Source organism: Pseudarthrobacter sp. H2, assembly GCF_050157045.1.
In the GTDB taxonomy this organism is placed as follows: Bacteria; Actinomycetota; Actinomycetes; order Actinomycetales; family Micrococcaceae; genus Arthrobacter.
In genome coordinates this window covers 3,065,442-3,179,631 of the sequence record NZ_CP189594.1, presented here as the reverse complement: position 1 = coordinate 3,179,631, position 114,190 = coordinate 3,065,442, and the positions used below count along the sequence as shown (strand labels likewise).

Here is a 114,190-nt window from a genome sequence, read left to right as displayed (position 1 = left end):
AACCCTAGTTCAGCGGGCAACCCGGGAGGTCACCTGTCCGGTAAAGGATCCCTATCCGGACGGATCGTCTGCGGCGAAGAACAGGATCCGGCAGGAACCTCACGATCGCCTCGGAACACAGCGCCACGAGATCCTTGGGTGGCCCGAAGCCCGCGCTGATTCGACGTCGGGCACTCAGCGCCTGGTCTCGTACCTGGTAAGGACCACACCGTCGGGAAACGTCCGGGTCTCCATCAGGCTCAGGTTCACCCAGTTGTCCAGGGCTGTGAAGAACGGCGTGCCGCCGCCCACCAGGACCGGATGGGTGACGATCGCGTACTCGTCGATCAGCCCGGCCCGCATGGCCGCCGCGGCGAGTGTGGCACCGCCGATGTCCATGGGGCCGCCGTCGTCGGCCTTGAGCCGGGTGATCTCGGTGACCGCGTCGCCGGTGACCAGGCGGGTATTCCAGTCGACCGTGCTGGTCGTCGAGGAGAACACCACCTTCGGCATGTCCCGCCAGCGGCGGGCGAACTCGATCTGCGCCGGTGTGGCGCCAGGCTGCTGGTCGGCGGTCGGCCAGTGGGAGCTCATCGTCTCCCACAGTTTGCGCCCGTACAGCGCCAGGCCCGTCGCCCCCACCCGGTCGGACCACCATTGGAACAGCTCGTCGCTCGGTACGCTCCAGCCGAGGTTGTCGCCGGGCGCGGCGATGTAGCCGTCCAGGCTCAGGTTCATGCCGAAGGTCAGTTTGCGCATGGCGTCAGTCTCCCGTGAGTCGGTATTCGTTGTACAGACCAGCACGGCGCGGAAAAGTCATCGGTCAGGCCACACCGAGGGCCAGTTGACCACCACGCCAAGCAGATGCTCCGTACGGAAAGGATCCGCTGACGGGCGCAATGAAGTCAGCGCTTCCGAGGGACGTTGATGCGAACGTCAGCGGCCTGGGCTTCATCCAGCACCCATCGCTGGTACTTCGGGTGGTCCGGGTATTTTTTACGGAGATAATCCCTGACGACTTTCCCCGGGCGGTGTTCATTGGTATAGCCGAGCTCCCGAGCGAGTTCGGCAGGTTCATACGTAGCCACGGCTCTGAGTGTAGGCCGTGGCCGGGGCACTTCAGAGGTGACGGTTGGCCTTGAGCGCCCAGTAAGTCGATCGGCATCCGGGACATTGGGATGGCTTCCCTGGCGTGATAGTCCAGCGGTAGCTTCGCGCACTTTCTCGACAAACTCGCTGCGCTTATTGCCAAGTGGGAATGGGATCGCTTCGTCATGAAGTAGCGGAAGATGAGCGGCTCTAAATGGACCAGCTAGGAGCTCAAAAGTAGGGGTATGGCATATGACAATCCCGTCAGGATTGAGAACGCGGACGCGCCGAACGCAGTCTTCAACGCTTGCTTTGAGGGCCGCCCGGCGAATTGCCGGCGAAAGCGCGTTCACCGGTCGCGATGCGAGATCGATCAGGTACACGCCCTCATTGCGAAGCCGTGTAAGCCAAGGCTCCTTCAGATCACCCTTGGTCAGTGTGCCGCTATCGCAGAGAGCGGCGACGACGGATCTAAAGAGGTTGTCCGCTTGGTTCAATGGCTCTGAGCAGAAGAACCGCCGGTTGTCCGGGTCGCCACCGTCATCTGGTGCTGATTCACCGACGAGTAAGAGCCGGATATGCGACGGTTTCCACTGTTCGCGGAGGGATTGATACCACTCTTCCTCGGCCATTTCCCTCCTTAGATGAATTCGCTCGGCCAGTCTGTGGGGACAATCCGAATGCTGCAGGCAACCGCTAACAAATCCCTGAGGGCGCCGGCGACCGTGCAACATGCCGTGAAATCAGAATACGGCTTTCATGGACTACTGGCATCCACGCAGAATTATGAGGCCACGCACCCGATGGACGGCGACTCTGACGCTGTCCCGGTGAAGGATCCCTCACCGAGACACTGCCGAAAGTCCTCGGCTAGGCACAATACTGTTTACTTAGGCTTTTTTGGTATTCGCTTGAGTGGCCAGTTCGACATTTTCCTTTTGATGACGCGGGGGTTGGTTCTTGGCCGGCGCGGGGGCAGCAGTTCATGCAGGATTTCGCGGCAGAAGACCGTGAAGGCCTCCGCCAGACGCTCAGGGGGAAAAAGCCGGGCGCGCGGCGAGGGAACGCCGTACTGCCCGGAGGGTGCGGGTGAAAGAGAACCTCAGGGGGTCTTCCTCGAAGTGGTGGGCGACGTCGCCGATGAGGGACCGGATGGCGTAGTGCACGCAGAGGTATCCGTAGATTTCCTGCAGGACCCCGTCGGGGGTTTTGGAGCGCAGCACGGTCCCGGGGCCGCGCTGGTGGGTTTTGAGTTCATCGAAGCAGGACTCGATTTCCCAGCGTTTGGCGTAGGCTTCGGCAAGGTCCTCCGCGGAGGCGGCGTGCGGGTCAAGGATCGTGGTGATCAGCCGGAATTCGCTGCTCGTGTCGCCGGTGCTGACGGTGTATTCGATCACGCGCACCCGGATGGGGTCCGTGTTGTTCCGCCGTGCCTTCGGGTTCGCGTAGACGGCGGAGAGGTAGGAGCCGTCGGCCAGGTCCTCGAGCACGGGCAGCACGGCGTTGGCCTTGACCCGCCACAGCAGTTGCGCACCGGTTCCGGAGCTGTCCTTCCAGGCCGTGTAGGAGAAGAACCCGCGGTCGGCCATGGCCAGCATGTCCGCCTCCAGCCGGTGGAGCAGGCCCGGATAGAGGTCGTGCTCGGACGTGGAAAAGCCGGAGACCACGGCCCCGATCACCGCGTGCGTGGCGCATTCGACCAGGCCGAGCACCCGCGCCTGCGGGTAGGCGCTTTTCAGATCCGTGGCCGTGCCCGGCCTGCCATACGCGCGCTCGTTGGCCTCCGTGTCCGCCAGATCCAGGCAGGTCCCGTCCACGGACACCAGCCGCCAGGAGCCGTGGAATCCCGGACCGCCCGGGAGTGCCAGAGGCTTCGCGGTCTCGGCGAACAGTTCGGCCATCACGGCGGAACCGAGGCGGGTCCGGGCCTTGAAGATCGCGGCCTTCGTCGGCATCTGCCAGTCCCGGAACCGGCCCGTGATCCATTCCATGCCGGCCAGCAGGGACCGCATCACTTCCTCATACGAACCGGCCGAAAACAAGGCCAGCGCCATCACGTAATAGACCATCAACCGCGACGGCAGCAACCGGTTCCGCTGCTCACGGGCCCCGGTCCGCCCAATCACCGCATCAACGACATCCGGCGGGAAAACCCGCGTCAAAACACCGAGCGAGACGTGGTCACTCAACCGCTCAGGACCCTCGGGAGTCACCCATCCGCTACGCGCCATGCCGAAAGATTAACACAACTACTCTAAGTGAACGGCATTGCGGCTAGGCACGGGATCACCTCGGGCCTTCTCCTCTTCCGATGCTTGTCAACCCTCGGGAGCCCTGGAGCATTTCTGCCCTCACAAATTGGCGGTGCTTGGTGGGATACTGCAGCATGGCTCGCAAACGTCGTCGATCCGGCAGCGCGGCCGCAGCGGGCGCCGGTGCGCTCGGGTGTGGCCCCTTCGGCATCTTCCTCGCCCTCGGCGCGATCTGGCTTCTCATCCAGTATTGGTGGGTTCTCCTGATCGCCCTCGGCGTGGTCGCGCTGACCGTGGCACTGGTCCATATCGCCAAGACCCCGGCCCCTCCGACCACAGCGCGGCCGACCAAGCCGATCCGGACGCCCGAGCCCAGGGCCCTCGTCAGTGAGGACCTCGCGGCCCAGATGCGCGCCAACAAGCGCGTCCGCCACGTGCGGGCGATGCAGGAGTGGGACTACGAGTGGATCCGGCTGACCTATCCCGAGAAGAGCAGCCGGGAGCTCAGTGAAATCGCCAACGCCCGCTTCGCGAGGGGATGGTCGGTCGGCGTCTCAACTACCGGGCCCCCTCCGTCCCCCGACAATGACCCCAAGACCGACTAGTTTCTCCCGTGAGAACGGTCGCTGACGTAACCTGCACTGGGACGACCCTGTGACCGCGTTCGACCTCACGATCGGTCTACTCAGCTGCTCCACGGTTGAGGTATGCGGGGGGCGCCACGGTCTTGCGCCGGCGCTGACCGGGCCCGGGTCGTCAGCCCACGCGGATGCCGTTGTCAGCGAGGAACTCGCGGGAACGGCCCATCTGGCGGTCGGTGGAGAAGGCGTACCACTGTTCGCTAAGGTTCTCGCCGTGGACGATGTCGCGGAACCGGAAGAAGGCACCTTTGCCCTCGATCGCCCGCTCCAGCCGCTCCCGGAGGGCTTTATCGTGCTGCCGCTCGGCGAAGGCCGCCATGTCCCGCCAGCCGTTCCGCGGACCGGTGCGGTGGAGCCGAAGCCAACGCTCTGGCTCCTCCTCCACGTCGATGGCGGCGTCCTCCCCGACTATCATCGGGTCAGTGGCGCTGTCGTCGTACACTTGCCCGGTGTGCAGGTCGAGGTAGCCACCGGTCGACAGGTCGGGATCCCCTTCCAGCACGGTGCTGAGCATGTCGAGGTCTACCGGCACCACCCTGCCTGTCAGCGGCACACGGCGCAGACCGGCCAGCAGGTCCTCGGCCAGCAGCGGGTCCCCAGCGCCGCCGCGCCACGTCAGCCGGTTGATGACCGACAGTGCCACCGGCTCGGCCTCCTGGCGTCTTTGCTCCAGCGCCATCGGTATGCCGGCCCCCACCTGTTGCAGGGCGTCATCGATGTCGCGTCCCGTCACCGCAGCGAGGAAGCGAGCCGCGTCTGCCGCCGCGATGGCTTCACGCAGCTCGGACAGGTCGAGCCCCGGCACCTGCACCTGTGCGGGCCACGCGTGCAGCAGCATCGGGTGCGGCCGGCTCGGTTTCCCCGGCGCCCGGCTCTCCCCGTCGTCGGTAGCCCACCGGCGCCCGTACTGGTCCGGGATGCTGCCCCAGCCCCAGTACGGCAGGGGGGCATCAGGACGGATACCCAATACCTCCAGCGGGTCGACCTTCTCCTCCCCGACCACGCACCTGTGCGTCCAGGCGTCACCGAGGTCGAACGTGAACTGAAACTCAGCCCCCGGCTCCAGCGTCCGGGCGACCTTGGCAGCAGCGATGTCGATTGGCGCGATGATCGGCCCGCCGATCGATCCGGCCATCTCGGCTCCCGTCTCTTCGTCGGTGATTACCCGGCCGTCGGCCAGGGTGAACATTGACAGGTGCGAGCGGTCCCATCGGGCGAAGGCATCGTTGATGGCGTTGGCGAGATCCATGAAGGTGTGCGACGGTCCGACCGCGAAGATGCGCCCGGGCCACGGCCACAGCTCCTCGCCACGACCGCCGAGCAGTTCCACCGTCAGCGACAACCAGGTTCGTGCCATACCCCAAGGATGGCACGCGCCGCGGCGGTGCCGTAGTCGCGTTACTGCAGGGCGCCGGGCGCCAGCATCCCGCAGGAGGCCCTGTTCCGCGACAAGGATGAGCGAAAACTTATGCACGCGCTTGAATGCGATGATATGCCGGCGATCCGGCTCTATCGTGGCTCTCTGCTGTCCCGTTTGATCATCCCTAACCGGGCGTGCGCCGAGATGCGAGCTAGGCGCGGCCCAGCGTTACTTTGACGTGCGGACGCCTTCGAACGTCAGCACCTGACCTCACGCAAATTTGAACCGCGAGGCTACCAACTCACGCATAGCGGCGACATCAACATCGCCGGGTACTTCCTCAGCCAGCACTTTGCCTAATCGTTTCGGCCAGAGTACGTGAATGCCACGAGTCGCGAACGCGCCCCCGATCAGGGGCCAGTCGGCTTCGACGAAGCACAGCGCGCCAGTGACGGGCACATCCCCGACGAGATCCCGTACGAGCCCGACCTGTTTGAGTACCCCATCGAGCAGCTTCGTGCAGTCACGCCCTCCGACGATAAGCTTCTCGACGCGTGGCCGAAGGATGCCTCCCTCGATCTTCAGCTCGGGTCGCCCCTTGTACCGCTTGGCGTCGATCACCCAGATCCCCCTGCCAGTTATGGCGATATGGTCGATGTTGGCCTTCGAACCGGGGATGCGGCGGTCGTGAAGGACCGCGATGCCATCGGTGGCCAAGGAGTCGAGCCGAGCACCGAGGCGCTCCTCGCCGACCGCACCCCGCTCCCAAGCTTTGGTGCTTTGCCGCTCGTCAGAGAGCGCGACGGCGAGACCACCCAATCGACCCCATTTCTCGCGGAGTCTCTCCTCATCATTGGTCTTGCGGCGCTCATATTCACGTCGCGCCGACCACCCGGCTACTCCGGACCTGGTGGGCGACGAATCCTCACAAGGTGGTTCGAGATCCGGGGACATGGCCTCGGGGACGCACTCCAAGCAGCGGACGGTCTTCGTTTCGGTTTCGTAGATGGCTTCTTTGCCGGGGGGAAGATGGGCACTGCACACCCGACATGCCCCGGCATACCGGAGCCTTATCTGCTTCATGAAGATGCGGACTGGACCGGGACGGGCGCATCGGAGTTCGCATTCAGCTCTGTGAGGAGACCGAACCCTTCGGTCTTGACCGAAGGGAGGAGGCTCGGGTCGGAAATTACGGCGTTCAGGCCGGGGATACGCGTTGGCATGGTCCAATTCTCACCCGCAGCAGGGACGATTCTGGGACGTGCCGCGCGTCCGTCATACCAACTACCTCGCGGAACTGTTTCGGTGAGGGATCGGTATGCGAGCCGTGTGTACGGTACTGATATGGCTTCTCCGCAGACGCTAAGCGGGGCCGAGCGCCGCGTCGTCGCGACTTGGGCCGCAGACTGCGCTGAGCGAGTCCTGGCCTTATTTGAGGCAGAGGCTCCGGCAGATGGTCGCCCCCGCGACGCCATCGCTCGAGCCCGAGCCTTCGCTCGCGGTGAGCACAGTGCCGCCGAAGAGATCCGCCGGCGGTTTGTTGCTGGCCGTGCCGCACGCGAGGTGAATAGCCCTGCTGCGGTGGCTGCCGCCCGGTCTGCCACACAAGCCGCAGCCGTCGCTCACATGGGCGCGCACGCCTTGGGGGCAGCCGCGTATGCCGCGAAAGCGGCCGGACTGGCGGCACCCGATCGGCCCCAGACGGTCGACGACGAGATCCACTGGCAACTCGAGCACATGAGTGCCGAAGCCCGGTCCGCGCTTCGGCGCTTGCCACCGCTGGGTGGGAATTCCGCCGGTCCGCTGGGGCCAGGACTTCTCGCGTCCGGAATCCTCGCCTCGATTATCCGCGCGATCCAGGCCGACGTGGCTCGCCCTGACCAGCCTTCCTCCAGCTGAATCTGCCGCCCGTAAGCCGGTCCCCCAACGGCGCAAACGCCACTCAAAATTTTCGGATCACGATCGCCGTGTTTCCGCGACCGGCCGATTCCCGTAAGACTCGCCCGAGAAAATGCCCGGTGACGGGGGGACAAACGCTACATTCAACATTCAACACCATGACCGGACTCCTCATCGGATAACGCCCGCGTATCCACCAACGACCAAGTCCTCATCGCCCAGAAAAACGCACTGGCCACCCTCGGGGTGGCACCAGAGAAGACCTTCACGGACCATGGCCTCACCGGCGCTAACCGGGCCCGGCCGGGACTCAGAGAAGCGTTGCCGGGCCGGGGACACCCTGGTCGTGACCAAACTCGACCGTCTGGCCCGGTTGCTGCGCGACGCGAAGGACATTGTCGACGAACTCACCCGCCGCGAAGTCAAACTCAGCATCGGCGGCTCCGTCCACGACCCCATCGATCTCGTGGGCCGGTTTCTCTTCAACGTCCTGGCCATGGTCGCCGAATTCGAAGCCGACCCGATCCGGGCACGGACCCGGGAAGGCATGGCGGTCGCCAGGCAAAGGGCCGCCTATGAAGGAAACAGCCCAAGCTCTCCAAAACACAGGAAGCCCACCTGGTCTCCGTTCACCGAGCAGGGACGCACACGAAAGTGGAATTTGCCGAATTCTTCGCGGTAGCGCGTTCAACCGTCTACAGCGCCATCAAACGCGCAGGCGACGCCGCATGACCGCATAGCGTGAATTTCCGTACCGATCCTCCTCGGACCCCGTTTCCTCCGGGCGTTGACTCTCACCTCCCGGGGCCTACGATGGGGCCCGTCAGGACGTTTCGAGGAGGAGATGTGTGATGTCGATCGCGGATGTTGAGCAGGTTGATGACCGGGGCATGGCGGCCTGGGACCAGCATGATGCGGCTGGGTTCGCCAGCCTGCTGGCCGACGAGTTCACCGTTACGGATGTCTCGGTTCCGGAGCCGATGCGCTCGCGGGAGCAGGTGAAGGAGTACATGGAGAGCTGGTTCACGGCCTTCCCGGACATGCGGATCAGGACCACCACCAGGGTGGTCAGTGAGGAGCAGGTCGCCGCGGAAGTGGAGTTCACAGGGACGAATACCGGCCCCCTGCTGATGGGAGGTCAACAGATCCCGCCGACCGGGCGGACCATCACCGGCACGGGAACCTATTTTGCCTCCGTCCGGGACGGGAAGATCGTCTCGTTCAGAGCCCACCCGGATGTCGCTTCCCTGATGGGGCAGTTGGGTCTGCTCCCAGGTACCTGACAGTACCCGGCAGCCGGGGGCTCAGGCCGAAGCCAGCCCTCCGGCGTCGTCCGTTTGTGCGTCGTCCGTTGCGGCGCCGTCCGTCTGGGCGGCGGCGACGCGCGCGTCGAAGTGCGCGGCCAGCAGTTCGCCGGAGTGGACGATGTGCTGCTGCATGGCGGCCCGGGTTGCCTCCGGGTCTTTCGCCTTGATGCCCTGGAGCAGCTCGGCGTGGTCGTCCATGGTGGCCCGGGGCCAGCCCGGGATGGAGGAGTAGAACTGCCGCGGGACGTACCGGGTGACCAGGCCCAGGAGCCAGATGATCTTCCGGGAATCGGCCAGCAGGTTGATCTCGCGGTGGAAGGCGTGGTTCTTCTCTTCGAGCCGGTCGTGGTCGTTCCGGGCGGCGGCCGCGATCAGCTCGTGGTGCAGGGCCTCGAGCTCGGCCACGTCCTGCTCGGTCGCCTTGGCGGCCGCCCGGGCGGCGAGTTCCCCGCCGATGAGCGCCTGGACCTGGAAGAGGTCCCGGATGTCCTGGCCGGTCAGCGGGCCCACAACGAATCCGCGCCGCGGCACCAGTTCCAGGAAGCCCTCCACCCGCAGGGCCTGGAGCGCCTCGCGGGCCGGCGTGGTGGAGATGCCCAGGTCCTCGCCGATGGTCTCGGGGCGGACCAATGTCCCGGGCCGCAGTTCACCGGACATGATGAGGCCCCGGATATGGGCGGTCGCCTTCTCGCTCAGTTGCGGGCGTGCGCTGCTGCGCGGGCTGCGGCTGGTCATGGTCTGCGGACTCTTTCTGATCATTCTTCGCCACCTAAGATACGGCATCAGCCACGGCGGGCCTGCGGTGCAGGCCTGCCGTGGCTGTGCGCAAACCGGGAAGCCCGGCTGGTGGCTCCCAGTCCGGTCCCGCGGGGCCTGGCCAATTGGGGCCAGGCCCCGTCAGTCCAGCCCCAGTTCCGCCAGGATTTTGTCGGTATGCTCGCCGATCGCAGGCACTGGATCCATCCGGACGTCCGTTTCCCGGGACGTGACCGGCGGGAGCAGGCTGCGCAGCGGCCCGACCGGGGATTCCACGTCCCGCCAGCGGTTGCGCTCGGCCAGCTGCGGATGGGCGGAGAACTCGTGCATGTCCCGCAGCTGGGCGTTGGCGATGCCCGCGGCGTCGAGCCGGGCCAGGACCTCCGCCGCCGGCAGTCCGCCCAGGACCGCGTTGATCGCCTCGTGCAGCGCCGGACGGTTGTCCACCCGCAGCGCATTGCCGGTGAAGCGCGGGTCCTGCGCCAGCCCGGGCTGGCGCAGGACCTCCGCACAGAACTTGGCCCATTCGCGCTCGTTCTGGATGCCGAAGAACACCGTGCCGTCCGCGGCGCCGAACGGCCCGTAGGGTGCGATGCTGGCATGCTGGGCACCGCTGCGGGCCGGCGGGGCGCCGCCGTATTCAGCATAGAAGTACGGCTGGGCCATCCATTCCCCGAGGGCTTCGAGCATGGAGATTTCCAGCACGTCGCCGCGGCCGGTGGTGGCCCGCTGCAGCAGCGAGGTCAGGATGCCGGAGTAGGCGTACATGCCGGCGGAGACGTCGGCGATCGAGACGCCCACCTTGGCGGGGGAGTCCGGGGTGCCGGTGACGCTGAGCAGGCCTGCCTCGCACTGGACCAGCAGATCGTAGGCCTTCTTCTGCTCGTAGGACCCGCCGCGGCCGTAGCCGGAGATCGAGGCATGGATCAGCCGCGGGTTCAGGGCCAGCGCCTCGTCCGGCCCCAGCCCCAGGCGCTCGACGGCGCCCGGGGCGAGGTTCTGGACCAGCACGTCCGCCCGGGACACGAGCTTGCGCAGCACGCCGATGCCCTCCGCGGATTTCAGGTCCAGGACAATGCTTTCCTTGGACCGGTTCAGCCAGACGAAGTAGCTGGCCATGCCGCGGACCTTGGTGTCGTAGCCGCGCGCGAAATCGCCGGTGTCCCGTTCGACCTTGATCACCCGGGCGCCCAGATCGGCGAGCTGCCGGGTGGCGAACGGGGCCGCGACGGCCTGTTCCAGGGAGACGACGGTGATGCCCTCCAATGGCAGCCTGCCCATTTACTGCTCCTTCCCTGCGCGCTGCAGGATCCGTTTGGCCCGCTCGGTGACGGGGCGGTCGATCATCTGTCCGTCCAGCTGCACGGCGCCGCCTTCGGCGCCGATCACGGAGCGTGCCCACTCGACGTCGGCCTCCGACGGTGCAAACGCCGCGTGCACGGCGGCCAGCTGGGCCGGATGGATGCACAGCTTCCCGCCGAAGCCGAAGTTCCGGCCGAGCAGGGCGGAATCGGCAACCCTGCCGGCGTCCCTGATCTCGGTGGACGGTGAATCCAGCGGCGCGGCGATGCCGGCCGCGCGGGAGGCGAGGACCAGCTGCGCCCGGGCATGGTCCAGGAACCGGTCCCCGCCGTCGGCGTTGATGTCCAGCGCGAAGTCGATGGCGCCGAACGCCAGCCGGGTCACGCCGGGCACGCGGGCGAGCTCCAGCGCGTTCACCACGCCGAGGGCCGATTCGACCAGCGGAACCAGGGCCAGGCGCTCCGGCATCCTCGCGCGCAGCTGCCGCAGGGCCCCGGGGTCTTCGGCCTTGGGCACCACGATGCCGAGCAGGCCGGACCCCGGCGCCTCGGCGGCGGCGAGCAGCGCGGTGATCTCGGCGTCGTACTGCCCGGAACCCTGCGGGTTCACCCGCACCAGGGCACGCACGACGCCGTCGGGGGCCAGAGCTTCCAGCACCGCGGCCAGCGCGCCGGCCTTGGCGTCAGGGGCGACGGCGTCCTCGAGGTCGATGATCACGACGCCGGCACCCGCGGCGGCGGCCTTGGCGAACCGCTCGGGGCGGTCGCCGGGGACGAACAGGGCGGTGACCGCCGCCGCCACGGCGTCCGCGCCGGCCGTGATGCCGGCTGCCGGCGCCGTCACCGGAAGTCCCCGAGCTGCGGCAGGGTGGACTCGTCGGGGCGGGCGGATTCGACGCCGGGGAGGTGGCCCTGCCGGTACACCATGAAGGTGCGGCGGTAGCTGATCACGATTTTGCTGTCCTGGTTGAAGCCCTCGGTGGCCACGGTCACCAGGCCCAGGTTGGGGCGGGACTTCGATTCCCGGACGGCGAGGACCTTGGAGCGCGAATAGATGGTGTCGCCCTCGTAGACGGGGTGGGGCATGCGGACCTCGTCCCAGCCCATGTTCGCGAAGACGTTCATGGACAGGTCGATGGTGGACTGGCCCGTGACGAGGGCGAGCGTGAAGGTGGAGTTGACCAGCGGCAGGCCGAACTCGGTGCCCTTGGCGAAGTTGCGGTCCACGTGGGTCTTGGCCACGTTCTGCGTCATCAGCGTGAAGGACTGGTTGTCCGCCTCGGTGACCGTCTTGCCGAACGGGTGGTAGTAGATGTCCCCGGGCGAGAAGTCCTCGAACAGACGGCCCGTCCAGCCCGGTACCACGCGGCTGTCCCCGGCCGTTCCCTGCGTTGCTGCTTCGGTCATCGGTGGATCTCCTTGGCTTGTGTTCCCCGCACCGGCCTCGCCGGCTGGAGAGTCAATATATTTCGCGTCCATGCCAGTTTCGCCGGAAAAGGCGCCTAATGTCAAGGTTTTCGGGCCGGGCTGGGCCGGGAGCGTACCCCTTGCCAACTCCCAATATATTCCGTATCGTCGGTTCCAAGGGGTGACGAAGCGTCGCCCGGACCGTTCTCGAAGGAGCACCGATGCCCACCCTGACTGCCGGACTCGAACAGCTGCGCGAGCAGACCCGCCTCCTCTGCGCCGGATTTCCCGACGAGTACTGGCGGGAGACGGACCGCAACCGCCGCTACCCGCAGGAATTCGTGGACACCCTCACGGAGGCGCGCCTGCTCTCCGCGCTGATCCCCGCCGAGTACGGCGGCCTGGGCCTGGGCCTGACCGAGGCCAGCGTCATCATGGAGGAAATCAACAAGTCCGGCGGCCATTCGGCGGCCTGCCACGCGCAGATGTACACGATGGGTGCCGTGCTGCGTCACGGCAGCGACGCCCAGAAGCAGGAGTACCTGCCGCAGATCGCCGCCGGGACGCTGCGGCTGCAGGCCTTCTCCATCACCGAGGACAAGGCCGGCTCGGACACCACCAGCATCGAGACCGCGGCGGTGCGCGACGGCGGCGATTTCATCATCACCGGCCACAAGAGCTGGACCAGCCGGATCGAGGAATCCGACCTCGCCCTCGTCCTCGCCCGCACCGCCCCGAAGAACGGGAACAAGACCGAGGGCATCACACTGTTCCTGGTGGACCTGCGCCAGGTCCGGGCGGAACAGCCCGATACGCTCAAGGTGGTCAAGGTCCGCACCATGTTCAACTACGCGACCAACCAGGTCCACTACCAGGGCATGCGCGTGCCCGCCTCCGCCGTGATCGGCCAGGTGGGCAAGGGCTTCCGCTACGTCCTGGACGGCTGGAACGCCGAGCGCATCCTGCTGGCCTCCGAAGCGATCGGCGACGGCTACTGGTTCACGGACCGGGCGGTGGCGTACGCGAACAGCCGCGAGGTCTTCGGCCGGCAGATCGGCGCCAACCAGGGCGTGGCGTTCCCCATCACCGACGCCTACATGAAGGTCCGCGCCGCGGACATGATGCGCTACGATGCCGCCCGCCTCTTCGACGCCGGCGAACCTTGCGGCGCCGAGGCCAACATGGCCAAGCACCTCGCCTCGGAGGCCAGCTGGGCCGCCGCCAACGCCTGCCTGGACACCCATGGCGGGTACGGCTTCGTCGATGAGTACGACGTCGAACGCAAGTTCCGCGAGACCCGCATGTTCCAGGTCGCCCCGGTCAACAACAACATGATCAAGAACTTCGTCGCCACCAAGGTCCTCGGGTTGCCGCGGTCGTACTGAGGGGCGGGGGGCGGGGAGCCGGCGGCGGCGTTCTCCTGCGAGCGGGGAGGGGTGCGTGCAGCGGCAGTTGGCCAGCGGCCGCCGTCGGGAACCACGACGGCGGCGCGCCCGCTTGGGTGCCCGCGGTCGCCTCAGCTGTACAGCAGGGAGCCCGGAGTGGTCAGCTTTTCGCCGGTTTCCAGCCAGGTCTTCAGGCCGGAGAGAATCATGGGCCAGCCGCCGTACAGCTGGTCGTTGGCGCCTTCGCGGAGGTCGCTGTGGGTGACGGTGAGGTGGCAGGAATCGCCCACCGGTTCGATCTCCCAGGTGACGCGGGAGGTGCCCTCGGCTTTGACGTCGTCGTCCCAGAGGGCGCGCATGGTCTGGACCAGTTTGCGCGGGGGATCGACCTCGATGTTTTCGCCTTCGCCCAGGACCATGCCGTTGGCCTTGGGGTTGTGCATCTCGTAGTGGCCGCCCGGTGTCCAGTCCGCTGTGTGGGTGTTCCCGAACTGGTATTTGCTGCGGATCCCGCTGTCCGTGATGGCTTCCCAGAGGCGTTCCGGGGTGGTCTTGATGTAGATTTCGAAGATTTTTTCCATGGGACTTTCCAATCTGGTTTTGAGGTCGCTGAGGGCAGCGGCCCATGGTTGTGCATATTTGCTGACCCAGCGGTCGTGGACCAGGCGGATGGGCACCGGATTGAGGAAATGGAGTTTCTCCCGGCCCCGACGGCGGGTGACCACCAGGCCGGCTTCCTCCAGGATCTTGAGGTGCTTCATGACGCCGTAGCGCGTCATGTCGAAGCGGGCCTCAAGGGCGTGCAGGGTCTGCCCGTCTTCCCGGAAGAGCTCATCGAGCAGGTCCCGGCGGGTGGGGTCGGCCAGGGCCTTGAATACGGCGTCCACGGTTCAAGAATAGGTGACTGATTGGTCACATGTCAACGGTTTTCTGCCCTGCTTGGGGTGCGGCTGGGTCGGTGGGAGGATGAATCCGTGCAACCCTTCTTTGACTTCCTTGGCCACTACTGGTGGCTCATCTTCCCTATCGGCGGAATGGCCGGCGGATGGATGCGCCAGTGGTCGATAGCCAGCGAACGCCGGCACCGGCGCAAGGTGGAGCTGTACAAACTCAAGAACCAGGCCGTGCGGGCGGAGCAAGCCAGCCACGCCGAGGTTGCCGCGCTGATGGCGGCACACGACGCCGTGAACCGGCGGTGGCTGGACTACGAGCTCGATCTGGGGAAACTTATCGATTTTCCGGTCATGAGTGATGTGCGGGAACCGCTCACTGTTGCTTTCCTCCGGGCGAAGAAGGAGGCGGACGGTTTGCGGCCAGCCGACCCAGGCGACATTACGAATGCGGCCCGGCTGGGGGAGTACCGGTCGGCCGTGAACGCCTTTGAACTGGCGTTCGACGTCGCAGAGCGCGAAGCCAAGCGGATCAAGGACCATAACTTCACTGAGCCGGAACGCCAGCGCCTGGCGACGGCTAGGAAGTTGCTCAACATCGCCTCCGACCAAGCCGCCACACCGGCGGAACGGCAAACCGCGTACAAGCGCGCCCGGCGGGAACTGGATGGACTCATCGTCCTGCCCGAGGCCACGGTGGCGGCGCTGGAAGAGAAGATCGCCGGAGAATTGACCGCACCGCGCGACTCGGAATGATCCGGGCGGAGCCCCGGTTCTCCAAACACCCTTCTGCGTATTTGCTCACCCAGCGGTCGTGGACGAGCGTGATGGGCCCGAAACGGGTGGGGTCCGAGAGTGCCTTGAAGACGGCGTTCATGGAGTCAAAAACATGTGACTATTTAGTCACATGTCGAGGGTGATGCTGCGGAAAAACAGGACAGGACTAGTCGCATTCGGGCTGAAGCGTGGCCATGATCTTCCGGCTCACCGAAGCCAGGGCATCCTGTTCGTCGCGGGTGAGCTGGTCGAAGAAGTGGGTACGGACGAACTCCAGATGACCCGGTGCCGCCAGCTCTATGGCATTCCGGCCGGCCGGGGTGATCTCCACGTCCAGACCGCGGGCATCGGAGGAGCAGTTCTTTCGCTCCAGCAGGCCCCTGGCTTCCATCCGCTTGAGCAGGTGGGACAGGCGGCTGCGGTCCCAGCCCAGGGACTTGCCCAGATCGCGGGCGCGAACTACGCCGTCGGCGTGCTCCGAGAGTGGAGCGAGCACTGCATATTCGGCCCCGGAAAGCTGCGACTCCCGCACCAGGTGACGGTCCATGGAGGCCACCAGTAGCTGCGATGCCTCAAGGAATCCGCGCCAGACTCCGGTCTCGCGCTCATCCAGCCATTGCGTGTTCTCCATCACAATTTCTCCCCTTTAGTTGATAGTTCAAGTTTGACGTCATATTGTTGATGTGTCAACATGTTTAGTGACACGTCAACAACCTTCATTCCTAAAGGGGATAAACCATGACCAAGATTGCGATCGTCACCGGCGCCAGCCGTCCGGGTAGCGTCAACAAGTCCGTCGCCGAGTGGGTTCTCGCCCAGGTCGCCGACCGCACGGACGCTGAGTTTGAACTGGTAAACATCGCCGACTTCAACCTCCCCCTGCTGGATGAGGGCTACCCGGCCGCCTACCAGAACTACCAGAACGACCACACCAAGGCCTGGTCCGCCAAGATCAGCGAGTTCGACGGTTACATTATCGTCGCTCACGAGTACAACCACACTGCCGGACCGGTTCTGGTCAACGCACTGTCGTACCTGAACGCCGAGTTCAACAACAAGGCCGCCGGCTTCGTGTCCTACGGTTCCATGGGCGGCGTCCGCGCCGTTGAGCACCTCCGCGGTGTCCTCTCCGAGCTGCAGGTGGCTCACGTCCGCAACCAGGTCGTGTTCTCCCTGTTCACCGACTTTGAGAACTTCTCCGAGTTCAAGCCGACCGAGCAGAACGCCGGCACCCTGGCCCCGATGGTCGACCAGCTCACCGTCTGGTCCCGCGCCATGGAGTCTGTGCGCGACGAGCAGTTGGCTGTCGCCAGCGTCTAAGCGTTTCCAGCAGTCAAGAAGGGCTCCCCGGCTATACCGAGGAGCCCTTCCTTGAATCCGGCAGCTTCCTGAACTTCAAGGCAATTTTTGTTGACACGTCATCAAAGTGCCGCATATAATCATTGAAATATCAACTATCCTGAACGGTGAGGCTTTATGTCCTGGTTCAAAATTTTTTCCCGCAAGTCCAAAGCCAGTCACTCTGCAGCGTCGGTAGCACCGAGCGTGAGTGACGCTACCGCGAAGGCTGCCGTTGAAGCTGCCCTGGAGGTTGCCCCGGCTGCCGATCCCCTGGTGGAGAATGGCCTGCCCAAGATTGCCATCATCACAGGCGCCAGCCGTCCGGGCAGCGTGAACAAGTCCGTCGCCGAGTGGGTCGCGGCCCAGGTTGCCGGCCGTTCGGACGCAGACTTCGAACTCGTGGACATCGCCGACTTCAAACTCCCCCTGCTGGACGAGGCCTATCCCGCCGCCTACCAGAACTACCAGAACCCGGTCACCAAGGCCTGGTCCGCCAAGATCAGCGAGTTCGACGGCTTCCTGTTCGTGGTGCACGAGTACAACCACACCGCAGGCCCGGTTCTGGTTAACGCGCTGTCTTACCTGAACGTCGAGTTCAACAACAAGGCCGCGGGCTTCGTGTCCTACGGTTCCATGGGCGGCGCCCGCGCCGTCGAGCACCTGCGAGAGTCCCTCTCCGAACTGCAGGTGGCTCACGTCCGCAACCAGGTGATGTTCTCCCTGTTCGACGACTTCGAGAACTTCTCCGAGTTCAAGCCGACCGAGCAGAACGCCGGCACCCTTACCCCAATGGTGGACCAGCTGGTCTCGTGGACCAAGGGCTTCGCCACCGTCCGCTAGGACATCCCCGCACTGCCAAGCTCAACTTACGGCCGCGACGACACCCTTCGAAGGGGTGGCTTCGCGGCCGTGAGTTTTATATTGTCTCGGCGCGTCGTCGATCCCGGCCGCCGGAGGTGAGAGAGCGTTGGTCGTTTGGCCGCCAAAGGTGAGAGAGCGTTTGACGTTTCCTACTCCCCGCCGCGTCCAGTCATGCGTCCGTGCCGTCGTGGACGGTTACCCGTGACAGTTCCACCACGCCGTCCGCACACCTCCAGTAGTGCAGCCGCCGGGCGGCCGCGACGTTCTGTTCGATGGACAGCCGCCAGCAGACATCCTGGCCGTTGCCGCTGTTGCGAACCACGGGCGCGGGCGCCTCCCGCAGCGTTGGTCCGGAGCAGGTGTGCGTCCCGCGCGCTGAGTCTGGGGGACAATGAACCGCGTGCCATCGCCTGCGCCGGTGAGAATTTCCGGAACCTCGGTGCCGCGGACCGTGCTGAGGCCGTCCTGACCGACATGTTCCCGCCCGGGCGGGCACCCCTCATCGTGTGCAATCCGCCCTGGATTCCGGCCACGCCGCATTCCACCCTGGACAACGCCGTCTACGACCCCGGGAGCAGGATGCTCTTCCGCTTCCTGAACGGACTCACCGACCATCTGGAGCCGGGCGGTGAGGGCTGGCTTGTCCTCTCCGACCTGGCCGAGCACCTTGGCCTGCGGACGCGTGACGATCTGCTGACCGCCATCACGGCGGCTGGGCTGAAGGTGGTGGAACGGCTGGACACCAAGCCAACGCATCCGAAGGCATCGGACCGCGACGATCCCCTGTTCGAGGCGCGCACGGCCGAGGTCACGTCGCTGTGGCGGCTTGTTCGCCGATAGTCCGGTGCGATAGGGCGTAGCCGTCAGGTCACCTGGCCAGCGGCCGCGGTCGGGGAGTACGACGGCGGCGCGTGGGCTGGGTGCCGCCCAGCCCAACGGCTCCGCAAGCTACCCCGCCACCGCCGCCTTCGCGGCCTGCGAGGCTGCCATCCACTCGCTCAGCCATGGGGCCCGGACGCTCGACGTGATGCGGCAGTCGGCCACGAAGGTTCCCTTGGCGCCGGCGTCGATCCAGTCTGTGAGCGCGGAAAGGTCCGCCAGTGAGCCGATGATCGCCGACTCGGCACCGAGCGCGCGGGCGATGCCGCTGAAGTCCACCTCGGGGATCAGCATGGGCTTTTCGGTCAGGCCCTGGGAGCCGTACTGGTGGATTTCGGCTCCGTAGGCGGCATCGTTGTAGATCACGACGACGGCGCTGCTTGCCGCCCCAATGAGCGATTCGAGGTCGGACAGGCCCATCAGGAAACCGCCGTCGCCGGAGGCCAGCACCAGGGTGCGGCCGTCCTCCACGGCGCGGGCTGCCCCGACGGCGCTGGCAAGGCCCAGCCCGATGGCCTGGTAGGCGGTCCCCACCATGACCAGGTCCTGCGGCCTCGGGATGTGCCAGTACATGGGTGCCCAGCCGACGAAGTGCCCTCCGTCCTGGACCACCGTGCGGCGCTCCGGCAGCACAGCATCCAGTGCCGTGGCAAGGGATCGCGGGTCCAGCCGTCCGTCCACGGTTTCCGAGGAACCTGACTGGTGGCCCGGTCCCTCGGCCAGGCGTTTGCGGGCTTCCGCGCGCCAGCCTTCTGCGCGGCTGGCGTCCAGCGAGGCCGGGCCATCCAGCATCCCCAGGATGCGTCGCGCGGCAGACTTCACGTCCGCGCTGACGAACGTATCCACCCGGGGGTGCGTCGGCAGCAGGGCGGCGTCGATCTGGATGACGGTGCTGTCCGGGCCGAGCAGGTGCCCGAACCGCATGGTGAAGGGGCTCAGGCTTGCCCCGGCCACGAGGACCACATCGGCCTCACCCATGAGCCCGGCCGCGGTGTCCGTGCCGAAGCCGCCCGCGACGCCGAGGTACCCCTCGCCCTGGAGGAGATTGAGCGCCAGGGCGGTTCCGGCGGTCAGCGCGCCCAGGCGGTCGGCGAGCTCCCGGAGCTCCGGGCCGGCGCCGGCGAGATGCGCACCGCGGCCGGCGAGGATCAGCGGCCGCTTCGCCCCGGCAAGCAGCCGGGCCACCTGCCCAAGGCCGCCGTCGACGTCGTCACTCACCGCCGCTGCCAGCGGCTCGGGAAGCTCTTCGTCCGCAGCCTCGAGTGCCACGAGGTCGTAGGGGATGGCAATGACGACGGCGGTCCGCTTGGTGAGCGCGTATTCCACCGCCTGCTGCGTGATGGAGCCCGCGGCGTCGCGGGTGACGGTGAAGGTGGCCGCGCCGAGGCCCGCGGCGATTGCCGCCTGGTCCACGTCCTGGGGCCGGGCACCGCTGCTCGGGGCGTCCCCGGTGACCAGCACCACGGGGATTTGCGCCTGGACCGCCTCGGCCAGGGCGGTGAGCGCGTTGGTGTAGCCGGGGCCGTAAGTGGTGGTGCCCGCGGCGAGGCGTCCCGACGTCCGGTAGTACGCGTCGGCCGCGGCGATGGCGGCGCCTTCATGGCGGACGGGGGAGAAGCGGAGGCCCAGCTGTTCCGCGGCGTCCAGGAAGTAGACGTTGCCGTTGCCCATCACGCCGAAGACGTCGCTGAGATAGCTGCTGAGAACCTGCGCCACGCGGCCGGAGACGGTGAGAGTAGTCATGCAGGAATCTTGTGGGCTGGTTCACGGATAGGCAAGAGAGGCGAATTTGATTGGGATATTTGGCAGGAATGAGTATTAATACTGCAAATATGCGCCCTTGTGGCGTGCGCCACCCCGTCGTCAGTTGGAAGGGCGGGATTCCTGCTCCGAGAGCCGGTTCAGGAGGCCGTCGTAGCGGGGTGGCATGAGTTCCAGTACGGAAATGGCCGTGCTGGTCCGCTGGATCCCCTCGATTTCCAGGATCTCGTTGGTGATGCGGTAGAGATCGGCCGTACTGCGTGCCACCACCTTGGCCATGAGGTCCGCGTCGCCGGTGGTGGCGTGCACCTCGATGACCTCCGGGATGGCGGCGAGCCCGTCTTCCACCGCACCTGTCCGCGTCTGGCTGATGGACAGTGAGAGGAACGCCATCAGGTCATAGCCAAGCGCGGCGGGATCCAGCCGCCGGCTGAAGGAGCGGAGGGCGCCGCTGCGCTCGAGCCGTGCCAGCCGGGCGTGGACAGTGTTCCGTGCGACGCCGAGCGTCCGCGAGAGTGCCAGGGCGCTGGCTTCCGGATCCTTGTCGAGGGCCAGGATGATCCTGCCGTCGAGGGAATCCACGGTGCGGGGGTTCGGGATGGTCATATTTTCACCACAGACAGTAGAAGTTGAGCAGAAGTCCCAATGGTTTGAGGGTATCTTGCAATGTGGGCCCGGTCACAATCATGATCGTTCCTCATGACCAGTGATCAGCTCCTGACCGCACCGGACACCGCGCTTCCCACCCTTCGTGGCGCGGTGGCCGGACTTCCGCCCTACGTCCCGGGCCGGCGCAGCGCCGGCACAGACATTGCAGCCCTCGCCAGCAACGAAAGCCACTACGAGCCCCTGCCCGCTGCCGCCGCTGCGGTGGCCGCAGCGGCGGGTACCATGAACCGCTACCCGGACAGTGCCGCCGTCGAACTCCGTGAACGGATTGCCCGCCACCTTGGCGTCACGGCCAGGGAGATCGCGGTGGGGCCCGGCAGTGTGGGCGTCCTGCAGCAGATCATCACCGGACTGTGCGACGCCGGGGATGAAGTGATCTTCGCGTGGCGCTCCTTCGAGGCGTACCCCATCCTGGTGGAGCTGGCAGGCGCCCGGCCGGTCCGCATCCCGCTGGACGAGGCTGAAGGCCACGACCTCGACGCCATGGCCGCGGCCGTCACCGACCGCACGAAGGTCATCCTGCTCTGCACCCCCAACAACCCCACCGGCGCGCCGATCAGCCACGAACGCATCGAGGCCTTCCTCCAGTCCGTCCGCCCGGACATCCTCGTGGTGATCGACGAGGCCTACGTGGAATACGCCGACGGGGGCAGCGGCCCCGACTCCCTGGCGCTCTACCGCCGGTACCCGAACGTCTGCATCCTGCGCACCTTCTCGAAGGCCTACGGACTCGCCGGCCTGCGGGTGGGATGCGCCGTGGCCACGCCGCCCATCGCCGAGGGGCTGCGCCGGACCGCCCTTCCCTTCGCGGTGAGCGCGCTGGCCCAGAAGGCGGCCATCGCTTCGCTGGACGCAGTGGAGGAGATGGAAGCCCGGGTCGCGGCCGTCAAACAGGAACGCGCCCGGATGGCCGCGCAGCTGGAAGCCCAGGGCTGGAAACTGCAGGCAAGCCAGGGCAACTTCCTGTGGATCCGCGCGGACGACGATCTGCGGGCGATGCTGGTGGACGCGTTCGACCGCGCCGGCATCCTGGTCCGGGCATACCAGGGCGACGGCGTGCGGATCACCGTTGCAGACGCCGCCTCCAACGACCGCGTGCTCCGGCTTTTGGAAGCCCATGCAGCTTAAAGCCGACTGACCTGAAATCCCAACCCGTTCCACCTACAACCAGAGGACTCCCCATGGAACAACAGACAAAGACGTCTGGCCGCGCCCTCGGCGCCGCACTCAAACCCCGCCAGCTCACCATGATGGGGCTCGGAAGCGCCATCGGCGCGGGCCTGTTCATCGGCTCCGGCGCCGGCATCCAGGCCGCGGGGCCGGCCGTGCTGATCTCCTACCTCGTGGCGGGCACGCTCATCATCCTGGTGATGTGGGCCCTCGGCGAGATGGCCGCCGCCAATCCGGACAGCGGCGCCTTCTCCGTCTATACCGCCAAGGCCTACGGGCCGGTGGCCGGGGCCACCGTGGGCTGGCTCTGGTGGCTGCAGCTCGTGGTGGTCATCGCGGCCGAAGCGCTCGGCGCGGCAGGCCTGCTGGCCACCATCTTCCCGGCCCTGCCGGTGTGGCTGATGGCCTTCGTGTTCATCGTGGTGCTCACCGCCGTGAACCTCACCAGCGTCAAGAACTTCGGTGAGTTCGAGTTCTGGTTCGCCCTGCTCAAGGTGGCAGCAATCGTCGGGTTCCTCCTGGTGGGCGCCGCCCTGCTCTTCGGCTGGCTGCCGGGCGTCCAGTCGCCGGGCCTGTCCAACTTCACCGGTGCCGGATTCGCACCCGACGGTTTCGCCGGGATTGCCACGGCACTCTTTGTGGTGGCGTTCGCGTTCGGCGGCACCGAGATCGTCTCGGTTGCGGCAGCTGAAACCGCGGAGCCGGCCCGCAGTGTGAAGAAGGCAGTCCGGACGGTGCTGTGGCGCATCCTCATCTTTTACATCGGTGCCATCTTCGTGATCGCGGCGGTTGTTCCCGTGGGCTCGGCAGGACTGAAGAGCCCGTTCGCCGCGGTGCTGGACGCCGCGGGCATGCCCGGCGCGGCCACCGCCATCACCCTGGTGGCCGTGGCAGCATTGCTCTCCGCCCTCAACGCCAACCTCTACGGTGCCTCGCGGATGGCGTTCTCCCTGGCCGAGCGGGGCGAAGCGCCACGCCTCCTCGCTTCCGTGTCCAAGGCCCGCGTCCCGGTTGTCGCGGTCCTGGCCAGCGTCGCCTTCGGCGTTGTCACGGTTGTGCTGGAGCTGGCCTTCCCCGAGAAGGTCCTTCCCGTCCTGCTCAATATTGTTGGCTCGACGTGCCTGCTGGTGTGGACCTCCGCGCTCCTGGCCCAGCTCGCGCTGCGTCTCCGTGCCGACCGCGACGGAACGGAGCTTCCGCTGCGTATGCCCGGATTCCCGTGGCTCACGGGCTTCGGCCTCCTCATCCTCGCGGCGATCTTCACGGTGGGCTTCATCGGCGAGGATTCCCGCCCCCAGCTCCTGAGCACTTTCGGACTCGTAGCGCTGCTGGCGGTGGCGAACTGGCTGCACCACCGTTCGGGCAAGGTTGCGCCCGTTGTCGAAGCTTCGGATGATGCCAAGGAGCCGGTGCTCATCGACTGACACAGGTGTCGTGAACCACGGACGGTTCAGGGCACACGCAGGGCGCGTCTGGCTATCGCCGGGCGCGCCTTTGCCATGTCTGCCGGAGCGGCGTCTCGAGGGAGCAAGGCCCCTTGAGAAATGGTGCCAAAACTGGCACCATGGTTCATGTGGCGAGCATCGATAAGATCGAAAAGCAAGCTAGAAACTCACCTGAGAACGTCTCCTACAGTGACATGCTCAAACTCTGTACGCACTACTTTGGCGAACCTAGGTCAGGTTCCGGAAGCCACAACGCAATATTCAAAATGCCCTGGGCGGGGGATCCAAGGATCAATCTGCAGAACAAGAATGGCAAGGCCAAGCCGTACCAGGTGAAGCAAGCCATCGCCGCCATCGATCGGAGCAAGGAGAAGTAGATGTCTATCCGAAAAGCAGCTGCCGTGCCGTCCCCTGTGGCGCAGTATCGTTACTCGGTCCAGTGGTCGCCCGAGGATCAAGAGTTCGTAGCCACTGTTCTTGAGTTCCCGTCCCTCTCCTGGCTGGATGAGGATCAGTTCGAGGCGCTCCGTGGCATAGAACGCTTGGTGTCCGATGTCATCGATGAACTCATCAAGTCAGGCGAACCGGTGCCTCAGCCAATTGCAACCCAAAGGTTTAGTGGCAGACTCAACCTTCGCGTACCCCCAGAACTTCACCGGAAGCTAGCTATTGAGGCTGCCAATCACGGCGTGCCCCTCAACAAGTACGCAACGGAGCGGTTGACAGCCTAGAACGGCTGGTGGTGTGTGCCGTAGTCGGTCAGGGCTCCACGTGCCAATACGCCGTAAACCGAGGCGCAGGCCTTCTTCCACTGGCAGCGCTGAAGCCCGAGTCGGTTGCGTGGATAAACTCCGGGTGGTCCCAACTTTTGATGATTTCCGGTGCTTGGCCCTGCAACCAGGTGTGCAGACTCTCCAGGACTGGCCGTGTCGCCGGCGCCACTCGAACGGCACCGCCGTGTAGCCGTAGGCCGCGCCCAGCAGACCGCCCGCTATGGCGGCGACGGTGTCCGTGTCGTTGCCGCCTCGGACGGCCTCCTCCAACGCAGCCCGTAGGTGCGCCGGGCCGGATGCTGACAAGCCCGCATAGTGGATGGCGCTCCAGGCGCCTTGGAACGCCTCGACCACCCAGCCGTTGCGCGTGAAGTCCCGGGGCCGGGACCGCTCGGTGACTTCGATGCGCTCCAGCCACAACGCAGCCCGCCCGGGGGACAGCAGGGACAGCCCGGCCCGGACGTCCAGCCGCCCGGTCAGGACCGCCTCCCGGATCGCCACACACCAGAGCCCGCAGGCTTCCTGGGCGTCAGGATCGGCGTGGGTCAGCGCGCTGAGCACCCCCGCCGCGGCCATCAAGGATGCCGGGTCCCGGTCCAGGTAGGCAAGCGCCAGCGGGGCGGTGCGCATCAGCGAGCCGTTGCCGGCGCTGCGTCCGGTGCGGGCGTGGAAGTCCGCGGCCGCGGCACTGAAGTCGCCGGCACGGACCTTGCTCCGGCCGGCCGCGGAGGCCAGCCGCCGGGCCGCCGCGATGACGGAACTGGTCTGGGCGCCCACATCCTTGGCCTCGGCGGCCCACGCCGTCCAGGCCCGGACGATCATGGTGAGCGCCGCGGGGGAGGATGACCCGGCGTCGGACGCCGCCTCCAGCAACGCCTGGGCGATCGGGACGGCCATGGAAGTATCGTCGGTCCACTCGGCCGGCGCGAACCCGAACGGGCCGCCGCCTTTCATGGTGACTTCGGCGTTGTCCGGCAGCGGTGCGCCGAACTCGTAGCCGGCTCCGAGGGCGTCGCCGGCGGCCAGGGCGACGAGGACGCCGGCCGCGCGGTCATTCTGCAGTGGGGTCAGTTTCATGCCATCTCCATCAGGGGGTGTTTGGTGTTCCAGCCGGTCAGGTGGGCCAGTTGGGGGCGGCGCGTGGGAAGCTCGACGGCGATGCCGGCGGCGGTAACCGTGCCGGCGGCACGGGAGACATTGCGGCTCCGCAGTGCGCCGTGGTTGCGGACCTCGACAGCCGCCGGGCCGCCGTCGAACGTTCCGAAGTCCATCGCCTGGACCTGGGCGGCGAAGTCGCGGGCCCGCTGGCCCGGCATCGGCCCCGACGCCAGCGCCTGAGGCGGGAGGAGTTCCAGGTCCAGCAGCGCGGAGTCGATCAGCTGGCGGTAGTGGCGGCGGAAGAGCGTGTTCGTGCCGAAGACCTCCAGGAGCAGCGGCTGCCGGCCCAGGCCGATCACGACGCCGCGCTGGCCTTCCAGCGGAGCCGGAGCCTCGGCGGCGTCGAAGCGGTTGTGCGCGCCGTCCTTGAACCGGTCCAGGTGCTCGAGCAGGGAGCTGGTCGCCGAGGCGCCGCGGGCGGCGTCGAACCGGCGGACCCGTTCCCAGATGCGGCCCTGCCGGTTGCCCCCGCGCTCGCCGTTCAGACCGTTGGCGAGCTCGGACCGGACGTTCAGCGGGGCGCGCCGTGCCTGCCGGCGGTGGCTCGTTTCCCCGGCTTCCCAGCGGCCGGCTTCGACGCAGAAGGTGTCGATGTCGCGGGTTTCGCCGGGGCCCAGGACGACGTCGCGGGCGCAGGTCCGGTGTTGCTGTCCGCCTTCGAGCAGCTCGCCTTCCAGCAGCAGGGCCGGGTGCGGGCCGTTGTTGGTGACGGTGAGGCGGCCGACCTGGGCGCCGCTGGCGAGCTCGGTGACGGCGACGTCGGCGTGGGTGCCGGTGCTGATGCCGAGGCTGCCGGACCCTGAGGTCCAGACGGGGAAGATGCTCAGGGGGCCGAGCCTGCTGCCGGCGCCGACGTGGAGCTGTGGAACCTTCATGATGAACCTCCGGTTGATTTAAAGCATTTCTGCGCTAATTGATTCCAGTATGCACGGGTTGCATCTTTAGCGCAAGACTGCGATAAATAGTGGTGTGAAGGTTTCCAAGAACAGCCCCGGCACGTCCCTGCTCGACTACCCGCGGCCCTCGGTGGCGGCGGACACGGCGGTGCTGACCGTGGCGGAGGGGAGTGTTTGTGTCCTGCTCGTGCAGCGGCAGGAAGCGGATCAGCACGGGAAGTGGGCCCTGCCGGGCACGTTCCTGCGCGAACGCGAGACCCTGGCCGACGCGGTCCTGCGCTGCCTGCGGGAGAAGGCCGGGATTTCGGGTCGGGTGCCGCGCCAGCTGCAGGTCTTTGATGAGCCGGGACGCGACGACCGCGGCTGGGTGCTGTCGGTGGCGCACGTCGTCGTGGTGCCGCTGGCGGCGTTGGAAGAGGCCTTAAAGTCCGACGGCGTCCGGCTGGCTTCGGTGGCCGGGGAGCCGGAGCTGATCGCCGGGCTGCCCTATGGCCACGCGGACATTGTGGCGAAAGCCGTGGAGTGGCTGCAGGCCGCCTATAAGGAGGTGCCCGATCCGGGGAAGCTGCTGGATGAGCCGTTCACCCTGAGGGATCTGCGGGAGCTGCACGAGGCGGTGGCGGGCGCGACCTTGATGCGCGACACCTTCCGGCGTTTCATGGAGCCGAAGCTGAAGGGGACCGGGCAGATGTCCGACGGAACGCGGGGGAGACCGTCGCGGTTGTGGGTGCGGGGCAAGGCATGACTGGCACGAGGCGGATCCCTTGAAATTTCCCTGTTTCGTGGTGCCATAAGCCCACGCCAGGCCCTAAGAGTTGGCGCCTTGAGGGGCCCATGCAAATCAGTAAATTGAATGGGCCCCTCGCCAGCTCTAATCCAGCGAGATGCCGAAATCTGTGGCGATGCCGCGGAGGCCCGTTGCATACCCCTGGCCGACGGCCCGGAACTTCCAATCGCCGTTGTGACGGTAGATCTCCGAGAAAATCATGCACGTCTCCGCTGCTGCGTCTTCCGTCAAGTCGTAGCGGACGATTTCATTGTCCGTATCCTCGTTGACAACCCGGCAAAACGCGTCGCGGATCTGCCCAAAGTTCTGGCGCCGAGCTTCCGCGTCGTCGATCGATACCACGATGACGATCTTTTCAATGTCCGGCGAGACTGCGGCGAGATCAATAAGAATCTGCTCGTCGTCGCCTTCCCCCTCGCCCGTGCGGTTGTCTCCTTGGTGCAGAACGGCCCCATCGGCGGACGACAGCTGGTTGTAGAAGATGAAGTCGTCGTTCGACCGGACCTTACCTGCAGCGGTCAGAAGCAGTGCGGATGCATCAAGGTCGAATTGTTCGCCGGCTGTTGTGCGCGGATCCCATCCGAGGCCGATCATCGCCCTGCGAAGTTGCGGGTCGGCTTTGCTCAGGGACAGGTTGCTTCCCTTGCTAAGAGTCAGGCTTGCCAAGTTTTTCTCCTCAGTTATGTGGTGGGTTGGACGCTAGAGAACAGCAGCTGCGGGGCCGACCACGTCGTAGGCGGTCTTGCCATTTGCCGGTGCACCGATTGCATGGAAGCTCCACGTGCCGTTAATACGGGACAGCTTGGCCATCACCATCGCCGTGTACCGACCCGATTCTCCAAGCCGATAATTCGCAACCTCGGGGCTGTCCGGGACGGAGTCGTCAATTACGCGACAGAACGCATTCTGAACCATGTCGAACGTCTGTCCGCTGTAGCTCGTGATGACAAACACAATGTGCTTCACGGCAGGGGAAACAGACGCCAGGTTCACCATGATCGTTTCGTCGTCCCCGTCGCCGTCGCCGGTGAGATTGTCCCCTGTGTGTTGGATGGAACCATCTTTGCTGCGCAGCTGGTTGAAGAACACCGTTTCCAGGAGCTCGTTATTGGCATCGAAAAGAATTGCCGACGCATCCAGATCAATTTCAGCCGTCTTTGCCCGGCCAAAAAATCCACGTTTGGCAGGAACAGCAGAGTCCCAGCCCAACCCGAGACGGATGTAAGTCAGCGACTCACCGTTTTGTTTCGTCAACGACAGTGACTGGCCTTTTTTCAGACTCAACCCCATTGTTTTGCTCCTGTCTGTTATTGCTTACTTAGTGATTGTCAAAACCGGTTCTGGCGATTCGGCTTCCGGGCTGAGGGACGTTTTGTTCCTGTTGCGAACCACCGAACCTGCGAAAGCTGCGCCGATGAAGACAACGCCGATGAGGCCGGTCACGACCTCGTTGACCGGTACAGAAATGGTCACCAGCAGGATGACCGCCAGTGCGCCGATGGCCCAGTGCGCGCCATGGTCAAGATATTCGAATTCGTCCAGCGTTCCTTGGCGGACGAGGTAGACCGTCAGTGAGCGGACAAACATGGCGCCAATGAAGCCCAGTCCGAGGGCGATGATGATCGGGTCCGACGTGATGGCGAAGGCGCCAATGACGCCGTCAAAGGAGAAGGAGGCGTCGATGACCTCGAGGTACAAAAAGAGCATGAAAGCAGCCTTGCCGGCGAGCTTGGCGGCACTGCTTGGGCCTGACCTTGTAGCAGCCGAGGCGTCATCGAAATCGACGTCGCCGTCCCCGTCCACATCGAAGAGGTTGCCGAGACCGTTGACTAGGACATAGGTGATCACTCCCAGGAGGCCGGACAACAGGACGATGCCCTGCTTTTCTCCTGCGAGGAACCCTGCGACTGCCAGCGCAATCAAGCCTGCCGCCATCGACGCACCGTCCAGCTTGCCGATTCGCGCGAGCGGGACTTCCAGGGCTTTGATCCACTTGATGTCTCCGTCTTCGAGAATAAAGTCCAGGAAAAGCATGAGAAGGAACAGTCCACCGAAGGCTGCGATTTGTGGGTGGGCCTCGTGCAGCAAATATCCATACGTTCCCGGTGTGTGCGGATCCCCCTTCTGAAGCGCCAGATTAACGGCTTCGACCGGGTTCAACTTGGCCGTCACGCCGACGATAAGAAGCGGGAAGAGTACGCGCATTCCGAATACGGCGATCACGATGCCGACGGAAAGGAACATTTTCTGCCAGAACGGATTCATCCGCTCGAGAATGCGTGCGTTCACTACCGCATTGTCGAAGCTGAGACTGACCTCAAGAATCCCAAGGATGAGGCACAAAATCAGTGCCTGGGGGCCGCCGTAGACGAGTGCAATGGCCAAGGCGACCGCGGTGACCGCGAATGACCACCCGAAAGTTTTAAGGAACACTATGGATCTAACTCCTGATGAATCGGGTCCCACCGATAAGTATCGGCAGGACCGCGAGCTTCTACCGGGAGAAAGTCCCCCCGCACAGACTTGTTCGATCATCTTAGTCATACACAGTCCCCGCAGAGAGAATGATCCCGAGTGTCAGTTTGGCGGAGTTCAGCTTCTCTCTGCAGCCCAGTCCAAGCCGGAGGGAGGGCAATGACGGTCCCTGCGCCTTGGACGAGCCACAGGAGTAAAAAGCTCATCGCAACACGAAAGACACACTTTGCGACCGTTATGACGGACACACGTTAGCCCTTAGTATTACCGCTAGCGGGCGAAATCGTTCCCCTGCTGCATCGACGTTGTCCGCAAAGCCGCGGCAGGTTGAGCTGTTTTGGTCGTTCTCGTCGATGGATTATTGGGGTGTGGAAAAATTTGTCTAACGGCAGTAATCCATTTGATTTCAGCAAGTACAACTCGTCCACACCCGGCCCGTCCTCTTCGCATTCTCTGACGGACGGGCAGCCGCAGGCTCCCGCTTCAGGCACCATGCCCGATGTTTCCTTCGCGTTTGGCAGCCAGCAGGCTGCGGTGGACTTGGCCCCTCATCACGGTGCGGCTGCCAAAGCCCCCGTACTCTGGCTCGCCGGCGCCATCGCCTGTGCAATCGTCGCGCTCGTCGTGGCGGCCGGCTTCGGTGCATCACCGACGCTGGCAATCTCGGCATGGTTGTTGGGCGGCCCCGTCGCCATTGCGCTCGTAGCCTGCTTCTCGCTCCGGGACACCCGGGCCCGGACTCACACCCTGTATTCAGCGGCCGGGTCGGTTCCCTGGATCTACCGGCTGGCACTGGTCTCGAGCCTTGCCGCCGTCGTAGTGAGTGCCCTGCACATTGCCAACTGGGTGGGACGGCTCTGATGCGGCGGTTATTGGCCGTGCTCGTCGGCCTGGCCCTGGGTCTTCCCTTCGCAGCCGTTGGCGCCGGAGCAACCACCGCAGTCGAAAGGCCCCTGACCCGGGTGGACAGTTTCCGCGCCTGCATCGCCGGCGGCGGCGCGACGGATATGTTGTTGCTGGTGGATGAGTCCTCCAGCCTAAACACGACCGACCCGGACTATGCACGGGTCACCTCCGCCTCCTACTTGGTGAGGCAACTGGCCGGCTTCGCCTCCGGAACCAGCGCTGACGTGAACGTTTCCATCAGTGTCTTTGCCAATAGCTATACGCAGATCCAGCCCTGGACGCCGCTCAACGCCGGAACGCTGCCGCAGCTGCAGGCCACGGTCGATTCGCTGAAGAACCGAGTGGACGGCATGGAGACGGATTACTGGACCGCCCTCGACGGCGCCCGCAAGGATCTGGCGGCCCGGGCCGCGGCCCGGACGGACAAGGAGAGCTGTCAAGCCGTCGTCTGGTTCACTGATGGTGCTATCAACTACACCATCCGGAAAAACGACGCTGAAAAGGCGGCCTATGGTGCCACCAAGCCCTTCGCCCCCGGCGTCGAGTTGACAAGCGCCGACGCGGCGGAGAGCGTCCGGCAAGCGGCCATGACAGACATCTGCCGCCCCGGCGGCGTGGCCGATCAGCTCCGCTCCTCGAAGGTGGCGATGTTTGGCATCGGGTTGCAGAGCAGCACAGCGGATTCGAGCGACTTCTCCTTCATCGAATCCGTGGCCACCGGAAGGTCCGGGAGCGTTGCTGCGGCGTGCGGCAAGCTGACCGATCCGGTGCCCGGCGAATTCCATCTCGCCACGGACACCGACAGCCTGCTGCTGGCCTTCGACGGCATCAGCTCTCCGGGCAGCCGTCCCTTCACGCAGGAAGCCGGCATCTGCCAGGTTTCTGTCTGCATCGACAAGGCTCACCGCTTTGTCCTGGATCAGTCGACGCCGGGCGTCCGGGTGCTGGCCACGGCGGACGGCACCAATCTCGCGGCGGCCGTGCTGAACCCCGCCGGGAAAGTCATCAATCTGCCGAAGGGAAGCATCGGCACCCCCGCAGCGCTGACGTCGGATGACAACACCTTGATGTACACCTGGCTGTCCGACAAGACGCTGACCGTTTCGATGGCCGAGGGTCCAGGCGAAGCGGGCTGGAGCGGACTGTGGCAGCTCGCCTTCACGGACCCGACGGGCCAGTCCGCCGGCAAGACCTCAAAGTCCAGTATCCACATCGAGGGAAGCCTCAAGCCGGCATGGCTGAATCCCACGGGCACAGCCCTGCACGTGGGGGACACGATTCCGGGCGTGCGCCTGGGCCTGGTCGACGCCGCCGGCAAGAGCATTGACCCTGCCTCCCTGCTCGGAGAGGTGCGGCTGACGGCCAAGCTTGTCAGCAGCCAGGGAAAGTCTTCCGTGGTGGCCACCGCTTTGGGCAAGGAGGCGATTGCCAATCCGGTGGCATTGGATCTTTCCGGCTATCCGGTGGGAGCTGCCGAATTGTCCTTGGAGCTTTCCATCACCACAGCAGCGACGACGACGGCGGACGGCACGGCCGTGCCAGGGACAACTTTGGAGCCGGCCCTGGTTTCCGTGCCGATGGCGCTGCTCCCGCCAGCTGAATTCCCGGTATTGGGAAGCAAGATCGACTTCGGTCAGAGCGAGGGAAATGCGGAGCTTACCGCGGCCCTGCCGGTCTCCGGCGTCGGCTGCGTGTGGCTGGCCCCGGACCAGCAGCCCGAGATCATTGCCGCCCCTGCGGAGGTGGGCACCATCGCGATCAGTCTGGGCAAGGCCAACTCTGCCGAAAGCTGCCTGCCCGTGAAAGACGTCGCGTCGCTTCCCCTGACGTTCAAGGCCGACCATGCGGGGAACGGTTCGGTCAACGGGCACGTCGCCCTGATGATCGCGCCCGACGGCGAGCCGGCCAAAGCAATGCCTGTCAACCTGGACTTCACGGCCAGCCTGGCCAAGCCGCTCAACGCCACCAATTTTCTGCTGGCACTCATGGTCGCACTGATCCTTGGCCCGGGAATCCCGCTCCTGTTTCTCTACGCGGCCAAATGGTTTGTTTCCAAAATCCCCGGCAGCTCACTGTCCGCCGAACTTATCCCGGTCACAGTGACGAACCAGCAAGTGCAGCGGGACGCCCGGCCATTCGTCCTGCGTCCCACGGACTTCACCGAGCTGGTACCGATGAGTCCGTCGGGCTCCCGGTCCCTGATGATCAACGGGCTGGAGCTGAAGGCCCGCTCCGGCTGGTCGCCGTTGGGTAGCGGCTTCGTCAGCGTCCTTGCGCCGGGCCGCGTCGGCGCTGGATCGGCACAGCCCGGAACCGACAGCAGCGGTGTCAACGCACGGCTCCCGCTAGCCGTCCATAACCATTGGGCAGTGCTCCGCGACGTGGGTGCCAGCCCCGGCACCTGCTACGTGCTGGTGCTGATTAACGGAACTGCGACTGCAGCGCAGAAACGGGACATTGAGGATGACATCAACCGCCGCCTGCCGGATCTGCTGGCAAGTCTGAACGATCGAGCCGCGAAGCTGGAGGATGGCCGGCCCGGACGCCCGTCCGCGGGCCAGCAGGAGCAGCCCCCCATGTCACCCTTCCACCCACCGTTGCAGCCTGCCGACGCCCGGCTGCAACCGGGGCCGACCTGGCAGCCCCCTGTTGCGGGCGGAGAATCCAGCGGGTTCAGCCCCTGGGGGACTCCGCAGTCGTGATATTGCCGAACACAAAGCCCACCACAGCCACCACGATCAGAACAGGCAGGCAGCAACAATGCGGAAATTCCTAATAGTGGGCTGCGGTGGTTCCGGTGGTTCCACGCTGGCCTTCATGATGGATCAACTCAGCTCCGAACTGGCGGCCCACGGGGTCACCGGCATTCCGGCGGGATGGCAGTTTGTCCACATTGACGTGCCGGTGGCACCCGACACCCGGATTCCTGGCGTCGGCAACGTTTTCCAGCAAGGTGGTGGCTACATTGCCACTGGCCCGTCAGGCGGAAGCTATACGGTCATGGACAACGCCCTGACCCAAACACTGGGCCACGCCAAGGCGCTGGGCCAGATCGGCACCTGGGCTCCGCGGGATCCGGCTCAGATCACCGTCCCCATTCACAGCGGGGCGGGCCAAATGCGGGCGGTGGGCCGCATGATCACCCTCAGCAGGGCTTCCGAGGTCCGCAACGGACTTGAACGTGCCTTCCAGCGGCTCAACATGGTGGAAACCAACAGCGAGATGGCCCAGCTGACGGTACCCGGTCTGGGAAAATTCAATGCCGCCGAACCTCCGATCGTCCTGGTGGTCTCGTCCATGGCCGGCGGGGCCGGAGCATCTATGGCGCTTGACGTGTGCCGACTGCTGTCTCTGGTGCCAGGTGTTTCCCCTTCGCTGGTAGGTGTCTTCATGCTGGCCGCAGACGTCTTTGATGGGCTGCCCTCTGACGCCCGCGGGGGCGTCCGGGCCAACGCGCTGGCCATGTTGGGTGAAATTGTGGCGGCGCAGACCAAGGCGGCACAGGACCATGACGTGGCCACGCTCGCGGCACTGGGCCACGGGAACGGTGTGACGGGTGAAAAGCCCTTCGCCCGCGTCTTCCCGGTGGGACGGTTCGCGGGCGTCAACCGGACCATGTTCGGTGACGGGACGCAGGATGCCGTCTATCGGGGGCTGGGGCGCGGACTTGCCGCCTTGATGCTCAGCGGCAAGGCGGCTTCGGAATTCGTCTCTTTCGATCTGGGCAACAATTCTGGAGACAAAGCCGCGGTTCGGGACTACTTTGGCTGGGGCGTGGAACCGAACGAACTCCCTTGGGGTGCCTTCGGCTTCGCCAGCCTGAGCATGGGCCGGGACCGGTACCGCGAATACGCGGCGCAGCGCCTGGCGCGGACCGCTGTCGACCGGTTGAGAGCCGGTCATATCCAGCCTGGCAACAACGCCTCATCGGTAGCGCAGGTCAATGCATTGGTGTCCAGCCAGTGGAGCAACATCTGTACGTCGCTGGGCCTGCCGGTGGCAGCCGAAGGGCCGCTCACCCACCCGGAAGTGATGGAGTGGTTCACGGCGACGGCTTTCAGCCGTGCGGAAGTCGGCCAGCTGGCGTCCGCCATCACCGACGAGCACATCGTCCCGTTCATCCCTCCGCCCGCCGGAATCCAGGCGGTCCAGTGGCTTCCTGCCCTGCGCCAGAAGTTGCTGGAACGAAAGGCTGCGGTCACCAACGGGACCGTGGAATCGGCTTATCGGTGGGGATACACCTACAAGAACGTCCTGCTGCAGCGCTTCACGGCACTGATAGAGGAAACCGTGGCGCAGTTCGGGTTGCCGTACGCCCGGGCAATCGTGGAGCGGCTGGAGGGCCTGCTGCGGGAACAGCTCATCGTGACGTTGAAGGGCATGGCCGCATTCGCTCAGCCGAACGTGACCGCCATTCCCCAGAAAGTCGAGGGCGACGTTGCCCGAATGAAGGTGATTGAGAACGGGCAGTCGGTGGTGGACCTGCTGGTCGGTGAACTTCGTGGCCAGACCACGGACCTGCTCTACTCCCAGGCAGCGGGATCTGCCGCCACGGTCCTGTCCGCTTTCATTGCGGACGTTTTGGGGCCAATGCGGGACGCGCTCTCGGAAGGGCTGAAAATCCTCGACCAGGCGGCCGCTGCCCGGCCGACGGCGGTAGGCCTAGCCAATGTTGCAACGGACCAGTATGCGGCCTGGCCCTCGGATGAGAACCTTTCCGTGCCGCCACGATTTGATGTAGCGGACAATGAAATCCTGATTACCGAATCAAAGACCTTCGCCGTCCAGTACGAGTCGGATGTGGCTCAGACGGGCGGGGGAGCTGCGGGACAACGTGGTTTCCAGGACGCGCGGGAGCTTCTGGGCCGCCAGATCATCCGCGGTCTGTGGCCAGTGGCGGGCGGCCACCAGGCACCGGGTGGTCTCCTGGAACAGACTGCCAGCTGGCAGCCGGGCGAGTTCAACCGGGACCCCTTCAGCCACGCACCCCTCACCCCGTCGCGGGCCGGCTTCCGGCTGCACACATCGCCCAAAGAGCTGCTCAAGCGGGCGCGAGGCTTTGTGGGACGTCCCGGCGAGGCATTTGACAAGTTCTGTTCGCTGTCGCTGCGCGACTATGTGCGCGGGGTAGATGCCAGCCAGTCCGACATACCGCAGCGCCAGGCCGACGTCATCGCCAAATTCACTGAGGCGGTCAACCGCGCCATTCCGCTGATCAGCGTCAATCCAGACGTGGTCCAGCAGCTGCATGGGACCTCGGTTGCCTACCGTTTCAAATTCTCTTCCATCCCGTTCGGGGAACTCGACGAGGTGAGCGAGGCGCTCTTGTCATCGATGGCGGCGAATCCCAATATCGCCTCTGAAACGGCCGCAATTCTGCAGCGCTCCCTGACTGCGGACACCCGCGTGCAGCGAATAGACATCTTCGGGTCCTACCGTAACTACTCGCCTCTGGTGTTCGATTCTGTCCTTTCACCTGTGGCGCAGCAGTGGGATGGGACTTCGCTGCCGGAGCGCAAAGGCTTTTGGAGCCAACGGCGTTCGCGTCCCTTGGCAGCCTCGTTGCCGATGGGTGACAGCGAGCGCCGTGCCATGGTGGGCGGCTGGTTCGTTGGCCAGATCACGGGCCAGCTGCGCCTACCGGAAGAGCCCTTCGATACAGCGGTAGAGGTCTGGGACAACACCGACGGACGGTGGATCCAGTTTCCCAACCCGTTGCTGACGCCGCCGAAGCAGTTCCTGGCCAAATCCTTCGATTGGCTGCCGGCGGTGCTGGAGTCCGTGCTCCTGGCGGTGGCCCGGACACACCAGGCCCCGGTGCTTTCCTCGCTGCGGCCGTACCGCCTCCTCCGCGAGCTCTACGATGCGAGCCCGGAAGAACCGGCGGCAGGCCTCTTCGAAGTGACCGCGCTCCCTACTTTGACGAGGTGGCTCGGCACCGGCCAGACCCTATCGGGCGTCCCCAGCCGCGTCCCAAACGTGGTTGCCGACAGCACTGTTGCCGAACGCTATGAGCTGACCAAAGATTGGTTGACGACGATCCGATCGCTCGCCGGGGATCATTTCATGCCACCGGGACGTCTCAACGCGACGGGTGGCGGGTCCTTTTCGCAGATCGGCACTCGTCGGGCAGCCAGCGCGACGCCGCTCTTCAGGGATGTGGCCGAGGATATTTACCTGGTGCTGGGCGACTTGCTGGCCCATCTGGACACCGCCCACCAGCGCGCGCTCCATCCCGGCAAGCATTCCGCCCTTGCACTTGTCCCCGATGACCCCGAAGATCCCCTGAGCCTGCCCGTGATGGGAGCCTTCTGAGATGGAAGCGTTGACAGTCTTCCTAGCCCCCCGTGGAATCACCGCAGGCGTCCGTGAGGCTCTCACCGACTGGTCCGGGCTGGGTCTCATTGGCAGCTTTGTCTGGATTGAACCGGGCATGGTTACTCCTACCCGTATCAACGGCCTGCTGGTGACGGCGGGAAACCAGCAGGGCATCAGCTTGCAAAGCCTGGCTGGGACCGGCAGTTACGACCGCCTCCGGCTCTGCGTACTCGTGCCCGGCGTCGCCGGGCACGAACAGGTGGACTCTGCGGTCAGCCAGCGGATTGCCGAAATGCTGGAATCGTCCTTCGGCGGCCGCCCGGTGCTCCGGGTCCGCGCCGTGGTGGCACGCAATGGTGAAGCGGATGTGCTGGACGGGCTGGCACAGGGAGGCTGGCACAACCTCGTGCTGGGACCGGAGGAAGCCGCCGGGCCGGGACTTGGCCACCACCAGCTTTATGCCACGACGGACCCCGGTGACTGGGGTGTGCATGCGGCAGCCACCTGCGCAGGAGTTCTCGGCCTGTGGGCCGGCGGCGCGGAATCGCTGCTGGATGGGGAGGCCCCGCTGCCGGGGGAGAGTGCCAGGCTGGTCCGCGCCTTTTATCGGACCTTGGATACGACTGCCGTCGAGGCAGAGCTTCGTAGCCAGGTCCTCTCGATGGACGACGGCGTGCCGCTGCCCACGCACTTTGGCACCTCAGCCATCTACATCGAGGACTCCGGATTGGCCGCAAGGACCATGGCGGACCAGCTCTGGGCCAAGCACGAACGTTCCTTGCGGGGAGATCGGGAACAGGCCGCACCGCAGCCGGTCATCGCCATCGGTCCTTGGGCTGCCCTCAAGATGATGTTCGGTTTCCTGTGGGCGGCGTTGAAGAACGCCCCCCGGAGCTGGGCGCAGCGCGTGGCTACCCGGGTGAAGTCGGAAGCAGCCGCCGCCGTGCATGGCCTTGTTTTCGGCTCCGCGCCGTCGCAGTACTCCGTGATTGTGGATGGCGTCGGCCCGGATGGCTTGCCGGTCTCGTGGCTGGAGATCCGGGACGCGGCCGCAAGGCTGGACAAAGTGCTGGATGAAGCCGGCATGCCTCGGGAGCACCAGGCCCCTGCCGACCTCGCCATGTTCTGGCAGGATTATGCGGCCGGTGCGCTGACACTCGTCGATGCCGGTGAACGCGTCAGCGCACTGCCGCCGGTGCAGATCGGCGCACAGCGGGCCGTGCTCCGCGACACCAGTAGTGCCGTCCCTGGCGCCGCGTCCGGATTCTCCGATATTCCGTCGCCTCTGGCTGCCGCAATCCATTTGGATGCGCTGGCGCCCTACGACGTCCTGGGCACCCTCAACATGGAGGAGCGACTGCAGCGCGCAGCGGGGGATCCTAATCTGGGCATACCGGCCAGCACGGCACTGGACGCGCTGCGACGCTGGAAGCTCCGCTCCGAGGAAAGCTATGCGGTACGGGTGGGGACCAAGATTGGCCATAGCCTGATCTCCGTCAGGAGCGAGGTCCAGCAACTGCTGCACCAGATCCGCAGGGCGGCCAGTGCCGATGACATGCTCGGCGCCGTGCTGGCACGCCAGAAAAAACTGGCCTTGTGGATGAAGATCCTGCTGGGCGCCCTGCTGGTGGGGTGGGTGGTCACCATAGTGCTCGTGGCCCGGAATGACATTGAACTTTCCACCGGCGCCGCCGTCTGCGCCGGTCTCGTCCTGGCTTGGTTGGTCGCCGCGCTTCTGATTTTCATGAACGGGCAGCGGGACCTCTTCCGGCTGGTCAACGCACGAAGTCAGATGCTCAGCGGCGATGAGATTGCGCGAAGGAATTTGAGACACGCACTCCGCGATCTGCACAGGCTGGGTGCTGCCTACAGCCAGTTCCTGGCCTGGTCCCGCATCATCGGCATCGTCCTGGGCGAGCCGTTCGGCCGCGCCGGTCATGACGTCCGGGCCAAGGCGAAGTTTGTCCAAGGCCTGCCGCTGAACGTCAAAGTGGGTGCGGCGTTGGTGCAGCCGCCAGCCGTCGCGGCCGCCGCCGCCCAACTGCGGCACGATATCTTCGCCGTCGGCTGGCTGACGAGGCCGTGGGAGCGGGCCATGGCCACCGCCGGAGACCTCATCGGGCCGCGGGGGTATGAGCTGGCAGCCCGTCCCGAGGCCATTTTCCGCCAGTCGGGGGACGGCGAGCTGTCTTTGCTGCGCGATTGGATCAGCGCACTGGATGCGGAGGGCACCGATCCTTCCTCAGGCCAGGAAATCTGGGCAGGGGTGCTCGACGACATGGCGGGCCCGAGGGCCGCCATGTCCGCAAACCTGGTGGCGACCGTGAGTGAGGTGCGCGGTTCGGCGGTCGTGCAAACACCGTTGGACGTCTTCATGACCGGTGTAGATAGCACCCCGGACAAAGGGCGGCTAGATCACTTTGATGGTGCAGTGCTCACCGACGTGGCGCGGAATGCGGGGCGTGCCGCCGTGGAGCGGAGCGTGCCCTTTAGCTCCCATTCCGGGTTGACCCGGCGTGCCGGTCTGATCCAGCTCAGCGGCGGAATCCCGCAGCACGAATTCCTGATCGTCAGCTCCGGCGATGGGAATTCCTGGTCGGGTCACCCTCCGCAGGACGCAGTGCAGGACGACGGCAGCGACAGCTTCGCAATGCCGGCGGGTCCCACCTTCTGACACCTGAGCGCGGGTCCGGACGCTTTCCCGTAGGCGGGCCCAGGGCGGCTCGTAATTTTAGAGATCGTGAATGAAGAGGCATGATGAGAGATCAGAAGTACCAGGCCCGGCTCACGGCTCTGACGCTCTGGGCGGACCTGGTGACCGCGAGGGGGTATATTCCGCCCGCGGCGGCGGATCTGGCCGCCATTGCTGAACACAAGAAAACGGACGCCCCCGGGGTCGACCAGACGTCGGTCGGACCCTGGCGGGAGGCCCTCAAGGAACTCCTGAAGCTGCTCGCCTTCAACATGGCCGATCCGCACCTGCAACTGGGCCCGGAGTTCGATGAACCGGGGCCCGGTGCCACCAGGCTTGCCCAGGCGCCGTCCCTGCCGCCGCGACCCGCGTCGGGCCGTGAGCCGGGCCCGGCGGGGTCCTCCGCGATGGATCCAGCCTTCCTGGCTCTGAAGACATGGCGGAACAAGGCCATTGCGGAGAAGCGCTTGTCTCCAAGCAACCTCAAGGAAGCTCAGCTTCGTTTGTTGGTTAATTCAGGGCAAACGACAGAGGCGGAGATCCGTTCTGCGTTCCCTCCCGCAGTCGCGGAATATGCCGGGGAGATGGCGGAGGTCCTGACGGGGCTTCACCCCGCCGGCGGGGCAGGAGAAACTGCAACTCGTGCGGAGCCGGCTCCCGCGGAGGCCGCCCCGGTGGCCCGTAGCGCACGGCCGCAGCCCGCATCACCGCATGCCGCGCCAGTGCGGGCCGCATCGCTGGTGCCGCCCGCCCCGGCCAAGGCACCGGCTCGTGCCCAGGCAGCTGTTCCCGTGCCACATGCCGCCGTGGAGATTGATCCGTCCGGTTTCGCGGCTTTCGACTACGGCGCCCAAACACCTGCCCAGGCAAAAGTGGATGCGCGCAAGGATTCGCAAGGTCGTCGTCGGTACTCGTGGCCGCCGGCACAGACCGCCAGTCCGGTGAAAATTTACCGGCTGGTCTCCAGCGACGAGCATGAGCCCTATGCACCGGATCAGGCGGATCTGGTGGCGGCAACGACCGCTGCGGAATCTGTTGACGAACGCCCCTTTACCACGGCAGCGCGCTACCTCCAGGTGTGGCTGAACGAGGGACCGGGTGTGGCCGAGGCCATGGCCTCGCAGCCTACGTTGTATGCCCGTGGCGAGTACGTGGCCGAGGTCGGTAACGTCGAAATCCGGGAGGATGAGGGACGCGTGGTCGGTCGGTGGACCGTGCTGCCCGGAACGCAGAAAGTCCAGATCTTCCGGATCCCCATCGAACGCGCTGCCACTGGCAGCGGTGATCAGCGATACCGGATCCAGCCGGAGTCGGGCAACCTCGGCGGATTTGTCGACGGCGACGCGGAGCGGGGCAAAGGCTATCTCTACCAGGTCTGCGCAGAAGCTGCCGTCGGCGACGACATCCGGCTTTCCAACCCCACGGCCTGTACTGTCCGGGTTTCGGCCGTGTTGGAACCCGTCACTGACATGCGCATTGAAATGAATCGTGACAGCGAATCCTCGTTGTTCGACCTGCGCTGGAGTATTCCACCGGGAGGCAGCGTGGTGGTCTACCGGACAGAGCAGCCTCCCCAGGCCGGTCTCGAGCTGAAACCCCTGTCGGAGGATTCGCTGCAGATTAGCGGGCTAATGCCTGAATCCCGGCTTTCCAACCCAGTGGAGCAATTCGACGGCGGCGCCACCATGCTCAGTATCCCGTGGCCTGCCGGCTGGATGCGTGCGTATTTCACCCCTGTGACGCTGCTGGAGGGAATGGCGCATGTGGGTACAACCATTTTCAAGTCGCGCAATGACAAGGTCCGGAACCCGAGGGTCCTGGAACGCATCAATAGCCAGATCCTGACTTTTGAGTGGCCGGATGGTGCGGACTCCGTGATGGTTTACAGCGGTCCCACCGGCCAGGATCCGGAACTGTCGCTTAATAGCCCGGCAGTGGAAATTTCCCAGCCCGATTACCGGCGTCGCGGTGGACTGCATTTCACCCGCTCCCTGCCGTCGACAGGGTGTGATCTGCAACTGGTTCCGGTAAGTTTCGAGGCCGGCACACGCGTGGCCGGGCCTATCACTACCGTAAATTATCCGCCGATTCTGCGGCTGAGGTACCAGGTGGTTGCGGCGAAGAGCCTGCGCGGGAAGCTGACGGGTGTCTCCGTCACGGTGCAGACCTCCGAAGCAGGCGTGTCCATGCCGCCCTTCGTCTTGGTTCACAACCCCGACCGGCTGCCGCTGACTACCCGGGACGGGACAGCCCTGAACATGGTGCCGAACATTGACGGGGCCCCGGCTCCGGTACGCCGGTTCACGCCCGACGCCGGATCCGGGCTTGACGGGCCGGTGCCCTGGAAAACGGATCCCGGCTCGTGGACCACGGATGTCAAAGCTGCGGGAGGCTTCGTGCGCCTTTTCGCCGATCTTCCAGTGAATGTCTTGCGGCACGTAGCGCTCCTGGATCCGCCCATCACGTCCCTGCGCCTCAGCGGTGCGCCGAGCAGGGTGAAGGGGTTCTTTGGTGGCCGCTAACTGGACGCCTGAAGCTGCTTCGGATCCTCCCGCGGTAACGCCACCACGGTGGGGCCAACTGACCTACGCATCCTTTGACCCGGAAAACGGGGCCGGTGGCGGCTGGCAGGTGATGAGCACCGCGGGGGACCTCAGCGATGGCGAGATCGAGGCGCTGCGGCAGCGGATTGTCACGAGGTTCGATTCTGACACTCTATTGGGCGCCTTTCCCAATGCTGCGGAGCTTGAGGCCCTGCCACGACGGTTGACCTACATTTGCGATGACCGGGGCCAGGGCGCCTACTGGCACAGCACCATGGCGGGACGGGATTCCACCGGAAGGCCCGGGAATGTCTTCAGCCACGTGCTGCTGGACCGCGCCACGTCGCAGCCGTCGCCTGCCTTCCGGCCGATCGAGATCTGGCGTTCTCCTGGACTATTGTGTCCCTTTGGCCCGGAGCAGGTGCGCGATGCCATGTTGCCGGAAGACCCCCATCCGGTGTTCGGCGCGACCCTGGGCCGGCAGGACGTGCTCGATTTCCTCTTTGATCCAGCCGAGTGGCGCGTCGGGTTACTCAGTGCCCTGCTGGACGCAGTGTCTGCCGCGCTGAACGACGGCCCTCCGGTGGTGCTAATTACCGGCTCTGCGGATACTGCCGCGTTGTGGATTGCGGCGGTGAGTACGCTGGCGCCCGCCGATTGGGTCCGCCGGATGAATTTTTCGGTGTATGAACGGGCCACAGCGCTCGGTGCCGTTTTCGACCGCGGCCTGCACCTGGTCTGTGTGCCGCGGGCCGACGCCGAAGCTCTTTCGGAGCATTCCGGGTTCACCATTCTTGATGAGCGGGAAATGCCGGACCTTGGGGAGGTGGAAGGCCGGGCCCATCAGACCCAGGCCGGCTCCCGTATTTCACCGACCCATTGGTCCGCCTTGGCGCAGGCGGCGCTGGTGGATCAGTCTACCTTTTCCACCGCCACTTCCATGATGGATGACGTCGCGGACCGGGTAGGCGATACCGGGAGGGAACCCAGCTGGGCCTTGGCTATGGCGGCCCTGCGCCTGCCCGACCTCTTCGCGGACTATCAGGCTGAGGCGGCCGCCGTCATCGCGCGGCACTCTCCGGATTCCCTGGACGAGGATGACGAGCTGATGCAGCTGGCCCGGGAAACCATGCAGCAGAACACCGGCGGCACGGCCGGCGAGGCATGGGCTGAACTTGAGCAGGACGAGGCGTCCACGCTGATGCGGCAAGTGCTGATACATAACTATCTGCAGCGTGCGCTCGAGGACGATGAGTGGTTGGCACGTCCCGGCGCCATCCCGATGCCTTCCGATTACCGCGCTGAGAGCTGTACGCCGGAACTGCGGCAGGCCGCGCGGTCGGCTATCCTGTCGCTGCAGCGCAGATTCTCCGAGGAGTGGTCACCGGGGCTCCCCGCCGCGGCCCTCAGGATTTTGGATTTCACCCACAGCAACGGATTGGTCAATGCGGCGGACGGCTCCAGTGAGTCCCTCGAAGATGCCATCTCGGAGATCCTCGAGCGAACCGTCTTCCAGGTTGTGGATGACGACGAACGGGCCGAAGCGCTGGTGCACGAGGCGGGAGCACTTGTTTCCGATCCGCTGCGCCGAAGGGTGCTGGCGGCCATCGAAAACAGCGTCAGATTCGTTTCCCGGCCGGTCGGCAGCCGGATTCCTCCGGCGTTCTTTGACTGGTTGCTTGGTGCCTTCCCGCCCCTCGCGCCCTCCAGTATGCTCCTGGAGCCGCACGCTGCCGTGCCTCCCCTTGCCGTAGAGCACGCCATCTGGCTGTGCCGGAACGGGCTCGGCCACGTTGATGGGGCCCGGGTAGTGGCCGCGACGGGGCTTATGGAACCGGCCCAGGCTGAAGTTGTAGATCCGGTCCTGGCCCGAGTATTTGTGCACCACCCCCCGTGGGGTGCTTCCGAGCTGCTATATCTGGAACAGAGATACCCCGGCGAAATGCCCGGCGAGTTCTTCCCGTCCGCGTTGTTGAGGGAGCAATGGTCCCAGCCCCTGGAAGAGCTGATCGGGGCTGTCCTGGACATCCGCGGAATCACGGACGCAAGCGCACCGGAGGTGCGGTTTGCCCAACTCCGGCGCACCGCCAGGCAACCGTGGGCGGACGGGTCTTCGGACGGGGTGCGGAAGGAGGCAAGCTGGATCCTGAGCACGGCCGCACAAGCGATGACGGCCATGCAGGGCCGCCTTGAGCCCCCGGAACTCAGGGCACTGGTGCTTGAGGCTGCCGTGATCACCGTCGCCAATCCCCGGAATCCGTCCGGCCTCGGCAGGGAAGTGCGGAACCTGATCTCCGATTATGTTGCCGTTCCGGGGGATGGTCTTTCTGAAACATTGCAAAGCTGGGTGGATACCCAGGTGCTGGGCCGATGGGAGCTAGAGGAACTGACACGCCTGGCGATCGAGACAGCGCCCGGCTATCCGGGACCGGAAGACGTGCCCGGGGCCTTTATCTCCGGCGTGATGGTATTCGACGGGGGTGAGCGCCTCCGGCTGCTCGAGGTGCCGATCCGCCATGCCCTCAGGACGGGCCAGACGGATCCGACATCAATGTCCGACTCGATCCTGGCGAAGAACTGGAACCAGACATTGAATGCCGGCCCCGAACGCCTTGTGGAAAAGACCTATGAGGAGCGCCAGAAATTTTCCCGGGAATGGTGGAAAAGACTCCGCCAGGAGACCGGACCCACCGTGCAGGACACGCCGAAGCCCGCGCGTTTCGGCGGGTTCATGTCTGCCATTAGAAAGGATCGATGATGCCTACATACATGTTGGAGGGCACGAGTGAAGTCCGGCTTCGGGTCCGCCCGCTCCGCCTGACCCTGCGAGTTGAGGGTGGCTCAGCCCATGCCTGGCTTGAAGTCATTCAGAAGGGCCGCCGGCAGGAATCAGTAGTCCGTCCCCCGGATGGGGTCATCCTTCCGGCGGTTGAGGAGCTGACGATTGTTTCAGTAGTCCCTGTGGGCCAGGACCGGTTCCCCTCTCCCACAGTGCTGCACTTCTCCGTGGCCGTGGAGGACAAAGCCTCTGTGGATCCCCAGCGTGCCGTGCTGGTGCCGATTGACGTTTCCGGCCTGGACCGGAAAGACCTGATCTCCGTGGAACGCATCGGGGACACACTGAGTCTCCGCGCCGCGCATCACCAGGAGGACGCGGATCTCGGCCGGCTGGGAAATGCCGCCCGAGTGGCCACCCGGGAAGTTCTGGGTGTCCAGTGGTTGGACGACGAAGCCGCCTTCAACATCATGCTGGCCGTGGACGGGTCCGGATCGGCGGTGGACCTGGTGCAGGAAGGGTCCGTGAGTGCACTGGCACAGGTGCTGACCGGAATCGCACAGGTCATAGGGGGCAGCAATCAGATGCGCGCCGCCGTCGTCGACGGCAATGTCCATCCTGTCCCACCGCACCAGCTGGCGGCCCTTCCGGCGGGCGTCGTCGCCGCGCATCAGGCCCGGATCCCATCGAGCGGTTTCCGTTCCGCCTTCCCCCGGTTGGAGAACGCAGGCGATGGGGCGGGCACGATCGTGTATCTGCTGACGGACTCGTTGCCGGCGGACATCCGCGATCTGGAACAGCTGGGTGAAGCGAACGAAACGCGTCACATCATTGCGATGACGCCGATGGCGGCCTGGCAGCTCCTCGGCGGCACCACCGTTTCGCACACCGTGGTGGAACCGGTGCTTCCGGGCCAAGACCTTGAAAGCCGCCTGCTGGGCGAACCGAACGCTTTGCACGGTTTGGTGAAATCGTTGCTTCAGCCCTGCTTAACGCCGCGCTCGGAGTTCCTGGAAGGGGTTGCGCTGTGATGACCCGTTGTCCCGGTTGTTTCCAGCACCTGCCCGATGATGGCTACCTGTGGATCTGCCGGTCCGGACGATGCCCCGCCCAGCGTGATGACGTCGCGGGGCGCTATGCCGGGAAGGAGGTCGCCAACGGCCCGCTGATTTACCGGCTCCGGCCTGCCAACGCCAGCAAGAACTGGGTCCCCGACGTTCCCTCGGGCTGCCCCGACTGTATGCAACCGGTTCAGGAAGCCTGTGTGCGGTGCCATCATGGACTGCTGCCGGGCTGGCGTGACGGCCAGGCAACCTGTGTGGCCATGAACGGGTCCCGTGCCACGGGTAAGTCCCTTTATATTGCCGTGCTGGTGAAGCAGCTGGATCAGCTCATGGCCAAGCTGAACAGCACCGTCGAATTCGCGGACGCCCGCACCCGCGAGAACTATACCGAGGTGTATGAGAAACCCCTGTTTGAGTCGCGCGGCCTGATGCCCCCCACGCCGAGTGCCATCACGGACAGTTCCTATCAGCGGGAGCCGCTGATCTTCAGTCTCGGCATCCTGAACGGCGTGCGGAGGTTCTTGGTGATCCGGGATGTGGCCGGCGAAGATATGGAGAAACCTCCTGCCGATACTTTGCCGTTGGCCTTCCTGGCCAATGCCGACGCCGTCTTTTTCATGTTTGACCCGATGGCGGTTCCCGAGATCCGGGCCAAGCTGCAGGACCTGATTCCCACCCAGCGTCTTTTGGGCGGCGATCCGCACACAGTGTTGGGCAACCTGATGAATATCATTGGGCCTGCCGCGCCCCGCTTGGCCGTGATCCTCTCCAAGTTTGACGCCATGCACGAGCTGCGGAACGTCGAGGACATTGACTGGCAGTCCATAATGTCCAACTCGGGCGCTGCTTTCCTCCGGGATCCCAGTCTCGAGAGCGCCGAGTATCAGGACGACGACGGCGAGCTCCTGCACGAGGAAGTCCGGAGCCTGCTGCACAAACTCAACGCGGGCCGCCTGGTCTTGAGCCTGGAGAATCCCCACAGCGGGCAGACGATCCCGTACCGTTTCTTCGCCGTGTCCGCATTGGGTGAGGCCCCTCGCGGGGAATCTGTCCACCCGCGCGGGATTGCCCCCTTTCGTTGCCTGGATCCCGCCAAATGGGTCTTGAGCCTGACCGGAGCAATCTGACACTGGGAAGGTGTGGCCGAATGCGGGATCTGGCCGTGGTAACTGCCGGCGTGGTCGGGCCAGGCCATAGAAACCGGAGGTCTGAGGACGTCGCGACGATGACGCGATTGGTCAGTACTCGGATTTTCCGGCGAGGCCCAGTTCCCGGAGGGCCTTGTCGAGCACGCCCCACACTTCGGCCGTCCCGGCTGATCTCTTTTGGCCGGCGAGGGCAAGGAGTTGCCGTCGTAAATTGAGTTCGTCGTCGGCGAGCCCTTGGTTGTAGGCGGGGGCCAGGAGATACGAATGGTTGTCTGTCGCGTAGGCGGCCATCATGTCCAGGAAGATCTCCAGCTCCCTTCCGGCCGTCACTAGGGCGGTGTGGACGGCGGCCTGGGCGGCGTCGGGCGCCGGGGCGCTGGACATGGGGAGGATGTCCAGTTTCCCTGCCCAGACGAGCTTTTGCAGCGGTTCGTGGAAGAGCGAGAGCACCGTGCCCATCTGGTGGTTCTTGGACGCGTCGTTCGGAAGTGCGCGCCTGACGTCGTGGACGATCTCGTGGAAATGGTCGTCGGCGAGCCCGAAGCCGACGAACAGCAAGTGATGGGTCAGCAGGTGCGCCTTGACGAGCGCTGACAGCGCGTCGCGGTTGCTGTTGTAGCCGAGGTAGTCGTCGCGGGTCAGCACGATGCTCTCCGGCTGGCTCACGGACCCGTGGAGTTTCAGCAGCCAGTTGTTGCCGACGGCGGGAATGTTCTCCGGCATGACCGTCCGTGGCCGCTGGGCGTCGCTGCAGGCCGTTTCGAAAAGCCGGTCGTAGTTCAGGGTGATCGCACCGGCGGACGGCAAGGTGGCGAGGAGCGCCGGCGCCAACCCATACCTCGGAAGGTCCACGGCCGCAGCAACCGCCTTGCCGAATGCCTCTCTGGATCCGTGCTGGTCGGCATAGAGCTGCTCGAGCACTCCGGCCTGGTCAAGCAGGCCCAGCCCTTGAAACGCGTCTGCCTCGGCTTCTTTGAGGTGGACACCGGTTCGCAGCGTCTCGAGGAGCTGGCCCCAACTCGGGGCACCGGCGCTGACACTGACGCCGGCGCCGAGGAACGGCACCAGGTGTCCGGCACCTGCGGTGTGGCCGAGGGACTTGGCTTTGTCATGCAGGTGGCCCCCGAGGGGCGGCCAGGACGAGCCATCGGCTGCCTCCCGCCGCAGCTTCTGGGCCAGTGAGAACGCGGCTCTGTCCCTCAGCACCAGCACCATGTCGACGCCGAAGCGGGAGGCCAGCTCGGTGGAGGCATCCAGGATTGCGCGCAGCGCAGCGCCAAGGTGGTTCCCCGCTCCGCCTCCCGCGGTCCCGAAGAAAGGCAAGGCAAGAAGCCGGTAGGGCCGGCCGCCTGCCTCCGGGAGAGCAGACGTGGCACAGCGCACAAACGCTTCAAGGCGTTCGGCGACGGCGGAGGGGCCCCAACTGCCGTCGTCGGGCACGGCCGTCATGATCGGCAGCGGGTCCGCCGGGTCCCAGGGTCGGATGGGCTCGGCCAGCGAGCTCCCGTTACGGAACTCTGCCGAGGCAGACGCCGCCGCCAAGGTTCGCAGCTCTGGATGCGCCTGAAGCCAATGCTGCTCAATGTTGACCCTGGAGTCGGTGGGAAGCAGCCAGGCGTCGCATCGAAGGTTCAAGATGTCGGCCATGGCTACGAAAACATGCGGTTGGGTCATGGAATCTGTCTACCAGAATCAGCGACCACGGCCAGCTCTCGACTCCCATTGCCCCTCCACAAGTTGATCGAAGGGACACCGAAATCCAACGATCAACCGAGGAGGACAAACCAGGCTGCGATAAGCCGCCGCCTACGAAATGGCCTGCAGTATCCGCTCGCAGTTTCGCTCGAACGCTGTTCTACCATTGCCGTCGGGTGCCGGCACCCGGATGACGGGAGGATGCCCCATCGCTGGCACTGCCAAATCGCGCAGGGCGTCGTAGTACGCGCGCTGCCGCTGCCGCCCGCCGGGGCCGAAGGCCGCCGCGGTCTTCGTCTGCCGGTACTTGTCTGCGGCCGACCCGAATTGGCGGCAGAGTTCTCGATATTCCTCGGCTTCGAAACCCAAGGGAGAATCCGATGCATAGTACTCGAATGACTTCAGGCGGAAGCTGGTGAAGTGTTGCACTTCATCAACCTCAATGATCGTTCCAGTCTCAAGGTGGATGAAGTCTCCAGGCAAGGCAGTTGTTCGCTTGGCCGTCTGCTCCGCGGCATTGCCTCCAAGAGCTAAGAAGATCTCGTGCAAGGGGCGGGTCACGTCGGAGGCTCGATCTGGTAAACCGAAGTGCCCTCGTTGATTCAGCCAGGTTTTCTTGTAGCGGACCAGGTCCACACCTTCGCGGCGCGCGGCTTCCAAAAACGCATTCTCACAGTCTCCGACAGGCATGGGCCAATCGTAGAACTCCGGGTGCTATTCGATAGAAATACTCCGTAGGCCAATTGGGGTGGGAGACTTTGTTGGGGCTCTAGCCTTCGACCCAATACCCTGGCGCAGTGACTAATTTCATTGGGGGAGGGACAGCGGAGCAGCTGCCCGAGGGTTTGTACGAACTTCTCAGTACTGATCAACTGAGCGGCCGTCTGAGCCAAGCAGCAGAACTACAGCCAATCTTCACGGATGTAGAAGACGAGGACACCCCGGACATCCTCTCCCGCCACGTGGCCGACGCCGTCCGGCGGGCCCTCGCCGCTGCCAAACCAGCCGACCGCGTGGCCCTCGCGAACAAGCTCCTCCAGGAACTGAACACCACAGACCGCATCGCCGAGGGCCCCACCCAACTCCAGTCCCTCCACCGCCCGGACACGCTCAAACGCCGCAACCTACGCCGTCCCACCACCAAACTCAGCGACTCGGCCCTGCTCACCAACAGCAAGGTCGATCCCAACCTCGCCGTGGAACTCAGAACCGAGATCGAGTCCGCGAACACCGTCGACCTGCTCTGTGCGTTTGTCCGGTGGACCGGGCTCCGCCTGCTCCAGCCTGCGCTCGAGCAGCTCAAGGAGCGCGGCGCCAGACTCCGAGTCATCACCACCACCTACATGGGCGCCACAGAACGCCGCGCCATCGACGAGCTCGTGACCCGCTACGGCGCCGAGGTGAAGATCAGCTACGAAACGCAGGCCACGCGCCTGCATGCCAAGGCCTGGCTGTTCCGCCGGGACTCCGGCTTCGACACCGCCTACGTCGGCAGCTCTAACCTCAGCCAGGCGGCGCTCCTGGACGGCCTCGAATGGAATGTCCGGCTCAGCTCCGTCAGAACGCCCACCCTGCTGCAGAAGTTCGAGATCACCTTCGACAGCTACTGGGAGCAGCGTGCCTTCCAAAGCTACGATCCGGAACGGGACGGCGAAAAGCTGGACGCCGCACTGGAACGCAACGGCGGCCGTCGGACAGCAGCCCCGGACGCAGCCACCGGCCTCGAAGTCCAGCCGTACCTCCACCAGGAGGAGATGCTCGAAGACCTCGAAGCCGAGCGGCTCAAGGGCTTCAACTACAACCTGGTGGTCGCGGCCACCGGCACCGGGAAGACTGTCATCGCTGCGCTGGACTATAAGCGGCTGTGCGAAGCCGAGGGCAAAGACCTCAAGCTGCTCTTCGTCGCCCACCGCCAGGAAATCCTGAAACAGGCCATGCGCACCTACCGTGACGTCATGCAGAACGGCACCTTCGGCGAACTCTACGTCGGCGAGCACAAACCCCGGCAGTGGAAGCACATCTTCGCCTCGGTCCAGTCGCTGTCAGCCCTCGGCATCGAGCAGCTGGAATCGGACTTCTTTGACGTCGTGGTCATCGACGAGTTCCACCACGCCATGGCGCCCACCTACCGCCGGCTGCTGGAGCATCTGCAGCCGCAGCAGCTCCTCGGGCTGACCGCGACGCCGGAACGGGGCGACGGCGTCGACGTCGCCAAGCAGTTCTTCGACGGCCGCACCGCCAGCGAACTGAGGCTGTGGGATGCCCTGGACGCGGACCTGCTGGTGCCGTTCCACTACTTCGGTGTCTCGGACGATGTCGACCTCAGCCAGCTGGAGTGGAAGCGGGGCAACTACGACACCGCGCAGCTGAACAACCTCTACACCGGCAACGACGCCCGGGCCGCCAAGGTGATCCGCGAACTCCGCGACAAGGTCACCAGCACGGACCAGATGCGGGCCATCGGCTTCTGCGTGTCGGTCCAGCACGCCCACTACATGGCCGAGGTGTTCAACCGTGCCGGCATATCCTCCGTCGCGGTCGACGGAAGCACCGACGACGCCGACCGCGCGGCGGCGCTGCAGCGGCTCCGCCGGCGGGAGATCAACTGCATCTTCGCCGTCGACCTCTTCAACGAAGGCCTGGACCTGCCGCAGGTGGACACCATCCTGATGCTCCGGCCCACGCAGAGCGCCACGATCTTCCTCCAGCAGCTGGGGCGCGGGCTGCGCCGTGCCGAGGGCAAGGCGGTGCTGACCGTCATGGACTTCATCGGCCAGCAGCGCCGTGAATTCCGCTTCGACCTGCGCTACCGTGCCCTGACCGGTTACGGGCGCAAGGAGCTGGAAAAGGCTGTCGAGGACGAGTTCCCCTACCTGCCGTCGGGCTCGCAGATCGTGCTGGACCGGGTGGCGCAGAAGGTGGTGCTGGACAACATCAAGGCGCAGCTGCGGTTCAACCGGAGGGAACTTATCCGGGACATTGCCTCGCATGCCGAGACTGAGCTGATGGCCTACCTCGAGCGATCGGGGAATGACTTGAAGTCGATTTACCATTCTGTGGGGGACTCGTGGACCGGCTACCTTCGCAGGGCCGGGCTGATCGAAGGGTTGTCGCCGATGGAGAGTGTCCTTCGCGGGAGGATCCGGGAGCTCTCGGCAGGTAACGAAAAGAAGCTTCTCAGCCGGATGGTGCGCCTGATCCATGTGGATGATCAGGAGCGGGCCGAGGCCTACTCGATGTTGGTTTATTCAGACGCGCCCCGCTACGCGGAGCTCGGAATGCGTGAGCAGACGTTCGCCCGGATGCTGTTTTACACGCTGTGGGACGACGGCGGCGGTTTCCAGTCGTACGACGCCGGACTGGACTATCTCCGCGGCTACCAGTTTGTCTGCAGCGAGATCCGCCAGCTCGTGAAGCTCGGCGTGGCCGCGTCCAAGCACGCGGCCAAGGGCCTCGGGGCGGGGCTGCAGCACATTCCGTTGCTCTCGCATGCGACCTACCGGCGTGAGGAGATCCTGGCGGCCTTGCAGTACGGTTCGCTGGAGCTCGGCAAGAACGTGCAGCACCGCGAGGGCGTGGCCTGGTGCCCGGCGACGTCCACCGACGCCTTCTTCGTCACGCTCAACAAAGACGACAAGAAGCACTCGGCAACAACGATGTACAAGGACTATGCCATCAGCCCGGAGCTGTTCCACTGGGAGTCGCAGAACACTACCCCCGCTCACAGCCCAGTAGCTCGCCGCTACATGGACCGAACAGCTCACGGTTCGTCCATTCTCTTGCTCACCCGCGACACCGAAAAAGACGAAACCGGGCTTACGATGCCATACACATGCCTTGGACAGGTGGACTATGTCCAGCACGCGGGGGAGAAGCCGATTGCCATCAGGTGGAGGCTGCACCGGCCGATGCCGGCCGATGTGTATGCGACGGCCGCTGCGGTGGCTCAGTGAACTCGATTGCCCAGGAATGCCCAATGTGTGAAAAACCTTTGGCATGCTTGCTGACAACGCCAGGATTCCTAATCACACGAGTCCACGCGGCCGCTATCGTTCAGCATCCGGACGCTCGTTCTCCGCGGTCGAGGCACAAATAAAACCCCGTCGTCATCGAACCTGAACCGGACAAGCCGATAAAGATGGGTCGTTGCCCAACCTGTGGGCAGGAGAAACAGCTACTTTCTGGGTCAACGCTCATGCCAGCACATAGGTGGAAGACAGGGCCGCCGTGCTCCGGCGGCGGCCGGGAGGCAGAGCGAGTGCGCATACGCGGCCAGTTTCGGCCGAACTACGGATTACCCGTATTCGGCACAACAAGCGTTCGGGCGGCGCCCTCCTCACCTCCAGGAACTGGCAAGCGGCGCTAGTATCTCGAATTGTCTTCAGCCCGCATCTGTCTGCGTAGGGTGCTACACCGAGCTCCCTAAACCGGCGACGCCCGGCTTCAGGACCTTGCAATAACGCGTCCTTGCTACCGGTGTTGTAGGTTAAACGATATTTGGATTTCCAACTTCCGCGGGGGAAATGATGGCGTCTGGTGCTCGCTCGAACGACACAGGGTGGCAGTGTCCTGCCTGCCGCAAGACCCTGGCGGCCAAGCCCCTTGCTGGCAGGGTCACGAAGCACGCAAATGCCAAGGGCGATTTGTGCATGGGCGTAAGCAAGCCAGCTGTCGACCTCGCGGCGAATTCGGCGTCGAAGGGCGGTCAGAGGACTCGAGGAAAAATCATAGCCCGGAAGAAAAATCCGAAGCCTGCGCCCCGCCCGGCGTTTCCAATAAAGCAATCAGAACGGGCAGTCACGGGAGTCAAGGAACGTCCTGCAATGCTTCCCAGTAAGAAGGCAACTGGCGCGTTTACTCTTCCCAAAAACCGTATAAAAGATGAAGATCACTGGTCGCTGTTTCAAGACGCCCCTCGCCAGGACATCGAAACCGACGGCGGCTGGCGCAGGGTGAGGCTCGGTACTTCACAAGGCACTGGGAAGCGGCGCTAAACTCCGTCCCCGTCTCAAGGCCTCAAATTCAGCGGCTTAATCTCAACCCCATCCTTGATCAAGCCCAGCAAGTCATCCTGCCGGGCCTGGCCCAGCGTGAGCCGATACTTCGCGAGCCCGGACAACATCTGCTTGGTTCTGGGCACATCTCGGCTTAGAGGGTGGTCCAGCAGCCTTCGCTGGATCTTGTGATCTCCAGGATGGATCCAGTGTGGAGCGAACTCTGTGTTGGAATCTTCCGGATGTGCCGCAACGTCAGCTGCAGCAACGGAGAACAGCGTCTCCCACGGATCTGTCACGCCGGGCTTCAGCACCTCTGCGCCGTGGGCCTCGGCGACATTCTTGCGAACAGCAAGTCCCAGATACCGGTGCACCCGGCCCTCTCGCTGCTCGAAATCGACGGGATTGCCGGGCACGTTCCAGTGGATGACAGAGTGAGCCCACCAGTGGAAGTCGATGCCTTCCTGGCCCACGGACGTCGACGCCAAGACAAACGGCCAGAACGGGCTGTTGAACGCCCTGCGGACATCGGGCATGCGGTTGCTGTCGCCGTCGTCCGTCTTGGCGTTGCTGTACCGGACGGCGAAGCGGACGCCCATGCGGAGGTCCTCGTGGGACCCGTCCGGATATTTGGCAAGCATCTGCGCCGGTTTGAGAGACAGGGACCGCCGGACGTCATTGGCCAGCGCCCAGAGCTGCTCGGCGGTGATATCCCCGGGGGCCTGCTGGCTGCGGAGCTGGAAGACGTACTCGTCCAGCACCGCCTGGAGGTTTCCGGCTTCGCAGTAGCGCAGGACCTTTTGCCAGAAGTCGCCTTCCGGATAGAGCTTGTCCAGCAGCTCGGTGGCGTCGAGCCGGTTATAGAGTGTGCGCAGGCCGGTTGCCGCAAACACGGCGGCCTTCCACAGCTCGGCGCCGTCGAAGTCGTCCGGCACCACGCGCTTCAGGGCAGGGTAGAGGCAGTTGGCGGGGGAGTTGACGGCCAGCTCTTCAATCCCGTCCTCCCAGCCCGCCGGTTCACCGGCCGAAGCCTGAAGCATCCGATCAACGTGTGCCAGGTAGAGTCCGGCCTCAGACCCCACTTCCTGATCCGTGTCCCCGGCGTCCGAGGCTTTGCCTTGCCGCTGGGTGAACTCGTCCAGGTCCCGCAGCTCCCGCTTGGCCAGCTTGGCATCGTTCTTCCACGCCGCCGGCAGAGCGCCGGGCACCGAGAAGTAGGACGCCCAAGCGCCGAGGCGGCTGGCTGGGTCGACGACGGCGCCGCCCACCATCGCGGTGCCGGCCACTGTGGCGGCATCCCTAACAACGTCGCCGGGCATCGAGGCACCACTCAAGGAGGCACTCTCCAGCGGATCACCGGCAAGTGCCAGAGCGGCACGGGGGGATGAACAGCGCCAGCGTGGACATGGCCTGGGGCTCACCGTCGCGGACACGGAAACGCAGGCGGCCGCGGAAGCGTTTGCGGGCCTCTGCGGTGTTCTCACCGTGCAGCGGCGACCCTTCAAGGATCTGCCGCTCGGCCTCGTAGGAGAGCATCGTGGTGATCGCCGTCGGGGCGGCGTTCCACGCCGAGAAGACCAGCTGCTTTGTGGCGTCAGCACCCACCTCAGCAAAAGCGCCGGAAGGCTCCACATAGGGGAGCGACGGCGGCATCCACAGCAGCTTCCACCACCCCTGACCGACGGTGTGCTCACGCACGGCCCTGAACTTGGGGTTGTCGGTCTCTACGGCGGCATATCTGCGATAGGCATCGGGGTCGATGGTCGCCAGGGCCGGCAGCACCGGGCCAACGGCTTCGCGGTCGCAGTGAATCCTGCCGTCCAGCATCCTGCCGACCTTGTAGCCGGTGAGGAAGTGCGCGAACATCGGCACGGATTTCCAGCACTCTATCGGATTGCCGGTGCGGGTGGCACGAAACAGAGCAGCCAGGGACCGATAGCTGGTGAGGTCCCCCGCTCGGACATTGGTAGGTGCCATCTCGATCACGTCGAGCATGTCGTCTTTGCCGAGCTGGGGCCGCTCAGTGCGGCTCATGAACAGCTTCAGCCCGTCCTCGATACGGCGGGTCAGCGCGTCATCCGGGACCTGTTTTAGCAGCTGGGTCCGGCGGTCGTCCAGATCAGCCTCGAGGCCTTCCATGTACCCAGGCCGTTCGCTGCTCAGGAAACGCAGCAGCTGCCGGAAGTCTGCGGCGTGGTCGTCGCCGTCTGCTTCGTTTGCCCCGGTGTGTGCCTTGTACGGCGTGGCCGAGAGCAGGATGAGTTTGGTGCCCTTGTAATTCAGGAATTGTCGCGCAAGCTCCGCCGCGGGATCCTCGTCGTCTGGCGCGGCGCCGTGGGAGTACAGCAGATCGCGGAAGCGCTGGAACTCATCCAGGATGATCAGATTCGGTTCCAGACATTCCAAGGCCGCTTGGGCCAGGTCTCCACGAAGCCCGCCGATGGTAGCGCTCATGCGGGGCCGGATAGCCGCTGCCCCGTCCGTCAGCGCATCGCGCATTGACACTTCAAATGCCGGAAGATTTCCACTGCTGTTGGCGAGCTGTTGAAACTTTTCGGCCACGGAGGGCGCAAACCCGTCAGGGAACAGTTCAACAAGCCTTTTGACCTCCCAATTGAAATTATGGGCGTGAGCGCCGGATCTCAGGAGCTCTATTGCATCCTCATGACGGTCCTCCTTCAACACGCTAAGTTGTTGGAGGATTCGAAACAGCACGGCACGCTCTCTGGCCTGACCCGGTGCTTTGCTGACGTTGAACGACGTGCCCGGAGTCAGCGAGATGAAGTTGACGCGCTTCCGTGTTCCCGGCGCCGCCGGAGCCTTAAGCTTGGCCAGCTCGGTGGGCAGCAGTGTCAGCCGGCCGGACTCGATGATGTCCTTCTGCCCGGTGACGTTAAGCCGGCCGAGGTTCTGCTTGGCCAGGTCAGCATTGGAGCAGACGTAGACGACGTCGATGCGGTCCACACCGGAATCCGGCCGGTCGAGCCGCTCAATCGCTTTCGCGATAACGCCTCGGGCCACCATGCTCTTGCCCAGACCGGTCTCGTCGGCGACGAGGAAGCGGTCCGCCGGCTGGTCATCCAGATAGAGGCGCTTGAAGACGTGTTCCACGGTCCGGCGCTGAAAGCCCCGGAGGCCGTCCAGCGCGGGCGTTGCGTCAAACCCCATGAAGTTCCCCCATGTTTAGTGCCTCGGTGGCTGCCGTCCACAGTGCGTGCAGCTGCTGAATCTCCGGATCATCGCCGCGAAGAGCGAGCAGCCGGTCCATCACTGCTTTCAAGTCCGGGAACACTGAACCGGCGTCCGGACCGGCCATAGCGCCCACCATCGCCTCAAAGAGTCCGGCGGTGGACCCGTCTCCAAACCCGGAACCGGCGAACCATCCAGTGCCGGTTCCGGATCCCGGTAGCGCATCTTCCGCGGTGAGGAACAACAGGAGGAACTGCCGGAGCTTCTGCGGATCGTCCAGTTGGCGGGCGATGATCTCATCCAACCGACCCGCAGGATCGGTGCGCAGGCTGCCCTGGATCACCGTGCTCTTGGACAGACCGGCCTCCGGGTCCTCGAGCGTGAGCACCAGATACGGGTCACATCTGCGAGCGGTATGGCGTGGAAGGCATGTTCGTGCTGACCGCCGGAAGGATCGACGACGGCGCTCGGCTGGGGGAGTGAGAGGAGCCGCAACTTCGCAGTGAACTCGGACTTCGGCGACCAGTCATGCGAGACGGTCACCGTGAACGCGCGCTTGGCTCCGTCATCGGGGACGGCGTCGAGGAGAACGGCTGCGCTGCAGCATCCCGCAGGGCGCTTTCGAGGCGGAAGGCCGCCACGTCCTCTTCTGAGCGCGCTTCGCCACCTGTGCCCAGATAGTCCGCGAAGGGAACGTCCTTGAGGCTCTCCTTGATGCGCTGCACGCCGAGGCGTTTCTTGGCGCCGCGCTTTTCCAGCAGGAACTCCACGTTCTTGGTGAATCCCGCCTCGGTGGCGTTGGCGGATCCCAGGATTGCGTAGGTGAAATGGTCGTAGTCGCAGAAGTAGGCCTTCGCGTGGAGACCGGTCAGATCGTCGGCGACACGTTGGACGCCTGACTCGTCCTTATCGCTCAAGCCGGAGTCCGAGGACTCGGGGATGCCGAGCTCATCAAAGGCTTTGAAGCACGTACGAGTGTCGGCCACCGTTGTCTCGTTGAGGAGGTCCAGTTGGTCGCCGCGCGAATAGACGTAGAGGTTCTCCGTCCACCTGTCCTGCAGCCAGCCGATCAGCTTGTCGTCGAGGAAAGGCGAGATTACAAGCTTGTCCCGGCCAAGGAAGGCGGCGTCTCCGGTCTTGTTGTTGAGCGCGATGAAGTTCTCCGGATCACGGAGGTGAGCCACGATCGAGCCCTGTTCAAACTCGTCGCCCATGCCCATCGGTCGGAACGCCAGGCGGTGGATATCCTCCTGTAGATCCAGCGGACGCCCGCCACTCGCGACGCGAGTCCGCGCACCCTGCCCAGGCGGTCGCCGTCGGGCTTTACGGTGCAGAGGTCGGGGAGCCCGGCAATGAAGCGCGCCAGGGGCCCTGGCAGAGCCTATTCCCGTTGACCACCAGCGAAACGGCGGGCGGAGAGATCCCTGCCTGCTCGGCGACGTCCCCAGGATTACGTTTGTCAGAGGCGGTGCTGGCCCATCTTTTTGACGTCGCAGTCCAAGGCCTCAGCGAGGCCGGGGCAGCACTCCGCTATGGAGTCAGCCGACTATGGGTCCACAAACTGCTCAAAGAAAACACCCCGGTCCGAAGACCGGGGTGCTAAGGGTGACCCGAGACATCCGTAATGGATGTCTCGACTCATCCCTCCTTGTGCGCGGAGGGGGACTTGAACCCCCACCCCCTTTCGAGGACTAGCACCTCAAGCTAGCGCGTCTGCCATTCCGCCACCCGCGCGGGTGGTGATTCGGAAAGCTTCCAGCCTTTCAGCGTTTTGCTTTTCTCCGAAGCAGCGAAAAAGACCTTAGCACGAAGCTTCCGAAACCGTGACAATGAGAGACCGGCTTTGATTTGAATTATGACGCACCCCACCGACAATATTTCGACCGCCGACAGCTCCGGTGGCGACGCCGGCGGAGTCACAAACCGCTCGTCTCGCAGTGGTCAATCGAGGCCGGCCGCCAAGTCTCTGCGCGGGAGAGGGCTGCCTTCAGCTCCCCTCCCGTCCGCCGGCCTCTTCCAACAAAGCACAGTCGCCAACCACAACAAGCAAGCTTCGAGCACTGGACAAGCCAACGTAGAGTTGTTCCGCCGCGCGGTCCAGGTCCTTGAACCCGTCCACACAAGACCACTACAGACCGTTCGAGGCCCTCGAACCCCAGAACGTGGCCATAGAACTCGGCCTCGTTGGCGTGGAATTCGCGCCAGTAGCCAACGGTGTCATCACGGTCGAAGAACCCCTGATGGATTGGATGGCGTTCCTTGGTTGTTTACCATCGCAATCTGGTTGTTCGCCCAGCCCTCCTCGATAAGGGCATCAATGCAGTCACCGGCGACCTCGAGGGCGTCCTCCGTGGCACATTGGACCCGACGGACAGGCAGGCCGGTGCTGCCCCGCGGAGTGAAGTGTTCACCGGCGAACGACTTGAACGTGTCAGCGATCTTTCGGTGTTCCGAATATTGAGCAAATCCTTCGTTTCTCGCTTTGGCGAATGGGCTGCAATTTCGCTAAGGTCTCGTGGAGCCCACGGAATCAGTTGTTGTTAGACCTTGCCGTCCTGAAAGATAAAGGCCACCACGCCGTGTCGCTCGCCTATCTGCCACCTGCCGGATCACCGCAGCCGCAAAGGCACTTTAGATGTGGACGCCGCCGCTGAGTTGTGGCGTGTCGGACGGCGTCGGCCTGACTTAGCTGGAACAACTCGGCACCCTCTACACCGGCAGCGACGCCCGAACTGCCAAAGTGATCCGCGAACTCCGCGACAACGTCACCAGCACAGACCAGATGCGGGCCGTCGGCTTCTGGCACCGACACGGAACCACTTGTCCTCGGCGGCGGCATCCTTATCAGTTAGGAATCGAAGGTCATACTTGAGGCCAAGTTCCTCGTCCTCAGGGTCCTCGATGAGATTCAAATAGAGGCGCTTTACCGGGAAGGCATCTGGACTGTTCAACCACGCATACTTTTTCTTCTCGGCGAAGCTCCCGTAGAGCGCGATCTTCAGAGACGTCGGCCGCTGCTGACCGTCAACGGGGCGGTCGTGCCCGCCCCGCCGGGACCGTGGCCCTGCCAGCATAGGGGTTGTCGCGCTCATGGAAGTTCGTGAAGAACTCGTAAAAGGTGAAGGGACTGAGCCGTCTCCCGCTTCACGTCCCACAGCAGGAACGAACCGACGGGCACCCGCACACGATGCTGTCAAAAAGCCCGGTGATCTGTTCCGCGCTCCAGACGAACTCACGCTGGATTGCAGGCATCAGGTACTCGCGCTGGTGGATTGCAGTGAGAACTTCTTCGATACTGCGTGGAGTCTGAAATGACAGGTGAGAGCCCTTCTAAGCCGTCACGAGCTGCATCAGCTCGCTGTAGTCCGTCACAACGTCATAGGTCACGTTGTCCCCATGGCTGTGGCTCAGTTCAGCGAAAAACTTCCGGGCGCACTCGATCTTGGCGTCCTCGACACCCTTCAGCTGGAGCGTCGACAGAGAGCCTTTGGTCTCCGCCACGAAGTAGACGTGCTTCACGCTGCCCTCGGTAAACGCGATCGCCCAGTCAGGGTTGTAATTTCCAACCGGGGTCGGAATGAAGAACCCCCGTGGGAGCTTCGCAAAGACCGCGACTTCCTTGCTGGTGTCTAGCTCGGTCACGAACGCACGTTCGATGTTCGAATCGGTAACGACGTAGTCGTAAATGTGCTTCGTCAGCTTACTGCCAGCATGAGTGAGATCCTGCTTCGTCTGATTTTCGGTGAAAATCGTCGAATCAAACCGGTCCTCCAGCGCGTCGTAGGCCAGGTGCTCGACGATGACGGTCGCCTTCTGTTCGTTGATGAGCCGGGCTGCTTCCGTGATGAACTGCTCCGGGTTGAGGCGGAACTTCGCGAATGTGCCTGGTGCCACGCCACGCAGGATCGCAGCGACGGTGCGACGGATCAGGTGTGTCTTCTCGGTGATCTCCCCAAGCAGGTCGTACTTCACCTGCGAACCGGCAGTGACCGCCTCCGTGTGGGTCTGCGTGCTCGACACCTTGAACCCTGCACCGCTCGTGAGGTCGCCCGCCTCCAGTGACTCGCGCTGCTCCCCGGCCTGCACGACGTACTGCATCGCAGCAACGTTGAGGTGTTTGTCGAGCACCGCGATGCATTTACGGATCAACTCCTGGGAGTCGAACTCGACCTGGTAGACGGCCTTGTGATTGATCCGGCCCCAGAGTGCCTGGAACTCCTTCTTCGCGAAATTCGCCTCGTTGAGCGGGATCTTCTTCGGCTTACGGTCGTCGATCGGTAGTGGCACGTCGAGGTACAGCACGTCCACGAGCGGCCAGACGAAGTCGATGACCGGCCGCAGCACGTCCGAGGTCGGCTTGGCAAGAGTTCCGGTCTCCTTCGCCTGCTTGTAGGTCTCGGAAACGGTGTCGTCGTCGTTGAGGTAGTCGTTCTTGATGAGGTACTTGTACAGGGCCTGCGCAAGTGCCTCCTCGACGATCGACTCGCCGCTGGGTGTCTGAATCGTCTTACTGGTGAAGAACTTGATGCTCGCCTTGCGCGGCCGGGTGGCCTGGGACTCCGCGATCTCCTTCTGGAGGCCGGCGACGAAGTCAGTGTAAGACTCGTCCGTGACGACGGTCAGCTCGTTGATGTCGTGCACCGTCACCGGGTTGTCCATGCGTTCGCCATGTTGATCGACTGCCAGGCGCAGACCACGCCCGATCTCCTGGCGGCGGGAGACGGTGTTGTCGCTCTTCTTGAGCATGCCCATCACGAAAACGTTTGGGTTGTCCCAACCCTCCCGCAGAGCAGAGTGCGAGAAGATGAACCGCACCCGCTCCGCGAACGACAGGAGACGTTCCTTTTCTTTGAGGATCAGGTCGTACGCGTCCGTGTCGGTCGACTGGCCCTTGTCATCCCCCCGACCGCTCACCTTGCCCTCGACCTGACGCTTAGTCTTCTTGTCGATAGAGAAGTAGCCCTCATGCACGGCACGGACATCATCCCGGCGTAGATACGCCTGGTAGGCGGCGGTTGACTCGTCGAGGGCGAGCTCACCGAGCACCTCGTTGCGGACCGCAGCGTACTCTTCCTCGAACACGCGGGCATAGTCTCCGAGGGTGTCCTCGCGGTCATAGTCGCGATACTTCGCGACCTCGTCGATGAAGAAGAGGGAGAGTACCTTGATGCCCTGGTTGAAGAGTTCGCGCTCCTTGTCGAGGTGGGCGCGGATCACTTCGCGAATCTGGATGCGCCGCTTCGTCTCCTGGGTCACGTCGCGGTCGGCCAGTTGACCGGCAATGACGACGTCACCGTTGCTCAGCTCGATCACGTCGCGGTTGGCATCGATCTCGGTGACGAAGAGGCCCTTGTAGGCTTCGATTCCCTTGGATAGGTCGTGCAGGTTGGTGCCCACGTCGAGGCGCTTCACCTGACGCTTGATCGGGCCGCCCTTCGTTTGCACCTCGATCTCAACCCTGGCTCGGGGCTTGGCACCCTTAGCGATCTCGATCGCGTCCAAGTAGAGATAGGCGGTCGAACCGGCCAGACCCTTGACGGTGATGCCTCGGACCGCAATCTTCTTGACGAGCTTCTGATTGTAGGCGTCGATCGCGTCGAGCCGGAGAACCTTTGTGTACTCGTGGTATGGCTTGTGTGTTGCCGAGTACCGCAAGACCACGAGCGCGTTGAACTCAGCAAGGGACTCGATCGATATCGACGCCTTCTTTGGTCTTCCAGTCTTGGTGTCGAACTCTTCCCCGAAACGCTGCGGTTCGTCCATGATCACGATCGGGCGGTTTGCCTTGATGACATCAATAGGCTTCCGTGATTGGAAGTCATCGAGCACGTCGTAGATGCGTCGCTGATCCTTACCGGTGGCGTTGAAGGATTGGATGTTGATGATCATCACCTGCACGCCGGCGTCCGAGCTGAACTTCTCCAGCTCGTGCAACTGCGACGAATTGTAGATGAAAGACCGTGGCTTAGTGCCGTAGAGCTGCTGGAAGTGCTGCGCGGTCACATCGAACGACTTTTTCACGCCCTCACGGATCGCGATCGACGGCACGACGACGATGTACTTTGACCACCCGTACCGCTTGTGCAGCTCCATGATCGTCTTGATGTAGACGTAGGTCTTGCCCGTACCCGTCTCCATCTCAACGGTGAGATTCGGGGCACCGGGCGCAGCCTTGCTGTCGATGAGTTTCGCCGACAACGGGAGATTCCGAGACCGCTGCACCTTGCGGATGTTCTCCAGCAGCTGGGCGCCAGTCAGTGCGATCGTAGCGTTCCGGAGACCCGAATCAGGCGTCTCGTTCGTGTCGAACAGAGTGGGGCTCGAATTCGGCTTTGCCTTGCCCGGATCGATGCGATACGAGATGCCGTCATGCTTGGGCTGGCCTTCGAAGACCTCGACGACGGAGTCGACGGCGTCGGTCTGGTACTGCTGAACCTTGAACTGAAGCTTCATCGCGATCAAATCGCCTTTACGTCCGTCGCCGGGGACACTTCGCGGAAGATCTGCTCGGCGTTGATGCGGTCGTCGTCTGACACAAAGCCCGAATCACGGAAGACAGCCCGAATTGGCTCCCGCTTGGCGAGGGCGCGCACGAGCTCAGAACTGATCTCCGCGTCGAAGCAGGCGACCAGCGCGCCGTCATCGACAACGAAGACCTCATACCCCTCGACTTTTTCGACGGTGATCGGCATCGTCAGTTCAAGGCCCCAGTCGAGGATCACCTGGAATAGCAAGTCCACCCCCGAGCGCCCTGGCTTCACGCTTTCTACCAGTTCCATAAGAGCCTCTGGCTCTGTTTCATCTGGCGTCCGAAGGACGTTTACCATGTTGGTGGTGTCGACTCGGAAGGTGCGGAAACCTACATCAAGAGCCTCGCCGGAAAAACCGGCTTCCTTCGCGATTGACGCCCCCGCTCGGCGAATGCGGTCACGAGTGATGGCCGCAATCGACTTATACCCCGCCTTTGCTGCTTCCGACGCGGGTTCTGGCGACTCGTCCAATTGCACCATAATGAACCGACGGTTGCCGCCGTCTTCTGCGTTGGCGTTCAAGACAGCATGAGCAGTGGTCCCAGACCCGGCGAAGAAGTCCATGACGAATCCGTCGTGCGTGTTGTTTGCCCAGCGGATCAGTTGCTTGATAAGCCGGACCGGCTTTTTACCGTTCGCAAATGCCGTACCGCCTTCCTTTGCGACGTTTCCCATGTCTTGATGGAATCCCTTCCACAAGTCCCCCCTGATGACCGTTCTCCCAAACCGGGGTTTGTAGTCATCGGACGTTCGGTAGTTCAGGGAAAGCGGCATTAGAGACTGCAGGGTGCCGTTTGCGAGGGTCGTGAGGAGGTACGTTCGGTGGTCCACCTCGAAGGGCTCCCAACGACCGACATGTGTCGACCGCCCTTGCGCGGACACGGGGGCTCGGTCAATACGCGCGATTCTTTCTAGATTGGCGATAATAAACGATCTGGCTGCTTCGGACACGGAGAGTAGTTTGTCCATGCCATTGACGCTGAACCTGCCTCGTTCTAACAGTTCGTATCGGCGGATCTCGGAGCCAACTACCTGATCTGCCAGCAACTTTTCGGCGAGTGTCCCTAGAGTTCCGTCTTCATTCAACCAAACTGAGTAGTGGGTGTCATACGAATCGACGCCGTCGAACAGCGGGGTGTGCGGCTTCTGATCGAACTCGGCTGACCTCCGATAAACGTGAACGAATTCGACGTTCTTCACAATGGTCCCCTGCTGGGCATTGACCGTTTTTGGCCCGGAGGTAGTAGACATCTCTACAGCGATGGTGTCGATGAAGTTCTGCTCCCCAAAGACCTCATCGAGAAGTCGTCGCATATTGGCCGCCTCACCATCATCAATGGAGACGAGGATTACACCGTCCGCGGCCAGCAAATTCCTGGCTAATTTGAGCCGGGGATAGATCATGCTGAGCCAGTCTGAGTGAAAACGACCGTTGGACTCAGGATTAGACACGAGCTTCAGGCCGCCCTCGTTTATCTGGCCAGACCGCCGTAGATAGTCCTCGGTTGTCTCCGCGAAGTCGTCCGTGTAAATAAAGTCCTTGCCCGTGTTGTAGGGCGGGTCGATGTAAATGAGCTTGACCTTACCGACGTAGGACTCTTGAAGGAGCTTGAGCGCTTCAAGATTATCGCCTTCGATGAAGAGGTTACGAGTGGTGTCGAAGTCCACAGACTCGTCGCGCACCGGCCGCAGGGTCTTGGCTATGGGGGCGTTGGCTGCGAAAGCGGAGGCGCGTTTGCCGGGCCAGTCAAGTTGGTAGCGCTCTTGAGGGCCTTCGACAACATGGTCGGAGAGTTCCTGACGCAGGAGGTCGAAGTCAATGGCCTTCTTGGAGGCGCCGTTGACGTCCAGCGTCTCGGTGATAACGCCGGGAAAAAGCTCAGCGAGCTTGTCGATGTTGGCTTCGGTCAGGTCGGGCGACGTCATGCGCAGTTTCTCCACTTACTTACCTCTGTTGCTCTAGCTTTGATTGCCTAATCTTGATGGTGCGGCGCAGCTCGAACTTGCGGTTGAGCTGCGGCTCGGTGCGGAGCTTGCGCTCCAGGGCGGCTATCTCGCGTTCGAGCTTTTGCACGGCCTGTAGTCTAACGGCGAGCGCCGACACTTCCTCGCCCGCCCGGCTCGACACCGAGGTTAGCGGGTCCAGGATTGCGGTGTAGAGGGCGGGCAAGGTGATTGCGGTCGGGAGGGGCTGCCGCTCCGTGTCGGCGGGCTGCCATCCGGTCGAATAGTACGCGCTGAGCTTTGGTGCGCCTACGCCGAGATGCTTGTGTGCTGCGACCATACGGACGGACCGTTGCGCGCCGTCGCCGCGGGTGATCTCGAAGATGATCGGGAACGGGATCGCTTTGTCGATCGCAGTCAGCGCTGGTTCGTAGACGTCGTCTTTCTTGGCGTCGATCTGGAAGACCTGCACCTCGGGCACAGCCGGGTTACCGGGGAGATTGATCGTGGCTTCTGCGAGCTTATAGGCCCAGGTGATGCGCTGGACCTCTGAGACAAACCTCTCCTTGACGGCGCTGGTGACGGTGCCTAGCTCGTAGAACTTCTCCTTGGGCACGCGGCTGCCGAACTTGGCCGCAACAGGCCACCGGTACAGCAGGTCAGTCATTGACTGGCACCCCCTGGGCAGGGTCGACCACGGCGATGAAAGCGATCAGTTCGAAATCGTCCAGACCCGCGATGCCCTGGGTCAGGGCCGTTGTGTGGCCTCCGGTGAAGAGGCTATCGATGTCGCGTTCCTCGGTAACGTCGATCATCGAGTGGATCGCATCCGTGAGCAGTGCTGAGTACTTGCCCATCTCGGCGCCCTCGAGCGTGGCTGCATTGAAAGCATGCACCACGTCGCTGACGGGTTCGTCGTATGGGCGACATCCTCCGCGGATGAGGTCGAGCAGGGGCTTGGCCTCGGTGTGGTCGGCGATGACGTTCCCGTCGTCGTCTAGGTAGACGAGGTAGTGCGGGTGGAGCCGGTTGCCACGGTTGATGTTCTCGTCGCTATTCACGTTCCGCAACACGAAAATCACCCCGGGCATGAGCCCGTTGGCGGGGTCAGCGGGGATTACGGCGTGGAGGCCTTTGGGGGCTGTGGCAATGTCGCCGTACTCCTTGATGTAGCCGAGTAGGTCCATCCTGAAGTCGTTGAGGCCCAGGTCGGTGATGGAGACACCTGTGCGAACGTCCTCCAACTCGATGACCTCGTCCTGGAGCTTGCGGAGTTGTTCTTTGCGGAACACGGCGTCGGAGTCTTCGAGGGTGAGGACATTGTCGTTCGCTGTGCCCGCGAGGTCGGCGATGACCATGCGGTTCTCGACGCGCTCTTTGAGGTTGATGTACTCGTCAAGGGAGATGTCGGGCCAGAAGTTCACCAGCTGAATCTGCGCGTTGATGGAGCCGATGCGGTCGATACGCCCGAAGCGCTGAATAATCCGGACCGGGTTCCAATGGATATCGTAGTTGATCAGGTAATCGCAGTCCTGAAGGTTCTGGCCCTCGCTGATCACGTCCGTGCCGATGAGCAGGTCTAGCTCCAATACTGTTTACTTAGGCTTTTTTGGTATTCGCTTGAGTGGCCAGTTCGACATTTTCCTTTTGATGACGCGGGGGTTGGTTCTTGGCCGGCGCGGGGGCAGCAGTTCATGCAGGATTTCGCGGCAGAAGACCGTGAAGGCCTCCGCCAGACGCTCAGGGGGAAAAAGCCGGGCGCGCGGCGAGGGAACGCCGTACTGCCCGGAGGGTGCGGGTGAAAGAGAACCTCAGGGGGTCTTCCTCGAAGTGGTGGGCGACGTCGCCGATGAGGGACCGGATGGCGTAGTGCACGCAGAGGTATCCGTAGATTTCCTGCAGGACCCCGTCGGGGGTTTTGGAGCGCAGCACGGTCCCGGGGCCGCGCTGGTGGGTTTTGAGTTCATCGAAGCAGGACTCGATTTCCCAGCGTTTGGCGTAGGCTTCGGCAAGGTCCTCCGCGGAGGCGGCGTGCGGGTCAAGGATCGTGGTGATCAGCCGGAATTCGCTGCTCGTGTCGCCGGTGCTGACGGTGTATTCGATCACGCGCACCCGGATGGGGTCCGTGTTGTTCCGCCGTGCCTTCGGGTTCGCGTAGACGGCGGAGAGGTAGGAGCCGTCGGCCAGGTCCTCGAGCACGGGCAGCACGGCGTTGGCCTTGACCCGCCACAGCAGTTGCGCACCGGTTCCGGAGCTGTCCTTCCAGGCCGTGTAGGAGAAGAACCCGCGGTCGGCCATGGCCAGCATGTCCGCCTCCAGCCGGTGGAGCAGGCCCGGATAGAGGTCGTGCTCGGACGTGGAAAAGCCGGAGACCACGGCCCCGATCACCGCGTGCGTGGCGCATTCGACCAGGCCGAGCACCCGCGCCTGCGGGTAGGCGCTTTTCAGATCCGTGGCCGTGCCCGGCCTGCCATACGCGCGCTCGTTGGCCTCCGTGTCCGCCAGATCCAGGCAGGTCCCGTCCACGGACACCAGCCGCCAGGAGCCGTGGAATCCCGGACCGCCCGGGAGTGCCAGAGGCTTCGCGGTCTCGGCGAACAGTTCGGCCATCACGGCGGAACCGAGGCGGGTCCGGGCCTTGAAGATCGCGGCCTTCGTCGGCATCTGCCAGTCCCGGAACCGGCCCGTGATCCATTCCATGCCGGCCAGCAGGGACCGCATCACTTCCTCATACGAACCGGCCGAAAACAAGGCCAGCGCCATCACGTAATAGACCATCAACCGCGACGGCAGCAACCGGTTCCGCTGCTCACGGGCCCCGGTCCGCCCAATCACCGCATCAACGACATCCGGCGAGAAAACCCGCGTCAAAACACCGAGCGAGACGTGGTCACTCAACCGCTCAGGACCCTCGGGAGTCACCCATCCGCTACGCGCCATGCCGAAAGATTAACACAACTACTCTAAGTGAACGGCATTGGGGCTAGCTCCCGGGTTTCCTTCGGCATGGTCAGGTGACGCTGCTTCGAGCGCGGAGAAAAAAGGGCCATCACCTGCTGGAAGTCGAACCCGGTACCCAAGGTAGTCTTCGAGCCGTGGCTTCCGCCCGTGATAACGGCGCTCTCCAACCCAGCCTTATGAAGGGTGGGGGCGAGTTCGCGGTAGAGATAGTTGGCGGTATCGGCAAAGGCTGAGAATACCAGCACTTTGCGATTGCCCGGGTTGATGGGATGTGTCACCTTGTCGGTGATGAGCCGCCTGAGCCTCTGCAGCTTTAGGTCGTGGGCCGGGATGACTTTGCGCATCTCGTCGAGCAGCTCGCGCAGGGTCTCGCGGTCGTTCCACAGGTCCCGTTGCCAGGATTCGATGTCGAGGTCACCGAGGTCGATCTTGATCTTCTCGCCGAACGAGAGCGCCTCAATATTCGCGTCGTCCTCGTCATCCATGTCGAAGTCGACACCCGACAGATCGGCGCTGAGCTCTGTCAATGGCCCTGCGTGGGAGTCGAGGCGCCGCAGGGTTCTGTTTACGGAATCCTCGATCTTCGCGAGCGTCAGCCGGAACGCCTCAACCGAACTCTCCAGTCGCTTGAGGAGGTTCACGGTCATGAGCTTCTTCAGGCCCAGCTCCCGCCCCTGCTGGCCGAGGTTGGAACGGGCGCTGCCTGCGGTGACGTTGTAGAGGGCCTCGTACTTGCTGATCCTGCTCGGGAACACATACGCCAGCGGAGTGTAGACAGCGAGGGTTAGAGCCTGGAGCTGCTCGAAGATATCGTTGAAGCTCGGCACGTCCGCCAGTTCGCTCAGTGGTTCACGGATCGACTTCGGTGTCAGCCGTTCAGGGAAGGCACCAATCTCTGTGGTGTCGTAGAACGCCTGGATGTGCTTGCGTGACCGGGCGATCGTCACCGAATCGAGGAGCTCGAAGAAGTCGAAGTCGAGCATCTGAAGGATGCGGTCGGTCGTTCGGTCCTCCAGGTCAAGCTTGGACCACTCATTGAAGACACGCTGGGCGTCGCTGAAGACCTTCTCGACCGTCGTCGAGATATTCAGATGCTGGGCCAGGTTCTCCGACTCGCCTTCGTAGGCGAGCTGGAGCTGGTTCTTGAGGTCGTTGAACCGGTTGTTCACCGGGGTCGCCGAGAGCATTAGTACCTTGGTCTTCACACCCTCGCGAATGACCCGCCGCATGAGCCGCTGGTAGCGGGACTCCTTCTCTTCGGCGTAGTCAGCGTTGCGGAAGTTGTGGGACTCGTCGATGACGACCAGATCGTAGTTGCCCCAGTTGATCCGGTCCAGTCGCAATCCCAAGGACTCCCCGCGGGTGCGGGACAGGTCGGTGTGGGCGAGAACGTCGTAGTTGAACCGGTCGGAGGCGAAGATGTTCGTCGTAAGGTTGGCGTTGTAGTTTGTCCAGTTCTCGGCGAGCTTCTTCGGGCACAGCACCAACACGGACTTGTTACGCAGCTCGTAGTACTTGATCACCGCCAGAGCGGTAAACGTCTTGCCGAGACCGACGCTGTCGGCCAGAATGCAGCCGTTGTAGGTCTCCAGCTTGTTGATAATCCCAGTCGCTGCGTCGCGTTGGAAGTTGTACAGGCTCTGCCAGACCTTCGTGTCCTGGTAGCCGGTACGGTCGTTCGGCAACACGTCCTCGCTGAGGTCGTCGAGAAACTCGGCAAACAGGTTGTAGAGGACCAAGAAGTAGATCCGAGCAGGGGAGTTTTCGGAGTACACGCTTGCAATGTGGTCGTGCACCGTTTCGGTGACATCGTTGAGCTGATCGGGGTTGTGCCAGATCTGGTCGAAAAGGCGGAGGTACTGCGAGGTCATTGGCGCCTCGTCTATGCGGTGCACCATATTGGAGACCGCGTTGCCGCGTTCGTAGCCGAGGTCTGCGGTTGTGAAGCCCTGCAGCGGCATGTAAGCGGCTCTTTCGTCCACGACAGCGAACTGTTGCATTGGGCTTCCAGTCGCGTTTGATCGGAAAGTTACCTTGCGGCGCACCCAATCGGCGCATTCCTTCGCGATCGCGCGCTGAGTGAGCTTGTTCCTGAGCCGAACCTCGAACTCGGAGCCGTACAGGTTGGATTCGGCTCGGCCGTCCGCTGGGATAAAGAACTCGCGCTGCTCTTTATGGAGTCTTCCGGTGACCTGAGTTGTAAGGAACGATGGCGAAGTGAAGATGAACTCCACCCCATCGACCTGCTCCAATTCCTTACGAAGAGCCTCAAATGCAAAAATCGAGAACGTCGATGCGGCGATGCGCACCTTGGATCCGGGCGTGACCTCGGCCTTGAGATCGTCACCGAGCAGGTCGTTGACGTTGTCGATGATTTTCACAGGCCCCCCGGCAAACAATAGAACCTCTGCTAGTTCAGGGCTCACTCAGCCGAAATTTATCACGTAAAGCGAACTACCATCGGCATGACCGAGGAGGTAACCGTCATGCGTCAATCTAAAGTCGTGGCGCACGGCAGCATCAGCGCGAAGACGCTGGGAGATCCGGCTGCTCTGGCATCAATGTCTAAGCGCCTTGACATTGATCCCGCAGCGCCAGTTCCGGTGGGCCAGGCTACGACCGACGCAGCCGCAGGTGTGTGCGCGGAGTCCGGTTAGGCAGCGAATGCAGGGAACACTACGAGCGATCCGTCGCTGCTTCGTTCGATCTCGATTGCAACGTCAGCTTGGTGGATTCCCACGTTGAGGCCATCGCCCAAGGCGCGAAGACGGTAAGCGGATTTGAGTATGTGGTCGACCTCGCCCGGCGTGAACGCGGGGATCCGAAAACCGCCGTTACGCTTCAACTCGAGATTTGACAGGCGAAGTAGAACTGAGTTGATGCCCGATTCCAACTGGTCTATGACACGTTCGTCGTCGTGCAATGTTCCGATGAAGCTCTTGAATGGATTGTTTGTGTCCTGTTGAGCGTGTTCAACAGCTTGAAGCACGAGCACTCGGCGTTTGAGTGCAATGGCGAGTCGTGCAATCTCTAGGTGTGCGCGGAACGCGCCGCCTTCCTCGTTGAAACCGGGGAATGATTTCGTCAATGCATCGACTTCGACCGGGCCGTCGGGCAGGGTGTCCAGGGCAGCTTGCCACTTTTTGAGCCGCCTCCGGGTTGCTGCGATCGCCGTGCTGATCGCGTGCGATGAGGAATCCAGTCCTAGCGATAGGCCGATGCGGCCCTGGTCGAGGAGGATCGACGTCGCCTTGTCGATCGCTTCAGGACAAGCATCTAGCTCGTTGCGTTCGCTCTCAAGGTTGTCGTCGTGCAACTGCTCCAGGAGGTCGGTGATTCGCTCGATCGCTTTCTGGCGTTGGTGATCGGCGTAGGCGCTGGCGCTGACCGCGACGGCCATCAGCACAAGTGGCGCGGCCACTGTCAATGCCCCGGCGCTCGCGACTGCCACACCAGCGGTTGCGGCCGAGCCGGTTGCAGCACCTGCAACAGCGGCCTTGCCAGCAACGGGCACAAACGTGGCGTTAGCCACGACGCCGGTGGAGTCGCGCAGCGCGCTGTAAACACCTCCTGCAACTGCCTTCGAAGCCATGGGATTCACGAGTCCTTTACCGACCTGTGCGGCGACCTTTGCCGGTACCACCATTCGGTAGAGCACGTCACCGGTAGCGGCGACGTTCAGCGTCGGAGGCGCTGACTTCGCTGTCTCAGTCACAAGCTGCGATAACTGCTTTGCGAGCGGACTGGCTGCATGAAGCACAATCCCGCCGTTCCGATTGCTCTTGGTCGACATCGGATGCGCTTCCAGCGTGACAATGGGGGAATCCGCAAGTGTAGCTAGGACTGTTCTCAGCTCAGCGAGTCGGGCCGGTGTCATGCCCTCATCGCCTAGCACGTTCGACATGGTCACTGCCTCCGTAGCGAGTGTCCATACTGGCACGAGTGCCTTGTTATCAGTGGTCACGTCTTGTCCCCTCCCCAAACCGCCTTCCACCATAGGCGGTGGTAGCGACACCAATAGTAACCTCTGACCGCAGACCGGAGTCCCTGTCCGGAAAGTCAACGCTATTCGTTGTCGTCGCGCATGGGCATGGGGACATACGGGTCGATTCTTACCGAGGAGCTTTCTTGACAACCATTCGGCGCAAACCGAAACCCCTGGCCGCCAATTCATCCGCCTACTCCTGGTTGATTGGGGCAATTTGGTGCGGCAGATATCCGTCGACACTGACGGCGCGGCGAGCCCGGCATGCCCAGGCCAGCCAAGTCGAGCGCAGGAGCTACACTGAGGCTGAATCAGCCCACCCGCACTCGCCGGACGGGCAAACCGATGGGAACGGAACCCAAGCCGTTTCAAGGCAAAAAGGGGTCCGATGTCGGTACCAAAACTGTTCAAGCGTGTTGCGTCCGTGGTGGTAGTGGCGCTGGCCGTCCTTGGCATAGCGAACGTGTTTGGGTAAAGTCCGTTCCCGGCGAGACAGGGCGATCGGACTCAGACTCTGCTTCTTAAATCGATCAAGGATGTGAGCCAGCTCCATAGCGCGATCGGCACCTTTGAACTGGTAGTCGACACCGGAGACGACGATGAAGGTATGCCCGACACTATCGCCGGAAGGCGGACTTTGTTTGTCGCGGCTGGCACAGTCAATGCTCATGTCGATCTAGCAGGCTTGGCCGAAAAGGACCTGACACGGCGAGGAGTTCCTCAGCGATCTGGCCGCCGGACTGGCCGGTGCCAACGATGAGCACGGCACCGTCGGGCAGTTGGCCCGGGTTACGGTAGTTGTCAGTGTGAAGTTGCAGGATGTGGCTGGGCAGCCGTCGTCCGAGCTCCCGTCGAAGGTACTAGCGTCGCTACTGAAGCCCCGGCACTCCGTCCAGGATCGCGAAGGAGGCCTTCGTGCTCACAGGAGCCCCCGGCTGAGTATTGGAGGCTTTGAGCACCGCCCAATCGTGCGGTTCAGCACCAGTGGTCGTGTGGTCCAGCACCACTGGCGCTCCCGGTCACGGATTACGCGGTGGCGAGGGCAGTGGGTTCCCCATCCAGCCGGCTCACCGGGTTCCTCCGGCTTAGTAGTCACCTCTCCGGACATAGCAGCCATCGTCACCCTCGGGTTCATGCGGCGGGGACGGGGCGCTGGGGACATCTACCCTGCGAACTCAAAGCCGATGGTGATTTCGGGATCGATGCTTGCGATGATTCCGGAGTAGAACACCTTGGCCTGCTCCTTCAGCGCTGCTTCGTTTTGGGTGATGTACTTCTGCTTGTTCTCGTCACTGAGAATGTTGTTGATCATGCGAGTTTGAACGGCTGGCGGTGTCAGCCAGCTAAGCGCGTTGCTGCTCTCGAGGGGGTCCTCGAACGCGGGATCGTCGAAGCCGATGCGGATGAATTGAGGGATGGTCACCCGAAACGACTTTGGGCCGCTGGGTTCGATCTTCACCTGTGACCCATCGATGCCTAATTTTGCGTCGAACTTGTATTGGATCAGCGTCGTTTTCTCGCTCGCGGGTACGGCGACGCCGAAAATCTCTCCATTGCTTTCGTGCCTCGCGACACCCTCGATGTGAAGGCTGAGCAAGGCGACCTCTTGCACGCGCGTGACGGCCTGAACCACCTGCGAATCGCGTTCGTTCGAGCTACTGGTGAACAGCGAACTGAGAGCGAGAGCGTTGAGTCCGCCGAATGCGAAAGCGGCGCCCGTTCCCGCGACAACCAGCACGGTAATGAGCAGGAGAGGCCAAAGCAGAACCCGTGCTTTGAAAAAGTTCATGACGATTCAGTCTCCAGTTTCGTTCGACGTCGAAACGCCCTGAGAATTAAGCGGTGTGGAACGGCCCCAACAGATCGCCGCGTTAAGTCCCCTCGAACCATATATGCAAGCAGGAACTGGCCGATTATGGCGCGCCCCACCGACCCTGGATACGCGGCCGCGAGCCGATGCACACCGAACCACAGAGAGGGCGATGTCCACCGAGACGCAACTCCACGATCTCCCGGTAAGCATCGTTCAATACGACCTCGCCCTCGCGCGGGTGGGAGATCACCCCGGTCTTCGATTTGTCCGGCACCAGGCGCGACGCTGCCGCCCAAGAAACTGAACATTGATGTGTGGGCGCGATACTACGACTCGTGCCGCATATCCGGGGTCGCTTATACGAGCGCATGCCGGCTGGCCGGCAGGCACGCGACAAACAAATACACTTTGACATCTCACCCGTGCTCGGATCCAAAAGCTGCATCGTGGATCCGGACTAGTCGACCTCGATGCTGCTGCCGGCGTTGTGGCTGACACGCGAGGTCGCCCCTGAGACAGCGGCGTGCTCGCCATAAAAGGCGGCAGAACCGGTCATAACTCCTCGTCGCCTGCGCCATCGAAGACGCATCGACATACGCCTGATGGAGGAGCATCAACGTCGGTGTGCTCCCGAGGCCAGTCCGGCTGTGCGAACATGGACTCGCGGACGCCGCGGCCGGGAAACAACGCCGCATGTAACTCGGCCTCCGACATTTCCGCGACCTCGTCCCAGCCGAGACCGAGCAGCTCCGCAGCATCGAGTACCGCGTGGGTGCTGTGCCGGGATACCCCCTGGGTGGACTCGATCGCTCGTCAAGACAAGCCCTGATTACGCAGCTGTAACACCAGCTTCGCTTGGAGCTTCTGTACCATGACCGATACTCCTTCCACCATATGGCCGTCACATGCTGGAAGGGGCCTAGTGAGGTGGTGCACACCCTTCCCAGCGGTGGTGCTCACCCACGCCAATCGGGCTGCCGTGCAACGGTGCTCGCCCGAACCACAGGTGGTGACCTTAGCGAATATTCAGAACCGCTGTTCCGCCACATTGACGTCCCACTCGTTTGGAATCTGACATGCCGTTCGTGGGAAGAAGTTCGCCCAGCGTCCAGGGAGAGGCTGGTATGTGAACAGAACCAGTCGGTGACCTGTTTGCCCAAGATGGGGGCTGCTTCTGCATGTTCTGGTGTTTGCACAGACGAGGCGAAGCACAGCCAGTTCGTGAAAAACGCGGAACCTAGCTAATTGGTTCTGTTCTTGTTACTCATGAGTCGAAAAAGCTTCGATCCCTCTACGTCAAGCTGGTTGTGAGTCAGTTCACGATCAGTAGGAGGCAGGGAAATGTCCATTAGTCCAGGGTTCACGGCGGCGGAGATCCGCGAGTTCGTTCATGATTATCAGAGCGTGCCGCAGGGGCAGAAAGGTGTCTGGCTGGCGGAGCGCGAGGTCGGTTATCACAGGCTGCGGCGTTGGCGGAGCGCGGTGTTCGAGGGTGACCTCGACCGTGGGTTGATTCCGCGAGATGGTAGTCAGATGACTATTCCACCGGATAAGCGCACAGCGCTGGCGAAATTGCGTGCTGCTGAGCGCGAAGCGCACGCGGCTGAGGTCGCAAAGCTGAGCGGGCGTGTGCGCGAGTTGGAGGAGACCAACACCGCGCTGGGAAAAGCTATCGGGCTCTTGCACGCGATGAGCGAGGAAGAGCCCGCAGACAACCCGGTGACCCCCGATTCGTCCAATTCCTGACGCTGGAGAACGAGCTCGTCGCGGAGCTAACGCGCATGACAGGCTCGCAACGCCGCGCGTTGGCTATCGCCGGCGTCGCACGATCCACGTGGCAGTACCGGCACAAGCCCCGCGCCCGGGTGTCCGAGCCGGTCCTGCAAAAGGATCGTGCTTACCCGTCTCGCATCTCCACGGCCGATCGGACCGCGATCGCGGAGAAGATCACGGCGGGATGGGCCAACGGGCACGCGGTCGATCACACGTTCGCGTCCGTCTGGGACGAGGGTATGATGCTCGCCGGGCGCCGGTCATGGTGGCGTATCGCTGCCGATATTGAGGACCAGAGCGCCCGCCCCATCGTGCCCACGGGGCGGGGGTCCAGAACGCCCCGGGAGAAGCCGGTGCTGATAGCGACCGGGCCCGGGCAGGTCTGGAGTTGGGACATCACCGATCTGCGTTGTCCGTGGCGGGGGAAAGCGTTCAAGGCGTACTCGATCATCGAGATCTGGTCCCGCAAGATCGCCGGCTGGCGGGTCGAGGAGCGCGAAAGCGACCACCTCGCCGTGGACATGTTTCAGACCGCGTTCCGCCAAGACGGCGCCCCACAGTTCGTGCACGCCGACTCTGGCCCCGCCATGCGCTCAGGCCGACCTCCTCGCAGAACACAACGTCACCAAAACCCACAACCGGCCCTACGTCTCCAACGACAACCCGTACTCAGAGTCCGAGTTCCGCACGATGAAATACCGACCCAATTACCCCGGCACATTCGACAGCATTGAGGCTGCCCGCGACCACCTGGGCGAATACGTTCCCTGGTATAACACGAGCCATAAACACTCCGGCATCGCCCTGTTCTCGCCCCAGGAAGTCCACGACGGCTCCTGGCGGGAGGCCCACCGCATCCGCGACCTCGCCCTGCAGGACTACCACCAGAAGCACCCGCATCGATTCCGTGCACGACCGAAAACACCCGCACCAGCCGGCGTCGTCGGGATCAATCATCTCCCCGACGAAACCGTCACAAGCTAACCCAAGTGACTCCACTCAGCTTGACATCGCGCGGATCGGTCCATTTGCGCGGACGAATCAACGCCAGCTGCCAACTGCTCGGCAACGGACGGTAAGACCGGAGCCCCGAGAGGCTTCGCTTTCGGTGGGGACTCATCGAGTCCCCACCGAACCATAGCCTGTAGTGCCATACCCCTATACCATCGCTCCGATGAAAGCAGCCAAGGTGCGGCAGTCATCTATTTCGCACAGAACAATGTCATGTGTCGAATGCCGATCGACCGGCTCTGGCATGCGTCGAGGGGCATTAACCAACCTCGGGCAGGTCTTGCATGTGTTCCTGCCAAGGCTTTGACCGCCAGGGAAGGAGAACTGCGGCGTGGCTTCCGCCGTAAGCAGGGCTGTCACGGCGGCTGGAACGGGTACGCTCGGCGTCATTGCCTAATTCTCCCCGGTTGAACTGAACATCCCGCTTTGCCTCCTTGCCGGGTGGGTGCTGTTCCGGACGTTCCGCGAGAATGTCGAGCGCGCAAAGCACCGCGTCGACTACCTGGGAGCGGGGCTTCTCACGATCTCGCTCACCCTAATCATCCTCGGCGCCCTCGAGGGCGGCCAGGCCTGGAGCTGGGACTCGCCCGTCAGTATCGGGGTGTTTGCCGGCGGAGCTGCCCTGTTCGCCATCTTCCTCCTCGTCGAAAGGAGGGCGGCGGAGCCAGTCCTGCCGCCCTGGGTGGTGTCCCGGCGCCTGCTGGCGACGACGACGATGATTTCGTTCGGCGTCGGGGCAGTCATGCTTGGCCTGACCTCCTACGTTCCCACCTTCCTCGAGGGATCCCTCTCTACCTCCCCGATCCTGGCCGGCCTCGCCCTGGCGGCCCTGACGATCGGCTGGCCGATCTGCGCGTCCCTGGCGGGCCGGTTCTATCTTCGGATCGGGTTCCGGAAGACCGCACTGATCGGCATCACGGTCACGGTCATCGGCACCGCAGTCCTTGCCCTGACCGCCTCCGCACCCAGCATCCTGGTGGCCGCAGTAAGTTGCTTCATCGTCGGGCTCGGGCTCGTCGTGACCCCCAGCCTCATCGCCGCCCAGGCGAGTGTCGAATGGAATGAGCGCGGCGTGGTCACCGGCACCAACCTTTTTGCCCGGTCGATCGGCAGCGCCATCGGCGTCGCCGTTTTCGGGGCGATAGCGAACGCCGTCTACGTCGCCACCCCGCAGGGTCACACGGATCCGGCAGCAATCGTCTCGGCATCCGCAGCCGTTTTCCTGGCCGTCATGATCGGCGCCGTGCTCACCGTCGTCGCCGTTATCGCGATGCCCGCCACAAATCACAAGGCACATCAACCGGCCCCGCAAGGCAGCGCGAGCGTGGTCCAGGAGTAGGTGTCGCCGCATTGTCGCGGGACCCGCTCCTCCGCGTGCCACGGCCGTCGGTAACGCCCGGAGCCAATGCCGCCGTCGCACTGTTCACAAGCCCTGGAGTCCTTCCAAGCCAGACGTGATCCCGATGACCACGTCGGGCCGGGCACGGGCGTCGATCTCTTCGATGAGAGCCCTGGTCGTGGCGAAGTGACCGGGCGGGGGTTGGAGGCCGGGATGGCGGTGAGTGCATCACGACGTCGTGGTGCCAGAGCGCAACCTCGATGCCGGCGGCAACGCCCCGGCCATCCCGGTTTCGGAGTCCGAGGCGATCACCATCACCCGGGACACGCCCAGTCGGCTAACTTCCGCGGCGAGGTTTTCCGCGGCCGCTCCGATGCCGAACAGCACCCGCTGGCCCAGGGTCACATGATCAAAATTCAGGCTCATTGTCTGTTCTCCGGGGTTAGGGATGGGGTTCCGGCGTCGTGCTGGGGGCAGCTCAGGTGCTGGCGCCCGCTTCATCGGAGGATGTTTCATAATGCCACCCGGCCCATGCCGTGTGGACGAGGACCGGCGCCTCATGCTCCCGGGTGCCCGGCAACGCCGGCGGGGCGGATGGCGAGGGCAGAGCGGACGTAGCGTGTGCGGACATCGGTCCTCCGTTCTTGGATCTGTTCCCCTGGGGTGTGGCTGGAGTGCTGCTTTAACGGGTTACTTGACGGATGGGCGGTGCTCCCTGGGCGGACCGGCAGCACCGCCCATTCGTCAACGGGATTAGTTGCGTTTGAGGAAGATGCTGACGTCGTCGTTGCTGATCAGGTCCGGGACGGTCCAGCCGTCCAGGTCGTATTCGGCCAGGCACTGGTCCGCGAAGCCCTTCATGGAGTCGGTGGTGCCCTGGGCCTGGGCGGCGAAGAGGATCTCGGCCTTGACGTTCTCGTGGTTGCCGGAGTAGTTCCGTTCGTAGAGTTCGTGCCGGCCGCCGAACTCGGTGCCGATCGCATCCCAGAGCAGCTTCATCAGCTTCACCCGGTCCACGGCCTCGACGCCGTCGGAGCCGCGGACGTACTTGTCCAGGTACGGCCGGATCTCCGGGGTCTTGAAGTCCAGCGCGGAGGAGTTCAGGTAGATCAGCCCGGAGGCGACGTCCTGTTCGATGATTTCCTTGATCCGCGGGTAGCCGATGGACATGAACATCCGGTAGGACAGGCCGTAGTCCAGCTTGGGCAGCACGGTGCCGTTCGGTCCCGCATCCGGGTTCAGGGTCATCCCGTCGATCAGGGCGTAGAACATGTTCCGCCAGCCCAGGACCTCCCCCACCCGGGTCTGGACGCCGCGGAAGTCCTGGGTCCCGGCGACCTCCAGGGCCTTCATCAGCAGCCCGGCGATGAAGTCCAGCTTGGTGGCCAGCCGGATCACGCCCTGGAAGGTGAAGCGGTTGATGAAGCCGGTCTGCGGGAAGAAGTTGTTGATCTTCTCCACGTCCCCGTAGGCGAAGACGTTCTCCCACGGGATCAGGACCTTGTCGAAGACGAACACGGAGTCGTTTTCGTCCATCCGGGACGAGAGCGGGTAGTCGAACGGCGTGCCCATCACCGCGGCCTGGTGGGCGTAGGAGGCCCGGCTGATCAGCTTCACGCCGGGCGCGTCCATCGGCACGGTGCAGATCAGCGCGAATTCCTTGCGCTTGATCGGCAGCCCGTAATGGGCGATGAAGTTGTAGTTGGTGATGGCCGAGCCGGTCGCGACGACCTTCGCGCCGGAGACGATCAGCCCGGAGCCGGTTTCCTTCTCGACCTTCATGAACACGTCCCCGACCTGGTCCGGGGGCAGGTGCCGGTCCACCGGCGGGTTGATGATGGCATGGTTCCAGTACAGGACCTTCTCCTGGGACTCCTTGTACCAGCGCTTCGCGTTCTCCTGGAACGGCTCGTAAAAGTCCGGCATGCCGCCCAGGGTGCCCAGGAACGCCGCCTTGTAGTCCGGGGAACGGCCCAGCCAGCCATAACTCATCCGCGCCCACGTCTCGATCGCGGTCCGGTCCTGCTTCAGGTCCTCGACACTGTGCGGGGTGCGGAAGAAAGACATGGTCTTGCCGCCGGAGCCCGTGTCGGTCGGCACCATCAGCTTGTCCTGCAGTTCGGGCTTGTGCATCGCGTCATAAAGCCGGGCGGCCATGCGGATCGAGTTCCGGAACGCCGGATGCGTGGTGACGTCCTTGACCCGCTCACCGTAGATCCACACCTCCCGGTCGTCCTGGAGGGATTTGATGTACTCATCCCCCGTCATCGGCATCAACGGGTTCGCGGGGGTCGTCCTCTCATCCATCGACGGAACCGACGACGAAGAAGCAGCGTTAGCGGTCTGGTCAATTATTTCAGTCATGGTCGTCCCTTTCAGGGAAGGTAAGTACGAGCTGGTTTTTCTTGAAACGGTTTAAGCGGGGTGTAGGGGCTTGAAGCTTTTCGCGCCGGCGAACCAGCCGGATTCCGGTGCATCTCCCGAGTGGTCCCAGGGCGCACCCTCGACGAAGCGTCCGATCTCCCGAAACTTGCCCCCAAAGAACAGCAGCGGTTCGCGCCTGGTGACCTCCATGGCGGTCACTTCGCCCACCACGATGATGTGGTCGCCGCCGTCGTAGATGTTCCAGGGCCGGCATTCCAGGGTGGCCGCGTTCTTCGTCAACACCGGAACGTTGCCGTCGAGAGTCCATTCGGGCTCCTCTGTCATGACCTTGCCGGCGAAGTGCAGGGCAACGTCCATCTGTTCGAGCGAAAGGATATTGATGGCGAACGGGGCTCCCTCCAGGTACCGGGCGGCACGTGAGGTGCGGGTCAGCGTGACCTGGGCGAGCGGCGGATCCAGGGACACGGCGGTGAACGCGTTGACAGTGGCTCCATGCGGCACGCCGTCCTCGGACCTGCACGTCACTACCGTGATGCCGGTAGAGAATGTGCCGAATGCGTGGCGCAGTTCACGGGTGTCGACGGGGGCGGCGACTGCTTCCTGGGTCATTTTCCTCACTCCTCGGGATCCAGGATGAAGTCGTAGGTGACCTCCCGGCCCTTGCCGCCGGAGCGCTCCGTGGGGGCTAGGACAAGCTCCGGCTTTACGGCCGAGGCGATGTCATCGGCCACGTGTTCGTCGCCTTCAAAGTAGAGCTGGGTGGTGATCAACTGGTGGCCGGGAGCCGAGACCTTCAAGTGAAGGTGGGCCGGCCGCCAGGCATGCCAGCCCGCTGCGGCGATGAGGGCCCCGCAGGCACCGTCGGTGGGGATCTGGTACGGCGCGGGCTGGATGGTGTTGATCTGGAATTTGCCCTGGTCGCCGGCGGTGATGGAGCCGCGGAGGTTCCATTCGGGCAGCCCCGGGGCGAACTGGGAGTAGAAGCCCAGACCATCGGCGTGCCACAGTTCGATCAGTGCCCCGGGAAGCGGTTCGCCGGCGGTGTTGCGGACCTGGCCCTGGAAGAGCAGCGGCGTGCCGGGCTCGTCCTCGCGCATAGGAAGCGTGGCCGGGCTGTTCTGCGAGGGCGCATCCGGGATGTAGTAGGGGCCCTCGATGGTTCCCTTGGAGCCGTGCCGGTTGGCGTTGGCCACCTCTTCCACCGAGTGTTCCACCCAGACGTCCAGGAAGAGCGGCCATTCGCCGTCCTCGCCGACCCTGATGAGCCAGGCCTTCAAGGCGTTGTATTCGTCGTAGGTAACTTTTTCCTCAAGGACTGTCTCGTTGATCGCCTTGATGACCCTGCCCGCCAGGGTGCCGACCCGTTCCTGGCTTGTGCCGGCGGCGATGTGCTTGTTTTCCCGGAAACGTTCGGTGGCGTTGGCACCTGATGCCGCCGCCGTCGCATGAGTTTTTGTCGTCACGTCTTTCCCCTCGTGTGTCTTCGGCGTCATTGCCGTTACACAAGAGTGTTCCAACTCACAGGGGGTCGTGTAGGTGGTTGATGGCTGCTTGGCCGGAAAGTGGCAAGACAGGTCCGATGGGTGCAAAAACGGGGCGGTAAAGGCAGCCAGGAGGGCCCGGTGGCGCGGGGGTTAAAGCGTGGCTCCGAGAACCGAGTTCTTGCGGATCTGCAGGGGAACGGCGCCAAAACGGGTTTTGAAGGCGCGTGTAAAATAACTTTGCGACGCGAAGCCGGCCGCGGCGGCGATCCGTCCCACCGGCGTCGTTCTCTGGGTTGGATCGGCGAGGATGTTTTTTGCCAGCTCCAGCCGCCGGCCCAGAATGTAGAGGCTGGGCGGCTCGCCCGCTTCAGCGAAGATCCGGGTCAGGTGGCGTTCGCTGATGCCGACTGCCGCGGCGACCTCGGCAGTGCTGAGCTGGGGATCGCCCAAACGGTCCTCGATATAGCAGCGCGCCGTGGCAAGGTATCCGGGGTCAGTGCCGTTGCCCTCTCCTCTCGCTAAAAGGCCGATCAGCTCCATGGCAGTGTCTTCGGCGCGTCCCGGGTCCGCTGCCCCGCCGGGCTGGGGCTTCCCGGAGAGGGTGCCGCGAACCAGCTTGGCCAAGGCCAGCATGTGCCGATTCGCCGGCTTGCCCTGGAGGAAGTCGAAGACCTGCGGCTTGAGCAGCGGCTTTCCGCCGGAAAGGGCCAGGTAGTCATCACGCGGGATCGTCAGCACCAGTTCGTGCAACCCTTTGCAGAAGCCGCGCATAAACGGCCGATCGGCGTCGTAGATGACAGCCTGTCCGGGCTTGAGCGATTCATGCCCGTCCCCGTAGTAGAAGAATGCTTCCCCCTCCAATGCGAAGAAGATTGCGATTACGTCTGTGGGGTTCTGGCGGATAAACCGCTCATTACGCTCCACCACCTGGGCGCTGCCCCTGACCTGGGCGAATTTCAGCGACGGAAAATGCATGTTCAGCTCGCTGGCCTGCAGTGGCGCCTCATCCATGGTGCGGATATCCAACGAGATCAGCGCTTTGGAATTGTGGTGTTCCCACAGCTGGACCCTGTTGGTGGCAGGGATGCCGTTGGTGCTGAACTTCAGGAGTTTTGTTGGCCCCGATCCGCGCACTTCATAACCGGGCTCTGCAGTACGCCCCTGCCCTGCGGCGGCCCGCCGTGCGGCATCAAGATGGTGCTGACTCATAAGTCATAAAGTGTATCCCGAATCACATTTCTTGGGCAGTGGCTGGTGTGCCGGAAGCTGACCGAAGGCACCCGGCGCGCGCGATCACTTCCTGTGCCGCATTAACTGGAACCGTTGCGCGGACCGGGAAGTTTCGGGCCGGTTCAGTGCGCTGCCGGGCGAGGCGCAGCGCCTGCATGCCGCCGTCGACGGCTATGGATGCACCGGTCGTGGACCCGGAGAGGGGCTTACGAGGTAGGCAACGGCTCCGGCCACCTCCTGTTGCTGGACAGGCTGCAGATCCCTGTATTGCTGTCTTGCAGTACAAAGTCCGGCACGGGCCTCCGGCGCCGGGAACGGGGAGCACATCACCGCTGATCAATATGACTTAACTACTGGTTTATCCGTTGAAAGCCCCTCTTCTGAGGGGATTTCCCGTGTCCGCTGGCAGCCCGGCCCGCGGCAGGCCTTCCCTCTTTGCCTGATCAGGACCACGCACCTGCAAGACGGGCCGGAACGAACGCGCGTACCCGGCTCGGGATAGTTCACATCGAAGGCAGGACCCTCAGCCGCTGGCCGCCATGGTTGAGACCGTGGTGCCGATACCGGCCCTGCGTGAGCGCAGCGCCGATGTGATGCCCCTCGCGCGGTACGCCGCACGGCAAACCCGCCTGCGCGAAGTCGATTTCACGCCCGCCGCCGAACACGCTTTGACGACGTATGGCTGGCCGGGGAACGTGGACGAACTTTTCAGCATGATCCGGGACGCGGCGCTGCGCACGGAAACCACCGGGCACCACCGTCGGCGCCGCCGCGGCGGAGATGGGGATCAGCCGGGCCACGATCTACCGGCGGATGGCCCGGTTGGGAATCACCGCGCCAAAGTAGGCCTGATCGTTGCCTGGGCTGCCGGCGCGTTCTGAAGCGCCCGGCGGTCTTCGGCGTTCAGAACGCCTCGACGCCGGCCTCCGCCACTTCCTGGCCCTGTTCGGTGGTCCCGGTGGAGACGCCGATGGCCCCATGATCTTCCCGTCCCGCACCAGCGGAATACCTCCGGGGAACACCACCAGGCGTCCACCGCGGGCGTCGCCGCAGCCGGGTTTCGCGAAGGGGGTATTCGAAGCGCCGGACGCTGGCTGCAACAGTCCTGTGCCTGCTGTACGCCGGACCGAATCACTTCGGTAGTGCCCGTTGCCGTGTCGCGGGGACTGCCATGGCTGGGCTTTTCAGGGCGCCGGGTGGAATGTCAGTGGTGTGTCATCGCGGGGCTTCGCATTGCGTTGTAGGCCGTCACGACTCCGGCGAGGAAAATGAGGACGGCGAGGTAGATCAGGCCGAGGTGCCCGAGTGTTGCCAGGCCCCAGGGGTAGTGCGCTGGCAGTGCCACGGCGAGCCCTACGACCGGGACGATGACGGCCGTGGCGAAGGCCCAGCGTTCTCCGCGGCGCACCCCATACCAGGACAGGCCCGCGACGGCCAGTCCGGTCGCGGCGATGAAGCCGCTGACCGCGATATGAAGATGACTGATGTAGTGGTACAGCTGCGGACTGAAGGCCTCGATCTCCGCTTTTCCCTTGCCCACTTGGTCGGGGCCGATACCCAGCTCGAGGAAGGCGTCCGTGAAGTTGAGGACAAAGAAGATCACGGCGTATCCCACGAAGGCCAGGCCGGCCAGCGTCATGAGACCGGCTCCTGTCCGGAGGCGGGACTGCTGTCCCCGGGGGGTTTGGATGGTGGACATGGCCACCACTTCCTTTCTTATTCAAGTGGATACTTGAATAAGAATCCCAAACCGGTAGTCTTGTCAAGAGATCTCTTGAATAGGAGGCGTGAATGGGGGACCACCAGGAGAAGGAGGCGCTCTTCGACGCCCTCGTGGAAGCCGCCAAGGCATTGGGGAACGGCAGGAGGGCGGAGCTGATCGATGTCCTTGCGCAGGGCGAGCGTCCGGTTGACGAGCTGGCCGCCGAGATCCACCAGAGCCTGGCGAACACATCCCAGCACCTGCAGCGTCTGCTGCGCGCCGGCCTGGTCTGCTCCCGGCGCTCGGGGACGCGGGTCTACTACTCGGTTGCCAGTCCGGCAGTGGAGCGGCTGTGGCGGGCACTCCGGGAGACAGCCGAAGCGCACGTGGGGGAGCTGGGCGACCTCGTCCGTGCCTACATCGGCGAGCGCGACCAGCTGGGCATGATCACGCGCGACGAGCTGCGCCGGCGGCTGCGGGAGGGCGACGTCGTCGTGCTGGACGTGCGGCCGCAGCCCGAGTACGACGCCGGACATATCCCGGGTGCGCTTTCCCTGCCCGTCGCGGACCTGAAGTCGCGGCTGCGTGAAATTCCCCAGGGGAGCGAAATTGTCGCCTACTGCCGCGGACCGTACTGCCTGTACGCGGACGACGCCGTGCGGGTGCTCACGGGCGAGGGGCGCCGGGCCGCCAGGCTCGAGGAGGGCTTCCCGGAGTGGAAGGAGGAAGGGTTGCCGGTGGAGCAATCGGCCACGTGAGCGGCTTCCATCAAGGACATCCAATGCAATGTCGCACCACGCCGAAACTCTCGTGGCTCAACTTGGCGGAGACGGGTATGACCAAATTGTGGGGACGAGCCAACCCAGGGCAACCTCTGGTTCGGCTGGTCCCGCAGCGTGAGGACCCCAACGAATTCATCCTCGTCGAGGCGTTCAAGGATGACGCCGCCGGCGACCACGTCAACAGCGCGCACTTCACCAAAGCCATGGCAGACATGCCGGGACGCAATGATGTATTTACCGGCATGGCATCGGTGCAAAAAGCCTTCGCCCTCCTCGACGGCGTCGCCTCGGACCAGCGCGGGCTGACCGCCAAGGAAATCGCCGCAACGCTCGAGATTCCGCTGACCACCGTCTATCGGCGCGCACCTCAGCCGAGGAACCCGCCGGCGCTACGGCAAGTGTGAAGGTCGCAGCAGAGCTGCGGTGCCTGCATGACCGGGCTCGAGCGGCACGGGACTGACCAGGACCGCCGGCCAACGGTGCAGGAAGCCGTCGGAGAGCGGCCGGCAGCGGAGCCCACCCCGCCCGCGCGTGGCGGCGTGGGCTCCGGGGGGCGAGCACCCGGTCCATCCACGCACAAGGATGCGCAGTACGCCCGCCCCTGATCCGAACCAGCGCCCCCGCGACTCCAGCGCGAAGTCCTCTCCAATGAGGGGAGCCAGGTGGGCGCCTCTCAGGACGACATTGCGCCTCGTGAGCGGCGGGTCAAAGGGCCCAGCTCCCAGCTCCGCGGCCAGGGACTCAAGAGCCTCGACAGCCATCAAAGTGACGGCGGCGTCCATATGGGCGGCTTTGCCGAAAACCGATCACCCACGATGCCCTTGCCCGCCACCAGCTCGACTTGGTCAGCATCTGTCGTGGGGACTTCCGCAGCCCTCTGGCGGGCACGGCCGAAATAGGCGTGCGCCGGGGACACGAGCAGATGCAGGACCTCCACGTCATACCGGTAACTTGCCGTCATGGCTTAAAAACTATCAGCGGCCGCGCTCACTCCCGGCAGCGCCCAAGCCGCCAGACTGCCAGTGGGAGAACCGGCAGGGCAGATCCCGCCCTTATTTCCGGGCCCGCGGGGGTTTCGGGGCCTTCGGCGGCAAACCGGCGACGTAGGAATACGCCCTCGCCACCCACTCCGCGGTACTGTCGTCGTCGTCGTCGTTCTGCCACGAGTCCGGCAACCCGACGTAATCCCGCATCGGCCGTTCCGCGGGCCCGAAGGGCACCGTCGGTTCGTTCGCCTCGAGTTCGGTGCGGTCAGCCGCGGACAGCCGGACGCCGACGGTCGGGCCGAACAGGCCGGCGAACATGTTGCCGTTGACGAACGCCCCCAGGTTGCCGAACATCGGCTTGATCACGATCTCGGGGTGGGGCGGCACGGCGGCCCGGAAACGCTCCTTGTCTGTGTCGGACGGTTTGGGCATCTGCATGTCGGCTCCGGTATCGCTGGTGGTTCCGTGTATCAAGCGTGGACTGCCTGCAGGATATGCCCGTTCCGGACGGCGGTCGAGGGGCCGCCGGAAACGAGCAGCACACGCCGACGGCGGGAGCCACCTACGGTGGTCCCGCCGTCGAATGCCGCGCTGCGGGCGGCAGGCACGCCGCCGGCCCGCGCCGGAACGGGTTACCGCGCCCGGTTGGTCCGGCCCCTGGTCAGGATCAGTGCCAGGGCGATCATGCCGATGCCCAGCAGCAGGTGGAGCCAGTTGTCGAAGCCGTTCAGCGGCACGAAGTTCCCGGCCGATTCCTGGTCAACAACCAGCCCGTAGATCCAGAGGACAAGGTAGATGGCCCCGCCGAAGAGCAGGTAGGAGCGGGAGCCTGTTGCGGTCCGGGCCAGCGCCAGGCCGGCGACGCCGAAGAGCAGGTGCACGATGTTGTGCAGCACCGAGACCTGGAACAGGCCCAGCAGCATGGCCCCGGAGTCGTGCCCGGCGAACTGGAGCTGGCTGTACTGGCTGGTGATGCCCGGGACGAAGCCGAGGACGCCGACCAGGAGGAACACGGCACCGACGGCCAGTGTTGCCTTCTGAACGTAGGTCCGCCCGGCGGTACGGGTGTTGTGCAATGTTGTCATGATGGTCTCCTTTGAATGTTCGGTATGCGGAGATGCGGACGGGAACCGTTGGAACCCTGTCATGGCACCTTGCCCGCTGCTGCAGCCGGGCCGGACGGCCCGCGGCTGCAGCAGCTTGTACCTGCTATTCGGTCCCGGCCGGGCTATGGATGGCTGCCTCGTCCGTTTCCGTCGCAGAGGCCGTCACAGGTGCCGTTTCCGTCACAGTGGCGTGCCGGCTTAGTGCTCTTCGAGGACGCCGCAGACAGCCGGGTCCGTCGCCTCTGCCGGGAGGTTCGGGTTCAGCTCGCTCGCGCCTTGGGGGCTGCTGAAGCTGTACTTGCCGTTTCCGTCGTAATCCTGGCCGTGGATGACCAGAACGCCCTTACCGTCGCGGATGGCGTCTGCGATCTGCTTGGCGGTGCCGAGCCCGCCGTGGCGCCCTGCTCCCGCAACATCGGTAAAGTCAATGTTGTTGCGGCTGTAGTTGTATTTGCCGTCCTTCGACACCGGGAAGCGCGTGACGTCCAGGAAGCTGGCGGGGGTGGTGTCGCCGGTGGTATTCAGGGACACGACAACCGGCCCATAGGCGGGCACGCCCTCAAGGGTGGTCAGCCGCCCGTCTTTGTTGGTGTCCAGCTTGAGCGTCGGGCACTCGTTCTCGGCCTGCTTGCCGAAGTGGATGTGCTGGGCGTGCGGTGCGTCAGGAGTCAGGCCCCTGGCGTGCACCTCGATGTGCTTGATCGTTTGATTGCTAACGACGGCGGTGGCGGTGCCGGACGCCCCGGAGCCGTTGAGCTGCCGCAGCTTGGCGCTCAGGGTGACGGTTTTCTCGTCTGATTTCGAATCATGGGCCTGCACGGGCCCGGCTGCCAGTGTGGTCGCGGCGATCAAGGCGACGGCTGAGGCCCCAAGGGCCACTACAGATTTGCGATTCACAATGCACTCCTCGGTCAACGGCCAGTGAGGAGATCCCGCTGGTCTCATGTGATTCGGAGCACACGGTGCCGCGGATTGGTGTGAGCAGTGAATACCGCTCTCGGCGCTACGGCAGGAGTCTCCCGAGTGCCCTGTCCCAGGGGATCAGCTCCTGCTCGAGGCGGACGGCCGGTCCACGGGCGTCACCGCCCGGGCGGCGTAAAGCGCGGATTCCTCAGTAGTCAGCCTGGTCAGCTCAGCCCGGGGCGGCGAAGGCTCGCTGCCCCAGGCATCGAGGTGGGCCAACAGCGTGGCCTCATCCATCGGCACGCTGGCCACATGCGGATGCACTGCCCGGATTTGATCCAGGATCCGGAAGCCATGGGTGTCCAGGTCACCCCAGTAGAAGACCTCGTAGTCCCGCAGCCACTCAGCGGGGGAATCGGCCGGGGGAGGGCGCCGTCCGGGTCCTCGCGGGACTTGAGGAACGCGAAGCCCTCCGATTCATTGAGGATCAGGTACAGCCCCGCACGGGCACGTAGTCGCGGACATGGGAGGCCAGGGCAATCAGCGACTGCCGGATCATTTCATGAGAGTGGCCGGGCAGCGATCACCGGTCGGGTTCAAGGTACCTCTTGGCCGTGGCGACCTTCATGTAAAGCCTCAAGCTGCCGCCCCCGGTGGGAACAAACCCGTGGCTCGTGTACCACCCGACCAAGCCCGGGTTGTCGGCGTCGACGACAATGATCTGGCCTCCGCCGAGCTCAGAGGCATCCATGATGGTCTCCAGGGCTACCCGCAGAAGCTGCCAGCCCCACTGGTTGACTTTGTCGCCGTGCATGGAACGGTCGAGTGCAAGCTTGGCCAGTAACCAGGCTGGGGTGTTGCGCAGTGCTTTCCGTTGGAGCGGCTTCGGCATGTCATCCCGGACCACAAGAGTCAGGCAGATGGCGAAGAATCCTATGACCCGCTCATCCGCCCCGGGCCGGGGGTATGTAACGAACTGGTAACATGGGGCTAATGCGGTATCAGTCTGGTCAAACACGAGTCACGCAGCTGGATGGCCTCAGGGGGATTGCCGCCCTGGTGGTGGTCGCCTGCCATGTACTGTCAACCCTTCCGGGAATCGGGAGTGTTGTATCTGGCAACCGGTCCGTGGGCTTCAACACCGCGGAGATGTGGGCTGTTTTCTCTCCGCTGCACGTCCTCTGGAACGGCACTCCGGCTGTCCACGTCTTTTTTGTGCTCTCCGGCTTCGTCCTGGTCCTGCCGTTCACCAGGCCGGGCGCGGTCAGGAATTGGGCGCAATACTACGCCAAGCGTTTTTTCCGCCTTTACTTACCGGCCTGGGCATCCCTGGCGGTGGCCGTCGCGTTGATTACCGTCATTCCCCGCACCGCATCGCCGTTGCAGAGCCCCTGGGCGGACATGTACGTGATCGACCCCAGCGTGGGCCAGGTCTTCAAGGACGGACTGCTCCTGCTGAACGCGAGCACCATCAACACCCCGCTGTGGTCCCTCAAATGGGAAGTCGCGTTCTCCCTCCTGCTCCCGGCCTACGTCTTCCTCGCCCTCCGCTGGCGGCGCTTCTGGCACGTGAAAATCGGCCTTGCACTGCTGCTGGCCGCGGTGGGAGCCCTGCAGGACCTGGAGTGGCTGTCCTATCTCCCGATCTTCGCCATCGGGGCCATCCTCGGCGCCGAACGTGAGCGGATCCGTGAGCTGACCCAATCCTGGCCCCGCTTCGTCTGGTTCTTCGTGGCCGCCGGGGGCCTCTTCCTGGCCAACGCGGAATGGATCAGCCCCGAGCAGCCGATCCCCGGCGTCGAGGCCGTTGTCACGGTGGGCGCGACACTGATCGTCCTGCTGTTCGTGTCCTGCAGATCGGCCAAGAGGCTCGGGGACACCGCCGCGGCGCAATGGCTGGGCCGCGTTTCCTTCAGCCTCTACCTGGTGCACCTTCCGATCATTCTTGCCGGCGTCACATTGCTGAGATCATTCTCGCTTCCCCTGGCTCTCGCCGTCTCCGTGGCCGCCTCGTTCGTGGCCGCCGAGCCGTTCCACCGCTACGTGGAACAGCCCGCCCACCGGCTCTCGATAGCCGTAGGACGGGCCGTGCAGTCCCGGATCCGCAGGGAAGCCCGCGCGGACAAGCCACCCGTCCGTCCCGCGGCAGAGGCGACTTCGAGGCACCTGGTAAAGAGCTCGGCAGCCACCTGAATTGGCCTGCGTTCCCACCCCGCGATGGCCCGCTTGGGCGAATGGCTCATCCGGGGCAGACTTCTTGGGTACCCACTCAGCGCTGGAAAGCAGGAACCCGATGATCTTCATCGTCGTCAAATTTAACGTCAAGCCGGATTGGACCGACCGCTGGCTGGACCTGACCCGCGACTTCACCGAAGCGACCCGCAAGGAACCGGGCAACATGTGGTTCGACTGGTCCCGCAGCGTGGACAACCCGAACGAATTCGTCCTGGTCGAGGCGTTCCAGGACGACGCAGCCGGCGACCACGTCAACAGCGAACACTTCACCCAGGCCATGAAGGACATGCCGCAGGCCCTGGTGGAAACCCCGCAGATCATCAGCGAAAAAATCGGCGCGGACAGCTGGGGCCGGATGGGCGAACTCACCGTCGCGTAGGCAGGCAGGCAGGCTGAGGGTCGGGTAGCACCACGCGCCTGCGCGAGTAAGGCGTTCGACCCGGCGGCGGGCGGTGCAGCGAAAAGCACCTCCCGCCGTCGGGCGTAAACGGATGGCGCCCGGTCAGGGGCGTTGACCACGGCGCCGGACACCAACTCAGTGACAAGGTCAAAGTGTTACATGTAACATTGACCCATGAGCGTAAGGGATCGTGTCGCCCGGCACCGGGCTGCCATGCGCGAGCGAGGTTTCCGGCAGATTCAGATGTGGGTGCCAGACGTGCGAACGGAAGAGTTTAGGCGTGAGGCGCGGCGCCAGGCTCTGGCAGTTGCCGTTTCTGACCGGGCCGGCGACGACCAGGATTTTATTGAACAGATTTCGGAAGACTGGCCGGAGTGAATCGTGGTGAACTGTGGACGGTGTCAGGCGGAACTTATGCGCAAAAGCCCAGGCCGGCACTCATTATCCAGGATGACCTGTTTGCGGCATCGGAGTCGATCACACTTCTGCCGCTGACGTCCCACCTGACTGACGCCCCGTTGCTACGCCTGACGGTGGATCCCGGACAGTTGACCGGTCTGGAGCGAGTCAGTCAGATCATGATCGACAAGCTCACAACGGTGCGACGCGTCAATCTCGGGCAGCGGATAGGCCGCATAGACTCCAAGACAATGGTTTCGGTTGAGCAGTCGCTTGCTGTCTTTCTCGGCCTGGGACGCTGACGGCCTCCGTAAACCTCAACCACCGGGGGCTCAGGTGCCGTGGATTTGATGTACGCACTGAATTCAAGAATCCGTGGGGTCCGATCTGGTGGTGCCCGCATCAGTCGTCGGCCGAACCGAGGTACTTCCTGGCCGTGGCGACCTTCAGGTAAAGCCTCAAGTTGCCGCCCCCGGTGGCAACAAACCCATGGCGGGCGTACCAGTCAACCAAGCCCGAGTTGTCGGCGTCGACCACAATGATCTGGCCTCCGCCGAGCGCAGAGGCATCCACGATGGTCTCCAGTGCTGCACGCAGAAGCTGCCACCCCCACTGGTTGACCTTGTCGCCGCGCATGGAACGGTCGAGTGCCAGCTTGGCCAGTAACCAGGCAGGAGCGTTGGGCAGTACTTTCCGTTGGAGCGGCTTCGGCACGTCATCCCGGACCACGAGAGTCGGGCAGATGGCGAAGTACCCTACGACCCGCTCATCTGCCCCGGGCCGCTTTTCGAGAAGCAGATAGACCATGCTCGATCCATACTCGACGGACTGCCTGGCGTGCTCGTTGAGCCACTGGTTGTACCCCGGTTCGCCGCAGTCGAAGGCCCCCAGGTCAAACCCGGGGGCCAGCTTCGCCGTGCGGTAAGTCGGTTTGCTCATCGTCCGATGAGCCTCGGCAACTTCGACAATGCAGCCAGCTCCGGGGAGTCGTCCGGAACGTCGAGGGATGCCATCATTGCGTCGAAGACCTCGGGAGCCATGAGCGTGACATCGGACCGGGCGATAACCTTTTGCGCCGCCTGGCGGGCGGCGTCGGTTACGAACGCCGACCTGGTCACATGGAGAAGTTCGGCCGCTGCCGCAATGAGCCGATCTGTGGCCTCATCCGTGCGCAACTCCAGGCGACGTGATTTCGTGATTGCCATAGTCTGTACCTCCAAAAGCTACTGTACGGCATTTGTACGGACGCGGGTAGGGGACGTGTGTGCGGAATCCCGGGGACCTGTCACCGTTCAGCTGCGGGTGCGGCATCCCGCCCGCTCGGCGAAGGCATCCAGGGCTTCGAGCATTTCCGGCGCCCGCCAGAACCGGCCCTTCTTGAACTTGTCCACGCCGACGACGATGCCCGCTCCTTCGAGAGCGTCCAGGGCGCGCTTCTGGCGCCTGTAGTCCAGGCCCAGCTTCGATTCCAGGACGGCGGATCTGTCAGGATCTAAAGTGGATTCTGACATTTACACCGCTAACTGTCAGAATCCTGCGGGGATTTTCTCATGTAGCCATCGCGGACCGACGTGGGCGAGCCTGATGTTTTGGCCTGGGCGATGCCCATAGCCCCGCTTTCCACGTCAGCTGAAGTTTTCGTACCGGGCTTTTCCACCATGCTTCGCCCGGTACATGGCCGAATCCGCCTGCCGAAGCAACTCGGTGACGTCCGCCGTGTCCGCGGTCCTTTGGGCGACGCCCATGCTCAGGGACACCCGCAGGGACCGCCCACCAATCAGGAACGGCTCGCTCAGCGCCTCGTAGATCCGTTCGGCCACGCGCCCCGTGGCCGGGCTGCCGTCGTCGTTATCCACAACCACGACGGCGAACTCGTCGCCTCCCAGCCGGGCCACCAGGTCGTGGCCGCGCACGCTGGCCCGCAGCCGCCCCGCCAGCTGGACCAGCAGCGCGTCGCCGCCCCCATGGCCCAGCGAGTCGTTGACGTCCTTGAAATCGTCGATGTCGATGAACAGCAGGCCCTCGTGCCGGGTCCTGAGGTCGCTGCCCGGTTCGAACGATGCCGCAAGGCGCTCAGCCAGGGCCGCGCGGTTGGCGAGCCCGGTGAGGTCATCGTGCGTGGCCCGGTACGTCAACGTCCCATGGCTGTCCTGGAGTGCGGCGGCCATCCCGTTAAAGGCAACCGCCACCTCACCCAGCTCATCACGCCGGGAAACGTCCAGGCGGTGGCTGTAATCCCCGGCCTGCAGCTTGAGGACGCCCCGGCGAAGGCTGTTGACGGGGCGCATCAAATCCTTGACCATACGACGGCGGAAGTACAGGGTGGCGCCGACGGCCACGACGAAGAGCCCGGACCTGCCAACCACCAGGAGACCCTCGAGCTCGCGCGTGTCCACGAGACCCCTGTTCAGCGCCGCCAGGGAGGAATGCTGGATCCCCGCCAGCTTCGCCCGCACCTTCGCGCTTGCGGCCGCGAACGCGGGAGCGTTCGCCGCGTTGTTCCCCGTGAGGCCCAACACCTGGTCACCCCAGAGGCCGCCCTTCTCCAGGCCGGCCTGCCAGTCCTGCTGCGCCGCGGACAGGGCCTCGGGCCGGCCTTCGTCCGCAGCCTGGACCACGGAGGCTGCACCAAAGAGTGCCTCAATATCCTCCTGCTCCAGGATGAACGCCTGCCTGTTTACGGGTGCCGCTGACAGCAGCTGGTGCCCCAGCTGCTCATGCGTGTCAAGGGCGGCGGCCAGCTCCGCGACGCTGCCGTACTCGGCCTGGAGCCGCCCGGTCGCAGCTTCCATCTCGCTCACCACGAACCGGACTCCCACGACGGTGACGGCCGCGCCGACGAACAGGGCAAGCAGCATCAGCGTGAACGCCCCGGACCACTCACGCTGCAGGCTCCACGAGCGGGGCGGGGTGGGGGCTCTATTCATGGGTGTCCTCGGACCGGGGTGATGTTATGCCTAAACTACACCGCACTTCCTACAATCGGGTTTCGACAGGCTCGGTTTCGACGGGCTCAACCACGCGTCGGTGATCGAGGTTGTCGAGATCCAGAAGCCCCGCAGTGGTTTCGACAGGCTCAACCACCCGGTTTTGGCAGGCCCGGTTTCGACGGGCTCAACCACCGGGTTGCGGCACGTGCGGTCTCGACATGCTCAACCAACGGGTTCGACAGGCGCTGTTGTGGCGCCGCCAGAACTGGCTCCTCTTGAACTTGCTAACGCCGACGAGTTCATGGGGTTTATCTTGAGCTGATTCTGAGCCTAACTGGCGAGCTTCTTGTGGTGTTCCAGCAATAGGTGCACGGCTTCGCGAATGAGCTCGGACTGCGGCTTACCCAGTTCCGTCACCAGTTCCATAAAAGCCCGGTATTCGACATCGGCGATCCGTCCACGCACGGTGGCGGATTCGCCCGGTGTCGAGTCCCCGACGCGGGGCCGGCCGCGGCGTATGGCTTGCCTGATGGCAGCATCACCGCCGTACTCTCGCAATAGGAATGCGCGCCCAGAAGCAGCGGCGTCGCTGCCGAATTGTACAGCAGCCACCCCCAGGGGCGAGTCGCCGGTCAGCCGATCGGCCAATGAATCGTAGTCCGTTTTCCTCTGATCAGTCACGGCTGGTACTCCTCCCGGAATCGCTTGAATTTTGGACCGAGTGTCATTGCATGGAACACGACGGCTTCTTTCCCTGTGCCAGGAAAATCGTTCACGAGGATTTCCAATTCACGGTCGGTCTGATCATGAGCCGGTCCAATAAACAGCATAATCCGGCCCTCCTGCGCCTCGCCCTCCAGTTCGGCCTCAAACGTTGCATTTAGGATGGCATGGATCTGGTCGGCCCTCGGGATCCCGTGTCTCTCGCTTGATCCGACCCACTTCGGCGCCATGTGCTCATTCTAACATTTTGTAGCCGATAATTGTGGCCGGATTTTCGACAGGCTCAACCGCCGGGTTTCGTCGGTTTCGACAGACTCAACCACCGAGCCGGCGCAGCGCCCAGTCCCAGCGGATCAGCTCCTGTTCCAGCCTGACAGCCGTTGCGAAGGCGTCATTGCGGAGTCTGTCGTAGAGCGCGGACTCACCAGCAGTCAGCCGGCTCAACACCGCCTTCGACGGCGACGGCTCGCTGCCCCATGCATCACGGTGGGCCAGCAGCGTGGCCTCGTCCATCAGCACGCTCACCACATGCGGGTGGACCGCGCGGAGCTGGTCCAGGATCCGGAACCCGTGGGTGTCCAGATCGCCCCAGTACAGGACCTCAGAGTTCCGCAGCCACGCGGCGTCACGCAGCGACGAGAACCCGTACCCGCCGCCGTAGATGGCCAGGGTATCGGGGCGCTCTGGCAGTGCCAAGAAATTCACAAGGTTCTCGGTGACGATCACGCGTTGAACGGGCAAGCTCAGGGTGCTGAACGCCTCGGCCGTGACGGTCAGGTCCCGCGCCTTGCCCAGCAGCGGCAGCCCGGGGTCCAGCGCCCGGAACCTGACGAGCTCCGGCGGGTGCAGGAAACCGTGCCGCGCCGCAAAGCGCGACGCCGGTGTCCGTTCCGCGGCCTGGCCCAGCAGGGACCCCGGCACCGCGGCCACCTCCGGAAGGCCCTCATCCTCCGCGGCATCGGCGGGGAGCGGCGGGTCTGCCCGCAGCTCCGCCGCCAGCTCGCCGATGACTTTCCGGTGGTTCTCGATGAACTTCGTGTGCACGCCGGGGAGGCTCAGCTGCCGCACGTATATGCCAGGCTCGGGATGGTCCTGCAACCACAGGGCCACCCGGCCGGCGGTCAGCGCGTCGGACCCGAGTTCCAGCAGTTTGAGCGGCCGTTTCAGCGCCCACCCACGAAACGAGGCGTGCTGCGCGGCCAGGCCCTCGCCGAGCTCCACGAACCGGGCCGCCTCTTTTGTCTTGCCCACAAACGCAATCTCGTCGTCCGCGGAGGCGAACACCGCCGCGGCCGGCAGCTGGTTGGCCCCCACCGTAGTGCGCCCTACCTCTGTGGTTTCCAGGCTGAATGGACCGACGGCGGCGAACAACTCGGCTGCCCACGCACTCGCCGCAGCGTAGTCACTCCGGAGCGTCGCCGCCGTCGGACGCTTCAGGGAGCGGCGGCGCGGATACACGCCGCTCGGGTCCAGCAGTTCGCGCAGCAGCTGGCCCCGGGACCATGCGGCGAGGGACAGCCCGCGCAGCTCGGCCAGGGTCGTCCAGCCCTGCGGCCGTCCGGCAGAAGCGTCAGCCGGCACGCCGGTCCCGTTCGTCCCGGTATTCCTGGATGGTCATGTTGCGCAGCTGCGAATCATCGCCGTTGGTGTTCGCCACGAAGCCCACATGGGCCACAAACGGTTCGATCACATGGATCTTCTGCAGGGGAGTGACGATCAGCAGCTGGAGCTTCATCCGCTGGAAGAGTTCCAGACCGTAGCGCGCGGACTCGTCGGAACCGCGGCCGAAGGCCTCATCGATGACGACGAACCGGAAACTGCGGCCGGCGCCGGAATTCTTGCCTGCATTCCGGCCGGCGCCCTGCCCGGAACCAAGGCCGAACTGGAACGCCAGCGCGGCGGCGAGGATGGTGTAGGCGAGCTTTTCCTTCTGGCCGCCGGACTTGCCGCCCGAGTCGGTGAAGTGCTCGAACTCCTCCCCGGTCTCGGTCCACTTCTCGGAGGCGGAGAAGGTGAACCAGTTCCGCACATCCGTGACCTTGGCCGTCCAGCGTTCGTCGAGCGTGGTGTAGCCGTCCCGGCCGCGGAAACGCTCGATCAGCCTGGCCACCTGCAGGTATTTCTGCTCCGAGTACTGTTCCTCGTCGCCGATGGTGCCCTCCGAGCAGGCCCGCAGGTCCATGCCGAACTGGCGGACGTCCAGGTCCGTGGTGTTCTGGTGCTCGAGCTGGATGTGGCGGCCGGTGTTGTACTCGATCCCGGCCAGGGAGAGGTTGATTTCGCCGATCCGGTTCACGATGTCCTGCCGGCGGCTGTCCAGGAAGGCGTTGAACGCCACCACCTCGTGGATGGTGTTCTGGTTGAGCGAGTCCTTGAAATGGGCTTCGAACCGGGGCAGGTCGTTGCTTACCAGCTGCTCCAGGAGCCGGTTGTAGTCCCCGGCGGCCTCGAGGGCGGCATCGATTTCGGTGGTCTCGTTGGGGTATCTGTTGCGGAAGTCAGCCATCTGCCGCACCGTGGTTTCCGCGGTGCGGGCGATCCGCTTGACCAGCGCGTCGATGACGTCCGTCAGCCCGGCCCGTACGGTGCTTTCCACCGCCGCGGTGTTCTTGTACGTCAGCGGCTTGTCCCCGAGCGCGCCGGCGGCGAGCTTTCCGACGGCGGCCAGCACGCCGGCGTCGTCCGTCAACGGCTGCTCACCCAGCACGGCAGCGCATTCCTCGATCGCGGCGGCGATCTCCTTGGCCGCTTCCTCATTGGCGCCGATGCGCTGCTGGAGTTTGTTCGCATGGTCCTCCAGGCGCCCCAGCCGGGCGGACATCTCCGTTTCCCTGGCGGCCAGCTGCTGCAGGACATCGCTGGCGGACTCGAGGTCGCTCTTCTCCTTCTTGAGGTCCTCGATGCGGCGGGCCGTGAGCTGCCAGCTGATCTCGGCGAAATCCGCCACGGACCGGACCGTGCCGAGCTGCTGGTTCTGCCTCCCGAGCGCGCCGAGGTAGTGGTCCACCTTGCCGAGCCGGGCGGTGTTGCCCTGGAGCTGGCCCCGGACCTCATCCTGCTCGGCGAGGAAGCGGGTGACCTTGTCCTGGTTGTCCCAGCCGAGCACATAGTTGCGCCGGTCGGCCAGGTCCCGGCGGTCGTCCTTCTCATGCCGGCCGCGGCCGCCCTTGAGCTGGCCGTTGAGGGTCAGGGCCTTCGGGTAGCGGCGGAAGTCGTCCAGGTTCCCGCAGCAGAAGTAGTCGAACCGGCTGCCGAGCTCGTCGAGGAGGAAGTCGCGGAACGGCGTGCCCTGCTTGATGGCGATTTTGGCCGCCAGCGTTCCGGGTTCGGCTGCCCTGGGGGAATACGATTCCCCGATCTTCAGGTACACCAGCCGGCCCCGGAGGTTGTTGGCGTCCACCCATTTGCTTACGGCCTGATAGTGCTCGGAGGGTACCAGCAGCGAGAGCGCGAAGCCGTGGAGGGTGCGTTCCGCGGCGCCCTCCCACTCGGCTTCCCCGTCGCGGACCCGCAGCAGCTCGCCGGCGTAGGGCAGCGCGTTCTCCGGGATGCCGGTTCCGTCACACAGCCGACGGCGGAGCTCCAGCTGGGGCCGCGGCAGCAGGTTGGGGCGGGACTGCAGGCTGGTCAGTTCGGCGGCGATCTCGGCGGCGCGCTCGGTGAGCGTGGTCCGCTCGATGGTCAGCGCGGTGCGGCTTTCCTGAAGCCCGCGGGAGTTCTCGCCGAGCTCCGCTTCCACCTCGGCGAGCCGGGAACGGTTGGAATCGAAGAGGACCTTGTCCTGCGGAACCTGCAGTCCCAGGCCGGCGGCCGCTTCGGTGTAGTTTTCGAAACGCTGCCGCTGGGTGCGGGATTCCTCGGTGAGGCGGGTGGCCTCGGCGTCGATGGCGGCCAGCCGGCCGCCTCCGTTGCTGCGGATGTCCTCCTTGACGGCGGAGAGATCGTGGCGCAGCTGGCTCATTTCGGTGGACAGCTTGCCGCCGTCCTCCCGCAGCCGGACTCCGGTGCCCGCCAGCTCCGCCTGGTGTTCCAGGCTCAGCTTCAGCCGCCGGTCCGTGAACCAGGGGTGCAGCTGGTCCCGCTGGGTCCGGGTCTCCTGGTCCTCGCGGCTCAGCCGGGCGTGCTGGGCGGAGCCCTCCTTGATGGGCGTCAGCAGGCCGATCTGGTCCTTGGCCCGCAGCACGGCGTCGTGGGCCTTTTTCAGGTCGTCGAAGTGGTGGATGAGGTTGCCGATCCGCGCCGCCACGTCGTCTTCCTCGAGCATGTTGGTGCGCACGAAGTGGGTGATGTTCTCCACCTGCTTCATGGACACGGTGCGGTGGAACAGCTCCATAGCCTGGTTCCCGCTGATGCCGAACTGCCGCTTGAACGCCGCGGCGTAGGGGTCGAAGGAGTCATGGACGGTCACGCCCGCGGTACGGAGCTTCTTTTTCAGCTTCGCCGGATCCTGGCCGAAGTTGGCGAAGTCCGCCGCGATGGACTGGTCAGTCTCGGCGAGGGAGTAGAACCGGTTGGGCTGGCCGGCCTCCTGCATGGCCCAGAGCGTGACGGCCAGGGTGACGGACTTGTCCAGCACCGCGTTGTGGAAGACGCCGAGCACCACGGTGAGGGTTCCCGTCCCGCGGAGCGCCACGGGCTTGGAGTATTCGCCGCCGGTGCTGCGGGTGCTCTTGTGGAAGCCGCGCACGTAGGACATCAGGGTGCGTTCCTTCTTCTGCGCGCCGGCGGCCTTGTTGTACTCGATCCGGTGGGCGGGAAGCAGCAGGGTGGTGATGGCATCCACCACGGTGGACTTGCCCGAGCCGATGTCACCGGTCAGGAGGCTGTTGGCGCCGTCCAGCCGGAACGTGCGGATCCCCTGGTGGAAGGTGCCCCAGTTGAGCAGCTCCAGACGGTGCAGCCGGAAGCCCGGGGGAGTACCGGCGTCGTCCGCTTTTTCCTCCAGGCTGAACAGGGTGTCCTGCAGTTCGGTTGTCATTTGCTTTCCACTTCTTTTGCCTCGGTGCCGGTGCCGGTGCCGGCGAGCGACGTGAGGTAGTCCGCCAGCCGCGCGTCGAACTCCTCCAGCCACTGCGCGTCCACGTACGCCTTGAGGATGCGGGCCACCTCGTAGGTGCCCGCCTGTCCGCGCATTTTCCGCAGGAAACCCAGCTCCACCACTTTCTTGATGTTGGCGCCGAGCTGGTCCAGGATCCGTGCCTCGTTGCTGGACTCGGGTAGGAAGACCGACACCATGTCAGCGATGTCCTGCTCCGTCATGATGAGGCGGAGCTCGCTGCTGTTGGTGTCAAACTCCAGCATCCGGCCGCGCAGCAGGGCCAGCAGCAGGCTCACATTGAAGGTCAGCTGGCGGCGCGCGATGAGCCGGGGCAGGTCGCCGTCCGGGTCCTCCCGTGACTTCAGGAACGCGTAGCCCTCGGATTCGTCGAGGATCAGGTCCAGCCCCAGCACGGCAACATAGTCGCGGACATGGGAGGCCAGGCCGATCAGCGACTGCCAGATCTTCTCGTCCGCTTCGGCGTAGACCACGCCCTTGAAGAGCCGGGTGACGACGCCGGGAAGTTCCTCCGGCGTCCTGGTTTCCGAAGCCGTGGCTTCCGGCGTCTGGGCGGGGTTCATGCGGGCCTTCCAAAGATGATCCGGTCGATGGTCGCTTCGCGGATGCTTCCGTCCGGCAGCGACCAGGACAGTTGCTGCGTGGCGTCGGGGTTGATGTCCGCCCAGTCCGACTCCGTGGCGAGCTGGTAGTAGGCGACGACTTCCGCCAGGCCCTGGGACAGCGGGTAGGCGTCGGTGATGTCCGCCAGGGTGGCCTGTTCCGCGTCGGCCAGGACGGCGTCGATGTTGGCCTTGAGCCGCTCCGTGTCCACATGGAACTGACTGAACAGGGCGCCGGCGTCCACGTCCGCGTCATCGGCGGCAACGACGTCGTCGTCCACCATCACCTTCCGGCTGGGCTCATACAGGGGCCGTTCGAAAGGCAGTGCCACGTCCACGGACGGGGCGGCGATTTCCATGAAAACGCCCGACGGCGGCAGCTCGCGGGTGGACAGCGCCCCGGATTCGATGCTGCGGATCAGCTGCATGATGCGTTTGTTTTCCAGGAAGACCTTGTCGTCGAGGAGCCGGCGCATCTGCTGGGAGAGCTGGCGGACCGTCGCCTGGGTCTGCTCGACGGCGGGCAGCCAGTCCTGGTGCAGCCGGGTCACGGCGTGGAGGTTCTCGGCGCCGGCCAGCGCCTCGATCCGGGTGGCCCGCTGCAGCAGGTCCCGGAGCTCGGTGCGCAGCTGCGGGGACATCAGGTAGTCCCAGAAGCCCTGGAACGTCCGGCCCTGCAGGGAGCTGCTGATGTCCTGCTGGTTGGCGAAGATGGTCTCCAGGAGCTCGCCCTGGGACCCGTCCCACGTGGCGATCTGTTCGCGGACCTGGCGGTCCAGCTTGCGGAAGTTCTGTTCGACCTCGCGGAAGTCCGCGAGCAGGTCCCGGGCCAGCGCGGTCAGCTGCTGGAAATGGTCCAATGCTTCGGGGGTGCTCATGACGCGGATGTTGCCGTCGCGGATGCGCTGCATCTCGGCGTCGATCCCGTCGCGCTGGCGCTGGAGCTCGGCAAGCCGCACCTCCGGATCCGTCTCGGACTGCTGGACCAGGGCCTTGAGGACGGCGAAGATGCTGGTCAGCCGTGACTGGGTGGCGACGAAATCCCGGCCGCGCAGGCTCTCCACCCAGTGCACCACATCCTCCGCGGCGGGGGTGAGGTCGTAGCGGGGCTCGTCCTGGCCCGGCACGTAGTATTTCCGCAGCCACGCACGTTCCGGCGCGGCCCAGTCGTCGAGATATTCCGACGCCGGTCGCGGGAACCTGTCCTCTCCGTAGGCATCCCGCAATCCAAACAGCACATCATCCAGGGCGTCAATGAGTTGCTGGCGGCCGATGTTCCGCTGGTTCGGCTCGGTAAACGCCGTCATGAAGAAGCAGACCGCCAGCGGGCCATTCTGGGCACGAAGCAAGGACCATCCCGCGTGGTTTTCACGAAGCGAATTGATCGCGTAGTAGTCCATGGTGTCCTTGGTTGCGGCTCGGTTGCGGTCTGGTTGCGGCGTCCCCGGCCTGGCGGTTTTCCCTCTACCTAAGCTACCTTCAACCGCCGACAATTTCTGTGGGGGAGCAGTGGGGGCGGCCGGATTACTTCACGTTCAGACCCGGCTGCCCCATTTCTTGGAAATCGGAGCCGGAAAGGGCACAACACATTCCTGCGTCACACGGTGAAGCTCCTCGTAATAAGTGAGAGTCAAATTGCAAGTCACAGGTTACGATTTGCAAAGTCTGGCTCAGCAGACTTTGGTTGCGCAGCTCCGGCTGACGCATGAACTTTTGGGGGATGTACATGCTCGCGACGACGAGTCGATTCCGCCTGCCTGCCTTAATAAGTGCAGTTCTGGCGATATTAATGATGCTGGGCATGGTCCCGGCCATCGCAGTCGATACGGCTTCGGCCTCCATCCAGGGGACCATGACTGCTCCCGCTGGGGTGAGCGTCGCCGGAACCTCTGTTTATGCCTACACCGAGGCCTCGCAAGGCCAGATGGGCCAGCCCGCCAGTGTGTCACCGGACGGCAGCTACAAATTCACCGGTCTCGCGGCGGGATCCTACAAACTCCAGTTCTCCGGACGGGGCAGCGGTGCCCTTGATCAGTGGTACCGGAACGCCGCCTCGTTCAACACCGCCACGGCGGTGACCGTCACCGAAGGCCAGAATCTCACGGGAGTCGACGTGACCCTGGCCAAGGGCGCCACGATCAGCGGCAAGGTCACCGTACCGGCAGGCGTCATTCGTTCCAACGTCTACGTCAGTGCCTCTCCGGTTGCCTCGCAATGGCAAATGGGCCAGTACGTGAGCGTGGAATTGGACGGCAGCTACAAAATCACGGGTCTCGCGGCGGGATCCTATAAACTCCGGCTCTCCGGCGGGGGCAGCGGCGCCCTGGAGCAGTGGTACCAGAACGCGGCCTCCTTCGACACGGCAACTGCCGTGACAGTCACCGCAGGGCAGGACCTCACCGGTGTTAATGCCACCCTGGTGAAGGGTGCCTCGATCAGCGGAAAAGTCACCGTACCGGCAGGCGTCAATCTTTCGAATTTTTTCGTCAGTGCCTCCTCGACAACCTCGCAAAGCCAATTGGGTCAAACCAGCCTGGCGCCGGACGGCAGTTACAAAATCGCGGGACTGGCGGCGGGATCCTATAAACTCCACTTCTCCGGCTGGAACAGCGGCGCCCTGGAGCAGTGGTACCAGAATGCCGCCTCCTTCGACACGGCAACGGCCGTGACAGTCACCGCCGGGCAGGACCTCACCGGTGTTAACACCACCCTGGTGAAGGGCGCCACGATCAGCGGAAAAGTCACCGTACCGGCAGGCGCCAATCTTGCCAACGTTTCCGTCAGTGCCTCCTCGGCGGCCACACGCGGCCAAATGGGCCAGTCCGGCGTGGCACCGGACGGCACCTACAAAATCATCGGCCTGCCGGCGGGATCCTACAAACTCCGGTTCTCCGGCGGCGCCCTTGAACAGTGGCACGAGAATGCCGCCTCGTTTGACACGGCCACCGCCCTGACCGTCACCGCCGGGCAGGACCTGACCGGAGTCGACGCCACCCTGATGAAGGGCGCCACGATCAGCGGAAAAATCACCGCCCCGGCCGGCGTCAGTCTTTCCTACGTTTCCGTGACTGCCTCGTCGGCGTCCTCACAAGGCCCATCGGTTCAGTCAGGCTCCGTGGCACAGGACGGCAGCTACAAAATCGCCGGCCTGCCGGCGGGATCCTACAAGCTTCGGTTCTCCGGCTGGAACAGCGCCGTCCTGGAGCAGTGGTATGGGGGCGCCACCTCGTTTGACACCGCCACGGCCGTGACCGTCACCGCCGACCAGGACCTCACCGGAGTCGACGCCACCCTGGTGAAGGTCGCCACGATCAGCGGAAAAGTCACCGCCCCGGCCGGCGTCGAGCTTTCCCGCGTTACCGTGAGTGCCTCGTCGGCGGCCTCACAGGGCATGTGGGGCCAGTTAGCCTTCGTGGCATCGGACGGCAGCTACAGGATCACGGGCCTGCCGGCAGGATCCTACAAGCTCAGGTTCTCCGGCTCGAGCAGCGGTGCCCCTGACCAGTGGTACCCGAACGCCGCCTCCTTTGACACGGCCACGGCCGTGACCGTCACCGCCGGCCAGGACCTCGCCGGTATCAACGCTGCCCTGGTCAAGGGCGCCACGATCAGCGGCAAGGTAATGGCCCCCGCAGGCGTGGGGCTTTCCGGGGCTTACGTCGGTGCCTCCTCTGCGGCCACAAACGGCCAAATAGGCCAATCCAGCGTGGCACCGGACGGCAGTTACAACATCGTCGGCCTGCCGGCCGGATCGTACAAGCTCCAGTTCTCCGGCTCGAACGACGGTGCCCTCGGGCAGTGGTACCAGAATGCCGCCTCCTTTGACACGGCCACGGCAGTGACCGTCACCGCCGGACAGGACCTCGCCGGCATCAACGCCTCGCTGGTGAAGGGCGCCACGATCAGCGGCAAAGTCACCGCCCCGGCAGGCGTCACTGTTTCCAACGTGCGGGTCTCAACCTGGTCGGCGTCCTCAATGACACCGGTGGGTCAGTCCGCCAGCGTGGCACCGGACGGCAGCTATAAGATCCTCGGGCTGCCGGCGGGATCCTATCGGCTCCAGTTCTCGGGCTGGGACACCGGAGCCGTGGAACAGTGGCACCAGGATGCGCTCTCCCCTTACCAGGCCACCGCCGTCACCGTCACTGCCGGCCAGGACCTCACCGGCGTCAACGCCAGCTTGACCAAGGGCGCCACGATCAGCGGCAAAGTCGCGGCCCCGGCCGGCGTCAGTCTTTCCAACGTTTCCGTCAGTGCCTCTCCGGCGGCCTCCCAAGGTCAGCCGAGTCAATACTCCAGCGTGGCACCGGACGGCAGTTACAAGATCACCGGCCTGTCGGCGGGATCCTACAAGCTGCTCTTCAGAGGAGGGGGCAGCGGTGCCGTTGACCAGTGGTACAAGGGCGGTGGTTCCTTCGACACGGCCACAGCCGTGACCGTGGCTGCGGGCCAGGACCTGTCCGGCATCGATGCCGCCCTCGTCAAGGGGGCAACCATCAGCGGAAAAGTCTCGGCACCCATCGGCGTCGAGCTCAGGAAGACAATAATGCGCGGCATCACCGTCGCTGCTACGGAGGTGCGCGTCTATCCTGCGGGCTCTTCCACTACCCAGGTTGCACGCGCCGACGTGGGCGCAGACGGCAACTACCAGGTAATCGGATTGCCTGCCGGATCCTACAAGTTCTTCATTTCCGGTTGGAACACGGGCGCGGCCGACCAGTGGTACGACAGGGCAGCCTCTTTCGAGGCGGCCCGCACCTTGACGGTGGCGGCCGGGCAGGACCTGACCGGTATTAATCCCGCTTTGGCCGCCGGTTCCACAATCAGTGGCAAGATCACCGGAGCCGGAGGCAGCTACACCCCGATCAGTGTGCTGGACTCAGCGGGGGCTGTCGTCAAGGACGGATCCGCCGGTCCCGATGGAACCTACAGCATCGGCGGCCTCGCGGCAGGGTCCTACAAAGTCGCCTACAACCGGGCCAGCGGCTCTTCCCTCGCCGAGGCACAGTTCTACAACAACAAGCCGGAATCCGCGGGTGTAAGCGCAGCGCAGACGCTGACCGTCGGGGCAAGCCAGAAGGTGGCGAATATCGACGCCGCCCTCATCACCGGCGGCTCGATCACCGGGACGCTCACGGACAAGGCGGGCAAACCGCTGCCCAACGCGGGAGTGCAGGCCTATACCCGCGATGGAAGCCTCACCACGCGCAGCGGGGGTACCGACTCCAGTGGCAGGTTCAGCCTCACGGGCCTGAGCACCGGCAAGTACTTCGTCGTTGCGCAGTCCGGTGCGGACGGAACGAAGATCTACTCAGGAAACGTCGTCACCGAGGCCAGCGCCACTCCGGTGGCGGTAACCGTCGGCAAACCGACCGACGTCGGCACGCTTTCCTTCGGCTCCGCGCCGCAGGCGTTGACGGGTGCGCCGGTGCCCACGGTCACGGGCAGTATCGTGGCCGGGCAGAAGCTGACGGCGGTCCCCGGTACCTGGGGTCCGGCGCCGGTGGCCCTGGCGTATCAGTGGAAGCGCTCGGGCGTGAACATCCTCGGGGCAACGGCGGGCACTTATGTCCTCACTACGGCTGATGTCGGCAAGACGATCACGGTCACGGTGACGGGGTCCAAGGCCGGGTACACGACGACGGCGAAGACCAGCGTGGCGACGAAGGCCGTCACAGCGCTGCCGGCGTTGACGGGTCCGGTTCCCACGGTCACCGGCACCCCCGTGGCCGGGCAGAAGCTGACGGCGGTTCCGGGTGTCTGGGGTCCGGCGCCGGTGACGCTGGCGTATCAGTGGAAGCGTGCGGGCGTGAACATTGTCGGGGCGACGGCGGGCACTTATGTCCTCACCACGGCTGATGTCGGGAAGACGATGACGGTGACGGTGACGGGGACCAAGGCCGGGTATACGACGTCGGCCAGGACCAGTGCGGCGTCCACAGCCGTCACGGCGCCGCTGGCGTTGACGGGTGCGCCGGTTCCGACGGTCACGGGCAGCACCCTGTCCGGGCAGAAGCTGACGGCGGTTCCCGGTACCTGGGGTCCCGCGCCGGTGACCCTGGCGTATCAGTGGAAGCGTGCCGGCATGAACATCGTCGGGGCGACGGCGGCCACCTACGTCCTCACCACGGCTGATGTCGGGAAGACGGTCACAGTGACCGTGACCGGTTCCAAGGCCGGGTACACGACCACGGCCAGGGCCAGCCTGGCGACGAAGGCGGTCACGGCGCCGCCGGCGTTGACGGGTGCGCCGGTTCCCACGGTCACGGGCAGCACCGTTTCGGGGCAGAAGCTGACGGCGGTCCCCGGCACCTGGGCTCCGGCGCCGGTGACCCTGGCGTATCAGTGGAAGCGTGCGGGCCTGAACATCGTCGGGGCGACGGCGGCCACTTACGTCCTCACCACGGCTGATGTCGGGAAGACGGTCACAGTGACCGTGACCGGTTCCAAGGCCGGGTACACGACCACGGCCAGGGCCAGCCTGGCGACGAAGGCGGTCACGGCGCCGCCGGCGTTGACGGGTGCGCCGGTTCCGACGGTCACGGGCAGCACCGTTTCGGGGCAGAAGCTGACGGCGGTCCCCGGCACCTGGGCTCCGGCGCCGGTGGCCCTGGCGTATCAGTGGAAGCGTGCGGGCCTGAACATCGTCGGGGCGACGGCGGCCACTTATGTCCTCACCGCGGCTGATGTCGGGAAGACCATTACGGTCACGGTGACCGGTTCCAAGACCGGGTACACGACGGCGGCCAGGACCAGCGCAGCCACCAAGGCCGTCACGGCCGGGTAGGTCCACCGGGCACAGCGTCCCGGCTACCAGTCCGTACACCATCCAGCACCATCCAGCATCTCAAAGGAGACCCGTGCCCGTCCCAAGCCAAGCGTTGGGAAGGGCGCGGGTCTTCGCGCCCCGGGCCTGTGTGTGGCTGCTGGCCTGTTCGGTCCTGGTCTTCCAGCCCGGCGGGCTGTTCCGCTTCACCTGGATCAAGATTGTCTGGCTGCTCCTCGCACTGGGCGCCGGAGCCCTCGTCCCCGCAGGAGGCCGGCTGCCGCAGGGCATCCGGCGGGCCTTGTGGACCACGGCCATCGTGCTGGCTGTCTCCATGGCATTCTCGGCCAACCCGGTGGCCAGTTTCCTGGGGCGCTGGCCGCGGTTCGAAGGTGCGCTGGTCATCACGCTGTACTTCGCCGTCTTTGCACTGGGCGCAAAGGTTCTCGGCGGCCGGGCCGGCGCCGGAAACTGGGCCGCATTCCGCAGCGCCCTCACCCCGGCGGTGGTGATCGTGGGCGCCATCAGCGCCTTCGAGGCAGCCGGCTTCCGGCCCCTGGGCGGAGCCGCCGACCTGCGCCCCGGTGCCACCCTGGGAAACGCGACAGACCAGGGGATCATCGGCGTCATGGCGGCCGCGGTGCTGGCGCTCCCGGCCCTGCGCGGCCGCAACTGGCCGGCCCGGATCGGCCTGGCGGCGGCGGTCCTGACGACGGTGCTGTCCGGTTCCCGCGCCGCGATACTCGGGCTGGCCGCCGTCGTCCTGGTGCTCGCAGCGACCATGGCGGCAACACGGACCCTGGGCCGGACCCGGGCCCTGCTGGGCGGCGCTGCCGCGCTCATCGTGCTGGCCGCGGCCGCCGTCGCCATTCCGGTGGCCCGGGAACGGCTCCTCAGCGCCGACACCGTCAACGGCCGGTGGCTCCTGTGGGAGGAGACCCTGAACCTCGTCCTCGACCACCCGTGGGCCGGGGTGGGCCCGAACGGCCTCGTTGATGCCATCACCGGCTACCACACGCTGGATTGGGCCGTCCGGGTGGGCACTGCGTTCCCTCCGGACTCGCCGCACTTCTGGCCGCTTCAGGCCGCAGCAGCGGGTGGACTTCCGCTGCTGCTTGGGGCGGCGCTGCTGGCCTTCCTGATTCTGCGCAGCGCCCGGAACGGAATCCGCGCTGCGCCACCGGGCGCCGACCGGGACAATCTCGCCGGCGCTTTGGCTGCCGTGGCCGCCTACGGCCTCATGCTCCTGACCGCGTTCACCTCGCCGGCCACCACTCCACTGGCCGCGTTCATCTGCGGCGGCCTGGTGGCGACGTCGGGGGCTGCCGCGCCCGTGATCCGGCCCGCCGCGAAAGGAACCCGCCCGGCCCGGGGCTGGAAGTCCTTCCCCGCCGGAGCAGTGGCGTCGGGCCTGCTCGTAGCCCTGGGGCTGGGCGTTGCCGTGCCGGCGGCGATTGCCGAATGGCCGATGGCCGCCGCCTCATCGGCCGCCGCGGCCGGTGACCTGGCGACGGCGGAGGGGCAGTTCCAGCGTGCCTACGGCCTGCGGCCCTGGGACTCGGACACCGCGCTGCTGGCGGCGCAGGCCTTCGCCGGACCGGCCGCGGACGGCGACGCCGCAGCCGCCGCCCATGCCATCGAGTGGGCCCGCATCTCCCTGGACCGGACCCCTGGCTCATCCGAGGCAGGTCTCGTCCTCGCCATCGGCTACATCAACAGCGGACGCCTCCAGCAGGGCAAGGACACCCTCGATTCAGTCATCGAGCGTTCCCCCTTCGACTCCGCCCCTTACCTCCATCGCGGCATCGCCAACTTCGGCCTCGGCCATGTTGAGGACAGCATCGCCGACCTCGCCGCCGCATCGGAACGGGCACCGGAGTCAGCGGAACCCTGGACCATTCTGGCCAGGATCTACGGCCGCCTGGGAGAGCCGGAGGCGGCCGGGCAGGCACAGGCCCGGGCCGCGGCGCTCGGCGGACGCTAGGCCGGAGGTTTCTCATGGGGCAACGGGCGCCGGGGATGTCTCCGCGGCCCCCTTGGGGCACCTGCGGCGACAATCCCCGGCGTCGTTCCCGCGTCAGGCCTGGTTGAAGCGGACCATGTTGCCGGAAGGGTCACGGAAGGCGCAGTCGCGCGGGCCCCAGGGCTGGACGATGGGTTCCTGGAGGACCTCCGCGCCGGCGGCCCGGACGGCCTCGAACGTGGCGTCGAGATCGTCCGTGCGGAACACGATATTGGGCAGGACGCCCTTGGTGAGCAGCTGCTGGAGCGCGTCGCCGTCGTCCTGGGAGCGGCCGGCGTGCGGGACGGACAGCACGAGCTCCAGATCGGGCTGGGCCGCGCTGCCGAGCGTGACCCAGCGGTGTCCGTCCGAGCCGACGTCGTTGCGCACGTCGAGGCCGAGGACGCCACGGTAGAACGCGAGCGACTCGTCGAGGTCATTGACGGTGATGTGTGAGTACTGCAGTGAAATGTTCATGTCCCACACGCTATTGCAGCGGCCGCGGGGACGCTTCTTCAATCCTGCTCGGGTTGCGCGCGGGCCGCGTGCGCTGCCGGGCAATGCACGACGGCATGGCCTTCACCGCGTGGTGCTCCCGGGCCCGGTACGCGCTGGGCGGCATGCCGACGATCTCGGTAAACCGGGAACTGAACGAGCCCAGCGATGTACAGCCGACCTCCATGCAGGCATCCGTCACGCTGGCGCCGGCCCGCAGCAGCGCCATGGCGCGTTCGATCCGCCGCGTCATGAGGTAGTTGTACGGCGCCTCGCCGTAGGCCGCCTTGAACTGGCGGGAGAAGTGCGCCGGGGACATGAGGGCACCGGCGGCCATGGTGGGCACATCGAGTGGCCGGGCATATTCCCGGTCGATCAGGTCCCGGGCCCGGCGCAGGTGCGCCAGGTTGGCCAACTCCTGTGGTGTCATGCCGCCATTCTAGTTGTTGACGTCCCGCACCGACTCGCGGAAAACCTCCACTCAGGTCGATACGTTGCCTCACAGGATCTGGACCGTTCCTGGACCGTGCGAACAGCGGTGGTAACCCGCCCCACAAATCTCCTGTAGTGTTGATCCTGTTGTTGTGTTTATGCAGTTCGTAGTTCAGGCAGTACGCAAGGTTGAAAGACCCTGTTCTTCTGAAGTAGCGGTTTTGAACACCCCACACCGGAGGACCCGAAAGTCGGGACTTTTCCCCCACCTTCACGAAGGACAAAAAATAATGGCTACTGGTACCGTCAAATGGTTTAACGCTGAAAAGGGCTTCGGCTTCATTTCCCCCGATGACTCCTCACAGGACGTCTTCGCACACTACTCCGCGATCGCCTCTTCCGGCTTCCGCTCCCTCGAAGAGAACCAGAAGGTCTCCTTCGAGACCGAGCAGGGCCCCAAGGGCCCGCAGGCCGTAAACATCCAGGCTCTCTAAGACTTAGTTTCTAACTAACTCTTCTGAGTCCGGGGCCGCAAGGTTTCGAGCAGGGCCCGTCATTGACGGGCCCTGCTTTTGTTAACCCACATGTGCAGGCCATGTAGCTGGCAGCAGTTGTCGTTTTGAGCCCTGAAAACGACAACAACTGCGACCTAGTTGGGGCCGCTGACCGGGCTGCGGCCGGCGCCGGACTCCGAGGCACCGCGCCGCACCGGCACCGTGAAGTAGGGGCCGCTTCTCCGTTACCGCCCTGCCGCAGCGGTGTCTCCGGCGCGCGCCTTCTTGGCGGTGAGCAGCAGATACTCCCACTCCATTTGCGAGGGCGCATCGCCATGGGCGTCGCTGTAGGTGTCGGCCAGTTCGGTGAGCGCCTTGTCCAGGGCCTTGACCTTGTCCTCGTCGTCGCCAAGGAATTTGTACACCGAGATCGTCGGGCCGTAGTGGGATTTGAAGTAGTGCAGGAAGTCTTCAGGGTGGTGGAAGCTGGTGATTGCCACCGTCTGCTTTGCTGCGTGGATATCGGTGATCCTGTCGCCGAAGAGCTCGCGGACGTGGTCTTCGCTGCCCCAGAGCGGCGGCGGCTGGGCGCCGGGCGGGGGCGGGGGAGCGAAGGGCTTCATGGCGGCGAACATCTTCCCGATGAACCCTTCGGGGGTCCAGCTCAGCAGGCCGATGGTGCCTTCGGGTTTGCAGACCCGCACCAGTTTGTCCGCCCCTGCCTGGTGGTGGGGTGCGAACATCACGCCCAGGCAGGACATCACGACGTCGAACTCGTTATCGCCGAACGGCAGCGCCTCGGCGTCCCCTTCCTTCCATTCCAGCTCAACGCCGCGATCGGCTGCCTGCCGGCGGCCGGCGTCGAACATTTCGGGGGTGAGGTCGCTCGACTACGTCAGCGTCCATCATGGCGGCCGGAATGGCCGCGTTGCCGTTGCCGGCGGCCACGTCCAGGACACGGTGGCGGGGCTTGATGCCGCAGGCGTCAACGAGGATTGCTCCGAGGTCCGGGATCAGTTCGCTAGCGAGGGCCGGGTAGTCGCCCTGGGCCCACATGGCGCGGTGCTTTTGCTTCAGCGCAGGTCCGCCTCGGTTGCATCAGCCTTGTCATTCATGTCTGTGCCCCTCTGCTGTGGCAGGTTTTGGGTGACAGCGCGCTGCGGGTGCAGTGGAGGCTGTGATGTGAGTCATTTTGGCTGCGGAGGGGCAGGTTGTAAAGGTGCCGGCGGTACCGGGTCCTGGGTCCCGTCCACGTGGACTCCATGGCCGGCGCCGGGCAGCGGCGGTAGATTGTCGGCATGGAACAGATTTCCTCAGGCCGCCGGGACTTGCTCGCTGACCGGCTCTTGGGTGTCGCGGAGTTCAGCCACGCGCACTGGTTCTTCGGCAATCTCTATGAGGCCCTCGTCAAAATCCCGCACCGGGTCGCGGCCTCGGAAGCAAGCCGTGAACTGCCCCGGTCCCCCTTTGGGGCGGGAAGCCCTGGCCGCTACTATGCCGCGATCGCCCCGATCAACGCTCCTGCCGCCATCGCTGCCCTCGTGGCAGGTTGTCCTCATGCCAGCAGCAGGGTCTGGCTGATAGTGGCTGCCGCCAGCTCCACGACGGGTGCGGCCGCTACGGCGTACCTGCTTCGGTCCATCAACCCGGACCTGTTCTTCAGCCCGCAACCCCTCAGCGAGATGCGCCGCGAGCCCCTGTTGAAGCGGTGGTACAGGGTCCACGCCCTCAGACTCACCGCCAGCGCCGTGCCTCGCCGCCATCCACCAGGCACGGACAATCCGGCTCAGAAGCCGCGGATAAGGCTTCCATAATGGGCGACAACGATGCGGCGTGTCCTGGCTTGCAATCCGAAGTTGTGCGTATCTGATACTGGCCGCGTTGACAGACCACGACGTCGGGCGTAGTCCTGAGTGCAGAGCAAGGAGGTCTCCTTATGGCCACCGTCAGCGTGCGCTACATCGTCGATGATGTCGATGCCGCTATCACCTTCTACCGCGAACATCTGGCATTCACGCTCGTCATGCATCCCGCCCCGCCCTTTGCCATGCTCGACCGCGGTGATCTGAGGCTGCTGCTCAGCGCTCCGAGCGGCCAGGGCGGAGGAGGCCAGAGCATGTCCGACGGCACCAGTCCAGCGCCGGGCGGCTGGAACCGGTTCACGCTGGAGGTGTCCGACCTCGCGGCAACCGTGCGGCCCCTCCGCGACGCAGGAGTGCACTTCCGCAATGACATCGTGACGGGCGTGGGCGGCAAGCAGGTACTGATCGACGACCCTTCGGGCAATCCGATCGAACTATTCGAGCCGACGATTCCCGCGGCGCGCCTCGCGTCATCCTGATCGGGAGTTGCCAGAAACAACAGTGCCGGACCCATGGAAATACTCGGAACGAGCGATGCCGGCCAACTTGATCCCCTGCAATATCCGTGGGATCCACCGCCGACCTCGGGTGTCATCAATGGCAATGATTTCCTGCCGTTGCAGCTGGCAGCCGGCCGACCGTTAGCGCGGTCACGCTTGCGGGATCGTGCAGAAGACTCATTGACCTCCTGCTGCCTGGACAAGGCCCTCGATGAAGCCGGCGCGGCCCCGCTGGACTCCCGAGTTCTCGTGGTCTCAATCGGCTCGAATTCCAGCCCCGACGTGCTGAGGAGCAAGTTCGCAAAGTACAGGCAGCCTGTCAGCAGGATCTTGCCGCTGATCCGGGGCAAGCTGCACAACATTGGCGTTGGCCACTCCGCGCACGTCAGCAAGGCCGGTTACATCGCGGCCGCCCCGTATTTCCGGATGGGGGAGCGCACCACGGTCTGGGTTTCGTGGCTGGACTGGCGCCAATTGATGGCGCTGGACGAAACGGAGCCCAACTACCGGCGGATTCAGCTTGACGGAGACGCCTGTCCGCTCGTCGTGGACAACGGCGAATGTCCGGAGGCCTTTTCGCTGTTCACGTCGCGCTGGGGCGTGCTGACGGATGGGAACGGAGAAAAGCTTCCCTTCTTGGATCAGCCGGCCCTGTTTCGGCTCCTCGCAGGCAGTGGCAGCAGGGACGGCCTGAAGGATGCGCACTCCGTCTTCGAAGGACCTCCGGAACGGGTTCTTGAGCAACTCAGGATGCCTGCGGTCCAGGCCTGGGCCAAA

The 114,190-nt window shown here is 64.4% G+C and carries 96 protein-coding genes, 1 tRNA gene and 7 pseudogenes (1 of these 104 running past the window's edge); 42 read left to right on the top strand and 62 right to left on the bottom strand.

All coding sequences use genetic code 11. From position 1 onward, the window contains the following. Positions 1-174: 174 nt before the first annotated feature. The 3 genes from ACQCSZ_RS14870 to ACQCSZ_RS14860 form a co-directional block, all read right to left on the bottom strand. Positions 175-738, bottom strand: a complete 564-nt coding sequence (locus ACQCSZ_RS14870) for a dihydrofolate reductase family protein (RefSeq protein ID WP_427004509.1) — start codon at positions 736-738, stop codon at positions 175-177. Between the two features lie 146 nt (positions 739-884). Then, on the bottom strand, positions 885-1,700 hold the full coding sequence (locus ACQCSZ_RS14865) for a hypothetical protein (RefSeq protein ID WP_427004508.1): 816 nt from the start codon (positions 1,698-1,700) through the stop codon (positions 885-887). 399 nt (positions 1,701-2,099) lie between these two features. Next, positions 2,100-3,299 carry an IS4 family transposase gene (locus ACQCSZ_RS14860; protein ID WP_427004507.1) on the bottom strand — a complete coding sequence of 400 codons (1,200 nt, stop codon included), beginning with the start codon at positions 3,297-3,299 and terminating at the stop codon, positions 2,100-2,102. 155 nt (positions 3,300-3,454) lie between these two features. Between ACQCSZ_RS14860 and ACQCSZ_RS14855 the strand changes: the two genes are divergently transcribed. Next, a complete protein-coding gene (locus ACQCSZ_RS14855) occupies positions 3,455-3,925 on the top strand; it encodes a hypothetical protein (protein ID WP_427004506.1) in 471 nt (156 codons plus the stop codon). Between the two features lie 151 nt (positions 3,926-4,076). Here the strand turns inward: ACQCSZ_RS14855 and ACQCSZ_RS14850 are convergent, their stop codons facing one another. Then, positions 4,077-5,318: a hypothetical protein gene (locus tag ACQCSZ_RS14850; RefSeq protein ID WP_427004505.1), complete on the bottom strand. Its 1,242-nt coding sequence runs from the start codon at positions 5,316-5,318 to the stop codon at positions 4,077-4,079. Positions 5,319-5,591: 273 nt separating this feature from the next. Then, positions 5,592-6,404, bottom strand: a complete 813-nt coding sequence (locus tag ACQCSZ_RS14845; protein ID WP_427004504.1) for a nuclease-related domain-containing protein — start codon at positions 6,402-6,404, stop codon at positions 5,592-5,594. Between ACQCSZ_RS14845 and ACQCSZ_RS14840 the strand changes: the two genes are divergently transcribed. The 3 genes and pseudogenes from ACQCSZ_RS14840 to ACQCSZ_RS14830 all read left to right on the top strand — a co-directional run bounded on the left by ACQCSZ_RS14840 (position 6,351) and on the right by ACQCSZ_RS14830 (position 8,503). Then, the gene (locus tag ACQCSZ_RS14840) at positions 6,351-7,220 is read left to right on the top strand and encodes a putative immunity protein (protein WP_427004503.1); all 870 of its coding nucleotides are present in this window, start codon (positions 6,351-6,353) and stop codon (positions 7,218-7,220) included. The genes ACQCSZ_RS14845 and ACQCSZ_RS14840 overlap by 54 nt on opposite strands. Before the next feature lie 158 nt (positions 7,221-7,378). After that, positions 7,379-7,952, top strand: a pseudogene (locus ACQCSZ_RS14835) (recombinase family protein). Positions 7,953-8,071: 119 nt separating this feature from the next. After that, entirely contained in the window at positions 8,072-8,503 is a 432-nt protein-coding gene (locus ACQCSZ_RS14830) for an ester cyclase (protein ID WP_427004502.1), read from the top strand. A gap of 21 nt (positions 8,504-8,524) precedes the next feature. On the opposite strand, the gene ACQCSZ_RS14825 is transcribed toward ACQCSZ_RS14830, so the two are convergent. The 4 genes from ACQCSZ_RS14825 to ACQCSZ_RS14810 form a co-directional block, all read right to left on the bottom strand. Further along, positions 8,525-9,286 (bottom strand): GntR family transcriptional regulator, encoded by a 762-nt coding sequence (locus tag ACQCSZ_RS14825; RefSeq protein WP_427004501.1) that lies wholly within the window; start codon positions 9,284-9,286, stop codon positions 8,525-8,527. A gap of 138 nt (positions 9,287-9,424) precedes the next feature. Further along, positions 9,425-10,564, bottom strand: a complete 1,140-nt coding sequence (locus ACQCSZ_RS14820) for a CaiB/BaiF CoA transferase family protein (RefSeq protein WP_427004500.1) — start codon at positions 10,562-10,564, stop codon at positions 9,425-9,427. Then, on the bottom strand, positions 10,565-11,428 hold the full coding sequence (locus tag ACQCSZ_RS14815; RefSeq protein WP_427004499.1) for an HpcH/HpaI aldolase/citrate lyase family protein: 864 nt from the start codon (positions 11,426-11,428) through the stop codon (positions 10,565-10,567). After that, positions 11,425-11,991: a MaoC family dehydratase gene (locus tag ACQCSZ_RS14810; RefSeq protein ID WP_427004498.1), complete on the bottom strand. Its 567-nt coding sequence runs from the start codon at positions 11,989-11,991 to the stop codon at positions 11,425-11,427. The genes ACQCSZ_RS14815 and ACQCSZ_RS14810 overlap by 4 nt, the downstream gene beginning before the upstream one ends. A 221-nt stretch (positions 11,992-12,212) precedes the next feature. Between ACQCSZ_RS14810 and ACQCSZ_RS14805 the strand changes: the two genes are divergently transcribed. Then, positions 12,213-13,376 (top strand): acyl-CoA dehydrogenase family protein, encoded by a 1,164-nt coding sequence (locus ACQCSZ_RS14805; protein WP_427004497.1) that lies wholly within the window; start codon positions 12,213-12,215, stop codon positions 13,374-13,376. Between the two features lie 131 nt (positions 13,377-13,507). Here the strand turns inward: ACQCSZ_RS14805 and ACQCSZ_RS14800 are convergent, their stop codons facing one another. After that, the gene (locus tag ACQCSZ_RS14800) at positions 13,508-14,263 is read right to left on the bottom strand and encodes an ArsR/SmtB family transcription factor (protein WP_427004496.1); all 756 of its coding nucleotides are present in this window, start codon (positions 14,261-14,263) and stop codon (positions 13,508-13,510) included. A gap of 87 nt (positions 14,264-14,350) precedes the next feature. On the opposite strand from ACQCSZ_RS14800, the gene ACQCSZ_RS14795 reads away from it, so the two are divergent. Further along, complete coding sequence (locus ACQCSZ_RS14795) at positions 14,351-15,022, top strand: hypothetical protein (protein WP_427004495.1); 672 nt, start codon at positions 14,351-14,353, stop codon at positions 15,020-15,022. A 187-nt stretch (positions 15,023-15,209) separates the two neighbouring features. On the opposite strand, the gene ACQCSZ_RS14790 is transcribed toward ACQCSZ_RS14795, so the two are convergent. Beyond that, entirely contained in the window at positions 15,210-15,674 is a 465-nt protein-coding gene (locus ACQCSZ_RS14790) for a MarR family winged helix-turn-helix transcriptional regulator (protein WP_427008356.1), read from the bottom strand. Positions 15,675-15,781: 107 nt separating this feature from the next. Here ACQCSZ_RS14790 and ACQCSZ_RS14785 point away from each other — a divergent pair, with 107 nt between their 5' ends. Both ACQCSZ_RS14785 and ACQCSZ_RS14780 read left to right on the top strand, forming a co-directional pair. After that, positions 15,782-16,363, top strand: a complete 582-nt coding sequence (locus ACQCSZ_RS14785) for an NADPH-dependent FMN reductase (RefSeq protein WP_427004494.1) — start codon at positions 15,782-15,784, stop codon at positions 16,361-16,363. Between the two features lie 306 nt (positions 16,364-16,669). Further along, the gene (locus ACQCSZ_RS14780; RefSeq protein WP_211877115.1) at positions 16,670-17,224 is read left to right on the top strand and encodes an NADPH-dependent FMN reductase; all 555 of its coding nucleotides are present in this window, start codon (positions 16,670-16,672) and stop codon (positions 17,222-17,224) included. A gap of 190 nt (positions 17,225-17,414) precedes the next feature. Here the strand turns inward: ACQCSZ_RS14780 and ACQCSZ_RS14775 are convergent, their stop codons facing one another. After that, the gene (locus ACQCSZ_RS14775; protein WP_211876908.1) at positions 17,415-17,567 is read right to left on the bottom strand and encodes a hypothetical protein; all 153 of its coding nucleotides are present in this window, start codon (positions 17,565-17,567) and stop codon (positions 17,415-17,417) included. A gap of 182 nt (positions 17,568-17,749) precedes the next feature. On the opposite strand from ACQCSZ_RS14775, the gene ACQCSZ_RS14770 reads away from it, so the two are divergent. Continuing rightward, entirely contained in the window at positions 17,750-18,085 is a 336-nt protein-coding gene (locus tag ACQCSZ_RS14770) for a hypothetical protein (protein WP_427004493.1), read from the top strand. Between the two features lie 108 nt (positions 18,086-18,193). On the opposite strand, the gene ACQCSZ_RS14765 is transcribed toward ACQCSZ_RS14770, so the two are convergent. Together ACQCSZ_RS14765 and ACQCSZ_RS14760 are read right to left on the bottom strand one after the other, a co-directional pair. Beyond that, positions 18,194-19,867, bottom strand: a complete 1,674-nt coding sequence (locus ACQCSZ_RS14765; RefSeq protein ID WP_427004492.1) for a thiamine pyrophosphate-binding protein — start codon at positions 19,865-19,867, stop codon at positions 18,194-18,196. Between the two features lie 120 nt (positions 19,868-19,987). Next, positions 19,988-20,491, bottom strand: a complete 504-nt coding sequence (locus ACQCSZ_RS14760; protein ID WP_427004491.1) for an Lrp/AsnC family transcriptional regulator — start codon at positions 20,489-20,491, stop codon at positions 19,988-19,990. Positions 20,492-20,584: 93 nt separating this feature from the next. Between ACQCSZ_RS14760 and hisC the strand changes: the two genes are divergently transcribed. The 4 genes from hisC (at position 20,585) to ACQCSZ_RS14740 (ending at position 23,900) form a co-directional block, all read left to right on the top strand. Then, positions 20,585-21,682: a histidinol-phosphate transaminase gene (hisC, locus tag ACQCSZ_RS14755; protein WP_427004490.1), complete on the top strand. Its 1,098-nt coding sequence runs from the start codon at positions 20,585-20,587 to the stop codon at positions 21,680-21,682. 53 nt (positions 21,683-21,735) lie between these two features. Next, complete coding sequence (locus ACQCSZ_RS14750) at positions 21,736-23,148, top strand: amino acid permease (RefSeq protein WP_427004489.1); 1,413 nt, start codon at positions 21,736-21,738, stop codon at positions 23,146-23,148. Positions 23,149-23,288: 140 nt separating this feature from the next. Beyond that, positions 23,289-23,546 (top strand): toxin HicA, encoded by a 258-nt coding sequence (locus ACQCSZ_RS14745; RefSeq protein WP_427004488.1) that lies wholly within the window; start codon positions 23,289-23,291, stop codon positions 23,544-23,546. Beyond that, complete coding sequence (locus tag ACQCSZ_RS14740; RefSeq protein ID WP_427004487.1) at positions 23,547-23,900, top strand: type II toxin-antitoxin system HicB family antitoxin; 354 nt, start codon at positions 23,547-23,549, stop codon at positions 23,898-23,900. On the opposite strand, the gene ACQCSZ_RS14735 is transcribed toward ACQCSZ_RS14740, so the two are convergent. Together ACQCSZ_RS14735 and ACQCSZ_RS14730 are read right to left on the bottom strand one after the other, a co-directional pair. Beyond that, on the bottom strand, positions 23,832-25,019 hold the full coding sequence (locus tag ACQCSZ_RS14735; RefSeq protein ID WP_427004486.1) for an ADP-ribosylglycohydrolase family protein: 1,188 nt from the start codon (positions 25,017-25,019) through the stop codon (positions 23,832-23,834). The two genes, ACQCSZ_RS14740 and ACQCSZ_RS14735, sit on opposite strands and share 69 nt — an antisense overlap. Further along, positions 25,016-25,975: an ARPP-1 family domain-containing protein gene (locus ACQCSZ_RS14730; RefSeq protein WP_427004485.1), complete on the bottom strand. Its 960-nt coding sequence runs from the start codon at positions 25,973-25,975 to the stop codon at positions 25,016-25,018. Before ACQCSZ_RS14730 ends, ACQCSZ_RS14735 begins: the two co-directional genes overlap by 4 nt. Positions 25,976-26,069: 94 nt before the next feature. Here ACQCSZ_RS14730 and ACQCSZ_RS14725 point away from each other — a divergent pair, with 94 nt between their 5' ends. Next, positions 26,070-26,741: an NUDIX domain-containing protein gene (locus ACQCSZ_RS14725; protein ID WP_427004484.1), complete on the top strand. Its 672-nt coding sequence runs from the start codon at positions 26,070-26,072 to the stop codon at positions 26,739-26,741. Positions 26,742-26,867: 126 nt separating this feature from the next. On the opposite strand, the gene ACQCSZ_RS14720 is transcribed toward ACQCSZ_RS14725, so the two are convergent. Genes ACQCSZ_RS14720 through ACQCSZ_RS14710 form a run of 3 tightly spaced genes read right to left on the bottom strand, consistent with a single transcriptional unit; the run spans position 26,868 to position 29,216 of the window. Then, the gene (locus ACQCSZ_RS14720) at positions 26,868-27,449 is read right to left on the bottom strand and encodes a TerD family protein (protein WP_427004483.1); all 582 of its coding nucleotides are present in this window, start codon (positions 27,447-27,449) and stop codon (positions 26,868-26,870) included. A 33-nt stretch (positions 27,450-27,482) separates the two neighbouring features. Next, the gene (locus tag ACQCSZ_RS14715) at positions 27,483-28,073 is read right to left on the bottom strand and encodes a TerD family protein (protein WP_427004482.1); all 591 of its coding nucleotides are present in this window, start codon (positions 28,071-28,073) and stop codon (positions 27,483-27,485) included. A 24-nt stretch (positions 28,074-28,097) separates the two neighbouring features. Beyond that, positions 28,098-29,216, bottom strand: coding sequence for a DUF475 domain-containing protein (locus ACQCSZ_RS14710; protein ID WP_427004481.1), 1,119 nt, complete (start codon positions 29,214-29,216; stop codon positions 28,098-28,100). A gap of 534 nt (positions 29,217-29,750) precedes the next feature. Between ACQCSZ_RS14710 and ACQCSZ_RS14705 the strand changes: the two genes are divergently transcribed. The 8 genes from ACQCSZ_RS14705 to ACQCSZ_RS14670 all read left to right on the top strand — a co-directional run bounded on the left by ACQCSZ_RS14705 (position 29,751) and on the right by ACQCSZ_RS14670 (position 46,684). After that, positions 29,751-30,119 (top strand): hypothetical protein, encoded by a 369-nt coding sequence (locus ACQCSZ_RS14705; protein ID WP_427004480.1) that lies wholly within the window; start codon positions 29,751-29,753, stop codon positions 30,117-30,119. Beyond that, positions 30,119-32,866 (top strand): vWA domain-containing protein, encoded by a 2,748-nt coding sequence (locus ACQCSZ_RS14700; protein ID WP_427004479.1) that lies wholly within the window; start codon positions 30,119-30,121, stop codon positions 32,864-32,866. Before ACQCSZ_RS14705 ends, ACQCSZ_RS14700 begins: the two co-directional genes overlap by 1 nt. A 58-nt stretch (positions 32,867-32,924) precedes the next feature. Then, positions 32,925-36,479, top strand: a complete 3,555-nt coding sequence (locus ACQCSZ_RS14695; RefSeq protein ID WP_427004478.1) for a tubulin-like doman-containing protein — start codon at positions 32,925-32,927, stop codon at positions 36,477-36,479. A 1-nt stretch (position 36,480) separates the two neighbouring features. Then, complete coding sequence (locus ACQCSZ_RS14690) at positions 36,481-39,156, top strand: hypothetical protein (protein ID WP_427004477.1); 2,676 nt, start codon at positions 36,481-36,483, stop codon at positions 39,154-39,156. Positions 39,157-39,980: 824 nt separating this feature from the next. Further along, positions 39,981-41,696, top strand: a complete 1,716-nt coding sequence (locus ACQCSZ_RS14685) for a hypothetical protein (RefSeq protein ID WP_427004476.1) — start codon at positions 39,981-39,983, stop codon at positions 41,694-41,696. Further along, a complete protein-coding gene (locus tag ACQCSZ_RS14680; protein ID WP_427004475.1) occupies positions 41,686-44,475 on the top strand; it encodes a hypothetical protein in 2,790 nt (929 codons plus the stop codon). Before ACQCSZ_RS14685 ends, ACQCSZ_RS14680 begins: the two co-directional genes overlap by 11 nt. A 248-nt stretch (positions 44,476-44,723) precedes the next feature. Next, positions 44,724-45,524: a hypothetical protein gene (locus ACQCSZ_RS14675; protein ID WP_427004474.1), complete on the top strand. Its 801-nt coding sequence runs from the start codon at positions 44,724-44,726 to the stop codon at positions 45,522-45,524. After that, complete coding sequence (locus tag ACQCSZ_RS14670) at positions 45,524-46,684, top strand: TRAFAC clade GTPase domain-containing protein (protein ID WP_427008355.1); 1,161 nt, start codon at positions 45,524-45,526, stop codon at positions 46,682-46,684. The genes ACQCSZ_RS14675 and ACQCSZ_RS14670 overlap by 1 nt, the downstream gene beginning before the upstream one ends. Positions 46,685-46,795: 111 nt before the next feature. Here the strand turns inward: ACQCSZ_RS14670 and ACQCSZ_RS14665 are convergent, their stop codons facing one another. Both ACQCSZ_RS14665 and ACQCSZ_RS14660 read right to left on the bottom strand, forming a co-directional pair. Beyond that, on the bottom strand, positions 46,796-48,379 hold the full coding sequence (locus ACQCSZ_RS14665; RefSeq protein WP_427004473.1) for an SIR2 family NAD-dependent protein deacylase: 1,584 nt from the start codon (positions 48,377-48,379) through the stop codon (positions 46,796-46,798). Between the two features lie 132 nt (positions 48,380-48,511). Beyond that, the gene (locus ACQCSZ_RS14660) at positions 48,512-49,090 is read right to left on the bottom strand and encodes a DUF7255 family protein (protein WP_427004472.1); all 579 of its coding nucleotides are present in this window, start codon (positions 49,088-49,090) and stop codon (positions 48,512-48,514) included. A gap of 107 nt (positions 49,091-49,197) precedes the next feature. Between ACQCSZ_RS14660 and ACQCSZ_RS14655 the strand changes: the two genes are divergently transcribed. After that, positions 49,198-52,353 (top strand): DUF3427 domain-containing protein, encoded by a 3,156-nt coding sequence (locus ACQCSZ_RS14655; RefSeq protein ID WP_427004471.1) that lies wholly within the window; start codon positions 49,198-49,200, stop codon positions 52,351-52,353. 1,055 nt (positions 52,354-53,408) lie between these two features. On the opposite strand, the gene ACQCSZ_RS14650 is transcribed toward ACQCSZ_RS14655, so the two are convergent. The 13 genes from ACQCSZ_RS14650 to ACQCSZ_RS14590 form a co-directional block, all read right to left on the bottom strand. Continuing rightward, entirely contained in the window at positions 53,409-54,728 is a 1,320-nt protein-coding gene (locus ACQCSZ_RS14650; protein ID WP_427004470.1) for a helicase C-terminal domain-containing protein, read from the bottom strand. Between the two features lie 19 nt (positions 54,729-54,747). Then, entirely contained in the window at positions 54,748-56,505 is a 1,758-nt protein-coding gene (locus ACQCSZ_RS14645) for a hypothetical protein (RefSeq protein WP_427004469.1), read from the bottom strand. Between the two features lie 46 nt (positions 56,506-56,551). After that, on the bottom strand, positions 56,552-56,971 hold the full coding sequence (locus ACQCSZ_RS14640) for a hypothetical protein (protein ID WP_427004468.1): 420 nt from the start codon (positions 56,969-56,971) through the stop codon (positions 56,552-56,554). A 151-nt stretch (positions 56,972-57,122) separates the two neighbouring features. Next, a complete protein-coding gene (locus tag ACQCSZ_RS14635; RefSeq protein WP_427004467.1) occupies positions 57,123-57,797 on the bottom strand; it encodes a phospholipase D family protein in 675 nt (224 codons plus the stop codon). 437 nt (positions 57,798-58,234) lie between these two features. Beyond that, a tRNA-Leu gene (locus tag ACQCSZ_RS14630) sits at positions 58,235-58,317 on the bottom strand. Positions 58,318-59,348: 1,031 nt separating this feature from the next. Then, positions 59,349-59,675, bottom strand: coding sequence for a hypothetical protein (locus ACQCSZ_RS14625; RefSeq protein ID WP_427004466.1), 327 nt, complete (start codon positions 59,673-59,675; stop codon positions 59,349-59,351). A gap of 238 nt (positions 59,676-59,913) precedes the next feature. After that, positions 59,914-63,036, bottom strand: a complete 3,123-nt coding sequence (locus tag ACQCSZ_RS14620; RefSeq protein ID WP_427004465.1) for a type III restriction-modification system endonuclease — start codon at positions 63,034-63,036, stop codon at positions 59,914-59,916. Positions 63,037-63,041: 5 nt separating this feature from the next. After that, positions 63,042-65,054: a site-specific DNA-methyltransferase gene (locus ACQCSZ_RS14615; RefSeq protein WP_427004464.1), complete on the bottom strand. Its 2,013-nt coding sequence runs from the start codon at positions 65,052-65,054 to the stop codon at positions 63,042-63,044. Between the two features lie 4 nt (positions 65,055-65,058). Continuing rightward, positions 65,059-65,724: a DUF4391 domain-containing protein gene (locus tag ACQCSZ_RS14610; RefSeq protein ID WP_427004463.1), complete on the bottom strand. Its 666-nt coding sequence runs from the start codon at positions 65,722-65,724 to the stop codon at positions 65,059-65,061. Continuing rightward, positions 65,717-66,646: a C-terminal helicase domain-containing protein gene (locus tag ACQCSZ_RS14605; protein ID WP_427004462.1), complete on the bottom strand. Its 930-nt coding sequence runs from the start codon at positions 66,644-66,646 to the stop codon at positions 65,717-65,719. The genes ACQCSZ_RS14610 and ACQCSZ_RS14605 overlap by 8 nt, the downstream gene beginning before the upstream one ends. A 151-nt stretch (positions 66,647-66,797) precedes the next feature. Further along, the gene (locus ACQCSZ_RS14600; RefSeq protein WP_427004461.1) at positions 66,798-67,997 is read right to left on the bottom strand and encodes an IS4 family transposase; all 1,200 of its coding nucleotides are present in this window, start codon (positions 67,995-67,997) and stop codon (positions 66,798-66,800) included. 23 nt (positions 67,998-68,020) lie between these two features. Further along, positions 68,021-70,399 (bottom strand): SNF2-related protein, encoded by a 2,379-nt coding sequence (locus ACQCSZ_RS14595; RefSeq protein WP_427004460.1) that lies wholly within the window; start codon positions 70,397-70,399, stop codon positions 68,021-68,023. A 272-nt stretch (positions 70,400-70,671) separates the two neighbouring features. Next, the gene (locus ACQCSZ_RS14590; RefSeq protein ID WP_427004459.1) at positions 70,672-71,982 is read right to left on the bottom strand and encodes a hypothetical protein; all 1,311 of its coding nucleotides are present in this window, start codon (positions 71,980-71,982) and stop codon (positions 70,672-70,674) included. 559 nt (positions 71,983-72,541) lie between these two features. Between ACQCSZ_RS14590 and ACQCSZ_RS14585 the strand changes: the two genes are divergently transcribed. Then, on the top strand, positions 72,542-72,763 hold the full coding sequence (locus ACQCSZ_RS14585) for a DUF4230 domain-containing protein (RefSeq protein WP_427004458.1): 222 nt from the start codon (positions 72,542-72,544) through the stop codon (positions 72,761-72,763). Here the strand turns inward: ACQCSZ_RS14585 and ACQCSZ_RS14580 are convergent. Beyond that, positions 72,711-72,836 (bottom strand): annotated as a pseudogene (locus tag ACQCSZ_RS14580) (FAD-dependent oxidoreductase); the annotation flags it as partial. The gene ACQCSZ_RS14585 and the pseudogene ACQCSZ_RS14580 overlap by 53 nt on opposite strands. A 329-nt stretch (positions 72,837-73,165) precedes the next feature. Then, positions 73,166-73,792, bottom strand: a complete 627-nt coding sequence (locus ACQCSZ_RS14575; RefSeq protein WP_427004457.1) for a hypothetical protein — start codon at positions 73,790-73,792, stop codon at positions 73,166-73,168. 1,365 nt (positions 73,793-75,157) lie between these two features. On the opposite strand from ACQCSZ_RS14575, the gene ACQCSZ_RS14570 reads away from it, so the two are divergent. The 4 genes and pseudogenes from ACQCSZ_RS14570 to ACQCSZ_RS14555 form a co-directional block, all read left to right on the top strand. Next, complete coding sequence (locus tag ACQCSZ_RS14570; protein WP_427004456.1) at positions 75,158-75,562, top strand: hypothetical protein; 405 nt, start codon at positions 75,158-75,160, stop codon at positions 75,560-75,562. Positions 75,563-75,597: 35 nt separating this feature from the next. Next, positions 75,598-76,176: pseudogene (locus ACQCSZ_RS14565) on the top strand (DDE-type integrase/transposase/recombinase); the annotation flags it as partial. After that, entirely contained in the window at positions 76,166-76,573 is a 408-nt protein-coding gene (locus ACQCSZ_RS14560) for an integrase core domain-containing protein (protein WP_427008354.1), read from the top strand. The pseudogene ACQCSZ_RS14565 and the gene ACQCSZ_RS14560, both read left to right, overlap by 11 nt. Before the next feature lie 439 nt (positions 76,574-77,012). Next, positions 77,013-77,939 (top strand): annotated as a pseudogene (locus ACQCSZ_RS14555) (MFS transporter); the annotation flags it as partial. 228 nt (positions 77,940-78,167) lie between these two features. Here the strand turns inward: ACQCSZ_RS14555 and ACQCSZ_RS14550 are convergent. The 5 genes from ACQCSZ_RS14550 to ACQCSZ_RS14530 form a co-directional block, all read right to left on the bottom strand. Then, positions 78,168-78,365 carry a hypothetical protein gene (locus ACQCSZ_RS14550; RefSeq protein WP_427004455.1) on the bottom strand — a complete coding sequence of 66 codons (198 nt, stop codon included), beginning with the start codon at positions 78,363-78,365 and terminating at the stop codon, positions 78,168-78,170. 327 nt (positions 78,366-78,692) lie between these two features. Continuing rightward, entirely contained in the window at positions 78,693-80,303 is a 1,611-nt protein-coding gene (locus ACQCSZ_RS14545) for a 4-hydroxyphenylacetate 3-hydroxylase family protein (protein ID WP_427004454.1), read from the bottom strand. A gap of 51 nt (positions 80,304-80,354) precedes the next feature. Further along, entirely contained in the window at positions 80,355-80,933 is a 579-nt protein-coding gene (locus tag ACQCSZ_RS14540; protein ID WP_427004453.1) for a flavin reductase family protein, read from the bottom strand. Between the two features lie 5 nt (positions 80,934-80,938). After that, complete coding sequence (gene catA / locus ACQCSZ_RS14535) at positions 80,939-81,787, bottom strand: catechol 1,2-dioxygenase (protein ID WP_427004452.1); 849 nt, start codon at positions 81,785-81,787, stop codon at positions 80,939-80,941. A gap of 171 nt (positions 81,788-81,958) precedes the next feature. Further along, positions 81,959-83,017 (bottom strand): AraC family transcriptional regulator, encoded by a 1,059-nt coding sequence (locus ACQCSZ_RS14530; protein WP_427004451.1) that lies wholly within the window; start codon positions 83,015-83,017, stop codon positions 81,959-81,961. A 560-nt stretch (positions 83,018-83,577) separates the two neighbouring features. On the opposite strand from ACQCSZ_RS14530, the gene ACQCSZ_RS14525 reads away from it, so the two are divergent. Further along, positions 83,578-83,919 (top strand): hypothetical protein, encoded by a 342-nt coding sequence (locus ACQCSZ_RS14525; RefSeq protein WP_427004450.1) that lies wholly within the window; start codon positions 83,578-83,580, stop codon positions 83,917-83,919. Between the two features lie 323 nt (positions 83,920-84,242). Here the strand turns inward: ACQCSZ_RS14525 and ACQCSZ_RS14520 are convergent, their stop codons facing one another. After that, the gene (locus ACQCSZ_RS14520; protein WP_427004449.1) at positions 84,243-84,737 is read right to left on the bottom strand and encodes a hypothetical protein; all 495 of its coding nucleotides are present in this window, start codon (positions 84,735-84,737) and stop codon (positions 84,243-84,245) included. Between the two features lie 92 nt (positions 84,738-84,829). On the opposite strand from ACQCSZ_RS14520, the gene ACQCSZ_RS14515 reads away from it, so the two are divergent. The 3 genes and pseudogenes from ACQCSZ_RS14515 to ACQCSZ_RS14505 all read left to right on the top strand — a co-directional run bounded on the left by ACQCSZ_RS14515 (position 84,830) and on the right by ACQCSZ_RS14505 (position 85,926). After that, positions 84,830-85,498 carry an ArsR/SmtB family transcription factor gene (locus ACQCSZ_RS14515; RefSeq protein ID WP_427004448.1) on the top strand — a complete coding sequence of 223 codons (669 nt, stop codon included), beginning with the start codon at positions 84,830-84,832 and terminating at the stop codon, positions 85,496-85,498. Positions 85,499-85,603: 105 nt separating this feature from the next. After that, a pseudogene (locus ACQCSZ_RS14510) lies at positions 85,604-85,740 on the top strand (putative quinol monooxygenase); the annotation flags it as partial. Beyond that, complete coding sequence (locus tag ACQCSZ_RS14505; protein WP_427008353.1) at positions 85,726-85,926, top strand: helix-turn-helix domain-containing protein; 201 nt, start codon at positions 85,726-85,728, stop codon at positions 85,924-85,926. The pseudogene ACQCSZ_RS14510 and the gene ACQCSZ_RS14505, both read left to right, overlap by 15 nt. Here ACQCSZ_RS14505 and ACQCSZ_RS14500 read toward each other — a convergent pair. The 6 genes and pseudogenes from ACQCSZ_RS14500 to ACQCSZ_RS14475 all read right to left on the bottom strand — a co-directional run bounded on the left by ACQCSZ_RS14500 (position 85,912) and on the right by ACQCSZ_RS14475 (position 89,409). Further along, positions 85,912-86,483, bottom strand: a pseudogene (locus tag ACQCSZ_RS14500) (MOSC domain-containing protein). The gene ACQCSZ_RS14505 and the pseudogene ACQCSZ_RS14500 sit on opposite strands and share 15 nt — an antisense overlap. 91 nt (positions 86,484-86,574) lie before the next feature. Further along, the gene (locus ACQCSZ_RS14495; RefSeq protein ID WP_427008352.1) at positions 86,575-86,946 is read right to left on the bottom strand and encodes a TfoX/Sxy family protein; all 372 of its coding nucleotides are present in this window, start codon (positions 86,944-86,946) and stop codon (positions 86,575-86,577) included. Between the two features lie 194 nt (positions 86,947-87,140). Next, positions 87,141-87,593, bottom strand: a complete 453-nt coding sequence (locus ACQCSZ_RS14490) for a DUF4383 domain-containing protein (RefSeq protein WP_427004447.1) — start codon at positions 87,591-87,593, stop codon at positions 87,141-87,143. Between the two features lie 219 nt (positions 87,594-87,812). Next, positions 87,813-88,511 carry a hypothetical protein gene (locus ACQCSZ_RS14485; RefSeq protein WP_427004446.1) on the bottom strand — a complete coding sequence of 233 codons (699 nt, stop codon included), beginning with the start codon at positions 88,509-88,511 and terminating at the stop codon, positions 87,813-87,815. A gap of 144 nt (positions 88,512-88,655) precedes the next feature. Then, a complete protein-coding gene (locus ACQCSZ_RS14480) occupies positions 88,656-88,883 on the bottom strand; it encodes a Wadjet anti-phage system protein JetD domain-containing protein (protein ID WP_427008351.1) in 228 nt (75 codons plus the stop codon). 217 nt (positions 88,884-89,100) lie between these two features. After that, positions 89,101-89,409 (bottom strand): hypothetical protein, encoded by a 309-nt coding sequence (locus ACQCSZ_RS14475; protein WP_427004445.1) that lies wholly within the window; start codon positions 89,407-89,409, stop codon positions 89,101-89,103. A gap of 92 nt (positions 89,410-89,501) precedes the next feature. Here ACQCSZ_RS14475 and ACQCSZ_RS14470 point away from each other — a divergent pair, with 92 nt between their 5' ends. The 4 genes from ACQCSZ_RS14470 to ACQCSZ_RS14455 all read left to right on the top strand — a co-directional run bounded on the left by ACQCSZ_RS14470 (position 89,502) and on the right by ACQCSZ_RS14455 (position 91,853). Next, complete coding sequence (locus ACQCSZ_RS14470) at positions 89,502-90,710, top strand: acyltransferase family protein (RefSeq protein WP_427004444.1); 1,209 nt, start codon at positions 89,502-89,504, stop codon at positions 90,708-90,710. Between the two features lie 100 nt (positions 90,711-90,810). Beyond that, positions 90,811-91,131: a putative quinol monooxygenase gene (locus ACQCSZ_RS14465; RefSeq protein WP_427008350.1), complete on the top strand. Its 321-nt coding sequence runs from the start codon at positions 90,811-90,813 to the stop codon at positions 91,129-91,131. Between the two features lie 195 nt (positions 91,132-91,326). Further along, positions 91,327-91,530 (top strand): antitoxin MazE family protein, encoded by a 204-nt coding sequence (locus ACQCSZ_RS14460; RefSeq protein WP_427004443.1) that lies wholly within the window; start codon positions 91,327-91,329, stop codon positions 91,528-91,530. Then, complete coding sequence (locus ACQCSZ_RS14455) at positions 91,527-91,853, top strand: type II toxin-antitoxin system PemK/MazF family toxin (protein WP_427004442.1); 327 nt, start codon at positions 91,527-91,529, stop codon at positions 91,851-91,853. Before ACQCSZ_RS14460 ends, ACQCSZ_RS14455 begins: the two co-directional genes overlap by 4 nt. A 100-nt stretch (positions 91,854-91,953) precedes the next feature. Here the strand turns inward: ACQCSZ_RS14455 and ACQCSZ_RS14450 are convergent, their stop codons facing one another. From ACQCSZ_RS14450 to ACQCSZ_RS14400, 11 genes are all read right to left on the bottom strand, one after another. Beyond that, a complete protein-coding gene (locus ACQCSZ_RS14450; protein WP_427004441.1) occupies positions 91,954-92,490 on the bottom strand; it encodes a hypothetical protein in 537 nt (178 codons plus the stop codon). Then, positions 92,487-92,756, bottom strand: a complete 270-nt coding sequence (locus ACQCSZ_RS14445; RefSeq protein WP_427004440.1) for a DUF1778 domain-containing protein — start codon at positions 92,754-92,756, stop codon at positions 92,487-92,489. The genes ACQCSZ_RS14450 and ACQCSZ_RS14445 overlap by 4 nt, the downstream gene beginning before the upstream one ends. Before the next feature lie 87 nt (positions 92,757-92,843). Next, positions 92,844-93,062, bottom strand: a complete 219-nt coding sequence (locus ACQCSZ_RS14440; RefSeq protein WP_427004439.1) for a hypothetical protein — start codon at positions 93,060-93,062, stop codon at positions 92,844-92,846. A gap of 114 nt (positions 93,063-93,176) precedes the next feature. After that, positions 93,177-94,478, bottom strand: coding sequence for a diguanylate cyclase domain-containing protein (locus ACQCSZ_RS14435; protein ID WP_427004438.1), 1,302 nt, complete (start codon positions 94,476-94,478; stop codon positions 93,177-93,179). 333 nt (positions 94,479-94,811) lie between these two features. Next, positions 94,812-95,162, bottom strand: a complete 351-nt coding sequence (locus ACQCSZ_RS14430) for a hypothetical protein (RefSeq protein WP_427004437.1) — start codon at positions 95,160-95,162, stop codon at positions 94,812-94,814. Beyond that, positions 95,159-95,434 (bottom strand): hypothetical protein, encoded by a 276-nt coding sequence (locus tag ACQCSZ_RS14425; protein ID WP_427004436.1) that lies wholly within the window; start codon positions 95,432-95,434, stop codon positions 95,159-95,161. The genes ACQCSZ_RS14430 and ACQCSZ_RS14425 overlap by 4 nt, the downstream gene beginning before the upstream one ends. A gap of 85 nt (positions 95,435-95,519) precedes the next feature. Then, positions 95,520-96,785 (bottom strand): Wadjet anti-phage system protein JetD domain-containing protein, encoded by a 1,266-nt coding sequence (locus ACQCSZ_RS14420; protein WP_427004435.1) that lies wholly within the window; start codon positions 96,783-96,785, stop codon positions 95,520-95,522. Beyond that, a complete protein-coding gene (locus tag ACQCSZ_RS14415; RefSeq protein ID WP_427004434.1) occupies positions 96,775-100,182 on the bottom strand; it encodes an ATP-binding protein in 3,408 nt (1,135 codons plus the stop codon). The genes ACQCSZ_RS14420 and ACQCSZ_RS14415 overlap by 11 nt, the downstream gene beginning before the upstream one ends. Then, entirely contained in the window at positions 100,179-100,823 is a 645-nt protein-coding gene (locus tag ACQCSZ_RS14410; protein ID WP_427004433.1) for a DUF4194 domain-containing protein, read from the bottom strand. Before ACQCSZ_RS14410 ends, ACQCSZ_RS14415 begins: the two co-directional genes overlap by 4 nt. Further along, entirely contained in the window at positions 100,820-102,262 is a 1,443-nt protein-coding gene (locus ACQCSZ_RS14405; RefSeq protein WP_427004432.1) for a DUF3375 domain-containing protein, read from the bottom strand. The genes ACQCSZ_RS14410 and ACQCSZ_RS14405 overlap by 4 nt, the downstream gene beginning before the upstream one ends. A 124-nt stretch (positions 102,263-102,386) precedes the next feature. Then, complete coding sequence (locus ACQCSZ_RS14400; protein WP_427004431.1) at positions 102,387-102,704, bottom strand: hypothetical protein; 318 nt, start codon at positions 102,702-102,704, stop codon at positions 102,387-102,389. Between the two features lie 10 nt (positions 102,705-102,714). On the opposite strand from ACQCSZ_RS14400, the gene ACQCSZ_RS14395 reads away from it, so the two are divergent. Both ACQCSZ_RS14395 and ACQCSZ_RS14390 read left to right on the top strand, forming a co-directional pair. Continuing rightward, entirely contained in the window at positions 102,715-107,649 is a 4,935-nt protein-coding gene (locus ACQCSZ_RS14395) for a beta strand repeat-containing protein (RefSeq protein ID WP_427004430.1), read from the top strand. 73 nt (positions 107,650-107,722) lie between these two features. Continuing rightward, positions 107,723-109,612, top strand: a complete 1,890-nt coding sequence (locus ACQCSZ_RS14390) for an O-antigen ligase family protein (RefSeq protein WP_427004429.1) — start codon at positions 107,723-107,725, stop codon at positions 109,610-109,612. Between the two features lie 93 nt (positions 109,613-109,705). Here the strand turns inward: ACQCSZ_RS14390 and ACQCSZ_RS14385 are convergent, their stop codons facing one another. Both ACQCSZ_RS14385 and ACQCSZ_RS14380 read right to left on the bottom strand, forming a co-directional pair. Continuing rightward, positions 109,706-110,107 carry a VOC family protein gene (locus ACQCSZ_RS14385; protein WP_427004428.1) on the bottom strand — a complete coding sequence of 134 codons (402 nt, stop codon included), beginning with the start codon at positions 110,105-110,107 and terminating at the stop codon, positions 109,706-109,708. Positions 110,108-110,117: 10 nt separating this feature from the next. Continuing rightward, a complete protein-coding gene (locus tag ACQCSZ_RS14380; protein ID WP_427004427.1) occupies positions 110,118-110,555 on the bottom strand; it encodes a helix-turn-helix transcriptional regulator in 438 nt (145 codons plus the stop codon). Between the two features lie 292 nt (positions 110,556-110,847). Between ACQCSZ_RS14380 and ACQCSZ_RS14375 the strand changes: the two genes are divergently transcribed. Beyond that, on the top strand, positions 110,848-111,051 hold the full coding sequence (locus ACQCSZ_RS14375) for a cold-shock protein (protein ID WP_024365339.1): 204 nt from the start codon (positions 110,848-110,850) through the stop codon (positions 111,049-111,051). A gap of 245 nt (positions 111,052-111,296) precedes the next feature. Here ACQCSZ_RS14375 and ACQCSZ_RS14370 read toward each other — a convergent pair. Next, positions 111,297-112,166: pseudogene (locus ACQCSZ_RS14370) on the bottom strand (class I SAM-dependent methyltransferase). A 183-nt stretch (positions 112,167-112,349) separates the two neighbouring features. Between ACQCSZ_RS14370 and ACQCSZ_RS14365 the strand changes: the two are divergent. The 3 genes from ACQCSZ_RS14365 to ACQCSZ_RS14355 all read left to right on the top strand — a co-directional run. Next, on the top strand, positions 112,350-112,865 hold the full coding sequence (locus tag ACQCSZ_RS14365) for a hypothetical protein (protein ID WP_427004426.1): 516 nt from the start codon (positions 112,350-112,352) through the stop codon (positions 112,863-112,865). 122 nt (positions 112,866-112,987) lie between these two features. Beyond that, positions 112,988-113,392 carry a VOC family protein gene (locus ACQCSZ_RS14360; protein ID WP_427004425.1) on the top strand — a complete coding sequence of 135 codons (405 nt, stop codon included), beginning with the start codon at positions 112,988-112,990 and terminating at the stop codon, positions 113,390-113,392. A gap of 33 nt (positions 113,393-113,425) precedes the next feature. Beyond that, on the top strand, positions 113,426-114,190 hold the 5' portion of the coding sequence (locus ACQCSZ_RS14355; RefSeq protein ID WP_427004424.1) for a hypothetical protein. 63 nt of this gene lie beyond the right edge of the window; only the first 765 of its 828 coding nucleotides appear in the window; it begins with the start codon at positions 113,426-113,428; its stop codon lies beyond the right edge, outside the window.

Excerpts from the sequence above, each read along its gene's own strand:
- ACQCSZ_RS14380 (WP_427004427.1), bottom strand. The coding sequence starts at position 110,555 with ATGACACCACAGGAGTTGGCCAACCTGGCGCACCTGCGCCGGGCCCGG.
- ACQCSZ_RS14385 (WP_427004428.1), bottom strand. The coding sequence starts at position 110,107 with ATGAACATTTCACTGCAGTACTCACACATCACCGTCAATGACCTCGAC.
- ACQCSZ_RS14400 (WP_427004431.1), bottom strand. The coding sequence starts at position 102,704 with ATGGAGGCCGAAGCCGTATCGACTGCGATGGCCGGGACCATGCCCAGC.
- ACQCSZ_RS14700 (WP_427004479.1), top strand. The coding sequence starts at position 30,119 with ATGCGGCGGTTATTGGCCGTGCTCGTCGGCCTGGCCCTGGGTCTTCCC.
- ACQCSZ_RS14845 (WP_427004504.1), bottom strand. The coding sequence starts at position 6,404 with ATGAAGCAGATAAGGCTCCGGTATGCCGGGGCATGTCGGGTGTGCAGT.
- ACQCSZ_RS14570 (WP_427004456.1), top strand. The coding sequence starts at position 75,158 with ATGTCCATTAGTCCAGGGTTCACGGCGGCGGAGATCCGCGAGTTCGTT.
- ACQCSZ_RS14550 (WP_427004455.1), bottom strand. The coding sequence starts at position 78,365 with ATGAGCCTGAATTTTGATCATGTGACCCTGGGCCAGCGGGTGCTGTTC.
- ACQCSZ_RS14525 (WP_427004450.1), top strand. The coding sequence starts at position 83,578 with ATGGTTGAGACCGTGGTGCCGATACCGGCCCTGCGTGAGCGCAGCGCC.
- ACQCSZ_RS14760 (WP_427004491.1), bottom strand. The coding sequence starts at position 20,491 with ATGACCATCCCGAACCCCCGCACCGTGGATTCCCTCGACGGCAGGATC.
- ACQCSZ_RS14450 (WP_427004441.1), bottom strand. The coding sequence starts at position 92,490 with ATGAGCAAACCGACTTACCGCACGGCGAAGCTGGCCCCCGGGTTTGAC.
- ACQCSZ_RS14405 (WP_427004432.1), bottom strand. The coding sequence starts at position 102,262 with ATGGACTACTACGCGATCAATTCGCTTCGTGAAAACCACGCGGGATGG.
- ACQCSZ_RS14865 (WP_427004508.1), bottom strand. The coding sequence starts at position 1,700 with ATGGCCGAGGAAGAGTGGTATCAATCCCTCCGCGAACAGTGGAAACCG.
- ACQCSZ_RS14475 (WP_427004445.1), bottom strand. The coding sequence starts at position 89,409 with ATGCCGAAGCCGCTCCAACGGAAAGCACTGCGCAACACCCCAGCCTGG.
- ACQCSZ_RS14575 (WP_427004457.1), bottom strand. The coding sequence starts at position 73,792 with ATGAACTTTTTCAAAGCACGGGTTCTGCTTTGGCCTCTCCTGCTCATT.
- ACQCSZ_RS14445 (WP_427004440.1), bottom strand. The coding sequence starts at position 92,756 with ATGGCAATCACGAAATCACGTCGCCTGGAGTTGCGCACGGATGAGGCC.
- ACQCSZ_RS14470 (WP_427004444.1), top strand. The coding sequence starts at position 89,502 with ATGGGGCTAATGCGGTATCAGTCTGGTCAAACACGAGTCACGCAGCTG.
- ACQCSZ_RS14435 (WP_427004438.1), bottom strand. The coding sequence starts at position 94,478 with ATGAATAGAGCCCCCACCCCGCCCCGCTCGTGGAGCCTGCAGCGTGAG.
- ACQCSZ_RS14540 (WP_427004453.1), bottom strand. The coding sequence starts at position 80,933 with ATGACCCAGGAAGCAGTCGCCGCCCCCGTCGACACCCGTGAACTGCGC.
- ACQCSZ_RS14465 (WP_427008350.1), top strand. The coding sequence starts at position 90,811 with ATGATCTTCATCGTCGTCAAATTTAACGTCAAGCCGGATTGGACCGAC.
- ACQCSZ_RS14505 (WP_427008353.1), top strand. The coding sequence starts at position 85,726 with ATGGCAGACATGCCGGGACGCAATGATGTATTTACCGGCATGGCATCG.
- ACQCSZ_RS14410 (WP_427004433.1), bottom strand. The coding sequence starts at position 100,823 with ATGAACCCCGCCCAGACGCCGGAAGCCACGGCTTCGGAAACCAGGACG.
- ACQCSZ_RS14660 (WP_427004472.1), bottom strand. The coding sequence starts at position 49,090 with ATGCCTGTCGGAGACTGTGAGAATGCGTTTTTGGAAGCCGCGCGCCGC.
- ACQCSZ_RS14715 (WP_427004482.1), bottom strand. The coding sequence starts at position 28,073 with ATGGGGTTGAGTCTGAAAAAAGGCCAGTCACTGTCGTTGACGAAACAA.
- ACQCSZ_RS14810 (WP_427004498.1), bottom strand. The coding sequence starts at position 11,991 with ATGACCGAAGCAGCAACGCAGGGAACGGCCGGGGACAGCCGCGTGGTA.
- ACQCSZ_RS14820 (WP_427004500.1), bottom strand. The coding sequence starts at position 10,564 with ATGGGCAGGCTGCCATTGGAGGGCATCACCGTCGTCTCCCTGGAACAG.
- ACQCSZ_RS14620 (WP_427004465.1), bottom strand. The coding sequence starts at position 63,036 with ATGAAGCTTCAGTTCAAGGTTCAGCAGTACCAGACCGACGCCGTCGAC.
- ACQCSZ_RS14600 (WP_427004461.1), bottom strand. The coding sequence starts at position 67,997 with ATGGCGCGTAGCGGATGGGTGACTCCCGAGGGTCCTGAGCGGTTGAGT.
- ACQCSZ_RS14830 (WP_427004502.1), top strand. The coding sequence starts at position 8,072 with ATGTCGATCGCGGATGTTGAGCAGGTTGATGACCGGGGCATGGCGGCC.
- ACQCSZ_RS14375 (WP_024365339.1), top strand. The coding sequence starts at position 110,848 with ATGGCTACTGGTACCGTCAAATGGTTTAACGCTGAAAAGGGCTTCGGC.
- ACQCSZ_RS14735 (WP_427004486.1), bottom strand. The coding sequence starts at position 25,019 with ATGAAACTGACCCCACTGCAGAATGACCGCGCGGCCGGCGTCCTCGTC.
- ACQCSZ_RS14610 (WP_427004463.1), bottom strand. The coding sequence starts at position 65,724 with ATGACTGACCTGCTGTACCGGTGGCCTGTTGCGGCCAAGTTCGGCAGC.
- ACQCSZ_RS14840 (WP_427004503.1), top strand. The coding sequence starts at position 6,351 with ATGGGCACTGCACACCCGACATGCCCCGGCATACCGGAGCCTTATCTG.
- ACQCSZ_RS14625 (WP_427004466.1), bottom strand. The coding sequence starts at position 59,675 with ATGAGCGCGACAACCCCTATGCTGGCAGGGCCACGGTCCCGGCGGGGC.
- ACQCSZ_RS14460 (WP_427004443.1), top strand. The coding sequence starts at position 91,327 with ATGAGCGTAAGGGATCGTGTCGCCCGGCACCGGGCTGCCATGCGCGAG.
- ACQCSZ_RS14705 (WP_427004480.1), top strand. The coding sequence starts at position 29,751 with ATGCCCGATGTTTCCTTCGCGTTTGGCAGCCAGCAGGCTGCGGTGGAC.
- ACQCSZ_RS14360 (WP_427004425.1), top strand. The coding sequence starts at position 112,988 with ATGGCCACCGTCAGCGTGCGCTACATCGTCGATGATGTCGATGCCGCT.
- ACQCSZ_RS14855 (WP_427004506.1), top strand. The coding sequence starts at position 3,455 with ATGGCTCGCAAACGTCGTCGATCCGGCAGCGCGGCCGCAGCGGGCGCC.
- ACQCSZ_RS14545 (WP_427004454.1), bottom strand. The coding sequence starts at position 80,303 with ATGACTGAAATAATTGACCAGACCGCTAACGCTGCTTCTTCGTCGTCG.
- ACQCSZ_RS14415 (WP_427004434.1), bottom strand. The coding sequence starts at position 100,182 with ATGACAACCGAACTGCAGGACACCCTGTTCAGCCTGGAGGAAAAAGCG.
- ACQCSZ_RS14860 (WP_427004507.1), bottom strand. The coding sequence starts at position 3,299 with ATGGCGCGTAGCGGATGGGTGACTCCCGAGGGTCCTGAGCGGTTGAGT.
- ACQCSZ_RS14790 (WP_427008356.1), bottom strand. The coding sequence starts at position 15,674 with ATGGAGAACACGCAATGGCTGGATGAGCGCGAGACCGGAGTCTGGCGC.
- ACQCSZ_RS14690 (WP_427004477.1), top strand. The coding sequence starts at position 36,481 with ATGGAAGCGTTGACAGTCTTCCTAGCCCCCCGTGGAATCACCGCAGGC.
- hisC (WP_427004490.1), top strand. The coding sequence starts at position 20,585 with ATGACCAGTGATCAGCTCCTGACCGCACCGGACACCGCGCTTCCCACC.
- ACQCSZ_RS14870 (WP_427004509.1), bottom strand. The coding sequence starts at position 738 with ATGCGCAAACTGACCTTCGGCATGAACCTGAGCCTGGACGGCTACATC.
- ACQCSZ_RS14670 (WP_427008355.1), top strand. The coding sequence starts at position 45,524 with ATGACCCGTTGTCCCGGTTGTTTCCAGCACCTGCCCGATGATGGCTAC.
- ACQCSZ_RS14740 (WP_427004487.1), top strand. The coding sequence starts at position 23,547 with ATGTCTATCCGAAAAGCAGCTGCCGTGCCGTCCCCTGTGGCGCAGTAT.
- ACQCSZ_RS14490 (WP_427004447.1), bottom strand. The coding sequence starts at position 87,593 with ATGACAACATTGCACAACACCCGTACCGCCGGGCGGACCTACGTTCAG.
- ACQCSZ_RS14520 (WP_427004449.1), bottom strand. The coding sequence starts at position 84,737 with ATGTCCACCATCCAAACCCCCCGGGGACAGCAGTCCCGCCTCCGGACA.
- ACQCSZ_RS14515 (WP_427004448.1), top strand. The coding sequence starts at position 84,830 with ATGGGGGACCACCAGGAGAAGGAGGCGCTCTTCGACGCCCTCGTGGAA.
- ACQCSZ_RS14730 (WP_427004485.1), bottom strand. The coding sequence starts at position 25,975 with ATGAAGGTTCCACAGCTCCACGTCGGCGCCGGCAGCAGGCTCGGCCCC.
- ACQCSZ_RS14695 (WP_427004478.1), top strand. The coding sequence starts at position 32,925 with ATGCGGAAATTCCTAATAGTGGGCTGCGGTGGTTCCGGTGGTTCCACG.
- ACQCSZ_RS14440 (WP_427004439.1), bottom strand. The coding sequence starts at position 93,062 with ATGTCAGAATCCACTTTAGATCCTGACAGATCCGCCGTCCTGGAATCG.
- ACQCSZ_RS14365 (WP_427004426.1), top strand. The coding sequence starts at position 112,350 with ATGGAACAGATTTCCTCAGGCCGCCGGGACTTGCTCGCTGACCGGCTC.
- ACQCSZ_RS14805 (WP_427004497.1), top strand. The coding sequence starts at position 12,213 with ATGCCCACCCTGACTGCCGGACTCGAACAGCTGCGCGAGCAGACCCGC.
- ACQCSZ_RS14765 (WP_427004492.1), bottom strand. The coding sequence starts at position 19,867 with ATGACTACTCTCACCGTCTCCGGCCGCGTGGCGCAGGTTCTCAGCAGC.
- ACQCSZ_RS14745 (WP_427004488.1), top strand. The coding sequence starts at position 23,289 with ATGGTTCATGTGGCGAGCATCGATAAGATCGAAAAGCAAGCTAGAAAC.
- ACQCSZ_RS14635 (WP_427004467.1), bottom strand. The coding sequence starts at position 57,797 with ATGGGCGACGAGTTTGAACAGGGCTCGATCGTGGCTCACCTCCGTGAT.
- ACQCSZ_RS14530 (WP_427004451.1), bottom strand. The coding sequence starts at position 83,017 with ATGAGTCAGCACCATCTTGATGCCGCACGGCGGGCCGCCGCAGGGCAG.
- ACQCSZ_RS14850 (WP_427004505.1), bottom strand. The coding sequence starts at position 5,318 with ATGGCACGAACCTGGTTGTCGCTGACGGTGGAACTGCTCGGCGGTCGT.
- ACQCSZ_RS14395 (WP_427004430.1), top strand. The coding sequence starts at position 102,715 with ATGACTGCTCCCGCTGGGGTGAGCGTCGCCGGAACCTCTGTTTATGCC.
- ACQCSZ_RS14665 (WP_427004473.1), bottom strand. The coding sequence starts at position 48,379 with ATGACCCAACCGCATGTTTTCGTAGCCATGGCCGACATCTTGAACCTT.
- ACQCSZ_RS14425 (WP_427004436.1), bottom strand. The coding sequence starts at position 95,434 with ATGGCGCCGAAGTGGGTCGGATCAAGCGAGAGACACGGGATCCCGAGG.
- ACQCSZ_RS14495 (WP_427008352.1), bottom strand. The coding sequence starts at position 86,946 with ATGCAGATGCCCAAACCGTCCGACACAGACAAGGAGCGTTTCCGGGCC.
- ACQCSZ_RS14825 (WP_427004501.1), bottom strand. The coding sequence starts at position 9,286 with ATGATCAGAAAGAGTCCGCAGACCATGACCAGCCGCAGCCCGCGCAGC.
- ACQCSZ_RS14750 (WP_427004489.1), top strand. The coding sequence starts at position 21,736 with ATGGAACAACAGACAAAGACGTCTGGCCGCGCCCTCGGCGCCGCACTC.
- ACQCSZ_RS14785 (WP_427004494.1), top strand. The coding sequence starts at position 15,782 with ATGACCAAGATTGCGATCGTCACCGGCGCCAGCCGTCCGGGTAGCGTC.